This window comes from Ralstonia sp. 110700041-2, assembly GCF_056280165.1.
This window is the reverse complement of record NZ_JBSFAI010000003.1, coordinates 228,585-341,650: the sequence shown is the minus strand read 5'-3', so window position 1 is coordinate 341,650 and position 113,066 is coordinate 228,585. Positions and strand designations below refer to the sequence as shown.

The following is a 113,066-nucleotide window of genomic DNA, read 5'->3' as shown; positions in this document are numbered from 1 at the left end:
AACTGAACCCGTTCGTCACGCTGATCGTCGTCTCGCTTGTGCTGGGCGTGGTAGTTGGCATGCCGATGGGCAACATCGTCAAGGCGTTCGAAACCGGGGTGGGCAACACGCTCGGCCACATCGCCCTTGTGGTGGGCCTCGGGACGATGCTCGGCAAGATGATGGCGGAATCAGGGGGTGCCGAGCGCATCGCCAAAACGCTCATCAGTGCCTTTGGCGAGAAGAACGCGCACTGGGCCATGATGGTCGTGGCGTTCATCATCGGCTTGCCGGTCTTCTTTGAAGTCGGCTTTGTGCTGCTGATCCCGATTGCGTTCAACGTGGCCAAGCGCACGGGTACGCCGATCCTGCTGGTGGGCCTGCCAATGGTGGCCGGTCTGTCGGTGGTGCATGGCCTGATCCCCCCGCACCCGGCCGCGCTGCTGGCCGTGACGGCTTACCAGGCCGACATCGGCAAGACGATCATGTATGCGCTGATCGTCGGCCTGCCGACTGCCATCCTGGCCGGTCCGCTGTGGGCGATGCTGGTCTCGCGCTACGTCAAGCCGGACGAAAACAACCCGCTGGCCGCCCAATTTGTTGAAGCCGACCAGAAGCGCGAGCTGCCGGGCTTTGGCGTGACGCTGTTCACGATCCTGCTGCCGGTGGTGCTGATGCTGATCGGCAGCTGGGCCGACCTGATCGTCGCGCCCAAGACGCTGGCAAACGACATCCTGAAGCTGGCCGGCAACTCCGTGATGGCCCTGCTGATTGCCGCCATCGTGAGCTTCTACACGTTCGGCAAGGCACGCGGCTTCAACCGCGAGACCATCCTCAAGTTCACCAACGAGTGTCTGGCACCGATCGCCACGATCACGCTGGTGGTGGGTGCGGGCGGCGGCTTCGGCCAGATCCTGCGTGATTCGGGCGTGTCGAAGGCCATCGTGGCCGTCGCCACCGATGCACATCTGTCGCCGCTGCTGCTGGGCTGGGTGGTGGCCGTGCTGATCCGTATCGCTACGGGTTCGGCCACGGTGGCCATGACGACCGCCTGCGGTATCGTCGCCCCGATCGCCGCCGCCTCGGGCGCCGCCGTCAAGCCGGAGCTGATGGTGCTGGCCACCGGCGCGGGGTCGCTGATCCTGTCGCACGTGAACGACGGTGGCTTCTGGCTGGTGAAGGAGTACTTCAACCTGACCGTGCCGCAGACCTTCAAGACGTGGACGGTGCTGGAAACCATCATCTCGATCGTCGCGCTGCTGCTCACGCTGGCGCTGGCGACCGTCGTTTAAGCTTGTTCCGTTGATGTTGATCTAGGAGAACGTTGTGGGTATCGATTCCGTCGTCAAGGCCGGCCCGGTCATCCCGGTGCTGCAGTTCCAATCTGTCGATGAAGGCGTCAAGGTGTGCCGCGCGCTGTACGAGGGCGGTATCCGCACGTTCGAGATCACGATGCGCACGCCGGTAGCGCTGGACGTGATCCGGGCCGTGGTGAAGGACCTGGGCAGCGACGCCATCGTCGGTGCCGGCACGCTCACGCGGCCGGAGCATTTCCAGCAGGCGAAGGATGCCGGTGCGGTGTTTGCGGTATCGCCGGGCATTACGCCCATGCTGGCCGCGGCACAGGGGAAGACTGAACTGGACTGGCTGCCCGGCATCGCCACGCCGTCCGAGCTGATCCTGGCGCTGGAGTTCGGCCTGACGACGCTCAAGTTCTTCCCGGCCGAAGCGGCTGGCGGCATCCCGATGCTCAAGTCGATCTACGGGCCGTTCGGCGATGTGCGTTTCTGCCCGACCGGCGGCATCACGCCGCAAAGCGCGCCCGACTACCTCGCGCTGCCCAACGTGGTGTGTGTGGGCGGCTCATGGATGGTGCCCAAGGACAAGGTCGCTGCCGGCGACTGGGCAGGCATCACGGCGCTCGCCAAGGAAGCAGCCGCGCTCAAGCGGTAATCAGCGTCACCTCTCTCGCGCGGCCGGCTGGTCGTCAGACAAAGCTGACCGCGCGCTCCATCTGCTCCCGATATTGAACGATATCTTCAATGGTCAGCACCGGCAGGTTGTGCTGATCGGCGAAGCGCACCGCGTCGTCACGGCGCGCCATGGTGCCGTCGGGCAGCATCAATTCGCATAGCACTGCGGCCGGCGGCAAGCCTGCCAGACGTGCCAGGTCGACCGAGCCTTCGGTGTGACCGCGGCGCGTGAGCACGCCACCCTCCTTTGCCACCAGCGGGAATACGTGCCCCGGGCTGACAACCGATTGCGTATCGGCATCCGGCGCGATGGCCGCGCGGATTGTCGTGATACGGTCCGCCGCCGATACGCCGGTGCTCACGCCGGTGCGGGCTTCGATCGACACCGTGAACGCCGTGCCGTACTGGCTGCGGTTGTCTTCCACCATCGGACGCAAGCCGAGCGACGCGCTCTTCTCCGCCGTCAGGCACAGGCAGACGATGCCGCTGCATTCCCGAATCAGCATGGCCATGCTGGCCTGCGTGAGCTTGTCGGCGGCGACGATGAGGTCAGCCTCGTTTTCGCGATCGGCATCGTCGAGCACGACAACGGGCACGCCAAGCCGAACTGCATCGAGCGCGGCGGCCATGCGCGCAGGCATGTCGGCCGGATCGAAGCGGGCTTCGATGGCATCAAAGGCCACATTCGCGGCAAGCAATGCGGGCGGGTGAACTGCAGGGGATTGCTGAGTGGACAACATGGAAACGCTCCTCGCAAGATTGGCGACAAGACGTTCCAGGGCAAGCAGACAAACACGCGCGAGCCATGCAGCGGCGCAGCCCGGCACAAAGCCAGGCGTGCTCCTGTAGCACGAGCGTGTTGTTCCGCACATCTTCTTCCATCCGGACTCTGACCGTCGGCCCCGGCATTTCACCGGATCTGCTGACCCCTGCATGCAGGCGCATGCAAGGCGCTCGCGGGCTCACGGACACACGGTCCGCATACCGCCGGTGGGGAATTTCACCCCGCCCTGAAGACGTACTGAACCGGCAGGATCGCCGGCAAGCGCAATGCTACCGCAACAAGTTGCAACGATTCGACCCTACTGACGGGTCGGGCAAAGCGCCATCCCGCGCTCTGTCACCGAGCCAGCATGGCATGCAGCAGCACATCGGCGCCGCGCATCTTCGGCTTCGTTGTGGCTCAGACCATTGACGCACGGGATGAAGATCGTCGCCGTCGGGCAATGCTTGGCAATGTGGATGGCGTAATCGTTGTCGAGCTGGGCTTTGTTCATACGCGCTACAGGTCAGGGGCAAGACATTTGGCCAGGCTAACCATCCGCTAACCCTGCATCGACTAGAATCCAAGCCTTTCCGACCGTGCTCGCTATCGCCGCCCCCGCATGGAATCCCGCCTAGTCTCTGCCCGCCGCTCGCCATGGATGGCGCTGATCGTTGTCGCTCTCATCGGCGTGTTTCTCGCGCTGTGGACGGACGACCTGTTCCAGCGCTCCACCCTGTTCCGACCCGATGAAGGCCGCTATGCGGAGATCCCGCGCGAGATGGTGGTCTCCGGCGACTGGGTGACGCCGCGCCTGAACGATCTCAAATATTTCGAGAAGCCGCCCCTGCAGTATTGGACGACGGCTGCCACGTTCCAGGCATTCGGCGTCAGCGCCTGGGGAGCGCGCCTGTGGCCGGTGCTGTTCGGCCTGGGCGGCATCCTGATGACGGCCTGGACGCTGGCGGCCTATCGCGGTGGGCGGGCGGCGGCAACCGGCGCAGCGATTCTCGCCTCGTCGCTGCTGTATCTGCTATTCGGGCAGGTCATCACGCTCGACATGGGCGTGGGCTTCTTCCTGACCGTCGGTGCGTGCGGTTTTGCGCTCGCGCAGCGGCCCGGTGCATCCCGTGGTGGGCGGCTCGCGTGGATGCTGGTGGTCTGGCTGGCGCTGGCGGGCGCGACGCTCACCAAAGGATTGATCGGGCTGGTCGTCCCCGGGCTGATCGGCGTGGCCTATCTGCTGATGACGCGCGACTGGGCGCTGATCCGCCGCATGCATTGGCTCCCGGGCCTTGCGCTGTACCTGATCGCCACGGTGCCGTGGTTCGTGATCGTGCAGCAGCGCAACCCGGAGTTCTTCAACTTCTTCTTCATCCACGAGCATTTCCAGCGCTTCCTGACTAACGAGCACCATCGCAGCGGCAAGTGGTGGTACTTCATCGCGGTGGGCGCGGCGGGGCTGCTGCCGTGGACGCCGCTGCTGTTTGCAGCCATCGGACGTCGGGTGGGTCGCGCGGCCGATCTGTTTGTCGGCACGCGGCAGTTTGACCTGATGCGCTGGTCGATTGCGTGGGCGGGGATGATCTTCCTGTTCTTCTCGGCATCGAACTCGAAGCTGCCGGGCTATATCGTGCCGGCCTTCCCCGCGCTGGCGATCGTGCTGGCACTGGCGCTGGAGAAGATGCCGACCCGCGCGGTCGCATGGTCGCTGGGCGTCAATCTGCTGATCGCCATCGGGCTATGGTTTGCCGTGCCGATGATCGGCGCCAAGGCCGGCGCCAAGATGCCCGCCGAACAGGTTGCGCTGGCCATGCCGGCGCTGCGCGAGGTGATGGCCATGCTGGCTGCCGGCACGCTGGCCGCTCTCGTGGCGCTGCGCTGGCAGCGGCGCACAGTGGCCGTGATCGTGCTGTCGGTCTCCGCCCTGTTCTGCTGGGACCGCATTCTCAACGCCAGCGAGATCTTCCGCGACGCGCTGTCTGCCCGCGACGTCATCGAAAAGACGCTGAATGCGACGGGCCCGATTCCCGCCGAGACACCGTTCTACTCAGTCGAGTGGCTGGACCAGACCGCCATCTACTACCTCGGTCGGCCGATGACGCTGGTCTCGGGCTTTGACGAGCTGGAAATGGGCGCCGGCCTGGAGCCAAACAAGGTGGTTGCCACCACGGACGCATGGATCAAGCGCTGGACCGACGGGCCACCCGCCTACGCATTCATGCGCCGCACGACGTGGCAGAAGCTGCAGGAAGCGGGCGTGCCGATGCGGCTGGTGGCTGAATCTGCCGACAAGGTGGTGGTGGCGCGGCGGTAAGCCTCTCCAAACCAATCGCATCCCCCAAACAAGAAGGGCAGCAACATCTGCGGCCCTTTTCATTACCTGCGGCGACTGCCGGCACTCACCACGTACAACTGCCGCGCAGGAACGCCCATTCCTCGCATTCGTCGCCGCCGGGGCTGACGCAGGTTCCCACTTCAGCGCCGTTGGCGCGCGTGGAAAACTCAAGCTGACCGCCGCGCTGCAGGCAATACGTGGATGCCGGATTCGCCATGCCGGGCGTTGCGCGTGGCGGTTCGGTGTCGCCGGCAGGCGGAGGCGCGTAGGCCGGCGGCTGGGCGGGCGCCGGCTGCATGGCAGGCGACGGTGGCAGCGGGGTAGGCGGCGCGGGTGCGGGCCTCGGCGGCGGGGGCGCGGGTTGGATGATCGTGCGCGGCGGCTCCCACGGAGGCATCGGCGACGAGCAGGCTGCCAGACCCATCGCCAGCACACACGTGGCAACGGCGGCGGTCATGCGGGCCTGGCCAGCATCCTTGACGAGACAGACAGCGCGATTCATGCGTTTCCTCCCGGAGTTCTGGTGAGCGCACGCAACAAGCGTGCTTGCCTCGCTTAGGATAGCTTACGCAATCGCACGCCCGTATGTCAGTCGGGCGATCGGGCGGTCAAGCCGCCGCAGTCGAGACAGGAAACCGCATGGTGACCCGGAAACCCGGCGATGGCGCGTCCGTGGCCGTTGGCCCGACGGTGAGATCACCGCCCAGATGACGCACCAGGCGATCGACAATCGCCAAGCCGAGCCCGCAATGCGCATTGCCGCCGCGCGCGGGGTCAAGGCGCACAAAGGGCCGCATGACGCGATCAAAGTCGGCAACGGGGATGCCCGCGCCGTGGTCTTCCACCGTCAGCGTGTAGCCGGTCTCGTCCGCCGACGTGCGCACGTTGACAGGCTCGGCGCCATACGCGAACGCGTTGTCGAGCAGGTTGACGACGATGCGCTCCAGATGGGTCGGTTTGAGGCGGAAGCGGTCCCCCGCATGCAGATCGAGCGCGACATGCTTGCCCTGCTCGGCAAACGGCTGCACCAGGCCGCGCAGATGACGGTCGACCGACACCTCGCGCGCCTCGCTGTCGCCGCTTTGCGCGTAGGCGAGAAACTGCTCGACGATGGCCGACATGGATTCGACGTCGCGTTCGATACCCGCGCCGGCTTTCTGGTCGGCCAGCATTTCGGCACGCAGGCGCAGCCGTGACAGCGGCGTCTTCAGGTCGTGCGCAATGCCGGCCAGCATAGTGTTGCGCTCTTCGTCGGCGGCTGACAGGTCAGCGGCCATATGGTTGAACTGGACGGTCAACTGGCGGAGTTCGTACGGGCCGCGCTCCTTGAGCGGTGCCACGTAGCGACGCCGTGCCAGCGCGCCCGCAGCATCGGCCAGTTCGCGCACGGGGCGCTGGATCTGCCACGCCGCAAACAGCGAGAACGCAATGGCAATCGCCAGCACCACCATCACGCCCGGCACCACGGCCGAAATGCTGGGCGGCGCATGCACCCACACCAGCGGCATGGCAATCCACTTGTTGCGCTGCGAAAAGCGCACGAACACGCGCGGCGTGGGCCCTGCTTCCAGCCGCAACTGCGTGTCCGATGGCAAGCGGCGCGCAAGCTGTCGCACCAATTCCGCAGACTTGTCCGATGCCGACGACGCGTCGCCCGACGGCGGCTCATCGGTTTCGGTCACGAGATCCGGCAGCTTCACGTGCAGGTGACCATCCATCGCTGCCTGAAAGGCCTGCAACTGGAACGCCATCTGATCTACCGAGGCCTGGAACTGCCGCTCGCGCCGCTCCGCGCGCAGCACGCCCAGCCACGAGAAATGGCTCAGCACGAGCACCACCACGATCAGCACGGCCAGCCGGCCGAACAGCGTGTCGAATCTAGCCCTGAACTTCATTGACCTCTTCCCGCTCGTCCGGCACGAAGGTGTAGCCGCGGCCGCGCACGGTCTGGATGTAGCGCGGACGCTGGGCGTCTTCTTCCAGCACGCGGCGCAGGCGCCAGATCTGCACGTCGATGCCCCGGTCGGACACGCCGCTGCCGGGCCCGTACATCAGCTCGACGATGTGCTCGCGCGTGAGCACCTGCATCGCATGTCCGATCAGCAGCTTGAGCAGCGCGAATTCGGTATCGCTGATGGAGAGTGCGCTGTCGCCGCGAAACAGCGTACGCATGCGGAAGTTGAGCTTGAACGGGCCGAAGCTGAAGCTGTCGCGGTCTTCCGGGGCCGAGGCCGGCACGGTCAGGCGGCGGCGCAGCACGGCGTTGATACGGGCCAGCAGCTCGCGCGGCGAGAACGGCTTGCCGAGATAGTCGTCGGCGCCGATCTCCAGGCCGATGATGCGGTCGATCTCGTCACTGCGGGCGGTGAGCAGGATGACGGGCACGTCGTCGTTGCGGGCGCGCAGGTCACGCAGGGCCGACAGGCCATCCACCTTGGGCATCATCAGATCGAGCACGACGAGCGCGGGGCGCTCGCGTTCGAGCCGGGCAGCCAGCCCGTCGCCGTCGTGCAGCACGGAAACGGCAAAGCCCTGCTGGGTCAGGTATTCGCGCAGGAGGTCGCGCAGTTCGACGTCGTCATCGACGACCAGGATCTTGGTGCCGCTCATCTGTCTGGTGGAGTGTCTGGTAGACGCAGGAAGGTGTGCTCATGATAGCGACTGTGGCCACCACGAATGGCGCGCACTTTCACCATATTGTTTCGCGCGGTAACACCGCAATGGGTTTGTAATCTCACGTAATAGAACCCGCTGCGCGACTAATTCAGCCCAAAGACGTTGCCTTTAAGCTGCGGTCTGACTGGAACGGGCGCCCGCTATCATGTGCGCTCGTCCCCATATTGCTAAGAACAGGAACGCCAATATGTCCGATCCCAAGGACCAGAAGCCCGGCCAATTTGACGACGCAGGTCGCCGTACGCATGCTGGGAAAGAGACGCCCAACGAGGTGTCTCCGACGCTGCTGCCGCCCCCGCGCGAGGGTGGCAAGCGCCGCCGCTGGGGCATCTGGGTGGTGATCACTCTTCTGGTGCTGATCGGCTACGCGGTCTATCACGCGAAGTATCGCGACGCAGGCGGCCCGGGTGGGCGAGGAGGCGCTGGCGGGCGCGGCGCAGCGATGGCCGGCAAGCCGATGCCGGTGATGGTCGGCACGGCCATCAAGGGCGACATCAACGTGGTGCTGTCGGCGCTGGGCAATGTCACGCCGGTCAACAACGTGACGGTCAAGACACGTGTGGACGGCCAGCTCGTGCGCCTGGCATTCACGGAGGGGCAGACCGTCAAGGCCGGCGACCTGCTCGCAGAGGTCGACCCGCGCACCTATCAGGCGCAGCTCGCCCAGGCGGAAGGTCAGCTAGCGCGCGATCAGGCGCTGCTGCACAACGCGAAGCTCGACTTGCAGCGCTATCAGACGCTGCTCTCGCAGGATTCAATTTCCAAGCAGCAGGTGGATACGCAAGCCGCGCTGGTGCGTCAGTACGACGGCACGGTCAAGCTGGACCAGGGCAATGTCGACAACGCGCGCGTGCAGCTCTCCTACACGCGCATCACCGCCCCGGTATCTGGCCGGGTTGGCTTGCGCCAGGTCGATCCGGGCAACATCGTGCATGCGTCGGACACCAACGGCATCGTGGTCATCACGCAGATCGACCCGATCACGGTCATCTATTCCATTCCCGAAGACAACCTGCCCAAGGTCATGCCGCGCCTGCAGTCCGGCGACAAGCTGCCGGTGGAAGCGTGGGACCGCGGCCAGACCACGCAGCTCGCGCGCGGCGTGCTCATGACGGTGGACAACACCATCGACAACACCACGGGCACCGTCAAATTGCGTGCGCAGTTCCCGAACCAGAACGCGATGCTGTTCCCCAATCAGTTCGTGAACGTGCGCATGCGGGTGGATACGCTGCGCGACGTGGTGATCGTGCCGGGTGCCGCCATCCAGCGCGGCACGCAGGGCACCTTCGTCTACGTGGTGGGCGACAACAACAAGGTGGCGCTGCGCCTGGTCAAGCTGGGCGTGACCGAAGGTGATCGTGTGTCGGTGGCGCAAGGCCTGCAGCCGGGCGAGCGCGTGGTGATCGACGGTGCCGACAAGCTGCGCGACGGCTCGCCGGTTGAGGTGATCCAGCCGGGAGCCGCCGCCGCAAGCGCCCCCGCCGCCGGCCAGGCCGATCAGGGCGGGCGTCATCGCCGTGGCCAGGGTGGTGCTTCAGCACCCGCCGCGAGTGCGCCGGCCGCCAAACCGTAAGCCCTGAGTCGTGCATTGCGTGCACGCGCCTGACGAAGTTTTCTGTTCCGAGCTGGCATGAATCCCTCCCGAATCTTCATCCTCCGGCCTGTGGCGACCACGCTGTTGATGGTCGCCATCCTGCTCTCGGGCCTGGTGGCGTACCGGATGCTGCCGCTCTCTGCGCTGCCCGAAGTCGATTACCCGACCATCCAGGTCACGACGCTGTACCCGGGTGCCAGCCCCGATGTGATGACGTCGTCCATCACCGCACCGCTCGAACGCCAGTTCGGGCAGATGCCGGGCCTGAAGCAGATGACGTCATCCAGCTCGGGCGGCGCCTCGGTCATCACGCTGCAGTTTGATCTGTCGCTCTCGCTCGACATTGCCGAGCAGGAAGTACAGGCGGCCATCAACGCGGCCGGCAACCTGCTGCCGAACGACCTGCCGATGCCGCCGATCTACAGCAAGGTGAACCCGGCCGACGCGCCAATCCTTGCGCTGGCGATCACCTCCAACACGATGCCGCTGCCCAAGCTGGAAGACCTCGTCGACACGCGCATCGCGCAAAAGCTGTCGCAGTTGCCCGGCATTGGCCTGGTCAGCATCAGCGGCGGGCAGCGGCCCGCCGTGCGCATCCAGGCCAATACGTCGGCGCTGGCGGCGCTCGGGCTGTCGATCGACGATATCCGCACCGCCATCGGTACCGCCAACGTCAATGGGGCCAAGGGCAGCTTCGACGGCCCGATGCGCGCCTCCACCATCGACGCCAACGACCAGCTCAAGTCGGCCGCCGAGTACAGCAAGATGATCGTCGCCTACAAGAACGGCGCGCCCATCCGCCTGACCGACGTGGCGCAGATCGTTGACGGCGCCGAAAACAGCAAGCTGGCCGCCTGGTCCAACACCACCCCCGCCATCATCCTGAACGTGCAACGCCAGCCTGGCGCCAACGTGATCGAGGTGGTCAACCGTGCCAAGGCGCTGCTGCCACAGTTGAAGGAAACGCTGCCCGGCAACGTAGAGGTATCGCTGCTGACCGACCGCACCACGACGATCCGCGCCTCGGTATCGGATGTGCAGTTCGAACTGATGCTGGCGGTGGCGCTGGTCGTGATGGTGATCTTCCTGTTCCTGCGCAACGTGCCGGCCACGGTCATTCCGGCGGTGGCGGTGCCGTTGTCGCTGGTCGGTACGTTCGGCGTGATGTACCTGGCAGGCTTTTCGATCAACAACCTCACGCTGATGGCGCTGACCATCGCCACCGGCTTCGTGGTGGACGATGCGATCGTCATGATCGAAAACATCGCGCGCTACATCGAAGAGGGTGACCCGCCGATGGAAGCCGCGCTCAAGGGGTCCAAGCAGATCGGGTTCACCATCATCTCGCTCACGTTCTCGCTCATCGCGGTGCTGATTCCGCTGCTGTTCATGGGCGATGTGGTGGGGCGGCTGTTCCGCGAGTTCGCCATCACGTTGGCGGTATCGATCCTGATCTCGGCCGTGGTGTCGCTCACGCTCACGCCGATGATGTGCGCACGCTTGCTCAAGCACATTCCCGAAGCCGAGCAATCGCGCTTCTATCACGCTGCGGGCGCGTTCTTCGACAACGTCATCGCGCGGTACGGCCGCATGCTGCAATGGGTGCTTGACCGGCAGAAGACGACGCTGCTGGTGGCCATCGGCACGCTGGTGCTGACGGGGCTGCTGTATGTGGTGGTGCCCAAAGGCTTCTTCCCGGTGCAGGACACGGGCGTGATCCAGGGCATTTCGGATGCGTCGCAGTCGATTTCGTTCTCGGCCATGGCGGAGCGGCAGCAGAAGCTGGCCGAGGTGGTGCTGAAAGACCCGGCGGTGGAGAGCCTGTCGTCGTTCATCGGCGTGGATGGCGTGAACACGACGCTCAACAGCGGGCGCATGCTGATCAACCTCAAGCCGAAGGATGAACGCGACGCCGATGCCACCGAGATCATCCAGCGCCTGCAACCCGAACTGGCCAAGGTGGCCGGTATCTCGCTGTACATGCAGCCGGTGCAGGATCTGACGATTGAAGACCGCGTCAGCCGCACGCAGTACCAATTCACGGTGGAAGACCCGGACCCGAACAACCTATCGAAGTGGGTGCCCAAACTGGTTGAACGCCTGCAGCAGACCCGCGAGCTGCGCGACGTGGCGAGCGACCTGCAGGACAACGGCCTGCGCGCCTACGTGCAGGTCGACCGCGACAAGGCGGCCGTGTACGGCATCACGATGGCGGCGGTCGACAGCGTGCTGTACAGCGCCTACGGCCAGCGCCTGATTTCGACCATCTTCACGCAATCGAACCAGTACCGCGTGGTGCTCGAAACGGACCCGAAGATGCAGCTGGGGCCGCAATCGCTGTATGACCTGCACGTGGCATCGAGCAGCGGCCAGCAGATTCCCTTGGGCGCGTTTGCCACGGTGGTGGAACAGCCGGGCTCGCTCGTGGTGAACCATCAGGGCCAATTTCCGGCGGCAACCATCTCGTTCAACCTGGCGCCGCGTGCCTCGCTAGGCGCGGCGGTCGACACCATCAATGCGGTCGAAGAGGAAATCGGCTTGCCGGCCAGCATGCAGACCAGTTTCCAGGGCGCGGCGCTGGCGTTCCGCGCGTCGCTGTCGAACCAACTGTGGCTGATCCTTGCGGCCATCATCACGATGTACATCGTGCTGGGCGTGCTGTACGAAAGCACGATCCACCCGGTGACGATCCTGTCGACGCTGCCGTCGGCCGGCGTGGGCGCCCTGCTCTCGCTGCTGGTGTCGGGCAAGGACATGGGCATCATCGCCATCATCGGGATCATCCTGCTGATCGGTATCGTCAAAAAGAACGCGATCATGATGATCGACTTCGCGCTGGAGGCCGAGCGTGAGCAGGGCATGGCTCCGCGCGACGCCATCTACCAGGCGTGTCTGCTGCGCTTCCGCCCGATTCTGATGACGACCATGGCCGCCCTGCTGGGTGCGCTGCCGCTGATGCTGGGCACAGGCGTGGGCTCCGAGCTGCGCCAGCCGCTAGGGATCACGATGGTGGGTGGCCTGCTGGTCAGCCAGGTGCTGACGCTGTTCACCACGCCGGTCATCTATCTGGCCTTCGACAGCCTGGGCGGACGCCTGCGTGACTGGCGCGCGCGCCGCGCCGCCCGACGCCACGGTGCCGCCGGCGCCAACCAATCTGGCGGGCAACGATGAACCTGTCCGCCACCTTCATCGCGCGGCCGGTCGCCACGGCGCTGCTGACCATTGGCGTGGCGTTGGCCGGTATCGCGGCGTTCCGCCTGCTGCCGGTGTCCCCGCTGCCGCAGGTCGATTTTCCGACTATCTCGGTCAACGCTTCGCTGCCGGGCGCCAGCCCCGAGACCATGGCGGCTACCGTCGCGACGCCGCTGGAGCGCTCGCTCGGCCGCATCGCGGGCATTACCGAGATGACCTCGTCCAGCTCGCTCGGCTCGTCGCGGATCACGCTGCAGTTCGATCTGTCGCGCGACATCGACGGCGCCGCGCGCGACGTGCAGGCTGCCATCAATGCTTCGCGCAGCCTGCTGCCTTCGGGCCTGCCGAGCAACCCGACGTATCGCAAGGTCAATCCGGCCGATGCGCCGATCATGATCGTGGGGCTGACGTCCGACACCAAGTCGCGCGGCGAGTTGTACGATGCGGCCTCAACCATCCTTGCGCAGAAGCTGTCGCAGATCAACGGCGTGGGCCAGGTCTCCATCGGCGGAGCTTCGCTGCCGGCAGTGCGGGTCGAGCTGAACCCGATGGCGCTGAACAAGTACGGCATCTCGATGGAGACCGTGCGCACCGTCATCACCAGCACGAACGCGAACAAGCCCAAGGGCATGATGGAATCGGGCGACCGCGTCTGGACCATCTACGCCAACGACCAGGCAAAGAAGGCCGTCGAATACCAGTCGCTCATCATCGCCTGGCGCAAAGGGTCGCCGGTGCGGCTGGCCGACGTGGCAGAAGTGACTGACAGCGTGCAGGACATCCGCAACTACGGCTCGGCCAACGGCAAGCCCTCGGTGCTGCTCATCATCAGCCGGCAACCGGGCGCCAACATCATCGACACGGTCGACCGCATCAACGACGTGCTGCCGTACCTGCGCAACACCATTCCCGCGCAGATCAACCTCGATGTGATGATGGACCGCACGCCCACCATCCGCGCCTCGCTCAAGGATGTAGAGCGCACGCTGGTGCTGTCGATCGCGCTGGTGATCATGGTGGTGTTCCTGTTCCTGCGCAACGTGCGGGCGACGCTCATTCCGAGCGTGGCGGTGCCGGTCTCGCTGATCGGCACATTCGGGGTGATGTACCTGTGCGGCTACAGCCTCGACAACCTCTCGCTGATGGCGTTGACGGTGGCGACAGGCTTTGTCGTGGACGACGCCATCGTGGTGCTCGAGAACGTCTCGCGCCACATCGAGAACGGCATGCGGCCCATGCAGGCGGCGCTCAAGGGTGTGCGCGAGGTCGGCTTCACGGTGGTGTCGATGAGCTTTTCGCTGATCGCCGTGTTCATTCCGCTACTGATGATGGGCGGCATCGTGGGCCGGCTGTTCCGGGAGTTTGCGGTGACGCTGTCGGTGGCTATCCTGGTATCGCTGGTGGTATCCCTCACCACCACGCCGATGATGTGCGCGCGCTTGCTCAAGCCCGCCGCCGAGGAAGAACACGGCTGGTTTCACCGCAAGACCGAAGGCTTCTTCACCTTCCTGCTCGACATCTACCGCAACTCGCTGGCGTGGGCGCTGCGGCACAGCTGGCTTACCCTGCTCATCCTGTTGGCGACGGTCTGCCTGAACGTCTACCTGTACATCATCGTGCCCAAGGGGTTCTTCCCGCAGCAGGACACCGGCCGTGTGATCGGTTTCATCCAGGCGGACCAGTCGATCTCGTTCCAGGCGATGCGCACCAAGCTGACCGACTTCATCACCATCGTTCGGCAAGACCCTGCGGTGGAGAACGTGGTGGGCTTTACGGGCGGCAGTCAGCGCAATACCGGGCAGATGTTCATTCAGCTCAAGCCGCTGGCCGAGCGCAGGATGTCCGCCGACCAAATCATCAACCGGCTGCGCGGCAAGCTGGCGGGTGAACCCGGCGCGAGCCTGTTCCTGCAATCGGTGCAGGACATCCGGGTCGGCGGTCGGGCCAGCAACGCGCAGTACCAATACACACTGCAGGCCGACGACCTGAACGAGCTGCGCGCGTGGGACCCGAAGATCAAGCAGGCGCTCACGCAGGTGAAATCGCTGACGGACGTCAACACTGATACGCAGGACAAGGGCCTGCAGACGTCGCTCGTCATCGACCGCGACAAGGCCAAATCGCTCGGCATCAACCCGAGCGATATCGACAACGCCCTGAACAACGCGTTCGGGCAGCGCCAGGTATCGACCATCTACAACCCGCTCAACCAATACCGCGTTGTGATGGAAGCGGCGCCGCAGTACTGGCAGAACCCCGACGGTCTGCGTGACATTTACATCATCACCTCGACGGGTGCGCAGGTACCGCTGTCGACCTTCTCGCACTACGAGCCCACCAACACGGCGCTGGCGGTCAACCACCAGGGGCAGTTTGCGGCAAGCACGATCTCGTTCAACCTCGCGCCGGGGGCATCGCTGTCCGGTGCAACGCAGGACATCCAGGACGCGATGAACCGCATCGGCGTGCCGTCCTCCGTGCATGGAAGCTTCCAGGGCACCGCGAAGGCGTTCCAGGATTCGCTCTCGAGTCAGCCGGTGCTGATCCTGTTTGCGCTCATCACCATCTACATCGTGCTGGGCTTGCTGTATGAGAGCTACGTCCACCCGATCACGATTCTCTCTACGCTGCCCTCGGCCGGTGTGGGGGCGCTGCTGGCACTGATCATTACCGACACGGACTTTTCGATCATCGCGCTGATCGGCGTGATTCTGCTCATCGGCATCGTCAAGAAGAACGCCATCATGATGATCGACTTCGCGCTGGAGGCGGAGCGCAGCCAGGGCATGAGCCCGGCGGATGCAATCTTCCACGCCTGCGTGCTGCGCTTCCGGCCGATCTTGATGACGACGATGGCGGCGCTGCTGGGCGCCCTGCCCCTGGCGCTGGGCCACGGCGACGGCGCGGAGCTGCGTACGCCGCTGGGCATCTCCATTGTCGGCGGGCTGCTGGTCAGCCAGATCCTTACGCTCTACACCACGCCGGTGGTCTACCTGGCGCTCGACCGGCTGCGCCTGCGCCGCGCCGGCCGCAGCAAGGACGCACCGCTGCCCGCATTGGATTCGCAAGGAAGCTGAACATGACAAGAGGCACTCAAGCCCTCCGTACCTCGTTGCTCGCGCTGGCCGCGTGCGCACTCGTCTCCGCCTGCGCGGTCGGGCCCGATTACAAGCGCCCCGATGCCGAAGTGCCGCAGCAATACAAGGAAGCCGGCGACTGGAAAGTCGCCGATCCGAGCGACGCCATTGCCCGCGGCAAGTGGTGGGAGATCTTCAACGACCCGCAACTGAACGCGCTGGAAGAACAAGTGGCCGCCGCCAATCAGAACATCCTGGTGGCCGAGGCGCAGTACCGCCAGGCCCAGGCGCTGGTGCAATCGGCACAGGCTTCGTTCTTCCCGACGCTGGGTGCCAATGCGTCAGCCACGCGCAGCCGTTCAGTGCGCACGTCGGTCAACCCGGATGGCAGCCTGTCGACCGGCAACCCAAGCCTGCTCAATTCGCAGAGCCTGTCGCTCAACGCCAGCTGGGAACTGGACCTGTGGGGCCGCATCCGCCGGACGGTTGAGTCGAACAAGGCGAGCGCGCAAGCCAGCGCAGGCGACTTATCGTCCGCTTTGCTGTCGGCACAGGCGACGCTTGCGCAGAATTATTTTCAATTGCGTGTCACGGATACCCAGAAAGCCGTCTTGCAACGCACGGTGGCGAACTACGAGCGCTTCCTGAAACTCACGCAAAACCAGTACGCCGTGGGCGTGGCGCAGCGTTCCGACGTGCTGACCGCGCAGACACAACTCAAGCAGTCGCAGGCGCTGCTGCTGGATACCGAAGTCACGCGGGCGCAGCTTGAGCACGCCATTGCGGTGCTGATCGGCAAACCGCCGGCGGAGTTCTCGCTGGCCCCAGCCACTGCTGCGAGCGCCGCCGACCTGCCGGCCCTGCCTGCCATTCCGCTGGAAGTGCCATCAGCAGTGCTGGAGCGCCGTCCCGACATCGCCGCCGCCGAGCGACGCATGGCCGCTGTCAACGCGCAGATCGGCGTGGCCAAGGCCGCGTACTTCCCGACGCTTACGCTGGGTGCCTCGGCCGGCCTGGCGGCCAACACGCTCACGCGCCTGGCAACACTGCCCAGCCGCGTCTGGTCGATCGGCCCAACCCTGGCAGCGACGCTGTTTGATGGCGGCGCGCGTGCAGCCGCCGTCGACAAGGCCGGCGCTGCCTACGATGCGTCCGTCGCAACGTACCGCCAGACCGTGCTGGGGGCCTTCCAGGATGTCGAAGACAACCTGGCCGCGCTGCGCTGGCAAACGCAGGAATTTGGCGTACAGGCCGATGCCGTCAAGGCCGCGCAGGAAGCCGCGCAGCTCAACCTGAACCGCTATCGCGCGGGCACCGTGAGCTTCCTGGAAGTCATCACAGCACAGGCCACGGCCTACAGCGCCGAGCGCACGCTGCTCACGCTGCAGGGCAAGCAGTATTCGGCAGCGGTGCTGCTGGTGAAGGCGCTGGGCGGTGGCTGGCACGGCGAAGTACCGGTGGTCGGCAAGGCAGCGCTGCAGCCGGCATCCACGCCAGCCGCGCAATAACCCTTCTCTTAGTGCCGGTGGCCGCCAACGTTTCGCCACCGGCAATGTCCCCTTGTGCGTAAGGCCGCACGCAGTCGGATAGTTCCCCCTATAATCGATGGAATTTATTTCAGACCGCCCGGATCATCAGGGCCGGCTGATGCAGCACCAGGCGCGCAAATTGCGTTGCCCGATGCCTTGCAAGCCCGCTCGGTGCCATCCAGACCGTCTGTTTGCCTGCCACCACGTCTGCCGCGCGCGTGGTTGCCGACGCAGTTGCCCCGATTCACGCGCGCCGCTCAACTGATTCTGTTCTCTCTGATGATCCGATCCGCGCTTCCCCGTTCCGCCAAGCTGCTGGCCGCCGCCCTGGGCGCCGCCACGCTGTTTGCTGCCCTGCCCGCTCAGGCTGACCCGTCCGTGCGCGCCATCTACGGCAAAGACAACAAGCACGGCATCGAGAAATACGGCGTCGACCTGGATTTCGACTCGGGCTTCCACTGGGGCAACCCGGAAGGCTGGTTCGTGAATCTGGATTGGGAAGTCGCGCTGGGCCAATGGCGCTCGACCAAGGGCACCAACCGCCAAAACATCACCGAATTCGGCGTGACGCCGCTATTCCGCCTTGAAAAGCGCGGCGGTTCGTGGGTACCGTTCATCGAAGCTGGTGTCGGCCCGCGCTTGCTGTCGCACGTCAGCACGTCCAATGAACACTATTTCAGCACGGCCTTCCAGTTCTCCGACATGATTGGCGTGGGCGTGGCCTTTGGCAGCAAGCAGCAATTCCAGATGGGCTACCGCTTCGAACACCTGTCGAACGCGTCGATCAAGCGCCCGAACCCCGGCACCGATCTGAACGAGCTGTACTTGCGGTACACGTTCTAAGACCTGAGCGTTTGCAACGCTTGAAGAAAGACGGCCTGCCTTGCGGCGGGCCGTTTCGTTTTAGCGCGCAGTAATGGACTAGCGGGCGTCGGCTTCGCCGTCGAGATCACGATCGCGCGATCGCATGCCCATCAGCCGCTCGTAGTTGAGCGATGCATGGAAACCCAGGCCGTTGCCACCGGCACGCTTGACTTCATACATCGCAGCGTCGGCATTGCGGATGAGCGTCTGCGCATCACGCCCGTCGGTCGGATACAGCGCCACGCCGGCACTCACGCCCATCGACAGCACATGGCCTTCCACACGGAACGGCGTCTGCAATTGCTCGATCAGGCGCTCCACGGTTTGCGTCACATCGTCGCGCGTGGCGCAATGCGTGAGGACGGCGACAAATTCATCGCCGCCCAGGCGCGCCACCGTGTCGGAGGCGCGCAGCCCGCTACGCAACCGCATCGCCGTGGCCTTCAGGACGAGATCACCCACCGCGTGGCCGTACTCATCGTTGACGGGCTTGAAGCGATCGAGATCAATGAACACGACGGCGACCTGACCGCGCGCGCGACGCGCCGCTTGAATGGCGACGAACAGGCGATCGCGAAGCAAACGTGCGTTGGGCAAGTCCGTCAGCGGATCATGCAACGCAAGGTGGTGCGCCTGGTCCAGCGCCGTGCGCCGCTTTGTCACGTCGAGCAGCGTGCCGCTCACGCGCGTGGCCATGCCGCGGGCATCACGCTCGGTCACGCGCCCGCGCGCAGCCACCCAGATCCATTGGCCATGGCGCGCGCGCATGCGCTGCTCGATTTCAAAGCTGTCGGCATCACCGCGCATATGGCGATAGATGCGCCGCGCGCTCAATGCGGCGTCCTGCGGATGCACCATGGCGAACCACGCATCCGGATCGTTGGACAGATCGGTCGGCTCGTAGCCGAGCATGTCGGCCGTCCGGCGGTTGAACGACACATGCCGCGCACGCGTGGACCAGTCGAACGTACCCAGCCCGGCACCGTCCAGCACATAGGCCAGCCGTTGCTCCGACGCGCGCAGCGATTCCAGCGCCAGGCGCCGCGCGGTCACATCCTGCATCTGCACGACGAGGTGCTGGTTGCCGTGATCGTGCGCCACCGCCACGTCGGTCTGCACCCAGACGGTGGTGCCGTCTTGACGGACCAGGCGCGTTTCCATCGACAGCGCATCGCGCTGGCCGGTGAGCAGCGACTCGATGCCGTGTCGCGTGCGTTCAGTGTGATCGGGGTGGCACAGGTCGAACAGATCGCGCGTGCGCAGCGCCTGTGCTTCGTGACCGGTCAGCGCGCACAGCGCTCGGTTCACGTCGAGGAAGCGACCCTCCGGCGCGCACAGGCCGATTCCTATCGGCGAATGTTCGATCGCAGCCTTGTACAAGTGGTCGTCCTCAAGCATGGCGATGCTGTTTCGCGAATGCGGCAGTCCCGGGGGTGGTTGATGTGGTGGCCATCGCGCCGCCGGGAACCCTATGACGCAATGGTCGCGTCGGGGGCGCGCGGTGGCCGTTGGCGTGATCCCCGTAACCGGTCTCGTGGTCTGCGTGGACCAGTTGGCAGCTGGCACTGACAGACCTTGGTGCGTTGCAAGCGCACGAATCGAGGCGGACTATAGAAGCCGCGAGTTAACGGGGCAATCCCTTCCCGCGAGGGGACATGGACCGCGAGCGCGCTTTGGGTCCCCTCGTGCGCGAGATGACGCGAAGGAAACGCGCCCCGCGTCATTCCCGTCTGCGTTTGTCGACGTCGATTGTCGACTCTTGCCCAGCGTCGCCGGACACTTCACAACTGTACACCGTCCCCCCGCCGCGAAGCTGCTAGCCGTTCGGTTAGGTCGAGTAGACACTGCCAACACGCAACCGTTTGCCACGCCGGCGGGCCGCAATTTCCACATTGTGAATGTCTTAAGGTGAAAACAAGGCCCCAACCTCATCCGGAAGGACGAAACGCGAAAACGGGCGGCTCCGTTACTATTCTTCAATATCGCTTCAGGGGGGCGAATTCAAACACGGCGAGCCGCGGCAACAACGCACGCGGTTGTGGGAGGTCGTATGGAATTGAGCTTTGTCGCCCCCGGCACGCAGACGCATCGGTATGCGCTCAAGCTAGCGGGCCTGCCCGAAGGTACCGAGCCCGGAACGACGCCAGTCGATCCAGCTTGGGTGGACGATGCCCTTACCGCCGCAGTGCGCGTGTTCGACGCGCACCGCGTGCACTTTGCCGACGCCTATTTCGCCTATCGCGCACGTGAAACGGCGCAGCAGCCCACGCGCACGGCCGGCAAGACCCCAACTGCCCGCGTTGCCGGCGATCTCCACGACGATACGCCGCTGCTCGCGGATACGTTTGCGATTGCGCAACTGGCGGCACTTGTCTCGCTGGAGGCGTCCGGCGTGGCCGATGTGATCGAAATTCACCTGGTGGTGGAGCGCCTGCGGGACGATGCCCCCGTCCCGCCCGCTGACGGCATTGGCGACGTGACCTTCGCTACGGAAACTGGCGCCGGCGTGCAGAGCCCGGCCAGCCGGCATTAACGCGCACGGCAGCGCCTCAGGGCCCGTTGTGCGTGGGCCGTGCCGGCACGATGGTCGGTTGCGGCTCCGTTGGCGCGCCGACGGCATCGGCGTCACGAAACGTCCAGTACCGGTGCACCAGGAAGTTGAAGATGGCCGTGATGGACGAGGCGAACACCTGCGCAATCAGGTAATACAAACCGATCCCCAGGCCGGCGGCCATGATGGTCGCATTGCACCCCAACGCGAGAAAGGCCACCAGGCCGAAGCGCACCATCGCGCCGATATGCCCACGTGTGCTGTTGAAGACGGCCTGCCGGCTGATGAAGTAATTGAGCGTGGCACCGATCACACTGCCCGCCACCGACGCCCGCCACGGCGAGACCCCCACCTGCACGAGCCCGAACAGCACCACATAGTGCGCCAGCGTTGCGCCGCCGCCGATGACGACATAGCGAGCAAACTGCTCCACCGCCGCCCAGAAATGCCGCCGAGACGTCATGCGCGTGCCCACCCCATCCACTTTGGAACCGACATTGTGCTCGATCATGGCTCCCGGGCTGCAACTCGCGTGCCACCGACCCTGCACAATAAAGTGCGCTTAAAGTTGTGCAACATTTGGCCGTATAGAAACGTGGGGCCCTGCGCGGCTGTTGGCTCCCCATTGCCATGCTCGAACTTCAACCTCTCGACATTCCGCTTGCGATTCCCCTGCCGTGGCCGATGCTTGACGCCGACGGGCAGTTGCTCGTCCCGAAGGGCGACGTCATCCACTCGCCGGAGGAGATCGACCTGCTGTGCACGCTGCACCGCCCGCATCGGCTGGCGGACGGCACGCCCGCGCCTGCACCGGCGTTTGCAAACACGCAGTTCCCGAACACGATGTTCCCGGACATGGGCGACGACCCTGACGGTGAACGCACGATCGCCATGGAACTGCTGGGCCTGCGCCCCGGCGGCATGCTGACCGTGCGCCTGACCGCAGGCGCCGGCCAGACCAAGGGTGCCGCGCGCGTGATGGGCTACAGCCCGCAGCGCCATCTGCTCATCACCATGCCCACCGACAGCGGCCGCACGGTCATGCCGGTCAAGGACGAACTGGTGGAAGTCCACGCTTTCTCGGGCGAGGGCATCGCCAGCTTCGAATGCACGGTGATGGCGGTGTGCCGCATCCCGTTCGAATACGTCGTGTTGTCGCCGCCGCGGCGGATCAAGAACCGCGCGTTGCGCAAATCGCTGCGCGTGCGCGCCAACGTGGTCGGCAAGATGCTGGTGAGCGGCGACCCGCCACGCATGATCCATATCTCCGACATCAGCACCACGGGCGCGTCGTTCCGCTCGGCGCATCGGCTGGAAGTGAGCGGCGCACCGGCGCGTCTGCGCTTCCGGGTGAAAACGCGCGACTACCATTCCGAACTGGTGGCTGCTGCGCTGGTGCGCAGTGAAAAACCGGCCGACCTGCCCAACGTGTATCAATATGGCGTGGAATTCGTCGAGTTGGTCGCCGCCCAAAAGATGCTGCTGCAGTGCTTTATCTATGAACAGTTGCTTTGGGGTGGGCAGCGCATGGTGTAACGTGGAAACAGAACTGATATTCGTATCTTTTTTATCAGAATTAATTACCGTTAAACGTTAAAGGCGTTCGCCTGGTCCACGCGAAAAGATGCTGGGAAACGGCCATCATGGCTGCCTTTAGGCTTATGATGCCGCAGGCTTACCTGTGACAAAGCATTACAATTGACGGCGCCCCGAGCGCACGCATTTCCGTTTTAAAGGTATTTGCAGGACGATCCCCATTTATGAGCCGCGCAAGGTCTGCCGCGCCATCGAGTCTGGATCCCATCTCCGGATTGCCCGACCGCGGGCGATTCGTCCAACTGCTGGCTGCCATGCCTCAGCCCGCACGCCAGGATGCAATCGGCGCCCTGCTGCTGATCGGCTTCGACCATTTTGCCGAGGCGACCAACACGCTCGGGCCCTTGGCAGCACGGGAGGTCATCGCCGAATGTGCATCGCGGCTTGAGGCACTGAGCGTGCCCGCCGCGGATGGCAACGCACCCATCGTCGGGCGCATCGGCCCCGAGACTTTTGCCGTTGCCTGCGCAGACTTCGTCTCGGCACAGGATGTACACGATCTGGCGCGGCGGATTTCTGCGGCACTCACGCGACCTTTCATCACGCATGGTTACGAGCTGGTCTGCTCTTGCAGTATCGGCATGACGCTTTTCGAGGGCATGCCCTCCGATGCGGCACGGCTGATTGAACAGGCCGACCGGGCGCTCTAAGGTGTTCAGCACGGTGCCGAACCCAGCCCCGCGCTGTATGCCCCGGCGGCCATGCCCCCAGGCACGGGCACCAACGTCGCCCGCGCCGACGGATACGACGCCATCGCCGAGCACCCGCGCCTGGCCGCCCAACTGCGCCACGCGCTTGCACGCCGCCAGTTCAGCCTGAACCTGCAGCCACAACTGAGCCTGACCGACGGACGGATCGTCGGCTACGAATTCTTGCTGCGCTGGAGCTCACCCGAGCTGGGAGGCGTGGCACCGGCGGAATTTCTGCCGATCCTGGAGCAGACCGGCGACATTCGCGAGGTTGGCCACTGGGTGCTCGACAGCGCCGCCCAGATGCTGGCCGGACTGCTGCGCGAAGAATCCGAGCGCGCAGGACGCAACAGCCGGCATCAGCCGGGCGTGCATGCAGCCGTCAACCTGTCGGTTGCGCAGCTGCTCGATCCGCAATTGAGCGACGTCGTGCGCGACATTGCCGCGCGCCACGCGGTGCCGACCACCCGGCTTGTCTTCGAGATATCGGAACACACGCTGCACCGTGCCAACGGCTCGGCGCAGAAAGCGGTGGAAGCCCTGCACGCGTGCGGCGCGCGCGTGGCGGTGGAAGACTTTGGAGCCACCGCGCACAGCCTCGATTGCCTGGCAACGTTCCGGCCCGATCAGGTCAAGCTCGACCAGGCGATCGTCAACGCAGTGACCAACGCGAGCGATCACGCGGTGCTGCAACGCCTGGTGACTGCCGCGCATGGTGCGGGCGTGCCCGTCATCGCCACGCGCGTGGAAACCGCCGCACAGCTCCATGCCTTGCGGGCGTGCCGGTGCGACGTGATCCAGGGCTATTTGCTCTCGCAACCGTTTCCTGCCCGCTGGATCGACGACACACAAGACGTGATTGCCGAGCGCGCGCGCGATCTGATGCCGTAAAGGAAAACGCCCTCCCGCCTGTCAGGCGGAAGGGCATTGGTGTTGGCGCGTGCTTCTTATGCGTGCTCGACGCGGAAGACCGCCACCGCGCTGCGCAGCGCCTCCGCCTGTTCTTCCAGCGATTCCGCCGCCGCAGCGGCCTGTTCGACCAACGCCGCATTCTGCTGCGTCACCTGATCCATCTGCGTGACGGCCTGGTTGACCTGCTCGATGCCGCTGCTCTGTTCTTCCGACGCAGCGCTGATCTCGCCCATGATGTCGGTCACGCGGCGCACGGCCACCACCACCTCGTCGATCACCGTGCCGGCTTCGGCCACCAGGGTCGACCCGTTCTGCACACGGCCCACCGAATCGCCGATCAGCTCCTTGATCTCCTTGGCCGCCGTGGCGCTGCGCTGTGCCAGGCTGCGCACTTCACCTGCCACCACGGCAAAGCCACGGCCCTGCTCACCTGCACGGGCAGCTTCCACCGCCGCATTCAGCGCCAGGATGTTCGTCTGAAAGGCGATGCCTTCAATCACGCCAATGATGTCCGCAATCTTGCGGCTGCTTTCGTTGATGCCGGCCATCGTGTCCACCACGCGGCCGACGACTTCTCCGCCTTTGACGGCGATGTCCGACGCGCTGACTGCCAGCGTGCTCGCCTGACGCGCGTTGTCGGCGTTCTGCTTCACGATGCTGGTCAGCTCTTCCATGCTCGACGCCGTTTCTTCCAGCGACGAGGCCTGCTGCTCCGTGCGCTGCGAGAGGTCCGCATTGCCGGCTGCAATCTGCTTGGTGGCGCTGGCGATCGAATCCGAGCCGGTGCGCACCTGCCCGATGATCTGCTGCAGGCTCGTCTGCATGGACGACACCGCATGCATGAGACGGGCGGTCTCATCGCGGCGGCCAGCGGTGGTCTGGCCTTCCATTCGGGTGGCGAGGTCGCCGGAGGCCATACGCTCGAACACCTGAATGGCGCGCTCCAGCGGACGCACCACGGTGCGGCCGAGTACGCCACGCGCCACCACCGACAGCACCAGCGCGGCGGCCAGCAAGCCACCCGAAATCCAGATGCTCATTGCGTAGCGCGATTGGGAATGGTCAAAGCGTTGCTGGCCGTACTTGAAGCGCGCCCCGACCAGCGGCCCGAGCGCCGTGTCGTAATCGACGAAGAGCTTCGGCACCAGGTTCGTGTTCAGCTCACGGTACGTGGTGAGGTCGCTGCGCTCCAGCGCGGCAATGGCCGGCTCCAGCGCGGTCTTGACGAACTTGGTGCGTGCGGCGTCGGCGGCTTGCAGCTGGGCGCGGTCGGCCTCCGGAATGGGCAGCTTCATGAACTGGGCCCAGGCATCGTTGGCCGAGTTGACCATGGTGTGCGCATCGGCCAGCAGCTTCTTGAGTTCTTCCGGCGACGAGACCGAATCGAAATTGGTCAGGTGGATGCGCGCCCACAGCAGGTTGATGGTGTCTTTGGCCAGCAGGTCCAACCCCTTGGCGTCTTCCAGATACACCGCGCGCAAATCGTCATTGGTCGCCCGGCCGGTGGTGATGCCCGCGAAGCCCACCACGGCAATCATCACTGCAAATACCGCGACCAGAAACGTCAGCCGCGTGCGAATGCTTGTGTCCATCCACTTCCACATGTGTTTTTCTCCTGCATGGTTGGGCCGTGCGGCGCCGAGATCCCGTCCCTGCGCCCCTCTTCAGGCACCCTGTTCACTCCCAAAGGTGCTAACGGCAGCGGACGGCAGAAGTAGAGGGCTGCGCCCCGAATGTCCGGGATGCGCCGCAAGTGATATGCAAGAAGGCAAAAAAGATGCGGCCGACGCACCCCCCGTACGCGGGGTCGCACTAAAATGCGGATTGCGCCACCGCTGGGGTGGCAATCACGCGAACATCGTGCGGGATACCGCACGGCTCACAAGGGGATCGAGATGAAGAAACTGATCGCACTGCTGGCCCTGGGCTGCGCCGTTCTGGCTGGCTGCAACACGATGGCGGGCATGGGCAAGGACCTCCAGACCGGTGGCCAGAAGCTGGAAAACGCGGCTGACAACACCAAGCAGAAGATGTAATGAAGCGAGGGCCGGGAAAACCCTGGCCTGAGTCAGGAAACGCCGCAACTTCGCGGCGTTTTTCTTTTGGAGCCGCTTACAGCAGTTCTTCCGGAGTCAATGGCGCCAGCATCTGGATCCACGTCCGGCGGCCCAGGCCCACCTCCGGCTCGTGATCGACGACGACCTCCTTGCCGTTCTCGTGCGTGGTCCAGCGCAAGTGGCCATCATCCTTGGTCACCCGGTAGGCACTGTCGCGCACCGAGTCGTCAAACAGCCGGGCTACCGCCTCCGACAGCACCGGACTGCGGATGATCAACCCGGTTTCCGTGTTCAGTCCGATAGAGCGCGGGTCGATGTTCATCGAGCCGACAAACAGCGTGCTGCGGTCCACCACGATCGATTTCACATGCAGGCTCGCCTGCGACGAACGAAAAGTGCCGATCATCTTCGGGCGATCGCCCAGGGTCGGGCGCAGCTCGTACAGTTCAACACCGTCGTCGACCAGCTCGCCACGATATTTCGCATAGCCCACATGCACGATGGGTGCGTCGGTCGCCGCCAGCGAGTTGGTCAGCACACGCAGGCGCACGCCGCGATCCTGCATGCGCTTGGCCACCTCGACGCCGCGCTTGCCGGGCACGAAGTACGGCGAGATCAGCACCACCTCGCGCTCGGCCTCGTCAATCAGACGCAGGAGCGTCTGGGCAAGGCGCTCGCCACCAGGTTCCACGTCATCACCCGACACCTTGGCCGGACGATCGACGATCACCTGCGCGGGCGCCCACTCCAGGCGCAGGCGGCCACGGGCGATCTGGTCGGCCAGGAACCAGTCGCGCGGGGCAGGCTTGAGCGGCAGGCGCTGCTCCGGCGCCGGGCTGGCGAGATCGGTCTGGTCGGATGCCGGCTTGGCAGAACCGGACCCCATGTCGACCGGCCGGGTCGGCACGTCGATCTGCTGCGGCGGCCCTTCCGGCCGATGCGGCATCGTCACCGGCGGCGGATAGTTGCCGTCCTTCGGCTCGGGTGGATGCGCCGTGCTCGGCTCGGGCGCCAGCGCCTGCACCGGATAGGCGAATTCGCTGTTCCAGTACGCATCGAATGCCGACGATAACTGGCGCACCGCCGGCCCCGCGGCCAGCACGTCGAGATCCACAAAGTTGGTGGTCTGATTTTGCGTGAAATATTCGGCGCCCAGATTGCGCCCGCCCGTCACGGCCAGCGCGTTATCGGCAATGAAGGCCTTGTTGTGCATGCGCCGGTTGACGCGGCGGAACTCAGCCGCGCCGCTCAGATACCGTGTCAGATTCGACATCCGCCCGCCCGGAAACGGGTTGAACAGGCGTACATCGATGTTCTTGTGCGACGAGAACTTGAGGAACGCGAGATCACGCCCGTCGCTATGCAGGTCGTCAACCAGCATGCGCACACGCACGCCGCGCTCGGCAGCCGCCAACACATGACGCATCAACTCGCGCACGCTGTTGTCGCTTTCAATGATGAAGTACTGCAAGTCCAGCGTGCGTTCTGCCCGGTCGGCCAGTGTGAGCAATGTGGCATAGGCTTCTTCGCCCGACGGAATCAGCCGGAAGCCCGACACATCCGCCGACGGCGCATTTGACTGCGCAAGCCGCCCAAGCGACGTGGCCGACTCGGCGTTCGGCAGCGCCGTCGTGACAGGGCGATCCACGTGCTCCGGCAGGCTGACGCAGCCGCTCAGCAGCGCGATGGCCAAGCAGGTGAACCAGGCGCGCAGAGACGCGGTCGGGTGGTTCCTCGGGTGCCCTTGCATGTTCGATGTCGTGTTGGGTACGGCAAGTCGAGAGGACGTCCACTTCACACCAGCATGCGGCGTGCCTGGACAGACTGCACGGTCAGACTACGCGAGATATCAGCCGAGGCAGTATCCGTGTTTGTCCGACGCCACCTGGAGCGTGTCAAAATGGCCCACGGTGCGCCCTCTTCCCGCTGCGTTCGATGCTGACCAACACCACCGCATTTGCCGCCTTTCTCTTTCTTGTGCACTCCGTGGGCGTGCTCGCGGCCATGCATGCCGTGCTGACCGTGCGTACGTCCCAGGGCGCCATCGCCTGGGCCATCTCACTGGTCACGCTGCCGGAATTCACGCTGATCCCGTATCTGATCTTCGGGCGGAGCACCTTTGCGGGCTATGTGGATGCGCGGCGCTTTCACAACGCCCGCCTGCGCGAAATCACCCTGTCCGACGACTGGCGCCGCCTGCGCGACCATGAATCGAGCGTGGTCGCGCCGCAGCACACCTGCATGCAGGCTTTGCCGCGCCTAACTGGCACACCGTGCCTGGCACGCAACCGCGTACGGTTGCTCGTCAACGGCGCGGAAACCTTCGAGGCCATCTTTGCGGCCATTGCGCAGGCGCGCCGGGTGCTGATCGTGCAGTTCTTCATCGTGCACGACGACACGCTTGGCCGCCGACTCGCCGAACTGCTGCTCGATCGCGCGCGGGCCGGGGTGCGCGTCTACTTTCTTTTCGACAGCATCGGCTGCCACGCGCTGCCTCGCCGCTATGTGCAGCGGCTCATTGACGGCGGCGTACACGCCAAGCCGTTCTCCACCCATGCCGGGTTCGTCAACCGCTTCCAACTCAATTTCCGCAACCACCGCAAGCTCGTGGTGGTGGACGGTGAACGCGCTTACGTGGGCGGCCACAACGTCGGCAACGAATACATGGGCGAAAAGCCGCCGCTTGCTCCGTGGCGCGACACGCATATCGAGATCGTCGGTGCGGCGGTGATGGACCTGCAGCTCACCTTTGCCGAAGACTGGTACTGGGCTGCCCGCGAAGTGCCGCAGCTGATCGTGCCCGAACTGCGGCCGGAAGAAGACATGGTCTGCCAGGTGGTCGCCAGCGGCCCAGCCGACAAGCAGGAAACCTGCTCGCTGTTCTTCATGGAGGCCATTCAGTCGGCGCGCAAGCGGCTGTGGATCACGTCGCCGTACTTCATTCCGGACGAAGCGGTGTTTGCCGCGCTGCGCCTGGCCGTGCTGCGCGGGGTGGACGTGCGCATCCTGATCCCGTCGCGGCCGGACCATCACATGGTGTTCCTGGCGTCTACGTTGTATGCGTATCAGGCGATCCGCGCGGGCGTGAAGATCTACCGCTACCTGCCCGGCTTCCTGCACCAGAAGGTCGTGCTGATCGACGACGAGGCCGCCGCCGTGGGCAGTGCCAACCTCGACAACCGTTCGTTCCGCCTGAACTTCGAACTGATGATCATGACCGCCGACTCGCGCTTCGCCAACGACGTCGCGCAGATGCTCGAAGTCGATTTTGCCGAAGCCGCCCGCGTTGGCCGTGACGAATACGAACATGCACACCCGCTGCGCCGCGTGATCATGCACGTGGCCAAGCTGTTCGCGCCCATCCTGTAGACACGGTCGCGCTCCGAATTTGCCCGCAAGAAGCGGAGCGCATCCAGAGATCACCATCCCTACCCTGAAGCGGACCTCTTCAGGAGTGTGCGATGTCCGATCCCCATGACCCTGCTGTCGACCATCTGCCGCCGGGCTTCAACCGGCTGGCGGGTTGCAACCTGGCCGCGCAGTCTGCCGAACAGATTGCGCTGGCCGCCATGCCAATGGTGGCGGTGCTCACCCTGCATGCCGACGCCAGCACGGCGAGCTGGCTGCAAGTGGCGCTCACGCTGCCCTTCGTGCTGTTTGCCATTACCATCGGCATGCTGGCGGACCGTTGGCCCAAGCGCGCGTTGATGGCCGGTGCGGAGGCGGTGCGCGCACTGGCCTTGTTTGTTGTAGCGGGCCTGTTGGCGGCCGGGCGGCTGAACCTGGCTGCGCTGGGCGTGTTGGGCTTCGTTGCGGTGTGCGGCACGGTGGTGTTCAGCGTGGCGGCGCCCGCGCTGGTGCCGTCGCTCGTGCCGGCAGCAATGCTCGCGCGCGCAAACGGCCGCATCGAGTTGGCGCGCACGGTTGCATTTGCCTGCGGGCCGGCCATCGGCGGCGCGTTGATCGGCTGGACAGGCGCGATGGCGGCGTTCGTGCTGGCGGCGGCGTTGTCCACCATGGCTTCGGCAATGTTGGCTGGCGTGACCGCTCAGGAGCCCGTGGCACGGCGTGCGGCGCACCCGCTGCGAGACATTGCCGAAGGCGCGCGCTTCGTGTTTCAGCATCCGCTGCTGCGGCCGGTGTTCATCACGCAGTTTGTCTTCACCATGGCCTTCTTCATGGTGTCGGCCATCTTCGTCCCGTATGCGGCGCAGCGGTTGAACCTCACTGCGCAGGCGATCGGGCTGACGCTCGGCATGTACGGCGCGGGCATGGTGGTCGGCGCGCTGCTGGCCGCGCGGATTCTCGCGCGCTGGCGCTTCGGCCATGTGGTGGCGACGGGCCCCGTGTGCGGACTGGCCGGCGGTGTGCTGCTTGCGGCCACGCTGTGGCAGCCCTGGCCCGCACTGGCACAAGCCGGCTTCTTTCTGCTCGGTTGCGGGCCGATTCTTTGGGTGGTGAGCACAACAACGCTGCGGCAGACGGTGACGCCGCCCGCGCTGCTGGCACGCGTATCCGCAGTCAATGTGATGTCGTATGGCGCTCGGCCGGCCGGCGCGGCAATGGCGGCGTGGCTCGCCGCACACGCCGGTGTGGGGGCGTGCCTGGTGGTGGCGGTGGCGGGCTTTGCCCTGCAGTTGCTGTGCATCGTGCAATCGCCCGCAGTGCAGTTGGTGCGTCAACCGCGTGCGGACGATGCGTCGGCCGGGCTCGAGCCTGCCTGAGCCGCATTGGCATCGCGACCACCGCGCCGCCTCTCGATCAGCCGGCAGCGGTGGCGTCAAACCATGCGGCGGATGCCGAACCGCTGCGCGCGGCGTCGCCACACGAGCGCGTAGTACAGCCCCTGCATCACGAACATGGCGAGGAAGGCAGCCGGATACGCCGCCCAGATGCCGTCGGTGCCGATATGCCGGCTCAGCACCCAGGCCACCGGCACTTCCACCGCCGCAATGGCGAGGATGGAAATCGCCGTGGGCGCCATCACCGTGCCGCTCGAGCGCATCACGCCCGAGAAGACGCTCGCCATGCCAAAGATGACCGAACTCCACAGCGAGATATGCAGCAGGCTCTGGGCAAGGCTCATCACTTCTGCGCTGGTGGTGAACCAGCCGATGACCGCGCGCGAAAACAGCAACGCCATCAGCACCAGCACACCGGTAATCGCAACGTTGAGCCACAGCCCGGTGCGCGTGATGGCATCGAGCCGCTCCGTATTGCCCGAGCCGATGGCTTGCGCACCGAGGATGGACGCCGTGATCGCAATCGACATGGCGGGAAACTGCACGTAGCTGATGATCTGCGTGCCGGCGCCGTAGGCGGCCGTCGCGTCGGAGCCGAAGCCGTTGACGAATGACAGCAGCGCCAGCTCGGCAATCGAGATGACCACAAGCTGCACGCCCGTCGGCACACCGATCTTCAGCACGGTCTTGAGCACACCAAAATCGACCCACAAGTGCCGGGCCAGCACGGCATCGGGCGCGAGCGGATGGTTGCGGCGGCGCAGGAAGAATGCGAGCCACACCAGCGCGATCGTGAACGAAATGATGGTCGCCGCGGCGCCGCTTGCCACGCCCAGTTGCGGCAGGCCGAACCAGCCGCGAATGAAGGTCGGCGTCAGCACCAGCCCGATCGCCGTCGACAGCGCGAGGGTGCGCAGCGGCGTGCGCGTATCGCCCACGCCGCGCATCATCGCCGTGGCAAGCAGGTAGACGAACAGGCCCGGCATGGCATAGAGCATGACGCTGGCGTAGAGCGTGGCGTCTTGCAGGATATCGGCCGGCGTGCCGAGCCAACCCAGCAGCGCGTTGGCGAACGGGCCACCGAGCAGCGCCACCGCCAGGCCCACGATGAAACCCACGGAGAGCGTGGTGCCGGCAACGGTCTTGACCGCCTCGGGCTTCTTGGCGCCCCAGGCCTGCCCGATCAACACCGCCGCTCCCGACCCCAACCCGATGATGAAGGCGATGAAGAAGAACAGGATCGGGAAAAACGCCGACACCGCGGCGAGCGCCTTCACGCCCAGCATGTGGCCCACATAGACGTTGTTAAGCGTGCCCGACAACGATTGCAGAATGTTGGCCAGGATCAGCGGGCCGAGAAATGCAATGAATGTTCGCCACAACGGGCGAGCAGCAGGCGCTGTCATGCAGCCTCCTGTTGGGGATTGAAGGCCCGGCTCGCCAGCTCGCGCGCAAAGTCGCGCACGTCGGCAGGCCAGGAATGTGTGAGGGATTCGAACGCGACGGCATCTGCGGCAAACAGGGCGCGCGTGGCCTCTTCAAAGCCCGCGGCATCGCCCGCCATGGCCGACATGAAACGGTACGCCGCCTCCTGCGCAACGCGGCGGCGGTCGGCGCCTTCGGCAGCGCGGCGCGCGTCTTCCACGAGCTTGCGCAGCGTGACCGACGCCCCGCCCGGCTGCGCGGCCAGCCAATCCCAGTGGCGCGGCAGCAAGGTGACCTCGCGGGCAATCACGCCCAGCTTGGGGCGGCCAGGGCCACGCGGGCGACTTTCCGACTCAGCGGGTTGCGTGGCAGACGGCGCGGTTGAATCGAGACGGGCAAGCACGTCTCCCACCGTGCCGCGCAAGTCGAATTCCACCGGCTGTGCGGTGGTGTGGTCGAACACCAGCACCTGCGATTCAGGGTGTGCATCGACGTGGATCTTGACGACCCGGGCGACGTCGCGGACGGGCCCAGCGGCCAGGCGCCGGGTGCCGGCAAATGCCGTGCACGCGTGGATTGCTGCGGCAACCATGAGAAACGCTCCTGCTGAAGTTTCAACAGGAACAAATTCTACCCGGGTTTAATTGAGTGTCAATATTACCCGGGCAGAAAGCAACTGTCGCGCGCAACGTGACGCAAGCGTCATGCCGCCTGCTGAACGCGCGCCTCCACCAGCAACCGCTTGAGTTCCGGCACGCACGAGCCGCAATTGCCGCCCGCCTTCAGGCAGGCCGTGATCTCGCCGGTGGATTGCAGGCCCTTGGTGCGGATGGCATCGCAGATGGTGTTACGGCCCACGCCAAAGCACGAGCAAACGGTTGGCCCCACGTCGACGCCGGCTTCGATCGGCTGGCCAAGCAGCACGCCCGCACGATCGAGGTCTTCCAGGCGCTCTTGTGCGAACAGGCCAGCCAGCCAGTTGCGCGACGGCAGATCCGGGCGCGGTGAGAGAAACACGCAGGCTTCGATGCGATCGTCCACCACGTGCACGGCGCGGTAGACACGCGCGGTCGCGTCTTCGTATTCGAGCCAGTCGGCGTGCGGGTCAGTCACGCCGAGCAGCGTGCGCGCCCAATCGTGTACGGAGCCAAGGTGCTGGCGGCCGGCCAGCTCATAGCGCAGGAACTGCTTGCCCTGAATCCGCGTCCACCAGGTTGCATCGTCGGTGTCCAGTGCGCGCCGCGAGAGCACAAAACCGTGCCACGCCACATCAAACGGCTCGACCATCACCGGCGTGTGCTTGAACTCCGGCTCGCCGGACACCGGGTCGACCACCGGATTGACGACCGCACCCACGCGCGCATCGGAAGCAAACTGGCCGTTCCAGTGGATCGGTACGAACACGCTGCCGCGCGCGATACCGCCCGTCATGCGCACACGCGCCACCACACTGCCCCAGCGCGACGACACGCGCGCCAGGCCGCCTTCGCGCACGCCGGCCAGCAGCGCATCGTGCGGGTGCAGATCGACGAACGGTTCGGGCACGTGATCGGCCAGCCTGGGCGCGCGGCCGGTGCGCGTCATGGTGTGCCATTGGTCGCGCACGCGGCCGGTGTTGAGAATGAGCGGATATTCACCATCTGCCGCATGCGCGGGCGCACGGGCAGGCGTCGGCACGAAACGCGCGCGACCATCGGCGTGGGCGAAGCGGCCATCGCTGAAGAGCCGCGCTTCGCCGTTGCCCGACGTTGCGACGGGCCATTGCACCGGCGACATGCCGTCGTATGCCCCGGCGTCGAGCCCGGCCAGGCCGCCGAGGTGGAAGGCGCGGCGGACGCCGCTCGCATCGTTGGCGTAAGCGGACAGGCGCGCGTGCTCGTCGAACACATCGCGCGGGCTCTTGAAGTCAAAGCCGTCGTAACCCATGCGGCGTGCAACGTCGGCGATGATGTCCCAGTCCGCACGTGCCTCGCCGGGGGCCTGCAGAAAGGCGCGCTGGCGCGAGATGCGGCGCTCGGAGTTCGTCACCGTGCCGTCTTTCTCGCCCCAGCCGAGCGCGGGCAGCAGGATGTCGGCCAGCACGGTGGTGTCGGTGGCTTCAACGATGTCGGAAGCGACGACGAGTTCGCACTTGGCCAGGGCGCGGCGCGCCTGGTCCGCATCGGGCAGGCTGACCACGGGGTTGGTGCCCATGATCCACACGGCCTTGACGCGCCCGTCTTCAATGGCCTTGAACAGGTCGACCGCCTTGAGGCCCATCTTGTCGGCCATGCGCGGCGACGCCCAGAACGTCTGCACGAGGTCGCGATGCGACGGATCATTCAGCTCCATATGCGCGGCCAGCATGTTGGCCAGACCGCCCACTTCGCGGCCACCCATAGCATTCGGCTGTCCGGTAATCGAAAACGGCCCCATGCCCGCGCGGCCGATGCGGCCGGTGAGCAAGTGGCAGTTGATGATGCTGTTGACCTTGTCCGTGCCCGCCGTCGACTGATTGACGCCCATCGAGAAGGCGGTGATGGTGCGCTCGGTATCGGCAAACCAGCTGTAGAAGGTGAGCAGATCGTCGAGCTTGAGCTTGCAGGCCTTGGCGACGGCTTCGACGTCGTCGCTCTCGGTGCCGGCAGCTTCCAGCGCGGCGTCCGGGCCGTTGGTGTGCAGCGTGACGAAGTTCCTGTCGACCACGCCGCGCCGCGAGAGAAACGACAGCAGGCCGTTGAACAGCGACACATCGGTGCCGGGCTTGATGGGCAGATGCAGATCGGCCAGCTCGCAGGTGGCCGTGTGGCGCGGGTCAACCACCACCACTTTCATCTCGGGCCGCGCTTCCTTGGCGCGCATGATGCGCTGGAACAGGATCGGGTGACACCACGCCGTGTTCGAGCCCACCAGCACGATGAGGTCCGCCGTTTCCAGATCGTCATAGCAGACGGGCACGAGGTCTTCGCCAAACGCGCGCTTATGCCCCGCCACGGCCGACGACATGCATAGTCGAGAGTTCGTATCGATGTTGGCGGTGCCGATGAAGCCCTTCATCAGCTTGTTGGCGACGTAGTAGTCCTCGGTCAGCAACTGGCCGGAAACGTAGAGCGCGACGGAATCCGGACCGTGCTCTTCGGCGATGCGGCGAAAGCCTTGCGCGACGGCGTCGAGCGCGGTGTCCCACGAGACGCGCTGTAATGGCGCCGGCTTGGTGAACTCCGGAGCGTCCACGTCACGCGAGCGCTCGCGCATGGCCGGGTAAAGCAACCGGCCGTCCAGGCTCACGGTCTCGCCCAGCGCGGAGCCCTTTACGCACAGGCGCCCTGCGTTGGCTGGGTGCGTCGGATCGCCTTGAATGCTGACACTGCCATCCGCTTGCGGGGTCGCGAGCACGCCGCAGCCGACGCCGCAGTATGGGCAGGTGGTGCGCACGGCGTCCGTTACTGGGTGAATGGGGATGGTCGTCATCGTCATCTCTGTATTGCTGTGCGTATGGAGTACATCCCTTGTTTCATCCCCTGCCGGGGCTGACTCACTTTTCTTTGTCTTGCCAAAGAAAAGTAAGCAAAAGAAAGGCGCGCCCGAGATGGCGACTTCCCCTTGGATTTTTGTAACCGGGCGGGGAAGGAGGCAAACTCGCTTCGCTCAGACAAGCCTCCTTCCTTTTTCCGCCCGCTTACAGAAATTCAAGGCGCCATCTAGGGCAGGAACGGCCAAACCGGCTGCGTGCAAGCGGTGTTGCCGGTTTCGTGTCTTGTAGGTGTTCATTACGCCGCCTCCGCTTCGCAGAGCGCGCGGCCAAACAACAGGCGCTGGCGGATCGACGTGATGGGCACCTCGCGTTGGATCAGGTCGAAGTACCACGGGCCGTCGGCTACATCGCCGTAGAGGACTGCGCCGACGATACGGTCTTCCTTCAGCACCAGGCGCTTGTAGACGCCGCGGCGCGGGTCGCGGAGCACGATGTCTTCGGTGCCGTCGCCGCCGATGAAATCGCCTGCCGAATACAAGTCCACGCCGGTGACCTTCAACTTGGTGGCCGTGGCCTGCTGGACATAGCGGCGGTGCCCTGCGCCGGCCAAATGTGCGGCACACACGCGGGCCTGGTCCCAGATGGGTGCAACGAGGCCGAACGTTGCGCTGCGGTGCTGCACGCATTCGCCCACGGCGTAGATGCGCGGGTCGTAGGTCTGCAGCGTGTCGTCAACGATGATGGCGCGTTCGCAATGCAGGCCGGCCGCCTTGGCAAGCTCGATGTTCGGGCGCACGCCGGCCGTCATGACGACGAGGTCGGCGGGGATCTCGGTGCCATCCTTGAAGCGCACGGCGCTCACGCGGTCGGTGCCCAGCAGCTCCGCCGTGTGGGCGCCCAGCAGGAAGCGCAGGCCCTTGGCCTCCAGCGCCTTCTGCAACAGAAGGGCGGCCGGCTTGTCGAGCTGGCGCTCCATCAGGCTGTCGGGCAGGTGCACCACGGTCACGTCCATGCCCTGGCGCATGAGGCCATTGGCGGCTTCGAGCCCCAGCAGCCCACCGCCGATGACGACTGCATGCCGATGATTGCGCGCGGCTTCCAGCATCGTCTCCACGTCCTGGATGTCGCGGAAGGCGATCACGCCAGGCAGCAGATGCCCCGGCACCGGCAGGATGAACGGACGCGAGCCGGTGGCGATCAGCAGGCGGTCATAGCGCATCTCCACGCCGTCTCGCGAGCGCAGCGTGCGGCGGGGGCGGTCGATGGCGACGACCGGGTCGCCGGCGTGCAGCGTGATGTGGTTCTGGTCGTACCACTCGCGCGTGTTGAGCATGATGTCGTCAACCTGCTTTTCGCCGGCCAGCACAGGCGAGAGCAGGATGCGGTTGTAGTTGCCGTGCGGCTCTTCGCCAAACACGGTGATGTCGTACAGGTCCGGCGCGAGCTTGAGCAATTCTTCGACCGTGCGCATGCCGGCCATGCCATTGCCGATCACGACCAGCTTGGGGCGTACGGTCTTGGCGTTCATGCTGCCCTCTCCTGAAGGTTGTCGGTCATTGGAATCGGCTCATGCCGCTACCCACACCTTGCCGTCTTCCACCTTGGTCGCGTAGGCGTGCACGGAGTTGGCCGGCGCTTCCAGGCACTCGCCCGTGGTCAGATCGAAATGCTGCTTGTAGATCGGCGATGCGACGACGATGCGCTCACCCAGGTTGCCGACCAAGCCGCGCGAGAGCACGGCGGCGTCGGAGTTCGGATCGTAGTTGCCGATGGCGTACACGCCTTGCGTCGTGTTGCCGCCGACACGGAACACCGCAACCTGGTCACCTTCCACCAGCGCGCAGACGCCGGTGTTGGGAACGATGTCGTCCAGGGCACAGATCGGGGTCCAACGGGATGCTTGCATGGCGTCCTCCTCTTCCTCTATCAGGCTCAAGCGGCCTCAGCAACAACAGGAATGCGCACGGGCCGCGTCTTGGCACGCTCCTCGACCGTGGCAGGGCGGATCTGGCCACGCTCCTCGACGAAGACGACATTCGCATCCTTGGCTTCGCTGTTGACGAAGTGGCGGAAGCGCTTGCGCACGTCAGGGTTCGTCACGGCCGTCTTCCATTCGTCCTGGTAGGTATCGACCACGTGCTGCATCTCGGCTTCGAGTTCGGCCACGATGCCCAGCTTGTCGTTGATCACCACATCCTTCAGATAGTCGAGACCGCCTTCGAGGTTGTCGCGCCATGTGCTGGTGCGTTGCAGGCGGTCGGCCGTGCGCACGTAGAACATCAGGAAGCGGTCGACATACTTGATGAGCGTTTCCTGATCGAGGTCGGCCGCCAGCAGTTCGGCATGGCGGGGTTTCATGCCGCCGTTGCCGCACACATACAGGTTCCAGCCTTTCTCGGTGGCGATGATGCCGACGTCCTTGCCCTGCGCTTCGGCGCATTCCCGCGTGCAGCCGGAGACGCCAAACTTGATCTTGTGCGGCGAGCGCAGGCCCTTGTAGCGGTTCTCCAGCGCAATCGCAAAACCCACTGAATCGCCCACGCCATAGCGGCACCACGTCGAGCCCACGCACGACTTCACCGTGCGCAGCGATTTGCCGTACGCGTGACCCGACTCGAAGCCGGCCGCGATCAGCTCTTCCCAGATCAGCGGCAACTGCTCCAGCCGCGCCCCGAACAGATCGACACGCTGGCCGCCCGTGATCTTGGTGTACAGGTCGTATTTCTTGGCGACCTGGCCCACGGCGATCAGGCCGTCTGCCGTCACCTCGCCGCCGGGCATGCGCGGCACCACGGAGTACGTCCCGTCCTTCTGGATGTTGGCGAGAAAGTAGTCGTTGGAATCCTGCAGGCTGGCGTGCTCTTTCTTGAGGACGAAGTCGTTCCAGCACGAAGCAAGGATGCTCGCGACGGCGGGCTTGCAAATGTCGCAGCCCATGCCGCTGCCATGCGCTTCCAGCAGCGCCTCGAACGACTGGATGCGGCCCACGCGCACCAGGTGATACAGCTCCTGACGCGAATACGGAAAGTGCTCGCAGATGTGGTTGTTGACGGCCAGGCCTTGCTTCTTCATCTCGGCTTTCATCACCTGCGTCATGAGCGGCACACATCCGCCACACGAGGTGCCGGCCTTGGTGGCATCCTTGAGCGCGCCCACGGTGGTGGCGCCGGCGCACACCGCCTGGCACAGCGCGCCTTTCGATACGTCGTTGCACGAACAGATCTGCGCGCTATCGGGCAGCGCATCCACGCCCAATGCGGGGCGCGCATTGCCATCGGCCTGCGGCAGGATCAGGAATTCCGGCGCCTCGGGCAGCTCGATGCGGTTGAGCATCATCTGCAGCAGCGTGCCGTATTCCGCCGCATCGCCCACCAGCACGCCGCCCAGCAGGTACTTGCCGTCTTCCGACACCACCAGCTTCTTGTAGATCTGCTTGCGCTCGTCGGTGAACTGCACGCTGCGGCTGCCCGGCGTCACGCCCTGCGCATCGCCCAGGCTGGCGACATCCACGCCCATCAGCTTGAGCTTGGTGCTCATGTCGGCGCCGCTGAACTCCGACGCATCGTCGGCGGCCAGGATCTGCTTGGCGGTGATGCGCGCCATCTCGTAGCCGGGCGCAACCAGGCCGTAGATTTTGCCGCCCCACAGCGCGCATTCGCCAATCGCGTAGACGTCCGGCGCCGAGGTACGGCATTCGGAGTCGATCACGATGCCGCCGCGCTCGCCCACTTCCAGCCCGCAAGCGCGCGCCAGTTCGTCGCGCGGGCGGATGCCGGCCGAGAAGACGACCATGTCCGCTTCCAGGTGCGTGCCGTCGGCAAAGTTCAGGCGGTGCGTCGCGGTTTCGCCATCAACGATCTCCGACGTGTTCTTCTGCGTGTGGACGGTCACGCCGAGGTCTTCGATCTTCCGGCGCAGCATGCGGCCGCCGCCGTCATCCACCTGCATCGCCATCAGGCGACCGGCAAACTCGACCACATGCGTTTGCAGGTTCATGTCGCGCAGCGCCTTGGCGCATTCCAGCCCCAGCAGCCCGCCGCCGATCACGACGCCGGTCTTGGCGCGCTGGCCGCATTCGGCCATCGCTTCGAGGTCTTCGATGGTGCGATAGACGAAGCAGTCCTTGCGGTCGCGGCCCGGTACGGGCGGCACGAACGGCGACGAGCCCGAAGCGAGGACAAGCTTGTCGTACGGCAGCACCTCGCCGGTCGAGGCCGTCACCGTTTTGGCGGTGATGTCGATGGCCGTGGCGCGGGCGTTGAGCTTGAGCACCACGTCGTCGCGGTCAAAGAAGCCCGGCGCCACGAGCGAGAGCTCTTCCGCCGTCTTGCCCGTGAAGAATTCCGACAGGTGCACGCGGTCGTAGGCGGGGCGCGGCTCTTCGCACAGCACCGTCACCTGGAGGTGATGGCCCGGAGCATGCAGCAGGCTTTCCAGAAACTTGTGGCCCACCATTCCGTGGCCAATGACGACGATCTTCATGGTCATGGTGATGTCCTCTTTCAGGCGTTGCCGGCGGCGGCCAGCGTGTTGTCGTACAGCGCTTGTTCGCGTGCCTTGTGTTCTGCCGAGAAACGCACGGCAATGGCGCAGATAGCTGACAGCGCCACCAGCACGCCGAGGATGGACAGCGTGGCCTGCGTATCGGCCATGCCCTTGAGCAGGAAGCCCGCCGCCACCGCGCCGGCGTTGCCGCCCGCACCGATGATGCCGGCCACACCGCCGAGCGCACGGCGGTCAATGAACGGCACCAGCGCATACGTGGCACCGCATGCCATATGCGTGAACAGGCCGAAGCCCAGCATCGCAAGAATGGCCACCGGCACGCTGCCTGCATGGGCAAAGCCGAACAGGCCCAGGCCCTCGCCCATCATCAGCACGCACAGCAGTTGGGTGCGCGCATCCAGGCCACGCTTGGCGGCCACGCGGTCCGACACGATGCCGCCCAGCGCGCGGGCAAACAGCGCCAGCAGGCCGAAGCTGGCCGCGGCCATGCCGGCAGCCGAGAGCGACAGGCCGAAGTGATCGACGTAGTAGGTGGCGGCGATGTTATGGATGAAGATCTCCACGCCAAAGCACGCGCCGTAGGTAATGAACAGCAGCCACACCCGGTAGTTGCCGGCGGCGGCCACAAAGCTGCCCCAGCCGCCCTTCTTGCCGCCTTCGATGGTCTTGCCGGCGGCGCGCAGTGCGCTGAAGTTGCCTTCCGGGCAGTCCTGCGTATAGCGCCAGTACAGCGCCGCGACGAGCAGCATCGCCACGCCCGGCACCACCATGGCCAGACGCCAGCCCATGCTCTGCGTCACGCCCATCATCACGATGGCGGTCAGCAGCAGCGGCATCGTGCCTTGCGCCACACCGCCGCCTGCGTTGCCCCAGCCGGCCGCCGCCGCGTTGGCGGTGCCCACCACGTTTGGCGCGAACATGACCGACGTGTGGTACTGCGTGATGACGAAGCTCGCGCCAATCGCGCCGATCGCCAGGCGGAAGAACAGGAAGGTCTCGTAGCTTTGCGCAAGTGCCACGCCCAGCACGGGGATGGCCCCCAGCAGCAGCAAACCGGTATAGGTCTTGCGCGGGCCGAAGCGGTCGCACAGCGGGCCGACGATCAGCCGCACCAGGATCGTCACCGCCACCGCCGCGATGTTGATGTTGGCGATCTGCCCCGGCGTGAGGTGGAACTCGCCCTTGAGCACCGGCATGAGCGGCGCGCAGGCGAACCACGCGTAGAAACACACGAAGAACGCGAGCCACGTCAGATGGAAGGCGCGCATCTGCGGCGTACGCAGGCTGAACAGGTCGATTCGGGTGGCTTTGCCGGTCATGTTGAATCCCAATCAGGGGCCAAAAAAAAGAAAGGCGTCCGAGAGCCCGGCTGCACTAGCCAGGGTCTGGGACGCCGTTGTCCAAGTAGCCCTGAGCACCAGGGCCTTCACCACGAAGAGCACGGATCGCCTTTGATTCGTGCAATGGTGCTACGCAACAGGTATGCCAGGCTCACAAAGCCTTGTCCTATCGCGGTTTACAGGAAATTGGCCAGACACCGGCCAGGGCGCGTGCCTCACACACGGGCACCGCACCGCACGCTTTCGGTGCAGACACGATTCGGGATGGTGCGGCACAGCAAATGCGTCGGCCGCCGCCAAGGGCGACCGGCGCATCTCGTGCATGACCGATAGGAAGGGAAGCTGCCGGATCAGGTTTCGGCGTCAGTAGCCGTGCGTCACGATCGACAGCACCGAGAGATCCGGATGCGTGCCGTCGACAATGCTGCGCGCCACGTGTACGGCTTCCTCCATGGCCTCTTCGGGGCTGCGGAAGGTATCGTCGCCATCTGCGTGAAAGGGCACGACATGACCGGGCAACTGTGGATCGGCGCCGGGGTGGCACACGTAGCCGGTGTAGGTGTAGCGCAAGGAGTTTGCCCGTGTCGGGCTTGGAACAACGTGAATTTCGAACCCTTCGTAGAGTTCTTGCGGTGCGGTGGTGAGCTGGTCAGACATGGTGGCCTCGCCGGGTTAGCGTGTACCGGCCCCGCCGGCGCTTGTGGCGCGGCGCGGCTGCCCTTGGTTCAACCAGTCTAGGTGATGCGGTGCATGTTGAAATCCGGCGGTTGGATGACATGCGCATCCACCGCCGTTCTTGGCGCCGGTGCCGGCTCGCGCTATGCGCGCTTGATTAGCCGGATGATGAACAGCAGGATCACCGCGCCGATCACCGCCGTGATGATCGAGCCGATCCACCCGCCGCCCAGCGAGATGCCGAGCACCCCCGCCAGCCATCCGCCGATGAACGCACCGACGATGCCGACCACGATGTCGACGAAGATGCCGAAACCGCCGCCCTTGACCAGGATGCCGGCCAGCCAGCCCGCCACCGCGCCAATGATCAACCAGGCAATCAAACCATGTGAGGCCATGTTTGCGCTCCAGAGAATGTGCGTTTTGAGGGACGTTACCGCATAGGCATAGTAGGCGAAGACAGCACAATCGCGATGTGCGTTCGACGGGGTTTTTGCAATTGCGTCGGGCTCAATCTGAGCATCCCGCGACAGCGCGCCACATTGCACTGCAGGGCAGGACGCCTAAAATTTCAGAAATTCCTGAAAATTGAGAAAGATCAAAACAATGCAACTCTCTCCCTTGAAACAGCGCTTCGTCCTGCATTTCGGCGAGATGGGCAGCCGCTGGGGCATCAACCGCACCGTCGGGCAGATCTACGCGCTGCTCTATGCTGCGCGCGAGCCGATCAACGCGGACGAGATCGCCGAGTCGCTGGGCTTCTCCCGCTCGAACGTGAGCATCGGGCTCAAGGAGCTGGAGTCGTGGAAGCTGGTGCGGCTGTCGCACAAACCGGGCGACCGGCGCGAATACTTTTCGGCCCCTGACGACATCTGGACCATCTTCCGCACGCTGGCGGAAGAACGCCGCAAGCGGGAGATCGACCCCACGCTTTCGCTGCTGCGCGACGTGATGCTCGAATCCCCCACGGATCCGGATGACCGCCACGCGCAAGCGCGCATGAAACAGATGTACGAGCTCATCACGCTCATGACCAACTGGTTTGACGACGTGCAGAAGCTCGACGCCGAATCGCTGCAGCAACTCATGAAGATGGGCGCCAAGGTGCATAAGTTGCTGGAAATGAAGAACAAGCTTGCCGTTGTCGTTGGCGGCAAGTCCAAGTAGCCCCCGAGAAAGCCCATGTCACTCGATCCCGTTGTCCTGGCGCGCATCCAGTTTGGCGCCAACATCACCTTCCACATCCTCTTTCCCACCATCAGCATTGCGCTGGCGTGGGTGCTTCTGTTCTTCAAGCTGCGCTATCGCAAGACCGGTGACGAGGCCTGGATGGCCGCCTATCGCCTTTGGGTGAAGGTCTTCGCATTGACGTTCGCGCTGGGCGTGGTATCCGGCGTGACGATGAGCTTTCAGTTCGGCACGAACTGGCCTGGCTATATGAATACCGTCGGCAATATCGCCGGGCCGCTGCTGGCGTATGAAGTGCTGACCGCGTTCTTTCTGGAAGCCAGCTTTCTCGGGATCATGCTGTTCGGCACGGGCCGTGTGAGCCCGCGCATCCACACATTCGCGACATTCCTTGTCGCGTTGGGCACGACCATCTCAGTGTTCTGGATCATCGCGCTCAATTCGTGGATGCAGACACCCGCCGGCTACGTGATGATCGACGGCCGCGCGCATCCGCAAAGCTGGCTGGCGATCATCTTCAACCCGTCGTTTCCCTACCGGTTCACGCACATGCTGCTGGCTTCGGGGCTGACGGTGTCGTTCCTGCTGGCGGGGTTGTCCGCTTACCGCTGGCTGCGCAACGACCGCGGTGGCGACGTGCGTGCGGCGCTCAAGACCGGCGTGGTGCTTGCCGCCATGCTCATCCCGTTGCAGATTGCCGCCGGAGATGCGCACGGCCTGAATACGCTGGAGCATCAGCCTGCCAAGCTGGCCGCGATGGAAGGCATCTGGCAAACCGAACGCGGTGTGCCGGCCGTGCTGTTCGGCATTCCCGATGCAGCAACGCGCAGCAATCGCCACGAGATCGCGGTGCCGAAGGTGGCATCGCTGTATCTCACGCACTCGCTCGACGGCGAAGTGCGGGGGCTCGATCAGTTCGATCAGCATCCGCCCGTGCTGCCCGTGTTCTTCGCCTTCCGCCTGATGGTGGGCGTTGGCTTGCTGATGCTGGCGGTGTCGTGGACCAGCGCCTGGCGCCTTCGCCGCAATGGTGAACTGCCGCGCTGGCTGGCGCGCACCCTCGTCGCCATGACGTTCTCCGGCTGGGTGGCGGTGGTGGCCGGCTGGTACGTGACCGAGATCGGCCGGCAACCGTGGCTTGTCTACGGCGTGCTGACCACCGCGCAGGCCGCCTCATCCGTGCCCGCGCGGATGATCGGCAGCACGCTGGCGATGTATCTCGCGCTGTACGCGTTCCTCATCGCCTCCTACATTGGCGTGGTGTTCTATCTGGCCCGCAAGGCCGGCGGCGCCATCGACCCGACCGATGCCGACATCCCCGGCAAGCACACCTCTGAACTTTCCGCGCCCGTCGCGAGCCACGCATGAGCACCATTCCTGACCTCACCCAACCCGCCGGCTGGCTGCCGGTGGTCTTCATGGCCCTGATGGGGATCGCCGTGCTGGCCTACGTCGTCCTGGACGGCTACGACCTGGGCGTCGGCATCCTGCTGCGCCGCGCCGACGACGCCGAGAAGGACACCATGATCGCCTCCATCGGCCCGTTCTGGGACGCCAACGAAACCTGGCTCGTGCTCGGGGTCGGGCTGTTGCTGGTGGCGTTTCCGGCCGCGCATGGCGAGATCCTGGGCGCGCTGTATCTGCCGGTGGCGCTGATGCTGTTCGGGCTCATCCTGCGTGGCGTGGCATTCGACTTTCGCGTCAAGGCACGCGCGCACCACAAGCCGTGGTGGAATCGCGCGTTCTATGCCGGCTCTGTCATTGCCACCGCAGCGCAGGGCCTGATGCTCGGGCTGTACATCACCGGCTTCCAGTACGACGCGGCCAACGTCATCTTTGCGATCTGCACGGCAGGCGGCCTGATTGCCGGCTACCTGCTGCTGGGCGCCACGTGGCTCATCATGAAGACGGAAGGCGCGCTGCAGCTGCGCGCGGTGCTGTGGGCACGCGGCAGCCTCTGGTTTACCGCGTTGGGCGTGGCCGCCGTGTCGCTGGCGACGCCGTGGGTCAGCACTCGCGTATTCGACAAATGGTTTGCGCTGCCGAACATCATCCTGCTGGCGCCCGTGCCGCTGGTGACAATCGTGCTGTTCCTGCTGATCGACTGGGTACTGCGCCGCCTGCCGCAGCAGATTGCGAAGGGCGATGAACACCTCGTCTGGGCGCCGTTCGTCGGCACCGGCGCCATCTTTCTGCTGGCCTTCAACGGCCTGGCCTACAGCCTCTTCCCGTATCTCGTGGTGGACCGGCTCGACATCTGGCAAGCGGCCAGCGCGCCGGAATCGCTCGAGTTCATGCTGGTGGGCGTGGCCATCGTGCTGCCGACCATCGTCGGCTACACGATCTACTCGTACAAGGTGTTCCACGGCAAGGCGACGGAGTTGCGGTACTACTGAGTCAGCTACGAGCGCAGATACTTCCGCCCGGTGCTGTCTTGACGCTCGACTAGCCTTGCGGCCGGCGCTGCGGCAGCACCCACAACATCGCGCCCACGGCTTCCGCCTGCGAGCGCGTGCAAGTCTTTTCAAACATGGCTCGCAGTTGCCAGCGTACAGACGACCGAAGCGGTAGATCATCGTCTGCCGATAGGCGACCATTTGCGCTACGCTTACGACCTTTCGCCCGACCTCGCCTTCATTGCCTTCTGCGTCACCTCATGCCTACCCTGCAACACGTCGACCTGCGCACGGACCCCGCCGCCCGCCCTTTTGTGAAAGACGAGACCGTCCACGTCGACTTTGCCGCCCAAGCCGGCGAGCTGATGAGCCTGGAAGGCCCGAACCGCTACGCCCCTGGAGATGCACTGATCACCGGCTCAACCGGCGACCGCTGGGTCGTTTCGCGCGAGCGTTTCGATGCGAAGTACGTTCCCGCCGATGCATCGTTCGCGCATGGTCAGGCTGGCGCTTACCGCAACCGCCCCAGCGTGGTGCTGGCCAAGCAGATGCGTGAAGCGTTCTCGTTGGCGCGGTCCGAAGCCGGTGACGTACTGCATGGCCACCCCGGCGACTGGGTGCTCCAGTACGCCCCCGGCGACTACGGCGTCGTGCAGGCGCAGCGCTTCGCCAAGGTCTACCGCCCGGCCTGAAGCGCTACTGCGCCGCCTGCTGCTGGCGCTCGACTTCGTGGTGCTTCATCTGCAGGTAGTCCTGCCGCTCCACTTCGTGCAACTGGCGTGCGTACTGCTCGGTGGCGTTGAACCACGTGTTCAGCCGCTGCTGCAAACGCTTGTCCGGCGGCGCAGACAGCGACTTCAGATACGCATCGATGGCGAGGTAGTAGCGCATCGTGTTGCGCTCAAGCAGGCCGCGCACGCCGCCCACGAATTCGGGCTCCGCACCCGGCGACGATTCCGCCGTCTTGGTGAACCCGACCTTGCCGCTGCCCACGGTTGCAAGGTACGTGCGCATCGCCAGTCGACCGGCCGCGCCGTAACCATAAGCGTAGGTCAGGTGCAGAAACGTGTGGTTGCCAGTGCCCGGCGCGGGAATGGCCTCCAGCATGATGTGGTAGTCGCGGGTGCTGAGCGGGCCGGAAGCCGCGCTGAGTTCAACGCGAAAGTAATCCGCACTGCTGACAACAGGGTGATAACCAAACTCAAGGCGATAGCTGGCGGAAAGCGAGTCTTCTACCTTGCGGCCGAGGTTCACGTTGAGCACGCTGCTGTCTGCGCCGTGCGTGGCGTGGCAGTACTTGATATTCAGATGCAGGATGAGCACGTCGCACCAGTTGGCAGCACCGTGCTCCGGGTCGCCCAACGCGCCCTTGACGGTGGCAAACGGGTAGTCGAGCACGCTATAGATGTCGCTCTTGAGCCGGTCGGGGGCTTCGGTGGATTCCAGTACCAGCGGGCGATGGAACACGTTATCGGCCAACTGTGGCGCCACGCTCTGGTATTTGTCGCGCAAACCTTGCGCGTTGTCTGCCGCGCGCCCGGGGAGGCTCAGGCATAAGCCGACCAGCAGCGCACTCAGGACAAGCCAGTCCAACCAGGCGGTATGTCGGTGGGGGGTCATAGGCATCGCGTTCTCGTGGGACTGTTCTCCATTCTAGGAGGGGCGGATAAACATGCCGTCGCAACAAATGGTCCTGCACACGCACATCGGCCATGCGGCGTTCTGTCATCACGGCGGGCACCGGGTGCTCCGGTGCGGGTCGGTAGAATAAATACTTCTTCGCCTCGTGCTTCCCAGCACTTTCGGCACCATGCCCTCGCCACTCGTCGCCATTCGCGAACGCATCGCCAACCAGGTCCGCGGCCTGACGCGCGCCACCGGCAGCCTCACCCTCGACATTGCCTCGCCGCCGGGCGACCCGGGCCTGTTCGGCCCCGACGCGGTCTGCTGGAAGGTCCATGCCGATTTTCCGGCGATGATGGCCGGCGGGATCAGCGCGCTGTTGTTGCAAGCGCTGCACCCGCGCGCGCTAGCCGGCGTGTGGGACCACTCGAACTTTCGCGAAGACCTGCAAGGACGCCTGGGCCGGACCGCACAGTTTGTGGCCGGCACCACGTATGGCAGCCGACACGATGCGCTGGCGCTCATCGACCGCGTAAAGACCATCCACGACCGCGTGCAAGGCATCGCGCCCGATGGCCGGCCGTACTCGGCCAACGACCCCGACCTGCTCACCTGGGTACACGTGGCCGAGATGTCGAGCTTCCTGGCGGGCTATCTGCGCTACGCGGATGCCAGCCTGAGCGGCGCGCAGCAGGATCGTTACTTTGAAGAGACCGCGCTGGTGGCCGAAATGCTCGGCGCGCAGGACGTGCCGAAATCGCGGGCGGCGGTCCAGACCTATCTGCATGCGATGCGCGCCGAGCTGGTGGCCAGCGATCGTACGCGCACGGTGGTGGAAGTCTTGATGACGTGGCAGGCGCCGCGCCCGGGGTTGCGCCCGGCGGTCCGCCTCTTCCTGGATGCGGGCATCCAGTTGCTGCCGCCGTGGGCAATACAAATGCTTGATCTCAAGCGGCCGCCGCTGCAGGCGGCGTTTGCGTCGGCGGCCATGCGCACCGTGGCGCCGACGCTGCGTTGGGCACTCTACGAGGGCAGCGTGGCGCGCCGCGCTCGACGGCGGGCGCTGACGCCTGCCACAAGCTAGCGCGGCCAGCCTTACTCGACAGCCTCGGCAAGCGACACCTTGCCGCGCAGCGCCTTCTCTTCCAGCCGCATGACCAACAGCGGCGAAATAACCGACACCGCAGCGGCAAAGAAGAACAGATGCCGGAACGCGCTCTCGCCTGCGCGCTGCAGGGCCTGGGCATCGGCACCGCTGCTGGCAAGCGCGGCATGGAAAAGGTCCATCAGCACGTCGCCACCGGCCGCTACCTGCGCTTCGGGCGCAGCCTGACGCAGCAGCGCAATCAGCACGGACGTCAGCACCGCCACACCCACCGCGCCACCCAGCAGGCGCGAGAAGGCGGTCAGTGCCGTGGCCAGACCCACCGTCTGCGGCGACACCGCATTTTGCGTGGCCACCAGGCCGGTCGGGAACTGCACGCCAATCGACAGGCCAAGCACGATCATCGCCAGGGTCAGCGCCAACACGCTGTGCGGGTCCAGCAGACCCAGCGATGCCACGGCAAACGGCACCACGCATGCGCCACCCAGCATCAGGGGCTTGTAGCGACCGCTGTGCGTCATCCATTTGCCGGCAATGAAGGCGCCAAGCGGAATCGACAGCGTGAGCGGCACGAGGCGCAGCGCGGCGGCATCGGGGCTGGCACCCGCCACCATCTGGAAGCGCAGGGGCATCAGCACCGACGTGGCGATCAGCTGGAAGAAGCACAGGAACAGCGCCAGGCAGCAGATCGTGACGGTACGGACCCGGAACATCGACAGCGGAATGATCGGCTCGACGGCGCGGTTCTCTTGCCAGACAAACGCGCCCAGCAGCACCACCGCCGCCGCCAGCAGGCCAAGGTTTTCGGGCTGCGTGAGCGGCGTGCCCTGCCCCACGCGGGTGATCATCAGCAACAGCGCTGTCAGGCCTCCGGCAAACAGCACCACGCCGGGCACGTCGATGGGGCGGCGCTGATGCGCCACCGGCAGATGCCGAAGCGTGCGGCGCACGACGAACAGCGCGACGATGCCCAGGGGCAGGTTGATCCAGAAAATCCAGCGCCACGAGAGGTAATGCGTCAGATAGCCACCGATCACCGGTCCGGCGAGGCTGGCCATGGCCCACATGCCGCTCACGTAGCCCTGGTAGCGGCCACGCTCGCGCAGCGGCACCACATCGGCGATCGTGGCCTGCGATACCGAGATCAGACCGCCGCCGCCCAGCCCCTGCAGCACGCGTGCAAACAACAGCATCGGCATGCTGGTCGCCACCGCACACGCCACCGACGCCAGCACGAACAGCACGATGGCCGTCGTCAGCATGGCGCGGCGGCCGTAGAGGTCACTCAATTTGCCGTAGATGGGCGTCACCACCGTGGACGCCACCAGATACGCCGACACCAACCAGGCCATCAGCGCAAAGCCGTTGAATTCGCCCGCGATCACGGGCAAGGCCACCGCAACGATGGTTTGCTCCAGCGCGCCCAGCAAGATGGCGAGCATCAGCCCGCCCATCACTGCCATCACCGGAATTTCAGGCACGGGTAGCGCATCCAGCGGGCTGGATGCCGACGCGATGGGCGCAGTAGGCGTGTCTGGCTTGGGCGGTTCAATGCTCGGGCGGGAGGACATGGGAACGTGCGCGCATGCCGCTCAAGGCATCCGCGCCAATGGGAGAAGCGAAGCCGTTGATGATACTGCCGATTCGCAATCGTTGCAGAGTCAACGATCGGGCTGCCGAACGATGTCCTCATAGCAGCGACTGACATTTGCCGTCATGCCGGGCAACTCTTCTGCCAGGAATTCGATAAACACACGCACCGCCGGCACCAAGCCCCGGCGTGACGGAAACACCGCGTGAAACTGGTGCACCGGCAAGCGGTATTCCGGCAACAGCACGACAAGCCGGCCATCACGAACCGGCTCCGCGCAGAGGTTGAACGGCAGTTGCGCAACGCCAATGCCGGCCAGCGCCGTCTGCCCCATCAGATACAGGTCGTCCGTCACCAGCGCGGGGGTGTATTCGATATCGACCGCACCGCCTTCGGGAGCGGTCAGGCGCCAGCGCGTCCGCTCACCGGCCGCGCCGTCGACGCCCACGCCCATCACGCCGCGCATCGACTCCGGCGTCTCGAAGGGCCCATGCTCGGCGACAAACGACGGGCTGGCCACCAGCACCTGGTCGCTCACGCCAAAGCTGCGCACGACGAGGTTGGAATCGTCCAGCGTCGAGCGCACGCGCAGCGCCACGTCGTAGCCGTCGCCGATCACGTCGACACGGCGGTTTGTCACGTCCAGCTCAAGGCGCACATCGGGCTGCGCGCGCAGGAATTTCGACAGCACGGGCGCGATGAACACATGCGCCACGCCCACCGGACAGCTCACGCGCAGGCGGCCGGAAGGTTTTTCGCCGGCGTGCTCGGCCACCTCGAAGGCAGCGCGGGCGGCCTGGGTCATCGATTCGCAATGCGTAAAGAACGCCGAGCCCACGTCCGTGACATGCACGGCACGCGTTGAGCGCTGCAGGAGCCGCACCCCCAGACGTGTTTCCAGATCCGCCACGCGGCGGCTCACGCGCGATTTCGGAATCCCCAGCGCCCTGGCGGCGCCGGAAAAACTGCCGTGCGTCACCACGCTGGCAAACAGGACGAGGTCGTTCAGGTCTTCCATGGCGGTTCTCCAAAGCACCCGCGCATTGTCCCACTCATAGAACGATGTGTGTCGATTGGACCCACTACTGGAACTCGCTGCATCGCACTATCTTTGCAGCAACCCACCTTTTTCCTGGAGAGACACCATGCAAGTCCTTCACATTGATTCCAGCATCCTCGGTGACGCCTCGGCTTCGCGCCTGCTGAGCGCCGCCATTGTTGACGAGCTGCGCCGCGAAAACCCCAGCGCCACCGTCGTCCACCGTGATCTGTCGGTCGAAGCGATCCCCCACCTGGACGGCGCCATTGCCGCCGGCTTCCGCGCCACGGGCGCCGATGATTTTGACGACGCGACCCGCGCAGAGCATGCACGCTCAGAAACGCTCGTGAATGAACTGCTCGCCAGCGACGTGATCGTGGTCGGCGCGCCGATGTACAACTTTTCGGTGCCCAGCCAGCTCAAGGCCTGGATTGACCGCGTGGCGCAAGCCGGCCGTACGTTCAAGTACACGGAAACGGGCCCGGTCGGACTGGCCGGTGGCAAGAAGGTGATCGTTGCGTCGACGCGCGGCGGCATGTACTCCGCCGGCCCGGCCGCCGCCATGGATTTCCAAGAGGCCTATCTGAAGACCGTGTTCGGCTTCTTCGGTATCACCGATGTGCAGTTCGTGCGTGCAGAACGCCTGGCGATGGGCCCGGACGCCCGCGCACAAGCCCTGGAAGCCGCACACGCCGCCATGCGCGACGTTGTGAGCCAGGCCGTGGCAGCCTGAGCGAACACGGTTGCGGCGCAACGGGACGCGCCGCAACCGGCCTCGCACAATGCCAAACGGGCGCCAGCAGCAATGCGGCGCCCGTTTTCGTTTTTACTGGCGTGGCAAGAAGGTTGGATCGGCGCAGATGGCCGATCGGCAAATCACTCGTCGCGGTGTTCGCGTGCCTGGTGCATGGCTTCGAGCAGACGGCGCGTACGCAGCTTGTTCCACATGACCGGCACGACGATCGCAGTGGCGATCAGGCACGGAGCAGCCCAAGCGATGGTGGATTCCAGAACATTGGCCATGATGCGCCCCCCGATGTGTTGCCGATGCGCGCTGTTGGGTGGCGCGCATCGCGTGGTCCCCGCAGGGCTTCGGCCCTGACATCTATATGGACGGCTATCGGCGCTGTGCGTTCAAACCTGAAGCCCAACGTTTGCCGTTTGGTGTATTTCCCGCCAGTCTCGACGATCTGTCAATAGTGGGGCGATAAGTTCGTGGAACATTGTGGCGCTGCACTGACAGTGCCCGAGCGCGCCGATGCTGCTCCACAGTCTGATCGCAAAGGTAACGGCAAATTACGGTGGCCCCGGCACACCCGTGGCCAACGTGGGGCGGGCCGTCGACTACCGGCCTTGGCGTCACAGTTTTTCTTACAAACGGTAAAGCGCGGTTGCGAAGCGTTTCCATACAGTGAGGCCAAGTCCAACGATCACCACGGAGCCTCATCATGAAACGCACCATCGCCCTGCTCATCCTTGCTGCTGCCGCTACCTCTGTGCTGAGTGCGTGTGTGGTGGTGCCGGCCGGCGGTTATTACGATCGCCCGCATTACTACCACCCGTACTACCGCGGCTATTGATCCGCAAACTGCGTGGCGCGGCCGGCATGTCCGCCCCTCAGGCCTTGCGCGCCTGCAGCATGCGGATGCGCGCGACGGCCTGGTGGTCGGTCGTGGCGGCGTCATAAAGGCGCGCCAGGTCGGCCTTCAGTGCCGTGCGCGAACCGCCGTCCAGGTACACCATGTGCCCCGACGGATAGAACCCCGCCGACAGGTTCTTCCGCACATCGGCATCCAGCAAGGGCATCGCCTTCAGGTCAAGCATGGTCTGGTAGAACGGCGTGACGAAGTCGTAGTAGCCGTTGGCGGAGAAGACTTTCAGATCCACGTTCAGGCTCATCGTGGCGGCCAGGTTGCCGGCCGTGTAGAGCGCGACGTTGCCGTTGGCATCGAGCCCTTTCTGCGCGCCGGTCGGCGCTGGCGCCGCCGCATGCCAGCGCGTACGGGCTGGAGGCAGGGAAGTCCGCGTGGTCCACGCGATCGGGCTGACCGTCGGTGGAGCCGCTGTCGCCCGACGCAGTACACACCGTCACACCCATCGTTGCGGCGCTCTGCAGCGCGGCGTGCATGGCCTGCGGCGTCCAGGCGCTTTCGGGGGCGCCCCCAAACTGATGGACACCACCGAAGGCCGCAGCTTGGTTTCATGGATGGCGGCGTTGATGGCCTGCACGAAACCGGCGTCGGTATTGACCGTGAAGTACACGGCCAGCGTGGCGCCCGGCGCAGTTGCGCCTCCCACCTCCAGGTCGAGCACGACTTCGCCGTCGGGCCCGCTCGGGTCGCCGGTTGGGCGGTTTGCGCCCTGCCCGACGGGCACGGCCGTCACCGTCGGCACGGGCACGCCCAGCTCCTGGAAGTACGCACGCAGACCGTCTTCCCGGTAGCCGCCGCCGCGTTCGATAAACGCAATGCACTGGCCCGCGCCGTCGCCCTGCGGAAAGCCGTAGAGCTGCGCGAGCTGCATCGGTGTGTACGACGCGGTGGGGACCGCACGCGCGGGCCGGATGCCTCCCGGCTCAGTCGACCCGGCAGGCAGCGGCACGAAGCGGCAATGCGGCTGCGCCTGTGGGCGCGAGTCGAGCCCCAGTGCGGCAACAACCACGTCCTGCAATGACTCCGGCAACCGCAGCGGGCCGGAACGCCCGCGGTATTCGCAATCGCCATGTGCCACGCGGTGCAGGTGCGTATCGAACGCGCGGCAGAACTGTTCGACGGAGCCCTCGAGCGTGACGGTGGCGGCGGCCACGTTCACTTCAACCACTTGCAGACTGTGTTCGCGAGCAAAGGTGCGGACGGCATCGATGTCGTCCGAAGTGGCGCCAAACTGAGCAGCCCATTCTTCGCGGGCCAGCGGTGTGGGCGGCGGCGTCCCGGCGGCATGCGCGTGAACAAAGCCCGACAGGCGCGCATCGAGTTCAGCCTCGTTCGGCCGGCGCAATTGCACAAGCGCCCGGATCTGCTCCGCCGGGTGCGCATCGCCGAGGATGCGTTCGTCTTCAGAAATCGTGCGCTCGCTGCCGCGCAGGGGGTGCCGGACCGTGGGCCATCTCCATGTAGGTAGGTGGCCCGTGCGTCGCAACCGGCGTGCCGCGGCGCTGAGGGTGCCGGCAGGATGCGGCGCCACCTCCCACCACGTTAGGCGATGGCTTGTCCGCTTGATCTGCGGGGTTCGTCAGTCGGCGAAATCGGCGCTGCCAGCGCCTTCTGCGGAATGCTGCGGCTTGCCTTCGGCAAAGGCACGGCGAATCAGCGCGCCGCATGCCGCGCTGCGCACATAGGCGCGTGGGCCAAGGGTCTCGCGCACGAGCATGCCGTAGTACCGCTTGTCAGCGGTGATCCACGGATAGAAGCCGAACGCCCCGGCCGAACTGAACGCGCCGTCGCCGCCGGGCTGATCCTCGATCCAGTAATTGAGCGCGTAATGCCATGGCAGCGCGGCGGGCGTGCTGACGGCAGTTGGGCATGTGCCGGGCTCGGTGCAGACGGCATGCTGGCCGAGCATCCTGCCGAGCTGGTATTCGCCGCGGATGAGACGACGCAGGAACTGGCCGTAAGCAGCCGGCGTGGCGATCATTCCGCCACCCGGTTCGGGCGCGAGATAACGGATGCCGAGCGGCTTGCCGGCATCGCGCAGGCCCGGTGCATTGGCAAGCTGGTGGTCGAGGTCATTGTTGAGCGCTTCGGCATCGGCGCGGCCCAGGCCGAGATCGATCAGCAGCTTCTGATCATGACCGCCGTTGTAGCTGAAACGCCCGACATGCCCGGGCGTGAAGGTCGCGTTGCGACCGCGCGCAAAGCAGCTTTGCACGGTGTCATTGCGATTGCACAGCAATGGATTGAGCCCGTCGTAGCCCGAGCGCATGGTGAGCGCGTCGATTTCGGCGGGTGTGGGCTTGCCTTGCGCACGCTCGACCACGTAGGCGCCAAATATCCATTTGGAGGCCGATGCCAACCGCACCGTCTTGTTGGCGCCGATGCGCTGGCCCTGCTGCCCGTGAATCAGCTCGCCGTGGGCGTCACCGATTTCCCAGTAGTAATCGCCTAGACGCTGACAACTGCCGGCATGCGCCAGTGTTGATTGCACCGCGGCACGGCGCGCTGCCAGACTCGGCGCAGCGGCGTGGGCGGCGGCCCCTGCCACCAATGCAGCCCATGCCACCAGAACGGCACGCCCCCCTTGCCCGAACTCTGCGAACGCCCTGTTGCTCCGGGCGCGTCTTGCTTGCGTCATGTCGATGTCCTGCTCTTTCTGTGTTGCCTTGCTAGCCCGGCGGCACTGTAACGCAGGTGCGTGGCATTTCGCTGTTTTACGCTCGGGCGCTTGTTGCTGTGCAGTCTTGCAACAAGTCATCCACGAAACGCGCGTGACTGTATCGGTGGCACCTTGCAGGCAGGTTGCGGGGCGCCATCGTCATGCGTTTCAAACGTAAGCGTTTGCGCATCGATTAATCATCTTCGCAGGTGATGAATATCACTTCCTATTTGAACCCCCAATATGTCCTAAACCTACCGTTTATGAGCCAAATGGAGGATAAGAATCATGCCAAGGGGCGCTGGCGGTCTGCAGAGAGTGTCCTAGAATGCAACCGAAGAAAAGTAGATTTAAATAAAAGTAAATACGCGGCAGCGGCGAGCTTTCGGGAGCGGCCATGGGAACAATCAAACGGGAAACAGCGGGCTTGACTGCCCGGCTGGGGTGGGAACGTCACCCTGCCAATTGGCAGATGATTCCTACGCGTCGGCGCCTTTTTCAAACACGTCTTCCGGCGACGCGCGCCTCCACCATTCTGCTCTGGCTGCTGGCCATCTCGATTACCGTAGGTGTCGGACTGCTGCATCGATTGTGGTAGCCATAAAAACATAACGGAATTTTGTACGGGGAAGGTCGCAGCGCTAGAGCGAACACGCAGTCAACCACCGAATTGACAGACCGGCATAACGGCACCGAGGGACAGTCCGACCCGCTTCACTGGGTCAATCGCATCCGGACGGATTCAACGTCTGGAGCATCGTCATCCCTCCATTCGGAAATCACGCTCCTGCATGTGACCATTGCGCCGCGAAAGCGGCATGTGGGGCACGTCATTCAACCGGCGCGCCTGATCAATGGGGGGAGCATCATGAATATTTCATTCACCGGCAAGACGTTCAGGTCCGTAGGCGACCTGTTCTTCCAAGCCATCGTCGACGGCAAGGTCGTCAGCTGTTTCGTCACCTCCGAAGCGCTGTCGCTCTGCGATTGCGCGCATCAGAAGATCACGGCCGAAGAGGTCTATCGCAATTACCGCGACTGGATCGAGTTGGCTGCATCGGACCTGATCCGTGCAGGTTCGCTCGCGCCGGTCATTGTGCGCGGCCGCGACCTGGCCGCTTCACGCGCATCGTTGCCGCACGGTGGCGTGCCGGCCTACGACCTGGACCGCGCACGTCAATTGCGCCTGGTTCCTCGCTCGTCGCGCTGATATCAATCAGCGCTGGCGCAGCGGAACGTGCGGTCGGGGGGCCGCACGTTCCGTAGGTGCCAAAGCTCAACGCGGGTCAATCGCCCGGGAAATCCTCTTCCCAATATTCCTGCAGGTTGCGCACGCCAGCGGTGTTCTCGCTGCGCGCGGCTTCACGCATGCGCAGTTCGACTCGCCGGATCTTGCCCGAGATGGTTTTGGGCAGATCGGCAAATTCGATGCGGCGCACGCGTTTGTAGGAAGCCAATCGGCTGCGGCAAAATCCGAGGATGTCCCGCGCCAGTTCCGGGCCGGCCTCGTGCCCCGCACGCAGTACCAAGAAAGCCTTCGGCACGGCAAGGCGCAGCGGGTCGGGGCTCGGCACGACGGCGGCCTCCGCGATGGCAGGGTGTTCGATCAGCACGCTCTCCAGCTCGAATGGGCTGACACGGTAATCCGATGCCTTGAATACGTCATCGGCGCGGCCCACGTAGGTCAGGTAGCCGCTGGCATCGCGCGCGGCAATGTCAGAGGTGTGATACACGCCGCCGCGCATGGCTTCGGCGGTTTTGTCGGCGTTACCGGCGTAGCCTTCCATCAGGCCGGTCGGGCGTGAATTCAATTCGATGCAGATCTCGCCCTCTTCCGCTTCGTGGCCGTCGGGGTCGCGCAGCGTGATGCGATATCCCGGCAGCGGCCGACCCATCGAGCCTGGCTGGACGCGCTGCCCCGGGCTGTTGCCGATCTGGCAGGTCGTTTCGGTCTGACCGTAGCCGTCGCGGATGGTGATGCCCCACGCCGCGCGCACCCGTTCGATCACCTCCGGGTTGAGCGGTTCGCCCGCGCCCACGAGTTCGCGCAGGGCGGGCTTCCACGCGGCCAAGTCTTCCTGGATCAACATGCGCCACACCGTGGGCGGTGCGCACAGCGTCGTCACCTTGGCCCGGCAGAGCACATCCAGCACTGCTTTGGGCTCGAAGCGCGCGTAGTTGTAGATGAAGACGGTGGCGCCGGCATTCCACGGCGCGAAGAAGCAGCTCCACGCGTGCTTGGCCCAGCCGGGCGAGCTGATGTTCCAGTGCACATCCCCCGGGCGCAGGCCGATCCAGTACAGGGTGGACAAATGCCCGACCGGATAGCTCGCATGCGTATGCATCACGAGTTTGGGTTTGGACGTGGTGCCGGACGTGAAATACAGCAGCAACGGATCGCTCGCCTGCGTGGGCGCGTCGGGGGTGAATTCGGCGGAGGCATCGTAGGCGTCTTCAAAGCGGTGCCAGCCGGCCGGCGCCTTGTCCGTACCGACCGCAATGCGTGTGAACGTGCCCGATACGGCGTCGAGCTTGGCGCAATCTGCCCCGCCCACCACCACGTGGCTCACCTCCCCCATGGCAATGCGTTCGCGCAGGTCTTCTGCGGTGAGCAGCGTCGTGGCCGGGATGATGACCGCGCCGATCTTGATGCTGGCGAGCATCACGTCCCATAGCCCGGGCACGTTGCCGAGCATGAGCAGGATGCGGTCACCGCGCTGCACGCCAAGCGCCCGCAAGTGGTTGGCCACGCGCGCCGAACGCTCGGCCATCTGCGCAAACGACAGCCGCGTCTCGTTGCCCTGATCGTCGACCACCCAGAGGGCGACGGCATCGTTGCCGCGCGCCATGGCGTCGAAATAATCCAGCGCCCAGTTGAAGCGGTCCAACTGGGGCCATGCAAAATCGCGCACAGCGGTATCGTAATCCTCACGGTGCGCGAGCAGAAAGTCGCGGCACCGCAGGAAGGCGTCCAGCGATGTCATGCCTGTCTCCTGAGGTTTGGAGCGTGTCGTGCACGCTCTGACAGCACGCGCCTCGTCCGGGCGCTACGGAAACGCACCTGCAACCGACATCGCCACTTATAGGAGGAATTCGCCCGCCAGACCAGCCCGGATTCTCCCGAGCCATGCACTCATTGCGAGCGCGGCGGAAAACGCAGCGAGCGACCACCGCCCAGGCTTAGCCACGCCCAGGCCGTTGCAGCCACGACCACGCCCAGCACGACGATCCATTGAGCGCTGACGAGCATCAGCTCGATCGTGCCGGCCATGTCCGGCAGAATCTGCGGCCAGGCGGGCGCAAGCCAGCCGTCGGCGTCGAACCATGCGCCGCGTCCGGCACCTGTGGCGAGTTCCACCGCCAGCAGCGCCGCATTGACGGCCGCGAATGCCATGCCGCTGTGTGTCAGCAGGCGGCTGAACACCGGCAGTTCATACAGGGGCTTCATATATTGGATGTGCCGCGTGAGCGACCACGCGCACACGATGAGCAACGCAACGCTGATGGCCACCATGGGCGCCGGGCTGCGCAGGCACACGCCCAGCGCGATCCACGCCAGCGCATTGATCTCGTGGCGCCGATAGATGCGCAGCGCACGCGCCGCGTGCAGCAGGCCGATCGGCGGAACATCAGGGGGAACACCGGCAGACGCCATGATGTGCTCCATGAGCGGAGGGTTGGTGCGGCGCCGCACGTCCTGTAGCTGGGCAGCCCGCAACTGCTTGCAGTGTACCGACGCGTTTTCACCGGCGCGAGTTCAAACAGCATCCTTCCGCCAAATGACGGACGCGCACCGCGCTCAGGCCTCGCGCAAATGCTCGATCAACTGGCGTGCGAAGACGGGCAGGTCATCGAAATGGCGCACGCAGATCCGCAGCAGGCGCGTCGCCCAGGCGTCGGTCAGGCGCACCCGGCGGATGCCCATGGAGCGCTGCAGGCGGATCGCCGCATGCTCGGGAATGACGCCCACGCCCACGTTGCGTTCCACCATGCGGCAGACGGCGTCGAAACTGCGTAACCGCACGCGGTATTTGAGCCGATGGCCGGCGCGTGCAGCATGCCCCGCCAGATACGCCTGCAATGCGTTGTCGCCCGTCAGGCCGACAAAATCTTCCTGCAAGGTTTCAACGAAGGCCAGCTCACGGCGCTCGGCCAGCGGGTGTTCGCGCGCGGTCACCAGCACGAGGCGGTCGTGGCGGAACGGAAAGGTCTCCAGCCCCGACAAGTCGACCGCATCGTTGACGATACCGATGTCGGCGCGCCCCTGCGCAATCGCTTCCACAATTTCGTGGCTCACCAGCTCTTCCAGGTCGACGTCGACCTCAGGATGAGCGGCCAGGAAAGCGCTGAGCGTTTCCGGCAGGAACTCGGTCATGGCGGCGGTGTTGGAGAGCAGCCGCACGTAGCCCTTCAAGCCACGCGCGTATTCGCCCAGCTCACCGCGCATGCGGTCCATCTGCTGCAGGACGACGCGAGCGTGGTGAACCAGCGTGCGGCCGGCAGCGGTCGTTTCCACACCGCGACGATTGCGGGTCAGCAACGGCGCGCCCAGTGCGTCTTCCATGCCGCGGATGCGCGCGCTGGCCGATGCCAATGTCAGGTGCGCGCGTTCTGCCCCCGCCGTGATGCTGCCGGCTTCGGCGGTATGGAGGAAGAGTCGGAGGTCGGTCAGATCGAAGCGCACGATACATCTCAAAGTGGCAGGAGCCTCAGTCTCACACTGAGGCTTGGTCAATGTATCGCAGATTGCAGCGTGGCAACCAGTGTCCGAAACTGAGGCATCTCACAACACAACATCCCCAACTTCGCCCCCAATGGAATCTGCCACGCTGCTGCTTTTTGGCGCGGGCCTGCTCGCCGGCATGATGAATGCCCTGGCGGGCGGCGGCTCGTTTGTCACCCTGCCCGCGCTCATGTTCGCAGGGGTTCCGTCGGTGTTTGCCAATGCGTCGAGCACGGTCGCGCTGCTACCCGGCGCGGCCACGTCGGCGTGGGCGTATCGCGCGGACTATCGCGGGTTCGGGCACGTCTCGATGCGCGCCATGGTGGGGATCAGCCTTGTGGGGGGGCTGTTCGGCGCGCTGCTGTTGATGAACACGTCGTCTCGCGCGTTCGATTTCATCGTGCCGTGGCTGCTGCTGGTCGGCTCTCTGGCGTTCACCTTCGGCAAACAGGTCGGTGTATGGCTGCGCCAGCGTGTGCAGATCGGGCGGACAACGCTGCTGGTGGCGCAAGGTGCGCTGGCCATCTATGGCGGCTATTTTGGCGGCGCAGTGGGGATCATGATGATGGCGGTCTGGGCACTGTTCGGCCACGACGACATCAAAGCACTGAACGCCTCACGCACCTTGCTGGTGGGCGCGACCAACCTTGTGGCGGTGGCCTGTTTTGCGCTGGCAAACATGGTGTGGTGGCCGCAGACGCTGGTCATGCTGGTGGCCGCCGCACTGGGCGGTCATCTCGGCGCGCATGTTGGCAAGCGTTTGCCGGTGCCGGTTGTGCGGGCGTTGATTTCCACTTTCGGCTTTTCGATGACGGCGCTGCTGTTCTGGCGCGCCTGGTCGCACGCTTGAGCATGAGGAGAAACGCCATGTCGCACATGCAGCCTCATCCGACACGCCGCCCGCCCGCGCCGCGCGCCTATCGCTATCCGCTGTCCCATCGCGCCACGCTCAGTGCCTGGCACGCCCACATTACCGAGACCCCATCTGCCGAACCGGAAATAGCGGGCGCGCAAGCGGTGTTCTACATCGCGCGCAGTGTTGCAGTCTTGCTGGCCGCCGTGGCCGTGGGCCTGGGAGCCGCATCCAATGACGCGGAACGCCCGTCCACGGCATACCCCTCTTCTTCGCAGGCGACAACGCGCTGAGGGCGCGCTAATATCCGCCCCGCCGCAGCACAGACCGGTATCGACCGGACAAAGAAAAAGCCCGCGGGCCGGGGGGCGGGCGGGCTTAACATCTTCAGCCTTTGACGACGAAAGATGGTCGGGTGTGCTTTGTGAACGAGCAATGCGCCGGAATTCACAAAGCGGAGCCATTATAAAAAGTGCACGCCCCCCGCCATACCCCAACAACGAGGGGGGTCCGCGTCGTTTTCCGATTAGTCCCTGAGCGCTGTATCCAGTGCCTGCGGCGTCAGCAACCCGCTCGACGCGTGGTGCTTGCCGTCGGGGCGCAGGATGATGGTGCGCGGCATCTCGCCCTGCCAGCCGGGGTCGAGCGCGGCGCGCAGGCGCTCCGGCATGTCTTCGGCATTGGTGTACTGCGGCACGCGGGCGAGGCCGATCCTGCCGTCGCGGGCCAGCGGCGCCAGTGCGCGGTTGAGCATCTCAGCCTGGTCAGGGCCGTCCATCGACACCATCACCACATCCACAGTCTGCTTGGCAGTGCGCCGCCATTGCGCAATGCGCGCGATGTTCTCGCGGCAGTAGCTGCATTCCAAGGACCAGATTTCGACGATCAGCGGCCGCGCGTGTGGCGTCTGAAGCAAGGTCGGCACATCGCGCGCATGCAGCGGCTGGAACTGCAGCGCGCCTGCGGCCTGCGCGGTAAAAGCGGCGGCAGATAGCGCCAAGCCCATCGCAAAGGATTTCCATCGGGTATTCATTTCGATGCCTCCAATGATGGATTGGACGGACTGACATTGCTGATATCGATCAGCCGATAGCCCTCGGCCTGCGTGCGCCACGACAGGTAAACATGGCCATCGCGCGCGAGCAGTTGCGGATGATCGCTCCCACTATCGGTGTTTGCCGCGCTGGCGGGCGCTGTCCAGTGCGCGCCGCCGTCGGTCGATCTGCGCAGCAGGATCTGCATGCGGTCGTCGGCAAACTGTTTCCACGCCAGCCACAGGGCGCCGTCTGCCGCGAGCATCGCTGGGTGCGATGCCTGTGCACCGGCTTGTGCCGAACCGCCAAAGGCCCATGCGCCGCCGATTGGCTTGCCGTCTGCCGAGAGCCGGCTGTAGAACAGGCCGGGCTTGTCTTGCAGCACCGAAAACCACGCCATGTGCCGCACACCATCGGCCGTAACGGCCAACGCGGGGCCATGGTGCGGACACGCATCGACGCGCCACTCCGAAAACGTCGCGCGCGTGATGGCAAGCGGTGTGTTACCAATGGGTAATGTTGCCAATGCGTGGTCGCGGATCTGCCCGGCAAACACATTGCGCCACAGTGCGAGCATGTGGCCATCGGCATCGGGGGCAAGCGCAATGCGGCAGCATTCGCAGGTCTGGTCGATGACCTTGCGCTCGGGCGCAAAGGTGGCGCCGCGGTCAGTCGAAACGGTGTAGTAGACCGCCGCTCCGGCGTACGGCTGTTTGGCCGCTTGTGCAAGCAGCAGGTCGCGCTTGTCGATCCACGTGACGAAGATGCGGCCTGCGCCGTCGACCGCGATCGAATCGAAGCGGTGCGTGATCGGCTGGCGGTCGTGGTGGACGGTGACCGGCGCACTCCACGTCCTGCCGCCGTCAAGCGAGCGCGAGAAACGCACGAAGCCCGTATAGGGCGCGTCGAGCGGGCGCGACCAGCTCACATACAGCGCACCGTCCGGGCTGGCGATAACCTTCGGGCGGTTCTCGCCGTCGGTGTAGATCGGCTCGGGTTGCGGGTTCACTCGCTGCGGCGCGGACAGTGTCTTGCCGAGATCGCCGGACGACGCTACCACCACGTGCTGCCCTTCCGCCCACGTCACCCACAGACGCCCAGCTTTGTCGAACGCGGCCGTGGTGGCGAGCTGCGGTTTTGCGGCAGGCTTGGCTGCCATGGCACCGTGATCGTGGCCTTCGTGCGCGGGCGCCACCGTTGCTGCGAGCGTCAGCAGCGCACCGGCAACGAATCGAGGAATCGACTGCATTACAGACGCCATTTCAGTTGTCCATAGAAGGTGCGCGACGGATACGGGTGGTACACGAAGTACCGCCGGTCGGTCAGATTGTCGACGCCCAGCGCCAGCGTGATGTGCTTGTCGATACGGTAGCTAGCCTTGAGGTCCACGGTGAAGAAGCTGCTCGTGCCACCGTAGACGTTCGGCAGCACATCGGTGTTGTCGAGCGTGCCGTACTGCCGCCCGGAATACCGCACGCCCGCGCCCACCGTCCAGTCAGGCGTGGCATGCCAACTCGCAAAGAGATTGGCGCGCACCCGCGGCATGCGCGGCCAGGTCTTGTCGACGTAGGTCGGGTTGGCGGCGTCGGCCAGCGTCTTCGATTGCGTGAAAGCGACGTTGGCTTCAACGTCCACGCCGCGCACACCCGCATCCTGCAGAACGTCCTGCCCCGAATACGCCAACTCGATGCCGCGCGTGCGCACGCGATCGACGTTCTGCACGTTCGTCACGTTGGGCGTAACGGTGATGTTGGTCTGCGTGTAGATGCTGTCGCGCACGTCGCTCTGGAACAGGCTGGTACGCAATACGCCGTAGGGCACAGCCTGCTCGACGGTGAAGTCGAAATCATTGGCGCGCTCAGGTTTGAGGTTCGGGTCGTTGTTGACGATCGTGTTGCCGCTGATCGTGCCCTGGAACAGCTCCGCCACCGTCGGAAAGCGCACGGCGCGGCCATACGACAAGCGCAGCAGCGTGTCTTGCGTGGCCTGCCATTGAATGGCCGCCTTGGGCGAAAACGCGTCTTCGGTACGGCTGGCGTAGCCCAACGCGCTCGTGCCGTTGCCGAGCTGGCCGTTGTAGGCGCGCCAGCTTTCGTAGCGCAGGCCCAGTGTGGCCAGCCAGCGCGGCGCAAACGCCCACGCGTCCTGCAGGAAGACGGCCTGCGTTTGCGTGTCGCCCTGGTAGCTGGATTTGAGCGTGGATAGTGTTTCCGTTGACCAGTTGCTCGCGTTGAAGGTCTGGTTGCGCAGGTGGTATTGGTCGTAGTGGTAGCCGGTCGTGAAGGTATGGCCGGACACCGTGGGCGACGTCGCCTTGATGTCGAAGTTGGACCAGCCCGTGCCGTCGCCGTAGAACACCGTGCCGGGCCCATTGCCGGCCGCCGTGTTCGACGCGCGCAGGATGTCACGTGAGACGTTGTAGGCCGACGCGTTGGTGTCGATCTTCCAGCCGCCGATCTTGCCCTTCACGCCCAGGCCGTAGAGCCAGTTTTCCTGGTCGCCGTTTTGCGGGGCGAAGGTGTTCGGGGCGATCGTGTACGGCGTGCCGTTGATCAGCACATTGCCGCCCGTGACGGTGTTGCCGGCGGCATCGCGCAGGAAGCTGAGCGCCTGATCGTTGAAGTGGTTCTCCCAGTGGCCCAGCGTGAGCGACGCCTCCAGGCTGTCGCTGAATACGTAGCCGAATCGCAGCGTCTCTTGCAGTTGCTGCGTACGCTCCAGCATCTGCGGCCCGAGAATCACGCGCGGCTGGCCATTGGGGCCGAGATCCTGCCGCGCACCCGTGACCGGCACCGGCGTGCCGCCTGCGGTGAACCGGGAGTTGGGCGTGGCGTATTGCATCGGTTGGCTGTCGTTCTCCAGCCGGTCGACTGACAGCGCATACCAGAACTTGCCGATGCGGTCGCCCAGCGATGCGCTTTCGTGGTTTCCGGTGACGTTGCGCGAAAAGCCGTAGGCATCGTTGTAATGCTGGCTCATGATCTGCGTCTGCGCCGCGGCCTCGAATTTTTCTGGGCGGCGCAAGGTCATCGCGATGGTCGTCCCCATCGAGTTGCCAGGCAGCAGCGCCGAGAACGGCCCATACAAAATATCGACGCGCGCAAGTTCATCCGGCCCGACCATGGACCAGCGCGGCGGGTAGCTGTAACTGGAGCCAAGCAGGTTCGAGAGCAGGATGCCGTCGGCATACAGCAGACCGCGTGCGCTTTGGATCTCGTTGAAGTCGCGGCCGGCGAAGATGGAGTTGCGGTCGCCAATGAAGCGGCGGCGCACCATCACATTGGGCTGGTATTTGACGGCGTCTTCGGCAGTGACGACGTTGCGATCGGCCAGTTGATCGGCTGTGACGCTTTGCACGACCGCCGGCGTATTGCGGGCGAACGGCGCGGGGTTGGCGTTGGCCCGCACCACGGTGGGCGCAAGTTCCTGCGTGACGGGCGCGGGCACGGATGCCGCATCCTCGGCAGCGAAAGCAGACAGTGGTGCTGCTGCGCTCAGCGCGAGCGCAGCGCGGCACACGAGCGTGCGCTTAAGGGCGGCGGCCCCAGCGCGCTTGTGGAATGACATCGGAAAGGTCTCCGGATTGCGATGGCGTCGGCCCAAACGGGGCCGAACGCAAAGGCGCCACGGAGCAACCTCCGCAGGCGCGTCAGATCGACAACGACGGAGAAACAGGAGGCGCGCGCGACCCGGCCACGCGCAGCGCACTGCGCGCATACACGGGCGCCGGGGTGGCCGGCTGCCGCACGCGATAGACGAAATGGGCAGAGGGAACATCCAGCGCTGGAACCGAGGCCAGCGCCAGCCCGGCTGCAAACCCCGGGCAATACAGGCAGTGCGCCACGCCGTGGTGGGCGGTCGAATCGTCGGCAGAGCCATCGCCTTGCAGATCGATAGCAACCTGCACGGTGCTGCCATGCGGTGCCGTTGCGCTGCACAGCTCGACGTCAAGCGTGCCCGTGGCCGCCGCGCGTGCGGAAGCGAGCACCGGCGACAGTACGTTCAGTACGATCGCAAGCCAGACGAGGAAGAGCCAGCGGCGATGGAGCATGGATGGGCAACGTCAGAATGTGTGGAGTATAGCGCTGCACACAGTTCCCCGAATTGCCTGCGGCACAGTGCCGCGCAACGGCAAATCGACGGAAATCGACTGGCACTTCGATCGGAATTAGCCTTAATTATTGGATCGACTATAATTTATACCGATTTCCATAATCAGGTCTAAAACAGGGCTTCCCATGGATTCCGACACCGATACCGGACGCTTCAGCTTCCACCGCCAGGACCTCGCCAACACGCTGTGCGACAGCCTGGAAGGCAAGGGCCTGGCCGATGCGCGCTCAGGCCTGTTCCTGGCGGCGCCCCGGCGCACCGGCAAAAGCACGTTCCTGCGCGAAGACCTGGTGCCGGAGGTCGAACGCCGCAAGTGGATCGCCATCTACGTGGACTTATGGGCCGACCGCGCACGCGATCCCGGCCTGCTGATCGCCGACGCCATCAAATCGAAGCTGGCGCAGTTCGACGGCCCGATCGCGAAGCTCGCCAAGCAGGCCGGCATGGAGAAGGTCGACGTGTTGCGCACGTTCACGTTCAACCTCGGCAAGATCGGGCTGCCGCCGGGCATTACCCTGGCCGACGCGCTCGATGTGCTCTACAAGGCGGTGCAGCGGCCGGTCGTGCTGATCATCGACGAGGCGCAGCACGCGCTGTCCACGGAGGCCGGCACCAATGCCATGTTCGCGCTCAAGGCCGCGCGGGACCAGATGAACCAGGGCGTGGACGAACCGCGCCTCTTCCTCGTCTTTACGGGGTCGAACCGCGACAAGCTCGCCAACCTGCTGCTCAATCGCACGCAGCCGTTTTTCGGCTCGCGCGTGACCAACTTCCCGCTGCTCGGGCGGCCGTATGTGTCGGCGTACACGGCGTGGGTCAACCAGCATCTGGCGCCGGACAACCAGTTCAAGGAAGACGACATGTTTGCCGCCTTCCAACTGGTCGGGCACCGGCCGGAGATGCTCAAGGGCATCGTCAGCGAGATCGCCCTGGAGCTGGGTGAAGCCGCCAGCCTGGGCGAGCTGCTCAAGCGCGGCGCGCAGGGTTTTCGGGACCGCATCTGGGGCGAGATCGAAAGCGACTACAGCGCGCTGACGGAAATCCAGCGTGCCGTGCTGGCGGTGCTGATCGAGCGCGGACAAGGCTATTCGCCGTTTTCGGAAGACTCGATGAAGGCATATGCGGCCAAGCTCGGCCACAGCGAGTTTTCCACTGCCACGGTGCAGGCCGCGCTGGACGCGCTGCGCGACAAGAACCTGATCTGGAAGGAGTCGCGCGGCGCCTACGCGCTGGAAGACGAAAGCCTGGCACTGTGGTTTAGCGAGACGCGCGGTGCGCATGCCGTGCCGCCCAAATTGAGCACGTAGTGGGCCTGATCGTCGCGTGGGACGCAATGGCTTGCGCCCGCTACACTGGACAGACGACACAACAATATTCGGGGAGCAGCCAAATGGCACGCAATCGCACCACGTGGCGCGCGCTCACGGCCGCGTTTTTCCTATTGACGGGCGTCGGCACGGCTGCCGCGCAAGACACCACACCCGTACAGGCACCGGCACCGACCCCGAACTGTCCGCCACCCGCCTCAAGCTTCATCCCCAAAGACGGTTGGACCGCCGCCGCGCAACGCGCGACCGACCACGGCCTGCTCTGGCGCATCGAAAAGAACGGTCACACCTCGTGGCTCTACGGCACGATCCACGTTGCGCGGGCCGACTGGATGCTGCCCGGCCCCACCGTGCGCAGCGCGCTTCAGCAGGTTGACAGCATCGCGCTCGAACTCGACCTGCTCGACAAGGACACCGACCGCACGCCGCTAACCGCGCAAAACAGCGCAGAAGACCGCCGGCTCCTGACCGGCCGTCGCGGCGAGCGCTTCAACAAACTGCTCTCCGCGGCTTGCCTGCCCGACACGGCCCTCACGCAGATCCGCAAGTTCCAGCCGACCATGCAACTGGCCTCGCTGGCGGTGCTGGGGGTACGCACAGACGGGCTCTATCCGGATTTCGGCATCGACCTGTTTCTCACCACCTACGCCAAGAGCGTGCACCTGCCGATCGTGCCGCTCGAAACGCTGGCGCAGCAGGTGCGCGTGCTCAACGAGATCGTGCCGAAGAACGAGGTTGCGCAGCAATTCGATACCGTGCTCGACGCGATTGAATCGGGCGAGGCGCGCACGCAGACGCTCACGCTCGCCAATGCCTGGGCCGACAGCGACCTCAGCACGCTCGAGCACTACCCGCAGTGGTGCGATTGCCTGAAGACGGCGTCGGATAAACGCGCATTCCAACGCTTGGTGACGCACCGCAACCGCGCCATGGCCGAGAACATTGCGCGCGTGCACAACAGCGGCCAGCGCGTGTTTGGCGCTGTGGGCGCGTTGCATATGATCGGGCCCAAAGGAATTCCTGCGCTGCTGGCGGCGCGCGGATACAAGGTCACGCCGGTGTTGCCGGCGATCACACCGCGCTAGCGCGTACGCGTTTTCCGGTCAGCGCTTTTCCGGCGGCGTCGATCCGACAGCCGCTGCCAGTTCGGCATGCGCGGCCAAGTCCGCGCGGCGATGGGCGCCCCCCCACTACGCGCCGCTGCTGGTGCGCATGGCCGCCATCACATCGGTCATCAAGGTATCGGATGAAGATTTGCGCCAACTGTTTCCCGGTGATGCCGATCCGCTCACCACGCTGCGCACCCTCGCGCCGCAAGCCGACATCCTGCTCACGCTCGGGGCCGACGGCATGGAATGGCTGACAGCGGCGCACGGCGGGCAAGACGATGCGCGTATCACCCAACCGGCCTTTACCGTGCCGGTGGCGGACACCGTCGGCTGCGGCGATGCCGCGATGGGCGCCTGGCTGGCGAGCCAGCTGCAGTCGCCCGGGGCGCCCGTGCAGGCGCATCTGCGCCAAGCTGCTGCGGCGGCCGCCCTCACCGCCACGCGTGCCGGCGCATTCGCGGGCACGCAAGCCGAAATCGATGCGTTGCTGCAGGCGCATGCCGCCTCGCCCGCCTGAGGTCGCCTGAGACCGCGTGGCAGCGCGGCGCTGCATGCCACAATCTGCGCCATCTGCGTCTTGATCGCTTCGAGGGGCCGTTTTGGAACTGCTTCGTATTGCCGTGCTGTTTGCCTTCACCGCCGTGGCGGAAATCGTCGGTTGTTATCTGCCGTGGCTCGTGCTCCGGCAAGGCAAGCCGTTCTGGCTCCTGCTGCCGGCGGCCGCCTCGCTCGCGCTGTTTGCGTGGTTGCTGACATTGCACCCGGCTGCGGCCGGCCGCACCTATGCGGCATACGGCGGGGTGTATATCGCCGTGGCGCTTGTGTGGCTGCGTCTGGTCGACGGTGTGGCGCTCACCCGCTGGGACGTCGGCGGCGCGGCTATAGCGTTGACGGGGATGGCCGTGATCGCCCTGCAACCGCAGGCCAATTGATCGGATTGCGCACGATATTTAGGTTTTCCTGAGCGAAACGGAACCCTAAGCCGCCGCCACGATCGGAGGGTGGATCATGGCTACGGCCATCGCGCTACGCGCCGGTCGCCCCTCACCCAACCGCTTTTTTTGTCCTGGAGGCCGCGATGCCTGCCATCACCCTCAAACACCTTGTCGTGGCCACGATGCTGATGACCGCAGCGATGACCGCCTCGGCGCTCACCACGTCAACGTTCACCTTCACCGATCAGGACCTGCAAGGGATGCTTGCGCACAGCCAGCCTCCGCAGCCGATCCAGCCGGCCAAAGCCACCGAATCGGCGTCTCATGACCGGCTCCGCGTCGGCCTGAGCGATCCGGGCACGCAACTCGTGCTGCCCTGGTTCCTGGCGGATCTGGTGGATGCGGTCAACCGGCGGGCATCCCCGCAGGACTTCGCGAAAAAGCTGCGGGACGGGATCTGATCGGCCACCGTCGCCGGCCTTCCGTCCGACGCGCTCACTTTCCGCAGGCAGGCATCACAGTGCTGTATATTCATACAGTTATTTTTTGTGACGCCCTGCCGTGCTTGCCGCCTCCCCCACCCCAGACACCGCCAATGCGCCGGCCACGCCGGGTTACCTGGCCCAGCTGAACGACCAGCAGCGCCAGGCAGTCGAGTTCGGTATCTCTGGAGCGGACGCGGCGGAAACCGGGCCGCTGCTCGTGCTGGCCGGCGCAGGGTCCGGCAAGACGCACACGCTGGGCTGGCGCGTGGCGCATCTGGTGGCCAACGGCGCCGATCCGCAACGCATCCTGCTGCTGACGTTTTCCCGCCGGGCGGCGAGCGAACTGTCGAACCGTGCCGGCCACCTGCTGGCGCGAGCCATGCAGGGCGAGCGATCGAACAACGCCCTCAATTCGGCCGGCACGTCGTACAAGACCACGCTGCCCTGGGCGGGCACCTTCCACGGCATCGGCGCGCGCCTGCTGCGCGAATATGCCGAGCGCGTGGGCCTCGCCCCCGATTTCACCATCCATGACCGCAGCGACTCGGCCGATCTGCTCAACGTCGTGCGCCATGAGCTGAACCTGTCGACCAAGGAACGCCGCTTCCCGCTCAAGCAGACCTGCATTGCGATCTACTCGCGCGCCATCAACGCCGAGAGCCCGCTGAACGCCGTGCTGAAGCACCATTTTCCGTGGTGCGCGATGTGGGAAACGCAATTGCGCACGCTGTTCGATGCGTATGTCGAAGCCAAGCAAGCGCAGCACGTGCTCGACTACGACGACCTCCTGCTCTACTGGCACGCGATGGTGTCCGACGCCGAACTGGCGGCCGAGATTGGCGCCCGTTTCGACCACATCCTCGTCGACGAATACCAGGACACCAACCGGTTGCAGTCATCCATCCTGCGTGCGTTGCGCCCGGACGGCCGCGGTGTGACCGTGGTGGGCGACGACGCGCAATCGATCTACGCATTTCGCGCGGCGACGGTACGCAACATCCTCGATTTTCCGCGCCACTTCTCGCGGCCGGCGCACACGGTGCTGCTGGAGCGCAATTACCGGTCAACGCAACCGATTCTGGATGCCTCCAACGGCGTGATGCGTTTTGCCACGGAGCGCTTTGCCAAGACGTTGTGGACGGACCGCGCATCGACGCATCGGCCGCGCTTGATTTCAGTGCGTGACGAGGCCGAGCAGGCGCGTTGCGTGGCTGAGCAGGTGCTGCATCACCGTGAAGGCGGGCTGACGCTGAAATCGCAGGCGGTGCTGTTTCGCACCGCGAGCCACAGCGCGCCGCTGGAGATCGAACTCACGCGCCGCAACATCCCGTTCGTGAAATACGGCGGCCTCAAGTTTCTGGAGGCGGCACATGTGAAGGATGTGCTGTCGGTACTGCGCTGGGCCGAGAACCCGCGCAACCGCATTGCCGGGTTTCGCGTGATCCAGTTGCTGCCAGGTGCAGGCCCCGCCACGGCGGCACGCGTGCTCGACGCCATGGCGGAAGCGGCGGACCCGATTGCCGCGCTGCTCGCCTACGAGCCACCGGCGCGGCTGGCCGGCGACTGGTCTACGCTGATGGCGCTCATGCAAACCCTGCGCGTGCCCAAAGACAGCCTGGAATGGGCTGGCGAACTCGAAGCCGTAGGCGCTTGGTACTCGCCGCACATGGAGCGCCTGCACGACGACGCGGCCGTGCGCCAGGGCGATCTCGACCAGCTCGCCCGCATGGCCGCAACGTACGCCACCCGGGAGCGCTTCCTGACCGAGATGACGCTCGACCCGCCCGAGTTGACCAGCGATGAATCGGGCGACCCATACCGCGACGAGGACTACCTGATCCTCTCGACGATCCATTCGTCGAAAGGTCAGGAATGGAAGGCGGTGTATGTGCTGAATGCCGTGGACGGCTGCATGCCGGCCGATCTGGGCGCCGGCTCGCACGAAGAACTGGAAGAAGAACGCCGGCTGCTCTACGTGGCGATGACCCGTGCGCGTGAGCACCTCGACATCCTGGTGCCCCAGCGTTTCTACGTCACCCAGCAAACACCCAATGGCGATCGGCACATCTACGCGTCGCGCACGCGCTTCATTCCGCCTGCGCTGCTGCCGCTGTTCGAAGCCTGCGCATGGCCGGAACCGGAGCCCGGTGCAGACCCCGCAGCCGAGGCGCGTGCCGCGGCCAAGGTCGACCTGAGCAAGAAGATGCGCGGCTACTGGAAAAAGTAGTCAGCCCGGTCGCCGAAGCGGGCGTTCAATGCACTTCCATCTCGGGCCGCTTGACGACGTGCGTTGACTCGAAGCGCGAGAGCTGGGCAAAGATCCACGCAGCCGCGCAGGTCATGACGCCCACGCAGACAAACGTCTTGTGGAACGCCGCCAGCGTGTCGCGCCCTTCCGGTCCGGCGGTGAAGTCGGTAAAGCCCGTCAGCAACGCGCCGGCTGCGGCCACGCCCAGGCTCATCGACAGCATCATCACCATCGAGAGCATGCTGTTGCCCGCGCTGGCCAGGGGGCCCGTCAGGTCCTTGAGCGTGAGCGTGTTCATGGCCGTGAACTGCATCGAGTTGAACGTGCCGAAGATCGCCAGTTGCACGATGCGCAGCCACACCGGCACGTTGGGCGTCATCACGGCAAAGCTGGCCATCATCAGGCCGACCATGACCGTGTTGACGGACAGCATGCGGCGATAGCCGTAGCGCTTGATGGCCCAGGTGCCCAGTGGCTTGGCGGCCATGCCGGCTGCGGCCACCGGCACCATCATCAGCCCCGCCTGCAGCGGCGTGTACCCCAGGCTCACCTGCAGCAGCAGCGGAATGAGGAACGGCATCCCGCCGCTGCCGATGCGTGCAAACAGGTTGCCGAGCACACCAATGGAAAAGCTCGGAATACCGAACAGCGTGCGCGGAAACAGCGGCCCGGCCACACGCCCCGCGTGCAGCCAATAGGCGGTGAGTGCGGCCAGACCGAAGACCAGCAGCACCAGCACCGTCGCGTGCTGGAAGCCGAGCTCCGACAGCCCGTCGAGCGAAAACGATACCGCCGCCATGCCGAAGGCCAGCATCAGATAGCCGGACCAGTCGAAGCGGCTGTCGTCTTCTGCGTGCACATCGGGCATCACCTTGAGCGTGACCAGCGCGCCGATCACGCCCACGGGAATGTTGATCAGGAAGATCCAGTGCCACGACACGGCTTCCACCAGCCAGCCCCCCAGCGTCGGGCCGATCAGCGGGCCGATCAGCCCCGGGATGGTGACGAAACTCATGGCCGGCAAGAACTGCTCGCGCGGCACCACGCGCAGCACCGTCAGCCGCCCCACGGGCATCAGCAGCGCGCCGCCTACACCCTGCACCACGCGCGAGGCAATCAGCATGGTCAGGCTGCGGGACTCCGCGCAGAGCAAGGAACCAATGGTGAAGAGAAAGATGGCAGCAAAGAACATCTTCCGCGTGCCGAAGCGATCGGCCAGCCATCCCGACGCAGGCATCAGCATGGCGGTCGTCAGCGTGTAGGCGATGATGACCGACTGCATCTTCAGCGGGCTTTCCGACAGGCTGCGTGCCATGGCCGGCAACGCGGTGTTGACGATCGTGGAATCGAGCGTCTGCATGAACAGTCCCATCGCCACCAGCCAGAGCAACGGTTTCAGAGAGGTGTCGAGGGAGGCGGAGGGCGTGGTGGGCATGGGGCGGGGGCAGAACCGGCAGATGTGCGACGCAGCCGTCATTGTGGCGTGCCTGGCCTGAGCCCGCAAACGCTGATTCCCGCTCGACAGGCGTATCCGCCCTACGGCCGACAAGGGCACTGCGCTCTGCCTATACTGAAGCGTTCATCTCAGTCTCCTCGTGCCCTCGCTCCTGCCATGACCACCCGTACCGAACGCGACACCTTTGGCCCCATTGAAGTCCCTGCCGACCACTTGTGGGGCGCACAAACGCAACGCTCGCTGCAGAACTTCGACATTGCAGGCGACCGCATGCCCCGCGAGCTGATCGACGCGCTCGCCCGCATCAAACGTGCCAGCGCCCTCGTCAACCAGCGCCTGGGGCTGCTCTCCGCGGACAAGGCCAACGCCATCGTCAATGCCGCTGACGAGGTCATCGCGGGCAAACACCCGAACGAATTTCCGCTGGTGGTCTGGCAAACGGGCTCAGGCACGCAGACCAACATGAACATGAACGAGGTGCTCGCCAATCGCGCCAGCGAGCTGCTCGGCGGGGAACGCGGAGAAGCACGCCTCGTGCATCCGAACGATGATGTGAACCGCAGCCAGTCGTCCAACGATGTGTTCCCGACCGCGATGCACGTGGCTGCCGTAACGGCCATCACGCACCATCTGATTCCATCGCTGCGCACGCTGCGGGAGACCCTCGCCAAGAAAGCTGCCGACTTCAACGACATCATCAAGATCGGCCGTACGCACCTGCAGGATGCGACGCCGCTCACGCTGGGCCAGGAGTTCTCCGGCTACGTTGCACAGTTGCAGCACAACGAAACGCACCTGAACGCCGCCCTGCCACACCTGTGCGAACTCGCGCTGGGTGGCACGGCGGTCGGCACCGGCCTCAACGCACCGGCCGGTTATGCTGAACAGGTGGCCGAAGAGCTGGCGCAACTGACCGGCCTGCCTTTCATCACCTCGCCGAACAAGTTCGAGACCATGGCGTCGGCCGATGGCCTTGTGCATGCGCACGGCGCGCTGAAAACGCTGGCAGCCAGCCTCACCAAGATCGCCAACGACATCCGTTGGCTGGCCAGTGGACCACGCAGCGGGCTGGGAGAAATCTCTATCCCTGAGAACGAGCCGGGCTCGTCGATCATGCCCGGCAAGGTCAACCCCACGCAGAGCGAAGCGGTGACGATGCTGTGTGCGCAGGTCTACGGTAACGACGTCGCAGTGAACGTGGGCGGTGCGTCGGGCAACTTCGAGCTGAACGTGTTCCGCCCGATGATTGCCTACAACTTCCTGCACAGCGTGCGCCTGCTGGCCGACGGCATGCGCAGCTTCAACGATCACTGCGCCGCGGGTATCGAGCCGAACCGCGACCGTATCGACGAGCTGGTACAACGCTCGCTGATGCTGGTGACAGCGCTCAACCCGCATATTGGCTACGACAAATCGGCGCAGATCGCCAAGAAGGCGCACAAGGAAGGCACCAGCCTGCGCGAGGCCGCGCTGGCGCTTGGCTATGTCACCTCCGAGCAGTTCGATGCGTGGGTGCGGCCGGAGAACATGGTTGGCCGCTAAGTAAACTATCATGGGCCCGCGGCTTGCTATGCGCGGCCTATCCCTTTTCCTTTTCCATTGCCCGTTTCAAGAGCGCCGGCCCGGCCGGTGCGCCTTGCGCATGAAACCCGCTCCCATCCCCACGAACGAACCCGAACGTCTTGCCTCGCTGCAAGACATGCTGTTGCTCTCCACACCCGACGAGGAGTTGTTCGACCGCGTCACGCGCACGACCAAGCGCGTGTTCGACGCCCCGATTGTGCTCGTGTCGCTCATCGACGCCCAGCGTCAATGGTTCAAATCCTGTATCGGCTTGAACGTGCGCGAGACCGGGCGCGACATCTCGTTCTGCGGCCATGCCGTGGCCGAAGACCAGATGCTCGTCATTCCAGACACCAAGGCCGACCCGCGCTTTGCCGACAACCCGCTCGTGACGGGCGCGCCGCATATCCGCTTCTATGCTGGGCGGCCGGTCAGGAATCTGTCTGGCTATGCCGTGGGCACGCTCTGCGTGCTCGACAAGAAGCCGCGGTCGTTTGACCAGGCCGAGCGGGAGCTGCTCAATGACCTGGCCAGTTGGGTGGAATCGGGATTTCGCGAGCGCGAACTGAGCGAAACGCAGCGCTCCATCCTGACCGAGCTGCAGATTGCGCGCCACGAAAGCCTGACGGATCCGATGCTGGGCATCTGGAACCGGCGCGCCGCGATGGAACTGCTCACGCGCGAGTGCGGCCACGCGATGCGGTACGGGCAGCCGCTTTCATTGCTGGTGGTGGATGTTGACCACTTCAAGCGCGTGAACGATACCTACGGCCACCCCGTGGGCGATGCGGTCTTGGTTGAGATCGCTCGCACGCTGCGGGTGAATTCGCGCCCCATCGATGCAGTGGGCCGCTACGGCGGCGAGGAATTCCTGGTGGTTCTGCCCGATACGACCACACTGCAGGCCAGCGACATTGCGGAACGCCTACGCAGCGCGGTGGAGTCGCTGGAGATCGCCACGCCGGAAGCCAACATCCGCAGCTCCATCAGCGTAGGCCTGGCAAGCTGCGAGCCGGAGAAGAACCTGTGCACGCCGACAGACCTCATCATGCGTGCTGATGCCGCCCTGCTGGCCGCCAAACGGCTGGGGCGCAATCGCGTGATATTCGACGGACAGCCGGTGTAGATCAGTGGGGCGCGGGCTCGCCGCCGCGGCGGGCGACGCGCACGTCAACCCGTTCCGGCGCCAACGCGCGCTCGAACACGGCGCGCGCGGCATGCGTTGTGCCGGTGCCGCACATGAACGCGTCGATGGCGGCAAACCCGTGCTCGGGCCAGGTGTGAATCGAAAGATGCGATTCGGCGAGCAGCAACACACCGGTCACGCCGCCCTGCTCGCCACCGGGCAAACCGGCGCGCACGGAATCGAAGCGATGCAGATGTGCATGCAGGATGGTCGCACCCAGTGCGTTGGCAGCATCGCGCAGTGCGGTTTCCAGTGTGGCCGCATCGCGCAACAGCACAGGCGCAACGCCATACAGATCGAGCAGCAGATGCTCGCCCACGGCGGCGGGTGCTTCTTCCACAGAAAGCGCTGCATCGGTGCGCGTCACTTGTGGCCCCCGCTAAAACCACCGCCATAACCGCTGCCGCCCGATGAGCCGCCCCAGTAAGACGACGACCCGCCCGTGCTGCTGCCGTACGACGGCGTGCGCGGCGCGGCAAAGCCGGCCTTCCAGTCCATATAGGTGGCGCCAATCACCACGGCCACGGCATAGAGAACGAACCAGTTCTTCATTCCCCGCCCCCAATCTTGGCGACCAGCCACGCGGGCACCAGCAATAGCAGCGCCGCGAAGAACGTGATACCGAACACCGAGCCCGGCGCCATGAAGAACGGCACGAGGTTCAGCAGACCGAGGAGCACGCAGGCGACCACCGCCACCGTCATGTAATTCGACGACGCCTTGGCCGGCTCGGCGACAACCTTGCCGAACCAGGCCTTGATCTGCGCGGCACTCACGGGCGTGCTCTTCGACCACGTGAGCTCATGCGCGTCGCTCTCCGCAGCCAAGCTTTCCCCGCCGGCGGTGTATTCAACAACGCGCGTCTGGTCACCTGTTTGCACGCGCCAGTTGAAGGCCCCGGCGGCGTAGGTCACGCGCGAGGTGTAGTCCTCGTCGCGGGCGTAGACCTTGCCGTCGAGCACCGCGGTGCGCCCGTCGTTCCGGGTGGGCCAGCGGTCGAGCACGTTGGCGCGGAACCAGCCGTCATCGGTTTCGACCATCCAGCTGAAACCGCGCTTGGGCGTGTACAGCAGGTATTCGAACCATTCGCCGCCGCCGTCGACCACCGCGCGGCGCATCACGCCGATCACCTGCCATTGCAGGCCATCGATGAGCGCCTTGTCGCCCAGCTCCAGCGTGGTGGCCACCTGCGGCACCGACCGTGCGCGCGCGATGATGTCGCCGCGCGGCGTGGCCGCATCGATGGCCGCGCCGCAGCCGGGGCACAGCACGTGGCCCGTTACGCCGGGGCTGAATGGGATCGATGTGCCGCACTGCGGGCAATCGAGATTCGTCAGCTTGCCCGGAATGCGGCCGGCGGTTTCCTTGATCTCGGCGTCGGTGCGCAGAAGCTGGCACTCGAGCACATCGAGCGTGGTGGCTTCGCCCACGTAGAGCGCTGGCGCCGTGCCATCGGAGTAGTCCAGCGTGATGAAAGCGTCTTCGCGGCGGCCATCGGCCACACGCGCGTGCCAGCCTTCGCCCACGCGGAACGGCAATTCGCCCTGGCCGCCGGTGCAATCGGCTTCGCGCACGTCGGACAGCGTGAACTGCTTGCCCTCGGCATCGTACAGCTGCCCCGGGCGCAGCCCCTCAAACGCGACCGCATTGGCAGGCGTACCGCGCGCGAAGGTCATCGTGACTTGTCCGGACGCTTCCGCCAGCCAGCCATCGGAGCCGTCGTCAAACAGCACGTACCACTCGTTCCAGAAACCCGCGTCGTAACGCAGCTGGATGCGGCCGACAATTGTGAACGCCTTGTTCTTGTAGCGCCCGGTGGTGCCGATCTGCACGCGTGCGTAGTCCTCCAGCACGGCGGACATCTTGCCGATGTCGGAAAGCGTCTCGCCGTCGCGCAGCAACGTGCTCTTGCAGAAGCTGCACACCGCCATGACGGCAGCTGCAGACTTCAGTTCCACCGGCGCGCCACACGCCGGGCAGTTGGCATGAAACATGGTCAGGTCGTTCGATTGCGCGAAAAATTGCGCAGAAAAACGGGCGGCTTGCGGTGCCGCCCGGTCATCCGATCAGCGGGCCGGGGCTCAGCCTCCGGTCAGCGCCTTCAGCACGGCAGCCTTGCCGGCATCGAAGTCCGCTTGCGTGATGAGGCCCTTGTCGAGCAGTTCCTTGAGCTTGGCCAGGCGTGCGGTGGGGTCGTCCGCTGCCGGAGCAGCGGGGACGGCGGCGGCAGATTGCGCTGCAGGAGCAGCCGCACCGCCAGCGTTGCCCTGCACAGCGGTACGCAGGCTGTCGGCCATCGCCTGGCCCATTGCCAGCCCTGCCGCCAAACCCGCACCCGTACCGGCGATGCCGCCTTCGTTGCGTGCCGCCAGCGGCAGCGATTCGGCCGTCTGGTATTGCGTGAAGCGCTGCATGTCGCCGGTCATGTCCATGCTGATGCGGCGATCCAGCGCGGCCTGCAGTTCGTCCGGCAGCGTGACGCTGGACACCTGGAAGCTGTCGAGCGCCAGGCCGTACTGCGTGAACTGCGGCAGCAGCGCCTCGCGCACCTTGTTCGACATCAGCATCTGGTTGGCGGCCAAGTCCAGGAAGGGCACGCCGGATTCGCCAAACGCCGTCGCCATCGCACCCATGATGACTGGGCCCAGCTGCGCCTCGACGTCATCCACGGTGTAGATGTCGCGCGTGCCGCTCACCTGCTGGTAGAACAGCTTTGGGTCGGCCACGTGGTAGGCGTACACGCCAAAGGCGCGCAGGCGGATCATGCCGAAATCCTTGTCGCGCACCGTCACGGGCTGCGGCGTGCCCCAGCGGCGGCCAAGTTGCTGGCGCGTGCTGAAGTAGTAGACGTCGGACTTGAAGGGGGACTCGAACAGCTTGTCCCAGTTCTTCAGGTACGTGAGAACGGGCAGCGTCTGCGTGGTCAGCTTGAAGGTGCCGGCGCCAAATACATCGGCGATCTGGCCTTCGTTGACGAACATCGCCATCTGCGAGTCGCGCACGACCAGGGTGCCGCCGTTCTGGATTTCCATGTCCTGCATCGGATAGCGCCAGGCGAGCACGCCGTCCTCGCTCTCCGTCCATTGCAGGATGTCGATGAACTGCTTCTTGATGAAACTGGACAGGCTCACAGCAGACTCCTTCGCGATGACTCGCGGGGCAGGAACAATCAGGACAAGGTCACGACAGGCACGCGGCGTTGATCACGCCAACGGCCAGCGCGCTCACGCCAAACAGCATACCGGCGGCGATGTTGTTGTGCTCGATCTGCAGCCGGTAGTCCGGCATCAGCCGCGTGAGCACCAGGAAGACGATCAGCTGCACCACCGACGCCATCACCGCCCAGAACAGGAACGGCACCAAGCCATCGGCATGCGTGATGCTCGACGCGATGGTCAGCACGAAACCGAGCAGCGCCCCGGCCAGCGACAGCGCCGCGGCGATATTGCCTTCGCGGATCAGCTTGAACTCGTCATACGGCGTCAGGCGCAGGTAGATGAAGAAGAAGCCGGAGAACACCACGGCGCCCGCCAGCAGGTGCGAGGCATAGGCGATCACGGGAGCGGTCATGTCGGGCATGGGAAGAGGCCGAGCAGTACATAGGTGGCGCCACTATAGCGGCTGATGCGCCGCTTGCGTACCCCCCGATGCAGCCCCGCACCAGGCGGCTCGCAGGCCGGGAAAAAAGGCGGCACAATCGCGCTCGCCTCGGCATCCGCCGTTTGTTAACGCCCCTTCATTTTCCACCTTCGCAGCATGTCGACGCCGCAGCCTGACGCCACATACGAACCCACGCAGCCAGCCGGCCGCGGCAATGCCCTGCTGGTCCTTGCAGTCTTTGTGGTGGCCTCGTGCGGGCTGGCGTACGAATTGATTGCCGGGGCATTGGCTTCGTATCTGCTGGGCGATTCCATCCTGCAGTTCTCTTCCATCATCGGCGCCTATCTGTTTGCCATGGGCATCGGCTCATGGCTCTCCCGCTACGTGGCGGACGACGCGCTGCTCGCCCGCTTTGTCGATCTGGAATTGTTGGTCGGGCTGTTTGGCGGCGTATCTGCGGCGGCGCTGTTTGCGTTGTTTGCGCTGGAATCGGCGCCGTTCCGCTTGGTGCTGTACGCGCTGGTCACGGTGATCGGCGTGCTGGTGGGCATGGAGATCCCGCTGGTGATGCGCATGCTGCATCGGCGGCAAGCCAAGTTCTCCGACCTCGTCAGCCGCGTGCTGACGTTCGATTACCTGGGTGCCCTGGCGGTGTCGCTGCTGTTTCCGCTGGTACTGGCGCCGCGCCTGGGGCTGGTGCGCACCGGTTTTCTGTTCGGACTGTTCAATACGGCGATTGCGGTCTGGACGCTCTGGCACTTCCGCGCCGAGCTGGCGCTCACGGCCCGCATGCGTACGGCGATGGCGTGGCGCGCAGGCGCAGTGGCAGCGGCGTTGCTCGCGGGCTTTGGCGCATCGGACAAGCTCACGCACTGGTCGGAGCGCGCGCTCTTTGGCGACGAGATCATCCACGCGATTTCCTCGCCGTATCAGCGGCTGGTCGTCACGCGCTGGAAAGACGACCTGCGCCTGTACATCAACGGCAACCTGCAGTTTTCCTCGCGTGACGAATACCGCTATCACGAGGCGCTGGTGCTGCCTGCCCTGGAATCGGTGCGCGGTGCGCGGCGCGTGCTGGTGCTCGGCGGCGGCGACGGACTCGCGCTGCGGCAGATCCTGAAGTACCCGCAAATCGAGCACGTGACGCTGGTCGACCTGGACCCGCGCATGACAAACCTGTTCTCGCACGCCGAGGCACTGGTCGCGCTCAACCAGCATGCGTTCAGCGACCCGCGCGTGACGGTGGTCAACGCCGATGCGGCGCAATGGATGCAAACCGCCACCGACATGTTCGACGTGGCCATCGTCGATTTTCCGGACCCGTCGAACTTCAGCATCGGCAAGCTGTATTCGGTGCCGTTCTACCGGCTGCTGTCGCGCCATGTGGCGGATACAGGCCTGGTTGTCATTCAAGCCACGTCGCCTTATTTCGCGCCGCGTTCGTACTGGTGTGTGGATGCGACGCTGAAGGAAGCTGGTTACCGCACGTGGCCGTACCACGCGCTGGTGCCCTCGTTTGGTGAATGGGGCTTCATCCTGGCCGCACCGGGCCGCGCGGATTTCCAGCCACCCACGTCGTATCGCGTGCCGACGCGCTTCCTGGATGCCGACACCACGCACCAGATGTTCAGCTTCGCGCCCGACATGCCGCGCCCGAAAGTAGAGCCCAACCGGCTGAACAACCAATCGCTGGTGCGGTATTTCGAAGAAGACTGGCACGGCGTGCTGCGCTGATGGCCGGCACATCATGAACAGCAGACGCAGCTTTCTTGTGGGCGCAGCCGCGGCCGGTGTGGCTGCGGCGGGTGCGGCTTCGTGGGCGGGCTTTCGCGCCTTGACGGAAATCACGCCCAACGTGCGCATGCCCGGCCAAACGGAGGGCCATCGTTTACGTGCCTTGCATGCGCTGCCGACGCCGTCGGAAACACGCCGCGTGGCCGTGGCTATCTGCGGCAGCGGCATTGGCGGATTAAGCTGCGCGTGGCGGCTGGCAAAAGGCGGCCGGCGCGACGTGGTTGTCGTCGAGGGACCGGAGCGCTATGGCAATGCCGCGGGCGGTGCGTTCGGCACGCAGCGCTTCCCCACGGGAGCGCATTATCTGCCCCTGCCGTCGATGGAATCGACGCACGTGCGCGAGATGCTGGCCGACTTTGGCGTGATCGAGCGCGATCCGTTTGCGCTGCGCCCGACATACGACGAACGCGTGCTCGTTCATGCGCCCGATGAACGCCTGTGGCTGGGCAACCGCTGGCAAGACGGCTTTGTGCCGCACGAAGGCGTTACCGAGGCGGAGCGCGCCGAGCACACCCGCTTCTTCGCCCAGATCGACAGCCTGCGCCATAGCAAGGGAGCCGACGGCCGCCGCATCTTTGCCGTGCCGACAGCGCTCTCGTCTGCAGACCCGGCATGGCGCGCGCTCGACAGCCTCACCTTTCGCGAGTGGCTGCACCGCGAGGGCTACCGCGCCGCAACGCTGCACTGGTATGCCGACTACTGCTGCCGCGACGATTACGGCGCCACCGCCGATCATGTTTCCGCCTGGGCCGGCATTGCGTACTTCGCCAGCCGCGGCGGCATGGCGAGCAACGCCGAACAGGGCACGGTGCTCACGTGGCCGGAAGGGTTGGACTGGATGGCCAAGCGCCTGTTCGAAGCCGCCGGACTGAACGAACCAGGCCGCCTGCTCCCGGGCAGCGCCGCGCGCATCGGCACAACCACCGAAGCCGGCGCATGCGTCTTCGCAGATATCCTGCAAGCGGATGGCCGCGTCGTGCGCCTGCTAGCCGATCACGTGGTCAGCGCGATGCCGCTGCACGTTGCCAAACACATCGTCGACGGCTTTGACGTGCCCGCCGCCGAGTTGCCCGAAACCGCACCGTGGCTGCTCGCCAACCTGCTCATCGACGGCTTTCCGCCCGAACACGACGACACGCCGCTGGCGTGGGACAACGTGGTCTATCGCGGTACGGGGTTGGGATATGTGGTCGCCAATCACCAGGACATTCGCGTCGGGCCGCCCGCGCAGAGCGTGTTCACGGCCTACGTGGCGCTGTCGGACATGACACCGAAGGCCGCGCGTGAATGGCTGCTGAAGGCATCGCCGCAAACGCTGCTCGATCGTGCGCTGGCCGATCTCGATACGGTGTACGGCATCCGCCTGCGCACGCAGATCCGCCGGGCCGACCTGACGCTACGCGGCCATGCGATGGCGATTCCCACACCGGGCTTTCTCTCCAGACCCGGCATTGCGCGCCTGCGTGAGAGCGCCGGGCCGATCCACTACGCGCATGCGGACCTGTCCGGCTATTCCGTGTTCGAAGAAGCGGCGTGGTGGGGCGATCGGGCGGCCCGGCGCATTCTGGGCAACTGATTGCCCGCGCCGCCGCAGGGCATCTAACGCAACCGTTCGACCTCGGCCATCAGTTCCCACGTGGCTGGGTCGATATCGCTGCGCTCAAGTGCCAGCGACAGGTATGCCCCGATCATGTCGACAAACCCGCGCGCGAATGCGGGCGGATAGGCGCCGCCCGTGTACTCCATCAGTTGCTGCCGCAGCAGGCGCGGCCGATGCTGCCCGAACTCGCACACGTAGGCCTGCGTTCGGCAGAGGAAGGTTCGCGCTTCCAGCGCACCGTCAAGGTAGACTCGGCGTTTGGTGAGTGTCATTGGCGGCTCCCGAGTCGTAACGGAACGGGGCACAGCCAAGGTGGAGAAGGAAAAGACGCGGGGCGACGCCCGCCGAACACAACAGTCATGGAGCCTCCTACGGATAGCAAAAGGCCCGACTAATCGCTGCTAAACGAGGGTGGCGGGCCCGACGACAGGGTTAGCAGACCGGCCCGTAGGACGCCGGCGACCCGAAGGTCCCCTGCCCGGCCCGCCGAGGTAAAGGCGTGCGCGAGCACGGACGTAAAAAAACCGCACGAGGCGGCCGTCCGGCCATACGGTAAGAATAGGCTGCTAAACCCAGCTGCCGTTGGTGCGGCAGCGCGCGGCGGCAACAGCGCAGCCCACATGCGAAATTGCAGCATTTCGTGAGCGCGCCGTACCGCCAATCTCGCCGTCCTGCGTGCGCTTACCCCTGACGCGGCCACAGCGTGCGGCCGAAGAACGTCAGCGCGCGGTCCCACGCATGTTCGGCCCACACCGGGTCGTATTGCGTGATGGCGATGCGGTTCTCGCCCACGGCCGTTTCATTTGCGAAGGCGTGATGCGCGAGATAGCGGTGGAAGTCCACATCGACGCCAGCATCGACGAGCTTCTTTTCCAGCGCATCGACGCCTTCGATCTTGAAGGCGGTGTCCTGCGTGCCCCAGTGGCCCTGCACCGGCACCTTGATCTTCGAGGCGTCGATGTATTCCAGCGGAGGATAGCCGTACCAGACCACGCCGGCATCCGCCTCCGGCACGTTGCTCAGCGTCAGGAGCGTCAGCGCACCGCCCATGCAGTAACCCGTCACGCCCACGCGGGCGCAGGTCTGCTTGAGGTATTGCACCGCACCGCGCACATCCTGCGTGGCCGCGTCGCCAAAGTTCAGGTTGGTCATCAGGTGGTGCGCTTCTTCCTCTTCCACCGTCATGGTGCCGCGATAGAGGTCGGGCACCAGGGCCACATAGCCCGCGCGCGCGAGGCGATCGGCCACGCCGCGAATCTGGTCATTCAGGCCCCACCACTCCTGGATGACGACAATGCCCGGGGCGCCCTCTGCCTTGGCCGGCTTGGCCAGATAGCCCTGGAGTTCCTGCCCATCCGGGCGTTTGAACGTGATCATGGATCCTTGCGATGCGGTCATGCGATGGCTCCTCTGCCTGGAACGAAGACGCACAGCATAGTCCTGCCAGATGAAATTTGCAGGCGGCGCGTCGGCGGGGAACGGGCTGCGTGCGCCTTAGCCCTGCCGATACCCCTCCATCAGGGAGCCGATACGCGGCACAAAGTCTCTATCATGGCGGCACGTTCACACCCTGATTGCCTCCCATGATCAAAACCCTCGGCCTCATCGCCTACCTGCTGGTGCTGCTGATCCACGTCTACATCGTCGTACTCGAGATGGTGCTGTGGAAGACGCGCGGCCCCAAGGTATTCCGCATCACGCCGGAAAAAGCCGCCGAAACCGCCGCCATGGCGTCCAACCAGGGCCTGTACAACGGCTTTCTGGTGGCTGCACTGGTCATTGGGCTGATCGCACCAGACCCCGCCATCAACGCCGCGTTTGCGCTGTTCGGGCTGATCTGCGTGGCGGTGGCCGGCATCTGGGGCGCCGTCACGGTCAACAAACGGATTCTCTTTGTGCAGACGGTGCCGGCCGCGACGGCGTTGGCGCTGGGGTGGTTCGCCTGAAGGCAATGGGTGCCGAGGCGGCGGCAATCCTTGTCTGCCCCGCCGCCGCGCACTAGCTTGAAAGGAGTCAGGAGCGCCTTCGACTGGATACGCTCTCGCCGACCGGGACCTCGCACATGCCGCCTGCATACCGCCGAACGCTCCGAATGCTGGGCAGGGCGTCACTGCTGGCAACCGTGCTGTGTGGTTCCTCCATCTCCGCTCAAGTGAGGCACGCCATGACGCTCGCCTTGACCTCTCCGGCCTTTGCCGCTGGCGGCGAAATCCCCAGCCGCCTGACATGTGAAGGCGCGGACACATCGCCGCCGCTCGCGTGGACCGGCGCTCCGGCAGGCACACGCAGCCTGGCGCTGATCGTCGATGACCCCGACGCGCCCGACCCCGCGGCACCCAAGATGACGTGGGTCCACTGGGTGCTCTACAACATCCCGCCAGGCACCACTTCGCTGGCAGAAGATGCATCACGCAAGGGACTGCCTCCGGGTGCTCGCCCCGGCAACAACGACTGGCAGCGCACCGCTTACGGCGGCCCCTGCCCGCCCATTGGGCGTCATCGCTACTATCACAAGCTTTACGCGCTGAACGTGGAACTACCGGAGCTTGGCGCACCCACCAAGGCCGAACTGGAGCGCGCCATGCGTGGCCACGTGCTGGCTGAAGCCGAGCTCGTCGGTACCTACCAGAAACACAAACCCTAAGCCGGTACGTCAGGAAGTCAGGCGACCTAGTGTCAAGGCTTGGCAACCGCGCCCTTGCGGAACACCGCATACGGCACGCCCCGCTCCGGGTGTGCCGTCGTCTCGTTGATGAAGCGCTCGACATCAGGCACGTCATGCAGCGCCGTCATGAACGGCGCCAACACGTAGCCCGGCGCCACACAGCCCTGCACCAGCATCCACCGCTGCCATACCGTCACCCACAGCGTGGTGTTCTGCTGCCATCCCGGCACGTGAATGGACATCCATTGCAGGCGCCGCTTCGCCGTCTCGGCGATCTCATCGTCGTAGGAAAACGCGTTGGGCAAGCGGCAGCGTCCCTCCACCCAGCAATGGTTGCCATGCTCGATGCGGTGGTGCGAATCGCGCTTCCACTCGGCTTCGCTGATGCGCGGGCCGGCCGGTTCAGGGCAGTTGGCCACGCCCGACGAGATCTGGAAGAACGGGTCGTGACCGCGGTTCTGCAGGTCGTCTTCGGCGTGCGCCCCAGACGCTGACAACAGCAACACCATTGCAATGCAGCGTAAGTCGATCGTCATGGCGGCCTCCTTGGCGGACCCGGCGCAATCGGTTGCTGCAAAGCATAGGTGTTGCGTAACTCAGCGGCCAGGGATCAGCTCAGCGGAATCTCGAAAATCCACTTCAGCGTCCAGCGGTCTGAGGCGCGTGTCAGGCCGCGGCCGATGCCAAAGTTGAAGACGAAAGGCTTGCGGTCCACGTCGAACGCCAGGAACACCGTGTGTTGTTGTTCATGCAAAGGCGCGATGTGGTTGATGGGGCCAAGCCCGGCGTAATACTCCGTGCCGGCGCGCACCCCTGTCGCAACCGTACGTGCAATCTTGAAACTGGGCGCGGCCTCCGGCACGCCGCTGCGCCCGTCCCCCGAGAGATTCCAATCAAGCACCGGGTTGACCGCCCAAAGCCAACGGTCATCCTGATACCCATAGATGGGTCGCAGTTCCGCCGCGTTTTGAGATGCTTCAAAACGGCCGGCCACGTGGGCGAGTTCGACGTTGATGCCTGCAAAGTTCCCCACGCCATCAACTGGACGCACGGGCATCCATTTCACCCGCACCTTCGGGCCTGTCACGTAGACCGTGTTCTCGCGCGTGAGCGTGGTCGGCACGTAGAGCCCCAGCTCCAGCGAAGGCGTCAGGCCATAGGAGAATTCCGCCGTGGCACGCCAGCCGTGCGGTGTCGTGACTTCGCCTGGATAGCTGGGCGCGCCGATCCCGCTGGGCGTGGTGTTGACATGCAGCTCCAGCCCGAACTCGCCCGGCGCGTTGATATCACCGGTGTAGACCTGGATCTCGTCAGGCAACACCGCGTGCGCCGGCAGCGCAAATGCCGAGAACACAACCGCCGTTCCAATCGCGCGCGCAATGCGTGCACCCACCATGATGACCTCCGGAGCAATCCCGAGATCATAGTGAGGCGATTGCGTGCAGTGCGAAATAACCGGCGGCCGCAGATACAAATCCGCATAAGAGGCATTCGCATTTGCAGGCGTGGGCTGCGCCCCCGCTAGCTCGAGCTCATGTGCGTCGCGAGCAGCGAGGCAAACACATCGTGCAGCTCGGTCTTGCCGAAACGCTGCTCCGACACGCCTTTCTCCACGTCGATCTGCCCGGCGTTGACCGCATCGTAGAGTTCGGTGAGCAGTTGCACATGGTTCGCGCTCAGACCGGCACGCTGCAGCATCGGCGACCAGGCGGTGCGCGGCACGGCGTCGGCAACAATCTCGCGGCCGACGACAGCGCTGAACGCGCGTGCGACGTCGATCAGGCTCACACGGCGCGGGCCTTCCACGCTGACGATGCGAGGTGTGTTGGCCGATGGCCCATCGAGTAGCAACTGGGCGGCCAGCGCGCCAACGTCCTGCGTGGCGACGGTCGCAAACGCGCGATCCAGCGGATAGTGCAGGCTCGGCAGCCGCCCGGTCGCCAGCATTACGGGCAGCATCGCCGCCCAGTTCTGCGCATGCTCCGCTGAGCGCAGCAGTGTCAGTTGCGTCGCAAGCGGCTTGAGCCGCTCTTCGAGCAGATGAAACAGCCGCGTCAGACCGGTGCCCTGGTCCAGCTCAGCGCCGTAATCCGACAAGGCCAGCACCGCGGGCGGTGGGTCGGCACGCAACGCATTGGCGGCCACGTCGATCATGCGTTCCATGGTCAAGGCCGGGTCAATGTCGCCCACCGGCACTGGACACAACATCTGCACAGCCGTCGCGCCCTTGATGGCGGAAGCAACGGAGGCCGGATCGGTCAGATCGGCGATCGCAATCTCGCAGCCGATTCTGGCCAGCGCTTCGCCTTGCCGCGCACTGCGCACGACCGCCCGCACAGGCCGCCCCGCATTGCGCAGCGCTACGGCGGTCGCGCGGCCGACTTTGCCCGACGCCCCAAAGATGACAAACATGTTCGCGCTCCTCTCAAGTGGGAGGCACGAGCTTAGAGCGGGCCCGCAAACCAAACTTGCAGGAACGGAGGAATTTGGCAGATTCGGTGGATCGACTACGCAGCCGGCGGGTCCGCAGCCACGGCCAACGCCTTGCCGGCGCGGATGACGTCACGGGGCGTGACGCCGAGCAACCGCTGCATCCACTGCGTCATATGGCTCTGGTGCGCAAAGCCCACGTCTAGCGCAATCTGCGACGCACTGCGACGGCCTTCCAACAGCAACGCTTTTGCGCGCGCCACCCGGCGCTGCACGACGTAGCGATGCGCCGGCACGCCCAGCGTTGCACGAAACAGCACATTGAAATGGGGCACGCTTAAGCCGGCCTGCGCGGCCAGCTCAGCCAGCGTCAGGCGCGCATGCAGATGGGCTTCGATGTAGTCGATCACGCGCGTAGCCACGCGAGGCGCCAACGTGCCGGTGCGGTCGGCCACACCGGCGGCACCATCCCGACTGCTGCTGAGCAGACGAACGACCAACGCCGTGCACAGACCCTCTGCATATAACGCGTCGGAGGTGTCCTCCGCTTGCAGCTCGGCCCCCAACGCTGCGGCAAGATGACGCACGCGCGCATCGCGCCATTGCAGACGCGGCGTGATGTCGGCTCGCACGCCAATCTGTTCGGCGATGCTGCGTACAGACGTGTCGCTGATGGCGATCCGCAGAATCCGGCAGTCGGCATCGTCCGTCCACATGCCGGGCACGCCTGCGGGAATGACGTCCGCATCGCCGTGTGCCTGGATGCGTGAATAGCGGCGGCCATCGCATACGCAATTCATCCGCACAGGCGGGCCGACATGCACGTTGACCCGGTGCTGCGCCATGGCCGGCACCCGGTACGCGCCGGCGCGGATCCCGAGCAGCGTGGCGGCAAAGCCGTCCCAACCAAGCCCGTCGCTGGAGCGCAGGCTGACTGGAGCGGATTCAAGCAAGGCGAGAGGCGTGATGGCGTTCATGGCAGGTCCGGGACCTCGGTGGCGCCTCGGCATTCTGCGCCACACGGCGCCCTATCGTCGTCATAACAAAGATCAATTAGATTTCTGATGTCGATAGTCAGATACTTGCCAACGTTGTATTTGGCTTCCCCACAGCCGAATTTCCGACGGCCTCCGGGCCGTCTTTTTATTTCTGCGCCCTGCGCTTATGGTGAAACGGGGCACGCATCACAACACGGAGACACGCCAATGGACCGCGACGCATTCGTCAGCGCGCTAAGAGCGGAAGGCTTTACGGAGTTTGTTCTGGTGACGCGAGAGCCGGGCGAGCTGGACACGCACACGCACCCGTTCGAGGCGAAAGCGCTCATCCTGGCCGGCGAAATTCACATCCGCGCAGAAGGCGCGGAGCGCGTCTACCGGCCCGGCGACACGTTTCATCTGGCGGCCAATGCACCGCACACCGAGCGGTACGGCGCGCAGGGTGTGCAGTATCTGGTGGCCCGGCGCTAGGCCGGCAGGTCAGGCGCGCGCCGGATACTGCGCGAGCACCTTGTCGCGAATCGACGGCTTGATATTTGCCAGCGACATGTTGCCGTTGTAGTGCGCCACCACGCGCGGGTTCATCACGCGAAACCACAGCGGCGGCACATAGGCGACCATGATCATCGCCGCATAGCCGGCCGGCAATTGCGGCGAATGCTCAAAATGCCGCAACGCCTGGAAAGACCGCGTCGGGTTGGCGTGGTGATCGGCATGCCGCTGCAGTTGATACAGGAACAGGTTCGTCACCACGTGGTTGCTGTTCCACGAATGCTGCGGCGTGCATCGTTCGTAGCGGCCGCTGGGCAATTGCTGGCGGCACAGGCCGTAGTGCTCGAGGTAGTTCACCACCTCCAGCAGCGACGCCCCGTAAACGGCCTGGATGATCAGGAACGGCACCGCCTTGAGCCCGACGAACGCGATGCACACACCCCACAGCACCACCGTCATCGCCTAAGCGTTGAGCACCTCGTTACGCCAGGACCAGACCGAGTGGCCCTGCTGCTCCAGCCGACGTTTCTCCAACGCCCAGGCCGATTTGACGCTGCCCACCACCGTACGCGGCAGGAACTCCCAGAACGACTCGCCATAGCGGGCGCTTGCCGGGTCTGCCGGCGTGGCCACCCGCACGTGGTGGCCGCGGTTGTGCTCCACAAAGAAGTGTCCATACGCCACGGGCGCGAGCGTAATCTTGGCCAACCAGCGCTCGAAGCCGTCGGTCTTGTGGCCCAGTTCATGCGCGGTGTTGATCGAGATGCCCGTCACCACGCCCACCGAAAACGCGAACGCGATGTAGTCGTACCAGACAAGGTCATACGTGCGCAGCACCCACATCGATACCGCAAAGCTCACGTAAAGCACGGTGGTCGCCAGGTAGACGATGCGGCGGTAGTAACGCTGTTTTTCCAGCGTCGGGACGATGTCTTCGGGCGGGTTGTCTGGGTCGTCGCCAATCAGGAAATCGAGCAGCGGGATGATCGTGAACACGATGAATGGTCCCGCCCACCAGAGCGGATGCCAGCCGGTCGCCAGCGCCGAAACGGCCGCGACGATGGGTAGCGTGATGGTCAGCGCGCCGAGCATCCAAAGATAGCGCTTGCCGTCGGTCCATTCCACGGACGCGACCATGCCGGGTGTTGCCATTGTCTTCCTCCTGTTTTGCCCCGCTGGGCGGCTTGGCTTGTGTACGCACATGCGTGCGCCGCCGGGGTCGTGCCCGACATCTGCGTTATAGGCGCAGCAGGAGAAGAGACCAACGCCGGAAAGTAGGCGCCAAACTCCAAACGAAAGGGCCGCCGGGCAGCCCTCTGAAGACGGGAAAAAAGCAGGCGATTGAAACGAACGATTTAAAAACGGTCGTTCGATTTTGGTGCGACGCACCTGAAAGGAGGCCGGGTGCGAATGCCGACGCCGTGCACCTCAGGCACCGGGCGAACGCCCAAGAATCAGGCGGAGGCGCTCAGGAAGGCGTTGACGGCGGCGAGCACAGCGGCCTCCTGCTCCCGATGCGGCACATGCCCGCAACGCTGCACCAGCTTGAGCGTGGCAGGCGCGCCGGACAGCGTGACGATGCGCTCCGGCTGCGCAGTCGAGCCGTATTCGTCTTCGGTGCCGTGCAGCGCCAGTACCGGGCTGCGCACGGCAAGCAGCGCGTCGTCCAGGCACCACTGCGCAAATGCCGGAGACAGCCACGTGTTCACCCACGCATCCAGCACCCATTGCGCCTTGCTGCCGTGGTACCGCTCGAGCCGGCCCATCTGGCCGGGCTCGGCAAACTGCGCCTGAGCGATACGGATGCCTTGGCGCGTTTGCTCTTCCACAAACGCCTGCGCCGACTCGGTAATCAAGCCTGCGCAGCGGCCCGGATACGCTGCGGCAATCGACACCGCCATGCCGCCACCGACGCTGTGGCCGAAGACGAAGAAGCGATCCACGCCAAACTGGTCGGTCAGCGCGGCAAAGCCACCGTACGCTTCCTGCTGGATGAAGCCCGGATCCAACTGGCCGGGATATGCGTCGGATCGGCCAAAGCCGAGCCGGTCATAGGCGATGACCGCATGTCCGGTCGACTGCGCCAGACGCTGCGGAAAATCACGCCACAGCGCGACGCAGCCGAGCGAATCGTGCAGCAGCACGATGGGCGGTTTGGCGGCATCGTTGACCGGGCCGCCCCATTGCCTGGCATGGAGACGGCCATCGGGCGTGGTGATCCAGGCTTCGGTGCCGTCGACGGACGGCGCAGAAAGCGATTCGGCCATACCCGGTTCAGAACAGGCGGTCCAGCCAGCCGTGCGGGTCCGGTGCGCGGCCGTTCTGCAGATCGACCAGCGCCGCCTTCAGCTTGGTCGTCAGCTCGCCTGCCTTGCCATCGCCGATGGTGAAGTTGTGCTTGTGGCCCTTGACCTTGCCGATGGGCGTGACGACCGCTGCGGTGCCGCACGCAAAGGCTTCACGCAGGCGGCCGCTTTGGGCGTCGGCCTGCCACTGGTCGATGGAGTACGGCTCTTCGCGCACGGTCAGGCCCATGCCGCGCGCCAGCGTGATCAACGAATCGCGCGTGATGCCCGGCAGGATCGTGCCAGTCAGCGGCGGCGTCTGCAGCGAACCGTCATCGAAGACGAAGAACACGTTCATACCGCCCAGCTCTTCGATCCACTTGCGCTCCACCGCGTCGAGGAAGACGACCTGGTCGCAGCCCTCGCGGGTGGCTTCAGCTTGAGCGACCAGGCTGGCGGCGTAGTTGCCGCCGCACTTGGCCTCGCCCGTACCGCCCGGTGCGGCGCGCGTGTAGTTGTCCGACACCCAGATGGTGACGCCCGACGATGCATCGCCCTTGAAGTACGCGCCCACCGGGCACGCAATCACGCAGAACAGGTATTCGGCCGAAGGCTTCACGCCCAGGACCACTTCGGTGGCGATCATGAACGGGCGCAGGTACAGCGCCGAGCCCTGGCCCGACGGAATCCAGTCGCGATCGAGCTTGACCAGCTCGCGCACGGCCTGCAGGAAGAGGTCTTCCGGCAGCGCGGGCATCGCCAGGCGCTTGGCGGAATTCTGGAACCGGCGCGCATTGGCTTCCGGGCGGAACAGCGCACCGCCGCCGTCCGGCAGGCGGTAGGCCTTCATGCCCTCGAAGATTTCCTGCGCGTAGTGCAGCACCAGCGTGGACGGATCGCACTGGATCGGGCCATGCGCGCCGATTTTGGCGTCGTGCCAGCCCTTGCCCTCGGTGTAGCGGATGGTGGCCATGTGATCCGTGAAGACGCGGCCGAAAGCGGGGTTTTCCAGCAGGCGCGCGCGCTCTTCCGCCGGAACAGGGTTCGGGCGCTTCTCGATCGAAATAGCCGATTCGACAACGTTGTTCATACCGTCTCCAAGAGTGCGAGGGGCGCAAAATGCCCAAACCGTTATTTTGCGCCAACGGCGATGCAATTTGGTGGCGTATTCACGCACATGCGGTATTGCAGGCGGCGGAAAAGCCATGCGCCGGGCAGGCGCCCAATGGCATCAGCTGCCGTGACGCAGCGGCTTAAACGCCGCCTTGCTGACGTGGATTCCGCATTGGAATGACGGTAGGGCCATGCATTCGCACGCCCAAGAACTCGATGGTCGCGCATCACCCCTGCGGGACATGGGGCCCTATGGTACGGTTGACAGAATGAACGTCATGATCCGCCATCCCCTGCTGGTTGGTGCTCGGCGGCACAGCGGTGCCGCCTGGGAGCGTTGCGCACCATGAGTGATGTGAAACGCGATCCGCGCCGCCCGATCCACGCCGAGAAAGTTGCCGCCAGCCGGGCTTTGCGCCTGAGTGTGCCCGCAGAGGCACGGCCCGCGCCGGTAAGCCGAAAAGACTGGCTTCGGCAACGTAAGGAGCAACTGCAGGCCGCCCGCGTTGCGGCCAAACAGCGACGTGATCAACTCAAGGCAGAAATCCTCTCGGCCGCGCAGGAAGTTGCCCGCGAGGAGCGGGTTGCCGCCCGGCTGGAAGCCGAACGCGTCAAGGCGGAAACCAGGTCCGCCAGCGTGCATGCCAAGGAAGATGCACGTGCTGCGGCCAAGTTCGAGCGCAGCAAACCGGCTCGCTCGACATCAAAGCGCAAGACGCTCGGAACAGGAAAACGCAAACTGATTTCTTACGCCGATCTCTTGCGCATGCGCGGATAACCTGGCAGCGGTTTTGCGGAGATTCATGCACACATAAACCCGCATGACGGCTACACGTTCGAAGGTACCCGGGATGAAGCGCCGGTATCCTTAGCGTGCCTGTACAGCCTCGGCTTCCAGGTTCTTAGTAAGCAACGGCGTGGGCTTCGCGTCGAGCTTGCGGAAAATCAACGCGGAAAACACGGTCACCACGCCCATGGTGAAGAACGCCAGCCGATACGCCGGCGCAGCCACGCCAAGCTTGACCGAGAAAAGGCTGACAAGCCCCCCCTCCGATCGATACGCCCAAGCCGATGGCGAGTATCTGCACCATCGAACACAAACTGTTGCCGCTGCCGGCATCCTGATGCGTCGAGGTCACGATGGGGATGACCAGCAAGCCGTACGAAGGCATCGAAGACGGCTCGCTCGACCTGATTGCCGGCAAGCGCCGCGAAGGCGGCCGACGTGGTGTCCCGCTGTTCCGAGGGCAGCTCGAATGGCTTGCCCGGCCCGGTACCGTGGTCGACGTAACTCAGCCGCTGCCGCTCATCCTCGTCAACGAGCCGAGCGTGACGCGTTCCATCGTGCTCGACACGTTGGCCGCAGCGGGTTGGCTGTGGCGCATCGTCTGCACCAGCTGCAGTCATTCCGGATCTATTGCCGCGGCCCGGGGCGGGCTGGGGATTACCGTGCGTGCGCAAAACCTGGCCGGCGGCGGGCTGGTGCCGCCCGTCAATGGCGACGTTTTACCGCCGCTGCCGGCCATCGAGTTCATCACGTTGTTGGCACGGCGCTTGAGCAAGCCTGCGGAAACGCTCTTGCAGCTCATCCGCAAGAGCGACCTGCGCGCCGGGCGGACCGACTGAGCAACGTTCACGTTACGACAATACGGCCTCGTCAACCTGCACCGACTCCTGCGCAACTTCAAGCCGGCTGACGAAACTCAGGCCGCCTTGGCCTGTTGCACGGCATCGAGCTGATCGCCGCCGAGGCTGTCGACCAGGTCGCTCAGCATCCGCGCCAACTCGCCGGTCATCAGCGCGACATCGGAGTCGAAGCGCTCGTCGTCGTTCTGCGCGGTGGGGTCTTCGGCTTCCTTGATCACGTCCAGCGGCGTCACGCGTTTGATCAGGAGCGACGGCGTCAGCACGAAGGAGACCCGGTCGTCCCAGGTCATGGCGAGCCGCATGCATTGCTTGCCAGCTTCGATGTGCCGGCGCATGTCTTCTGCCTCCAGCGCGTGGCCAACGTATCGCACCGTGGCGCCGCCCTCGCCCGTCGAGCGCAACTCGGCGTCCTGGTCGACGGTGAAGCCGCCGGGCGCGTCGCCGGAGAGCAGCCACTCCGTCATCGCCGCAACAGGCGAATGCTTCACATGCACGCTGGTGAGTGGCAATTGATCGATCGACTTGACGAGCAGGCCGCGCACGTCGTCGGCAACCGCCTGCGAAGCTGCATCGATCACGAGCCAGCCATTTGCCGTATCGATCCACACCCGCGTATCGCGGCGAATGCTGAAGGCGCGCGGCAGCAGTTCGTCGGTCACCTGTTCCTTGAGTTCGCGCAGTTGCTTTCGGCCGGGCTTGAAGCCCTGCTGCTCCTCCAGCTCAAGCGCCCGGGCCTTGGTCACCTGATTGATGACGGACGCGGGCAGCAGCTTCTTCTCGGCACGGAATACCAGCAGCATCTGCCCGTTGTTCGAATACACGAGCGCGCCGTCGTCACGCGGCGAGGCCCAGCCGAAGGTCTGCTTTTCTACGCTGTTGCCCGGTTGAAACGCGTGAGGTGCCAGCCACTTTTCAAGCTGGTCAGGGGTCACGGCCCAAGGTGCCGGCAGACGATGAAGCTGGAGATTTTTGAACCACATGGGAGGTCGGGCAAAGTGTGCGATTCTAAATGATGGCGGGGCCCTCCCCCCCAACGGCCGATGGCCAGCCCGACGCGCGCCGCACGTTCGGCTGGCCCCGGTACTAATATGCAGGTCCTGACGCCGGCATCCGTTGATGACCGATCGGGCGTCCGATTGGAGCTGGAGACAAACGATGACACGCGTTCGCGTTGCGGGCTTCACCCTCTCGCTTGACGGATACGGCGCAGGTCCGGATCAGGACATCAACAATCCGCTCGGCATTGGCGGGATGGAGCTGCACCAGTGGCTGGTCGCGACGCGCACGTTCCAGCGGACCCTGTTCGGCAAGGACGGCGGTACAACTGGCGTTGACGATGACTTTGCCGCCCGTAGTTTCCGGAACGTGGGGGCGTGGATTCTCGGGCGCAACATGTTCGGCCCCATTCGCGGGGATTGGCCCGACGACAATTGGAAAGGCTGGTGGGGCGACAACCCGCCGTATCACGTTCCCGTTTTCGTGTTGACCCACCACGCGCGTGCGCCCATCGAGATGGCGGGCGGCACGACCTTCCACTTCATCACAGGCGGCTTTCGAGAAGCGCTCGACCGTGCGCGCGAGGCCGCTGGCGGGAAGGATGTACGCATTGGCGGAGGGCCGAGCACCATCCGGCAGTACCTGCGTGAAGGCCTCATCGATGAACTGCACATCGCGATCTCGCCGGTCTTGCTTGGCCGAGGGGAACCCCTGTTTGAGGGGATCGACTTGCGAGCGCTGGGCTACGCGTGCGTTGAATCCGTAGCATCAGAAAAGGCGACGCATGTTGTTTTGCGGCGCCCATTGCCTACGAATACTTAAACGAGCGATGACAGGACGAACGATGACTGAGCGCGATACGAAGCTGCACGGTAGCTGGCGGCTGTTGTCTTTCGAGACCGAGCTTCAGGAGACTAAGGAGCGTACGCAGCCCTGGGGCGCTGATCCCAATGGGTCGCTGATCTTCGGCGCTGACGGGCGCATGATGGTGCTCCTCACCGCGAAAGTGCGGGAGCAGGGGAATACAGACGAGAAGCTGGCGGCGCTGTTCCGCACGATCGTGGCCTATACCGGGCGGTATCGGGTCGAAGACGATCGGTTCATCACGAAGGTTGACGCGTCCTGGAATGAAGCCTGGACCGGCACGGAGCAGGAACGGTTCTATACGCTGGATGGAGACAAGCTGGAAGTGCGCACGGCGTGGATGCCGAACCCATTGGTTTCCGAAAACGCAATGGGCAGGGGTGTTCTCGGTTTCAGGCGCGAGTAACGTCTCCGACAAACTCGATGGCGAACGGTCCAGCGCGATGCACAATCCAAAACTTTCCTTCATCAATCAGGAAGCCTGGGAAGCCTGGCTGGAAACCCACGGAGAGACTGTGACCGGTGTCTGGCTCCGCATCGCAAGGCGGTCGGCCGAACAATCCACCGTGTCTTATGCAGAGGCCGTTGAGAGCGCCCTCTGCTATGGATGGATCGACGGGCAAAAGCAGGCGGAAAACGAGCACTACTGGCTGCAGCGGTTCACGCCCAGAACCGCCAAGAGCATCTGGTCGAAGATCAACACCGCCAAGGCTGAAGCCTTGATCACCGCCGGGAGAATGCGCCCTGCAGGGCTTCGCGCAATCGAGCTGGCCAAGCAAGACGGCCGCTGGGAGGCGGCCTATTCGCCTGCGGGTACGTCAACCGTGCCGGATGACCTGCAGCAGGCTTTGGATGCCAACCCGAAGGCCAAGCAATTCTTCGCTACCTTGAATGGCCAGAACCGGTACGCGATTCTGTTCAGGATCCAGAACGTAAAGAAGGCCGAGACGCGTGCCAAGAAGATTACTCAGTTCATCGACATGCTGAACAAGGGCGAGAAGCTTCATCCATAGCATTGTCGAAACTGGAAAGCGCTATCGGTTCACGAAGGACCGCCGCCGCTAAGCGTGATCGATTGCCGATGCCGCCGCCCGCAGGGCCAGAAGGTAACTCTGGACGCCAAACCCGCAGATCTGCCCGCTGACGATGTCAGCAAATACCAAGTGATGTCGGAACGGCTCGCGTGCGTGGATGTTGGACATATGCAATTCCACCACCGGACACGTCAGGATCGCCAGCGCATCGCGGATGCCGTAGCTGTAATGCGTCCACGCGCCTGCGTTAATCAGCACGGCGTCCTGGCGCTCTTCGAACGCACCATGAATGCGCTCGCACATCGCCGCTTCGCTGTTGGTTTGGAATGACTCCACCTGCACGCCAGGTTCGGCGCCCAACGCCTGCAATCTGATAGTTGCACGAAACAACCTTTACAAGGTCGGTATGCCTACGGGAAACCGCAACTGCGTGTGCCTAATTGAAAGGCGGTACGGCGTGCGACTGCATGAGGATGGCCGAGGCCGGGGCGTCCTTGGCCGTCTCGTTCGACGGCCGCGCCGGCCTGTGCGGGGTCGACGGGGGCAATGACGCTCCGCGTTGCGCGCGCCCCAGGAAACGCTGCATGAGGCAGAACAGGCACAGCAGCACGCCAATGGCAATGCGCGCCCACCAGGAGCTGAGCGTGCCGTCAAAGGTGATCAGCGACTGGATGACGCCCAGCAACAGCACGCCCACCACACTACCGCTGATCAGCCCCACGCCGCCAGTGAGCAGCGTGCCGCCGACCACCGTGGCGGCAATGGCGTCCAGTTCCATACCTTGCGCGTGCAGCCCGTAGCCGGACAGCATGTAGAACGTGACCAGCACGCCGCCCAGTGCCGAGCAAAACCCGCTGAGCACATAGACGAGGATGCGCGTGCGCACCACCGGCAAACCCATCAGCAACGCAGACCGTTCATTGCCGCCCAGCGCGTACACCGTGCGGCCAAAGCGGCTGCAATGCGCGAGCCACGCCGCCGCGGCAAACACGACCAGCGCAATCACCACGCTGGGCGATACGTAATTGCCGCCGCCCACCTGGATCTTGTACTGCGACAGCGCGGTATAGATCGGGTCTGTAATGCTGATCGAATCGATGCTGATGAGGTAGCACAGCCCCCGCGCGAGGAACATGCCGCCCAGCGTGACGATGAACGGTTGAATCCGGAACACCTGGATCAGCACGCCCATCACCAGGCCGAACAGGCACCCGACGGCGAGCACCAGAGGCACCACCACACCGATCGACCAGCCGTGGTGTTCGACCTGCGCGGCGGAGATCATGGTGGTGAGCGCCACCACCGCCCCCACCGATAGATCGATGCCGCCCGATAGAATGACGAACGTCATGCCGATAGCAACGACGATCAGGAACGCGTTGTCGATCAGCAGATTGAGAAACACCTGCACGCTGAAGAAGCCCGTGTAAGTCACCGAGCCGAAGCCGAACAACAGCGCAAACAAAAACAGCGTGACGTAGAACGGCAAGCGCCGTGGATTGATTCTCATGACTGCGCCCCCGCACGGCTGTGGCGTTGAAAGAGCATGCTGCGAAACGCCTCCGATTGCGCCAGGCATACGGCAAACACCACCACGGCTTTCACCACGAGGTTGATTTCTGGCGGCACACCCATCGAATAGATCGCGTAGGTCAGCGTCTGGATGATGAGCGCCCCGATCACGCTGCCCCACAGGCTGAACTTGCCGCCCGCCAGGGAGGTACCGCCCAGCGTGACGGCCAGGATGGCGTCAAGCTCCAGCAGCAGCCCGGCGTTGTTGCCGTCCGCGCTCTTGACGTTGGAGCAGATGATGAGCCCCGCAACACCGGCCATGGCGCCGCAGAATGCGTAGATGCCAAACAGCAGCGCCTTGGTGTTGAGCCCCGCAAGACGCGCGGCCACGGGGTTGATGCCGACGGCCTCGACAAACAGACCCAGCGCCGTGCGGTGCATCAACAGCAACAACAGGCCCAGCACAGCAGCCGCGATGTACAACCCAAACGGCAGCCCGAACAGATAGCCATTGCCCACGAAGAAGAACGGCTCGTAGTACACGGTGATGATCTGGCCGCCGGTAATGAGCTGCGCCACGCCGCGGCCGGCCACCATCAGGATCAGCGTGGCGATGATGGGCTGCATGCCCGCACCCGCCACCAGCAGGCCATTCCACAGGCCGCACACCAACGCTGCGCCCACCGCAGCCAGCAGCGCCAGCAGCAGTGGGGCCTTGGTCACATACACGGGCAGGCCGTTCTGCACGACCAGCGTGCCGCCGACAAGCGATGCCGCAATGGCGCCGGAAATGGCGACCACCGCGCCCACTGAAATATCGATGCCGCCCACCGCAATCACCAGCGTCATGCCGAGCGATACGAGCATGAGCGGTGCTGCGCGGTTGAGGATGTCGATCAGGCTGCCGTACAGATGCCCATTACGAATGTCGAGGTGAAAGAAATGCGGGTTGAACCACGCGTTGAGCAGACACAGCAAAAGCAGCGTCACGCCCGGCCAGAACAATCGGTGGCCAGTCAGTGCGCGCAGATTGACGGGGTTCATGCAGCGCCTCCGGTGGTGGTGGATTGGCTGGCGGGCACGTCGCCGCCGGCAATCACGTGGCACAGGTTGTCTTCCGTCACATCGGCGCCGGCCAGCTCGCCCACCTTCTTGCGATCGCGCAGGATCGCCAGCCGGTGGCTCACGCGCAGCACCTCCGGCAGCTCGCTGGAGATGAACAGGATCGCCATGCCCTTGCGGCACTGCGCGGTCACCAGGTCCATGATGTCGAGCTTGGCGGCAATGTCGATGCCGCGCGTGGGTTCGTCCAGGATCAGCATGGCCGGGTCGGTCGCCAGCCAGCGCGCGAGCACGGCCTTCTGCTGGTTGCCGCCCGAGAGTTGGCCGATCGGCTTTTCAGCGTCGGGCGTCTTGATGCCGAGCTGGGCGATGTACTGGTCGGCAATCTCGCGCTGGCGCTTCTTGGGCAGATAGCGGAACAGCCCGCGCTTGGCCTGAAGCGCGAGGATGATGTTCTCGCGAATCGACAGCTCGGCGATGATGCCCTCGGTCTTGCGGTCTTCCGGGCAGAAGCCGATGCCCTGGCGGATGGCATCACGCGGCGAGCTGAACTGGCGCGCTTGCCCGTGCACGTTGATCGAGCCCGCATCGTTGCGGTCAACGCCGAACAGCAGCCGCGCGGTCTCCGTTCGGCCTGAGCCGAGCAGGCCGCCAAGGCCGAGCACCTGCCCGGGGCGGACGTCCAGATCGAGCGGTTGCACGACACCACGACGGCCCATGCCGCGCGCGCTCAGGAATGCGGGCGCGGTGTCATCCACGGATGGCACCTCGGTGCGCTCGAAGCGGCTCGCATCGATGTCGCGCCCGACCATCTTGTTGATCAGTTGCAGTTGCGGCAGATCGCGCGCGGCATATTCGCCCTCCAGCCGGCCGTTGCGCAGCACGGTAATGCGGTCGGCAATCGCGTAGGTCTGCTCCAGAAAATGCGTGACGAACAGCACGGCCATGCCGCGTGCCTTGAGTGTGCGGATGGCGGCAAACAGGCGGGCTACTTCGTCATCGTCCAGGCTGGAGGTGGGCTCGTCCAGGATCAGGATGCGGGCTTCGGTGGAAAGCGCGCGCGCAATCGCCACCATCTGCTGAATGGCCACCGGATACAGCGACAGCGGCAGCGTCACGTCGATGTGGATGTTCAGATCAGCCAGCAGCGCCTGCGCCGCCCGGTTGGTGGCCCGCCAGTCGATGCTGCCCATGCGCATGGGAAAGCGGCCGATGTGGATGTTCTCCGCCACGGTCAGGTTCGGGCAGAGATTGACCTCCTGGTACACCGTGCTGATGCCGAGCTTTTGCGCCTCCAGCGGCGAGCTTGGCGCGATGGGCTGACCGCCGAGCACGATCTCGCCCGCATCGGGCGCTTCAACGCCCGTCAGCACCTTGATGAGCGTCGACTTGCCGGCGCCGTTCTGCCCCATCAGAGCGTGCACTTCTCCGGGAAACAAGCGGAAATCGACCGCGGCCAGCGCCTGCACGCCGGGAAAGTTCTTGCAGATGCCGCGCATGTGCAGCAGCGCGCCGCGTGCATCTGTCGCGGCGGGTTGATCAACGTGATCGGACATGGGTGTGGCCTGTTGAGGGTGCATACCGGCAAGGCGAGTCACCGTCACCCGCCCCGCCTGCATTCCCCGATTCAGCAAAGGGCTTGCGAATGCCCCCCCCTCAGTACTTGCGGTTCGGGAACTCCTTGGCCGCCACCTCCATCGGGAAGATGCCTTCCTTGGTGACGATGCGCTTGGGCACGGTCTTGCCTGCCAGCACGGCGCGCGCGGTGTCCATCAGTTGCGGCCCGAGCAGCGGGCTGCATTCCACCGTGACGTTCAGCTTGCCGGCCATCATGGCTTCAAACGCGCCCTTCACGCCGTCGATCGAGATGATGGTGATGTCCTTGCCCGGCTTGAGCCCTGCCTCTTCAATGGCCTGGATGGCACCGATCGCCATGTCGTCGTTGTGCGCGTACAGCACGTTGATCTTCTTACCCTCGGCCTTCAGGAAGGCTTCCATCACTTCCTTGCCCTTGGCGCGGGTGAAGTCGCCGGTTTGCGAGCGGATGATCTTGTAGTGCGGGTCGGCCTTGATGATCTCTTCAAACCCGCGCTTGCGGTCGATGGCGGGCGCAGAGCCGACGGTGCCTTGCAGCTCGACGATGTTCACGTCACCCTTGGGCTTGACGTTTTCAAGCAGCCAGCGGCCCGCCTTGCGGCCTTCCTCGACGAAATCCGATCCGATGAACGTGGTGTAGAGCGAGGTGTCTTTGCTGTCGATGCCGCGGTCGGTCAGGATGACCGGAATCTTGGCGGCCTTGGCCTCCTGCAGCACCGTGTCCCAGCCGGATTCCACCACCGGTGAGAACGCAATGACGTCGACCTTCTGCGCGATGTACGAGCGGATTGCCTTGATCTGGTTTTCCTGCTTCTGCTGCGCGTCGGAGAACTTCAGGTTCACGCCCTGCGCCTTGGCCGTCGATTTGATCGACTCCGAATTGGCGGTCCGCCATTCGCTCTCGGCGCCCACCTGGGCAAAACCCATGGTGAACGACTTGTCAGCCGCGTGCGCCGCTGTCGCCAAGCCCGTGGCCAGCAGCACACCGGCCGTAGCCAGGAAGGTCAATACGGTCCGTCTGGCGCACGCAGCGCTCGTTTTTTGCATCGTTTGTCTCCGTTATGGTGGAACGCAGCCGGTCACTACCCCCGGGGCTGCGCACGTCGTCTTTGCAACGCGATACACGAGTCGAATCCGGCATGCGGCGCCCGTCTTCCCTTGCCGGTGATCCGTGGTGAGCCATGGTATGGACAGCCTGACATGACCGTCTAATGTTTTTTTGGGGGCTGACTGATATCGGTTTTGATATCAGACACAGCGTTTGCGCATCGTGCAGCGCACCAACATCGCGCAAGGCGATGCCAGCTGTGCAGACCGCTCAGCCAGAGCTGTGGCGGCGGCGTATGCCAAAAACCGAGCATGCATATCGAAAAAGCTTCGTTCCGCTGCATACGCCTGCTTTTTACACTGGGCGCACTTGTTATGACGAGTTGCGCCCATCGATGACCACCTCAAATTTGCACCGCCAACCTGCCCCGCCGCTCTATGAGCGCATCAAGGGCACGCTGCGCGAGGGCATTCTCAGCGGCCACTACGCGCCGGCCTCGCTGCTGCCGTCGGAAGCGGCGCTGGGCGAGCAGTTCAACGCCAGTCGCATCACCGTGCGTCAGGCACTGGCCGATCTGCAGAACGAAGGGCTGATCTTCCGCCGTCACGGCAAAGGCACGTTTGTGAGCCAGCCCAAGGCCTTTCAGAACGTGACGGCGCTGCAGGGCTTTGCCGAGGCGATGTCGGCACAAGGTCATGCCATCCGTAACCGCGTGCTGAAGCTGCGCACGCTGCCCGCGCCGACCGACGTGGCACAGGCGCTGCAACTGGCACCCGGCACGGCCGTCACGGAATTGCATCGCGTGCGGTTGCTCGATCAGGTGCCGGTTTCCCTTGAGGTGACGTGGCTGCCGGAGCCGCTGGGCAGCAGCGTCGCGCGGGCGGACCTCGTCACGCGCGATGTTTTCCTCGTGCTGGAGCAGGACGCAGGGGTGGCGCTCGGTCATGCGACGCTGGCCATCGATGCGGCGCTGGCCGACCACGCCACCGCAACCGCACTCGACACGGGCGCAGGCGCGGCACTGTTGCGCGTGGAGCGTCTGACGCACGACGCACAGGGCACGCCCATCGATTTTGAACGCCTGTATTTTCGCGGCGACGCTTTCCAGTACCGGCTTCGGCTGGATCGGCAGGTGGCGGCGCATGCGCAATCCATCCTTCCTTTGCAAGGCACCAAATGAACACGTTGGAACTGGAGTACGACCTCGTCGTCGTGGGCGGCGGCACGGCCGGCCCGATGGCGGCCATCAAGGCAAAAGAACGCAACCCTGCGCTGCGTGTGCTGCTGATCGACAAGGCGCACGTGAAGCGCAGCGGCGCCATCTCGATGGGCATGGACGGACTGAACAACGCGGTCATCCCCGGGCATGCCACGCCTGAGCAATACACGCGCGAGATCACGCTAGCCAACGATGGCATCGTCGATCAATCGGGCGTGTATGCGTATGCGCAGCACAGCTTTGCCACCATCGAGCAGCTTGACCGCTGGGGCGTGAAGTTCGAGAAGGACGAAACCGGCGACTATGCCGTCAAGAAGGTCCACCACATGGGCAGCTACGTGCTGCCGATGCCGGAGGGGCACGACATCAAGAAGGTGCTGTATCGCCAGCTCAAGCGTGCGCGGGTGGAGATCACGAACCGCATTGTCGTCACGCGTGTGCTGACGGATGCCGATGGCGCCGCCTGCGGCGTGCTCGGCTTCGATTGCCGCACGGCGGATTTCCTCGTGGTGCGCGCAAAGGCCGTGGTGCTGAGCTGCGGCGCTGCAGGGCGGCTTGGCTTGCCGGCCTCCGGCTACCTGATGGGCACATACGAAAACCCCACCAACGCGGGCGATGGCTATGCCATGGCGTATCACGCGGGCGCGGAGCTTTCCAACCTGGAATGCTTCCAAATCAACCCGCTCATCAAGGATTACAACGGCCCCGCCTGCGCGTATGTGACCGGCCCGCTGGGCGGCTACACCGCCAACGCGCGCGGCGAACGCTTCATCCAGTGCGACTACTGGAGCGGCCAGATGATGTGGGAGTTCTACCAGGAGCTGCAGGGCGGAAAGGGGCCGGTGTTTCTCAAGCTCGACCATCTGGCCGAAGAAACCATCCAGACCATCGAGACCATCCTGCACACTAACGAGCGCCCGAGCCGCGGCCGCTTCCACGCGGGGCGCGGCACCGATTACCGGACGCAGATGGTGGAGATGCACATCTCGGAAATCGGCTTCTGCAGCGGGCACAGCGCGTCTGGCGTGTATGTGAATGCACGCGCGGAAACCACCGTGCCGGGCCTTTACGCGGCGGGCGACATGGCGGCCGTGCCGCACAACTACATGCTCGGCGCGTTTACGTATGGCTGGTTTGCGGGGCAGAACGCGGCGGACTACATCGCGGGCCGGCAAGGCGTCGCCCGCGTCGACGACGCGCAGATCGAACGAGAACGCGCGCGCATCTTTGCGCCGCTGCAACGCGACCACGGACTGGCCCCCGCCCAGGTGGAATACAAGCTGCGCCGCATGGTGAACGATTACCTGCAGCCGCCCAAGGTCACGCGCAAGATGGAAATCGGCCTGCGCCGCTTCGACGAGATTGCCGAAGACATCACGCACCTGCACGCGCGCAACCCGCACGAGCTGATGCGCGCGATGGAAGTCAGCTTCATCCGCGATTGCGCCGAGATGGCCGCGCGCGCTTCGCTCTTCCGCACCGAGAGCCGCTGGGGCCTGTATCACCATCGCGTGGACTACCCCGAACGCGACGACGCCAATTGGTTCTGTCATACGCGCTTGTACAAGGACGCACACGGCGCCATGGCCAGCCGCAAGCAGGCGGTTGAGCCGTACGTCATCCCTGTCGATGTGCTCGGCACCGATTCCTACGCGCAGATGCGCATTCCGAAGGCTGCATGACCATGCAACAGACGACCGTTCATTTCACCCACACGCCGCACGACATCACCTCGCGCAGCAGCGCGCCCGTCACCATCGACGAAGCCAAGTGCATTGCCGACAAGGGCTGCACCGTGTGCGTCGACGTCTGCCCACTCGACCTGCTCGCCATCGACCTGACCAAAGGCAAGGCTTTCATGCAATTCGATGAATGCTGGTACTGCATGCCGTGCGAGCAGGACTGCCCGACCGGCGCGGTGAAGGTCGACATCCCGTACCTGTTGCGTTGAGGCGGCGATGACGACAACACCCCTGGCGCGCCTGCACGACGCGGATGCCGCCACCCGCCGCGTTGCCCTGCTGCAGATCGCCGATGAAGAAGACGCCGATGCGCTGCCGAACGTGATTGCGCTGCTTGAGCAAGACCCTGCCCCCGAAGTTCGGCTGGAAGCTGCGCGAATCCTCGCAACGTGGGAACAGCCGGATACCGTGGCCGCACTCGCCCGCGCGCTGGAAGATGTGGATGGCACCGTGCGTGATGCCGCGGCAATCGGCCTGGCGGATTTGAAATCGCCCGAGTCTGCGCCCGCGCTGTTGCCTTACGTCGACCATGCCAGCGCCTTTGTGCGCGCCGCCGCGTTGCGTGGGCTGCGTGAGCTGCGCGTGCCCGAGAGCGAAGCGCCAGCGCTGCACGCGCTGCAAGACGCCGACGCCGCCGTGCGCCGCGAGGCCGTTGCGGTGCTCGGCTGGCGCAAGCATGTGGGCGCATTGCCTGCTCTGGCGGAACGCGCACGCCATGACGCGGATGTCGACGTGCGCCGTGCCGCAGTCGGCGCCCTCGGCCTCGCCACCGATGCTGCCGTGCTGCCCGCGCTGCTCGATGCGTTGCAAGACACCGCTTGGCGCGTACGTGAGGAAAGCGCAAGCACGCTCGGCAAACTGCGGGCGTTGGCTCCGGACCCACATGTCACGCCAGCGTTGGTGGATGCGCTGGCCGATGCGTATTGGCAGGTCCGTCTACAGGCGGCCCGCGCGCTTGGCCGGTGGCGCGCCGCGCATGCCGTCGATGCGCTCGCTGCGTTGCTCACGCACCCAATCAGCAACCTGCGCAAGGAAGCCGCGCTCGCCTTGGGCGAAATCGGCGAAGCCTCTGCCCTGCCCGCCCTGCGCAGCGCACAAACCGATGGCGACCCGGAAGTCGTCAAGGCCGTGCGGATCGCCTTGGCACAAATCGAGCGCGCCCGTGCATCTGCCTGAGCGTATCGAAAACGACGTCGCCCAAGGCCGGCTGCGGTTGCACTGGGCAGACGCCGTTGTCGTACTTGACCACGCGGCATTGCGCGAGGCGTGCCGCTGTGCGGAGTGCCAGTTCAAGCGCCATCACGGCACGCCGATCAACGTGCCGGCCGCCGTGCGCGTCACCACCATCGCGCCTGCGGGTTACGGCGTGCAACTGGTTTTCAGTGATGGACATGCGCGCGGCATCTATCCGTGGGCGTATCTGGCGGAGCTTGCCGCCCTAGCAGCGCCGGGCTGACGTTGGCGGCGTCTATCCACATGCAATCTTGTTCGTTCCTTCGTGCGTGCGCTGTCCGTAGCATCAGCTGCACAACACAGACGACGCAGGAGGAACCATGCAAAGCCATCCGCCCCACACCGCCCCATCTGGCCGCCGACGCTGGCTAGCCGCATTGCTTGGCGCCGGCATGGCGCTGTGCGCAGGCCTGACGCAGGCCGCCGAGCCGACCACGGTGCGTATCGGCTTTCAGAAAGCCGGACTGCTGGCGGTGCTGAAAGCGCAAGGCGCGCTCGACAAACCGCTGGCCGAGCTTGGCTACAAGGTGGAATGGAAGGAATTCCCTGCCGGGCCTCAACTGCTGGAGGCGCTCAACACCGGCAGCATTGAGTTCGGCTACACCGGCGCGCCGCCGGCCGTGTTTGCGCAGGCCGCAGGCGCACGCCTTGTCTATGTGGGGGCCGAGCCGGGCGGCAAGACCAACGAGGCGCTGTTCGTGCTCGACAGCTCACCCGCGCACAGCGTGGCTGACCTGAAAGGCAAGCGCATCGCGCTGCAAAAGGGCTCCAGCTCCAACTACCTGCTGGTGCAGCTGCTTCGTCGCGCCAACCTCACGGTGCAGGATATTCAGCCGATCTACCTGCCACCGGCCGAGGCGCGCGCAGCCTTCGAGAGCGGCGCGGTCGATGCGTGGGTCGTGTGGGATCCGTATTACGCGCTGGCACAGAAGGCGTTGAAGACACGCACGCTGGGCGATTTCAGCGAGCTGCCGGTGTTCAACTTCTACGAAGCCACGCCGGAATTCGTGAACACGCATCCGCGCGCGGTCAATGCCATCCTGGCCCAGTTGCGCACGGCGGGGCTGTGGGTGAATCAGCATCCGCAGGAAACCGCCGCCCTGCTGGCGCCCAAACTCGGCATCGAGCAGCCCGTTGTGGAGACCTGGTTGCGGCGCGTGCCCTACGGCGTCACGCCGGTCACGCCGCAGATCGTGGCCTCGCAGCAGCAGATTGCCGACCTGTTCCTGCAGCAGAAGCTGATTCCGAAACCGGTGAACGTGCAAAGCGCTGTCTGGCAGGCGAGCTTTCCGGTAGCGGGATTGTGAGCCGCCGGCGGCCGCGCGCAGCGCGGAACCGTGAGCGGCCTCGCATCCGTCAGAAGTTGCCGAATCGGCCGATCCAGGCTGCGGCGCCTTTGCTATGCCCTTTGATGGCCGCATCCAGTTCAGCGCGGGTCAGCCCATTGGGCAGGGCATCCGGCGCCAGGTCCGTGGCGATCAGCAAAAATACGTAGTGATGCATGCCGGTGCCCTTGGGCGGACACGGCCCGAGATACGCCGGCTTGCCGATGGCGTTTTGGCCCATGCGCAGCGCCGGGCCGGTGCCGGCGCCTTCCGGCAGGCTCGTCTGCGTGGCCGGCATACCGTAAGCCATCCAGTGGTTCACGCCCAGGCCGCCCGCGCCCTGCGGGTCGGAGACGATCAGCACAAGGCTGTTGGTGCCCGCGGGCACGTTCGACCAGTGCAGCGGCGGCGAGACGTTGTCGCCCGTGCAATTGGCGTTGGCGGGGTTCTTGCCGGCGTACTTGCGGTCCATGACGCCGTTGTCGGCAAAGGCAGGCGATTCGACGGTGAACGTGGTATCGGCCTGCGCATGCACATGCGGCACAGCGGACAGGCACGCCAGCGACAACAACGCGCGAAATAGGATGGGCTTCAAGGCAGATCTCCTGGCAGAAAAAGCGGCGAACGGGCACCACAATACGCGAATGCGCCGCCGCTGCGCAGAGGCACAACGCACAGATCCCCATCAGATTGCCGTGCGACAATACCGCGCCTCAGCGCGCCGCGTTTACCGCGCGCTTCTGCCAGACCTGACCATAGGAGAACCGGACGCATGTTCGGCGATATCACGCGTTTTCTGCTCGACACGATCTTCTCGCTCTTTGGCGCGGCGCTGCTCCTGCGCGCCTGGACGCAAGCGGTGCGGCTGTCACCGCGCAATCCGCTGTCACAGGCCATCTTCCAGTTGACCGGCTGGCTGGTGCACCCGCTGCGCCGGGTGATTCCGGCCACGGGCTATATCGACTGGTCATCGCTGGTGGCGGCCTATGCCACGGCGCTTGTCTATCTCTTCCTGCTGGTGGCGTCGGTGGGCGTGAGCCCGATGGCACTCGTGCCAATGGGCTTTGTGGCCGCGCTCTTCACCGTGCTCAAGTGGGCGTTCAACGTGCTGGTGTGGGTGACCATTGCATCGGCCGTTCTATCGTGGATGGGGCCGGCATCGCCAATGGGCGCGGTGCTCAACACACTGGTCGACCCGCTGTTGCGCCCGATCCGCCGCGTGGTCCCTCCGCTGGGCGGGCGGCTCGACCTGTCTCCGCTGATCCTGCTGGTGATTGCGCAGGTGATCGTGATCGCGCTGTCGCATCTGTCGCTGTCACCGCTGTTCATGTGAGCGCGGCACGCGCTTTGCTCGACTGAGGGATATGCCGACCGCTGCATCTGGCCGGCCACTCAGGAGGACATCATGAATGCATGGAAAACGGCGCTGATATGCGCACTTGCCGCGCTGGCGCCCACGCTCGCGGCGTGTACGGCCGGCGGCGCTGTGGCAGGCGGTGTGGCTGGCCACGAAATGACGCACAGCACGGCTGGGACGATCGGAGGTGCCGCAGCAGGCGCCGTCATCGGCCACGAGCTGAGCAAGTAAACAACACACCACAGCGGCTGACCAGCCGCTTTTTTTCTTTTCAGGCTTGCGCAAACAAGGCGCGGTAAGCGCTGGGCGACGTGTGATACGTCCGGCTGAAATGCTGGCGCAGCGATACGGCGCTGCCGAACCCCGCCAGTTGCGCAATCGCTTCGACCGGCTGACGCGTGGTTTCCAGCATGCGTTGCGCATAGGCCAGACGCTGCCCGAGCAACCATTGGCTGACGGTGGTTCCGGTCAGTTCACGAAAGCGCCGCGTGAAATTGCGCCGGCTCATGGCCGCGCGTTCGGCCAGCGAGTCGAGCGAATGCGGCTCCGCCAAGTTGGCCACTGCCCAGTTCAGCAAATCGGACAGTCGATCACCGCCCGGCGCATCGTGCAGCGGTTGCTCGATGTATTGCGCCTGACCGCCCTGCCGGTGCGGCGCCACCACGAGCCGCCGCGCCATGCGGTTGGCCACCTCCGCGCCATGCCAGCGGCGCACCAGGTGCAGGCAGCATCCAACCCGGCGGCGGTGCCTGCAGATGTCACCAGCCGGCCGTCGGCAGCGTCCAGATACAGGACATCGGGCACCAGCTTCACACGCGGGTAGCGTTGGGAGAACGCATCGGCAGCGCTCCAGTGCGTGGTGGCCTCGTGGCCGTCGAGCACGCCTGCTTCGGCCAGCACAAACGCGCCCAGGCACAGGCCGACCACCGTTGCGCCGCGCGCGTAGGCATCGCGTACCGCATTCACCATCGCCGCCGGCGGCCGCTCGTCCGTATCGCGCCATGACGGCACGACCAGCACGTCAGCGCGGGCGGCTTCTTCGAGTGTGAAATCCGTCTGCACGGCAAACCCTGCCGTGGTGCGCAGACCGCCCTTCCTGGCGGGCTCCCCGGCACAGATCCGCAGGTTGTAGGACGGCAGCCCCGCCCAGACGCGGTCTTCAAATACAAGACACGGCACGGACAGGTGAAACGGGCTGATGTCGTTGAAGGCCAGAACGGCGATTTCCTGGGGATGCTGAGGTTGCTGGAGTTGCTGGGGTTGCATACGGGCTCCGCGCTTTGGCCCGATTCTTTCGATAAACGTCTTTCGGGCCACTGTCGGGAAGGATAGTCATCCGCGAAGATGCTGTCCACGGGCTCACGCAAATGCCCGATCCAACCGACCTTGAGGAGTCAGCCATGACCACGAACAACACCCCGAAGCGCGCCCTGATCGTCATCGATGTGCAGAACGAATATTTCACCGGCGGCCTGCCGATCGAGTATCCGGACCCGCAGCAGACCGTCGCAAACATCGGCGTCGCCATGGATGCGGCACGCGAGGCGGGCATTCCGGTGATCGTCGTGCAGCAGACCTCGCCGGCCAGCTCGCCGCTGTTTGCCATTGATACCGACGGCTGGCAACTGCACCCCGTGGTGGCGTCGCGTCCGCATGACCACTATCTGCGCAAGCTGCTGCCCAGCGCCTATCCGGAGACGGACCTGGCGCAATGGCTGGAAGCCCGCGGCATCGATACGCTCACCGTGGTGGGCTACATGACGCACAACTGCGATGCATCCACGATCAACCACGCCCTGCACAACGGCACGGCGGTGGAGTTTCTGCATGACGCGTCGGGCGCGGTGCCGTATCAAAACCAGGCCGGCTTTGCGAGTGCGGAAGAGATCCACCGCGTGTTCAGCGTGGTACTGCAATCGCGCTTCGCGGCGGTCATGTCGACCCAGGAATGGGTGCACAGCGTGAAGACCGGCGCGGTGCCCGTGCGCGACAATATCTACAAGTCGAATCAGCGGGCCCGTGGGCTGCTCAAGGATGAGGTGGCGCAGCGGGCAGCGTGACCGGTCAGCCGGCCACACCGTCCTCGGCCGGCAGGAACCCGCGGAACGACACCTCCACCTGTTCCACCATCGACGCCGATGTGGCTTCGCGCAGGGCCGCCAGCAACGCATCGAACGCGCTCTCCACAGAGGCGCGGTCGGTGGCCTCGACCAGGCGCTGGCGGATCGGGTGCTCGGCCGAGCTGAATGTGCGTGCCGCAATGTCCATGAGGTACATGCGCGCCGCCGCCAGCGAACGCTTGCGCGCCGGTGCGGCAGGTGCAGCGGGCTTGGGCGCCTCGGGTTGCGGCTCGGCCACCTGAACGAAGACGGGCTCGCCAGCAACATCGGTTGCGCTTTGAATGAAACCTGCCTGCACCAGCTCGACCACGGCCTGCGCTTCCAGGCCGAGCTGGCCGGCACGTACGACAAGGTCCTCGCCCGTAGCCTGCCCGTCCACCATGATGAGCAGCGCGCGGCTTGAGCGGCTGAGCGCGCCGCTGCGCATGGCGATTTCACGTCGCCCCGCGTCAGTCTTTTCGAATCGTGCGGATAACACCTGCATGGCAGCCCCCCCCTATCTTCCCCCGAAGATCGGCCCAACATAGGGCGCGTTGTTTGCAGAATCGTGAAACCGCAACCCTCCCCCACCAGCCGGGGGAGCGGCAAACGCTTGCGCTCAGGCAGGTGTCGGCAAATCCAAACACCCTCCCCCGAAGTGGGGCTGACAACACGCGCTATTGCCTGCGCCTACTTCCGGCTCTACCATGCGTTGTTACCGGTACCAAAATGGCGTCACAGGCTTCCGGAAAGCGCCACGCCAATTCCCCGCGGAGGGAACCCCAGTTGCATATAACGACCGAGACACCATGCCCGCCCAACCTCCACGCAGACTGCGCAGCCAGCTTTGGTTCGATGACCCGAGCCACGCAGACATGACCGCCCTCTACGTAGAACGCTTCATGAACTACGGCTTGACGCGTGAAGAGTTGCAGTCTGGCCGGCCGATCATCGGCATTGCGCAGACGGGTAATGATCTCGCCCCTTGCAACCGGCACCACCTTGAGCTGGCGCAGCGTGTGAAGGCCGGCATACGCGACGCGGGCGGCATTCCGATGGAGTTTCCAGTTCACCCGCTGGCCGAGCAAAGTCGCCGCCCGACCGCGGCGCTCGATCGGAATCTCGCCTATCTCG

General features: G+C 64.9%; 102 protein-coding genes, 8 pseudogenes and 1 riboswitch (2 of these 111 cut by a window edge). Of the genes and pseudogenes, 53 read left to right on the top strand and 57 right to left on the bottom strand.

The features are described from left to right. A protein-coding gene (locus ACUXH0_RS06495; RefSeq protein ID WP_009240593.1) for a GntT/GntP/DsdX family permease crosses the window boundary here: on the top strand, positions 1-1,271 show its 3' portion. 82 nt of this gene lie to the left of the window's left edge; 1,271 of the gene's 1,353 nt are visible here — the last part of the coding sequence; its start codon lies beyond the left edge, outside the window; its stop codon occupies positions 1,269-1,271. Positions 1,272-1,305: 34 nt separating this feature from the next. Beyond that, the gene (locus ACUXH0_RS06490) at positions 1,306-1,932 is read left to right on the top strand and encodes a bifunctional 4-hydroxy-2-oxoglutarate aldolase/2-dehydro-3-deoxy-phosphogluconate aldolase (RefSeq protein ID WP_004627491.1); all 627 of its coding nucleotides are present in this window, start codon (positions 1,306-1,308) and stop codon (positions 1,930-1,932) included. 34 nt (positions 1,933-1,966) lie between these two features. Here the strand turns inward: ACUXH0_RS06490 and ribB are convergent, their stop codons facing one another. Both ribB and ACUXH0_RS06480 read right to left on the bottom strand, forming a co-directional pair. After that, the gene (gene ribB / locus ACUXH0_RS06485) at positions 1,967-2,692 is read right to left on the bottom strand and encodes a 3,4-dihydroxy-2-butanone-4-phosphate synthase (RefSeq protein WP_004627492.1); all 726 of its coding nucleotides are present in this window, start codon (positions 2,690-2,692) and stop codon (positions 1,967-1,969) included. Between the two features lie 126 nt (positions 2,693-2,818). After that, positions 2,819-2,974: riboswitch (FMN riboswitch) on the bottom strand. Between the two features lie 98 nt (positions 2,975-3,072). Continuing rightward, positions 3,073-3,199, bottom strand: a pseudogene (locus tag ACUXH0_RS06480) (Zn-dependent hydrolase); the annotation flags it as partial. 177 nt (positions 3,200-3,376) lie between these two features. Between ACUXH0_RS06480 and ACUXH0_RS06475 the strand changes: the two are divergent. Further along, positions 3,377-5,032: an ArnT family glycosyltransferase gene (locus ACUXH0_RS06475; protein WP_015855708.1), complete on the top strand. Its 1,656-nt coding sequence runs from the start codon at positions 3,377-3,379 to the stop codon at positions 5,030-5,032. Positions 5,033-5,117: 85 nt separating this feature from the next. On the opposite strand, the gene ACUXH0_RS06470 is transcribed toward ACUXH0_RS06475, so the two are convergent. The 3 genes from ACUXH0_RS06470 to ACUXH0_RS06460 all read right to left on the bottom strand — a co-directional run bounded on the left by ACUXH0_RS06470 (position 5,118) and on the right by ACUXH0_RS06460 (position 7,663). Beyond that, positions 5,118-5,555 (bottom strand): putative hemolysin, encoded by a 438-nt coding sequence (locus ACUXH0_RS06470; protein WP_012430253.1) that lies wholly within the window; start codon positions 5,553-5,555, stop codon positions 5,118-5,120. A gap of 106 nt (positions 5,556-5,661) precedes the next feature. Continuing rightward, positions 5,662-6,948, bottom strand: coding sequence for an ATP-binding protein (locus tag ACUXH0_RS06465; RefSeq protein ID WP_012430252.1), 1,287 nt, complete (start codon positions 6,946-6,948; stop codon positions 5,662-5,664). Continuing rightward, positions 6,932-7,663, bottom strand: a complete 732-nt coding sequence (locus ACUXH0_RS06460; protein WP_004627499.1) for a response regulator — start codon at positions 7,661-7,663, stop codon at positions 6,932-6,934. The genes ACUXH0_RS06465 and ACUXH0_RS06460 overlap by 17 nt, the downstream gene beginning before the upstream one ends. Before the next feature lie 253 nt (positions 7,664-7,916). Here ACUXH0_RS06460 and ACUXH0_RS06455 point away from each other — a divergent pair, with 253 nt between their 5' ends. The 5 genes from ACUXH0_RS06455 to ACUXH0_RS06435 all read left to right on the top strand — a co-directional run bounded on the left by ACUXH0_RS06455 (position 7,917) and on the right by ACUXH0_RS06435 (position 17,967). Beyond that, positions 7,917-9,305 carry an MdtA/MuxA family multidrug efflux RND transporter periplasmic adaptor subunit gene (locus tag ACUXH0_RS06455; RefSeq protein ID WP_012430251.1) on the top strand — a complete coding sequence of 463 codons (1,389 nt, stop codon included), beginning with the start codon at positions 7,917-7,919 and terminating at the stop codon, positions 9,303-9,305. A gap of 57 nt (positions 9,306-9,362) precedes the next feature. Beyond that, positions 9,363-12,497 carry an MdtB/MuxB family multidrug efflux RND transporter permease subunit gene (locus ACUXH0_RS06450; RefSeq protein WP_012430250.1) on the top strand — a complete coding sequence of 1,045 codons (3,135 nt, stop codon included), beginning with the start codon at positions 9,363-9,365 and terminating at the stop codon, positions 12,495-12,497. Then, positions 12,494-15,595, top strand: coding sequence for a multidrug efflux RND transporter permease subunit (locus tag ACUXH0_RS06445; protein ID WP_182594037.1), 3,102 nt, complete (start codon positions 12,494-12,496; stop codon positions 15,593-15,595). The genes ACUXH0_RS06450 and ACUXH0_RS06445 overlap by 4 nt, the downstream gene beginning before the upstream one ends. A 2-nt stretch (positions 15,596-15,597) precedes the next feature. Continuing rightward, the gene (locus ACUXH0_RS06440; protein WP_012430248.1) at positions 15,598-17,103 is read left to right on the top strand and encodes an efflux transporter outer membrane subunit; all 1,506 of its coding nucleotides are present in this window, start codon (positions 15,598-15,600) and stop codon (positions 17,101-17,103) included. Between the two features lie 300 nt (positions 17,104-17,403). Beyond that, the gene (locus ACUXH0_RS06435; protein WP_004627504.1) at positions 17,404-17,967 is read left to right on the top strand and encodes an acyloxyacyl hydrolase; all 564 of its coding nucleotides are present in this window, start codon (positions 17,404-17,406) and stop codon (positions 17,965-17,967) included. A gap of 78 nt (positions 17,968-18,045) precedes the next feature. Here the strand turns inward: ACUXH0_RS06435 and ACUXH0_RS06430 are convergent, their stop codons facing one another. Continuing rightward, positions 18,046-19,386: a sensor domain-containing diguanylate cyclase gene (locus ACUXH0_RS06430; RefSeq protein ID WP_012430247.1), complete on the bottom strand. Its 1,341-nt coding sequence runs from the start codon at positions 19,384-19,386 to the stop codon at positions 18,046-18,048. A gap of 652 nt (positions 19,387-20,038) precedes the next feature. Between ACUXH0_RS06430 and ACUXH0_RS06425 the strand changes: the two genes are divergently transcribed. Then, positions 20,039-20,521, top strand: a complete 483-nt coding sequence (locus tag ACUXH0_RS06425; RefSeq protein WP_182594036.1) for a hypothetical protein — start codon at positions 20,039-20,041, stop codon at positions 20,519-20,521. A gap of 16 nt (positions 20,522-20,537) precedes the next feature. Here the strand turns inward: ACUXH0_RS06425 and ACUXH0_RS06420 are convergent, their stop codons facing one another. After that, positions 20,538-21,050, bottom strand: a complete 513-nt coding sequence (locus ACUXH0_RS06420; RefSeq protein ID WP_012430245.1) for a GtrA family protein — start codon at positions 21,048-21,050, stop codon at positions 20,538-20,540. 119 nt (positions 21,051-21,169) lie between these two features. On the opposite strand from ACUXH0_RS06420, the gene ACUXH0_RS06415 reads away from it, so the two are divergent. Both ACUXH0_RS06415 and ACUXH0_RS06410 read left to right on the top strand, forming a co-directional pair. Then, positions 21,170-22,075 carry a flagellar brake protein gene (locus ACUXH0_RS06415; RefSeq protein WP_004627508.1) on the top strand — a complete coding sequence of 302 codons (906 nt, stop codon included), beginning with the start codon at positions 21,170-21,172 and terminating at the stop codon, positions 22,073-22,075. A gap of 224 nt (positions 22,076-22,299) precedes the next feature. Continuing rightward, positions 22,300-23,715: pseudogene (locus ACUXH0_RS06410) on the top strand (EAL domain-containing protein). Positions 23,716-23,771: 56 nt separating this feature from the next. Here the strand turns inward: ACUXH0_RS06410 and ACUXH0_RS06405 are convergent. Beyond that, positions 23,772-25,340, bottom strand: a complete 1,569-nt coding sequence (locus ACUXH0_RS06405; protein ID WP_024974673.1) for a methyl-accepting chemotaxis protein — start codon at positions 25,338-25,340, stop codon at positions 23,772-23,774. 291 nt (positions 25,341-25,631) lie between these two features. On the opposite strand from ACUXH0_RS06405, the gene ACUXH0_RS06400 reads away from it, so the two are divergent. Continuing rightward, positions 25,632-25,772 carry an entericidin A/B family lipoprotein gene (locus tag ACUXH0_RS06400; RefSeq protein ID WP_004627513.1) on the top strand — a complete coding sequence of 47 codons (141 nt, stop codon included), beginning with the start codon at positions 25,632-25,634 and terminating at the stop codon, positions 25,770-25,772. Between the two features lie 76 nt (positions 25,773-25,848). Here the strand turns inward: ACUXH0_RS06400 and ACUXH0_RS06395 are convergent, their stop codons facing one another. Beyond that, positions 25,849-27,543 (bottom strand): phospholipase D family protein, encoded by a 1,695-nt coding sequence (locus ACUXH0_RS06395; RefSeq protein ID WP_012430242.1) that lies wholly within the window; start codon positions 27,541-27,543, stop codon positions 25,849-25,851. Between the two features lie 185 nt (positions 27,544-27,728). Here ACUXH0_RS06395 and cls point away from each other — a divergent pair, with 185 nt between their 5' ends. Together cls and ACUXH0_RS06385 are read left to right on the top strand one after the other, a co-directional pair. After that, the gene (gene cls, locus ACUXH0_RS06390; protein ID WP_182594035.1) at positions 27,729-29,162 is read left to right on the top strand and encodes a cardiolipin synthase; all 1,434 of its coding nucleotides are present in this window, start codon (positions 27,729-27,731) and stop codon (positions 29,160-29,162) included. 92 nt (positions 29,163-29,254) lie between these two features. Beyond that, positions 29,255-30,517, top strand: coding sequence for an MFS transporter (locus tag ACUXH0_RS06385; RefSeq protein ID WP_182594034.1), 1,263 nt, complete (start codon positions 29,255-29,257; stop codon positions 30,515-30,517). A 56-nt stretch (positions 30,518-30,573) separates the two neighbouring features. Here ACUXH0_RS06385 and ACUXH0_RS06380 read toward each other — a convergent pair whose 3' ends face one another. The 9 genes from ACUXH0_RS06380 to ACUXH0_RS06340 form a co-directional block, all read right to left on the bottom strand. Beyond that, positions 30,574-31,941, bottom strand: coding sequence for an MATE family efflux transporter (locus ACUXH0_RS06380; protein WP_182594033.1), 1,368 nt, complete (start codon positions 31,939-31,941; stop codon positions 30,574-30,576). Next, the gene (locus tag ACUXH0_RS06375) at positions 31,938-32,552 is read right to left on the bottom strand and encodes a DUF2239 family protein (protein ID WP_012430238.1); all 615 of its coding nucleotides are present in this window, start codon (positions 32,550-32,552) and stop codon (positions 31,938-31,940) included. The genes ACUXH0_RS06380 and ACUXH0_RS06375 overlap by 4 nt, the downstream gene beginning before the upstream one ends. Positions 32,553-32,662: 110 nt before the next feature. Beyond that, complete coding sequence (locus ACUXH0_RS06370; RefSeq protein ID WP_024542589.1) at positions 32,663-35,416, bottom strand: nitrate reductase; 2,754 nt, start codon at positions 35,414-35,416, stop codon at positions 32,663-32,665. Between the two features lie 293 nt (positions 35,417-35,709). After that, entirely contained in the window at positions 35,710-36,942 is a 1,233-nt protein-coding gene (locus ACUXH0_RS06365; RefSeq protein WP_012430236.1) for an NAD(P)/FAD-dependent oxidoreductase, read from the bottom strand. 39 nt (positions 36,943-36,981) lie between these two features. After that, positions 36,982-37,320 carry a nitrite reductase small subunit NirD gene (gene nirD, locus ACUXH0_RS06360; RefSeq protein WP_012430235.1) on the bottom strand — a complete coding sequence of 113 codons (339 nt, stop codon included), beginning with the start codon at positions 37,318-37,320 and terminating at the stop codon, positions 36,982-36,984. A gap of 26 nt (positions 37,321-37,346) precedes the next feature. Next, positions 37,347-39,902 (bottom strand): nitrite reductase large subunit NirB, encoded by a 2,556-nt coding sequence (gene nirB, locus ACUXH0_RS06355; RefSeq protein ID WP_012430234.1) that lies wholly within the window; start codon positions 39,900-39,902, stop codon positions 37,347-37,349. 14 nt (positions 39,903-39,916) lie between these two features. Continuing rightward, positions 39,917-41,239 carry an MFS transporter gene (locus ACUXH0_RS06350; RefSeq protein WP_012430233.1) on the bottom strand — a complete coding sequence of 441 codons (1,323 nt, stop codon included), beginning with the start codon at positions 41,237-41,239 and terminating at the stop codon, positions 39,917-39,919. A 384-nt stretch (positions 41,240-41,623) separates the two neighbouring features. Beyond that, positions 41,624-41,917: a hypothetical protein gene (locus ACUXH0_RS06345; RefSeq protein WP_012430232.1), complete on the bottom strand. Its 294-nt coding sequence runs from the start codon at positions 41,915-41,917 to the stop codon at positions 41,624-41,626. A gap of 161 nt (positions 41,918-42,078) precedes the next feature. Beyond that, positions 42,079-42,333, bottom strand: coding sequence for a GlsB/YeaQ/YmgE family stress response membrane protein (locus ACUXH0_RS06340; RefSeq protein WP_004627540.1), 255 nt, complete (start codon positions 42,331-42,333; stop codon positions 42,079-42,081). 208 nt (positions 42,334-42,541) lie between these two features. On the opposite strand from ACUXH0_RS06340, the gene ACUXH0_RS06335 reads away from it, so the two are divergent. The 4 genes from ACUXH0_RS06335 to ACUXH0_RS06320 all read left to right on the top strand — a co-directional run bounded on the left by ACUXH0_RS06335 (position 42,542) and on the right by ACUXH0_RS06320 (position 46,211). Next, entirely contained in the window at positions 42,542-43,102 is a 561-nt protein-coding gene (locus ACUXH0_RS06335) for a GbsR/MarR family transcriptional regulator (protein ID WP_009240564.1), read from the top strand. Positions 43,103-43,117: 15 nt separating this feature from the next. After that, a complete protein-coding gene (locus ACUXH0_RS06330; protein WP_182594032.1) occupies positions 43,118-44,491 on the top strand; it encodes a cytochrome ubiquinol oxidase subunit I in 1,374 nt (457 codons plus the stop codon). Continuing rightward, positions 44,488-45,519, top strand: a complete 1,032-nt coding sequence (locus ACUXH0_RS06325; protein ID WP_004627546.1) for a cytochrome d ubiquinol oxidase subunit II — start codon at positions 44,488-44,490, stop codon at positions 45,517-45,519. Before ACUXH0_RS06330 ends, ACUXH0_RS06325 begins: the two co-directional genes overlap by 4 nt. Before the next feature lie 260 nt (positions 45,520-45,779). Next, a complete protein-coding gene (locus ACUXH0_RS06320; RefSeq protein ID WP_012430229.1) occupies positions 45,780-46,211 on the top strand; it encodes a PGDYG domain-containing protein in 432 nt (143 codons plus the stop codon). Between the two features lie 4 nt (positions 46,212-46,215). Here the strand turns inward: ACUXH0_RS06320 and ACUXH0_RS06315 are convergent, their stop codons facing one another. Beyond that, positions 46,216-47,145: a hypothetical protein gene (locus ACUXH0_RS06315; RefSeq protein ID WP_012430228.1), complete on the bottom strand. Its 930-nt coding sequence runs from the start codon at positions 47,143-47,145 to the stop codon at positions 46,216-46,218. Between the two features lie 184 nt (positions 47,146-47,329). Between ACUXH0_RS06315 and ACUXH0_RS06310 the strand changes: the two genes are divergently transcribed. Beyond that, positions 47,330-48,226, top strand: a complete 897-nt coding sequence (locus ACUXH0_RS06310; protein ID WP_012430227.1) for an oxygenase MpaB family protein — start codon at positions 47,330-47,332, stop codon at positions 48,224-48,226. 11 nt (positions 48,227-48,237) lie between these two features. Here ACUXH0_RS06310 and ACUXH0_RS06305 read toward each other — a convergent pair whose 3' ends face one another. Both ACUXH0_RS06305 and ACUXH0_RS06300 read right to left on the bottom strand, forming a co-directional pair. Then, on the bottom strand, positions 48,238-49,818 hold the full coding sequence (locus ACUXH0_RS06305; protein WP_012430226.1) for an MDR family MFS transporter: 1,581 nt from the start codon (positions 49,816-49,818) through the stop codon (positions 48,238-48,240). Positions 49,819-49,908: 90 nt separating this feature from the next. Next, positions 49,909-50,856 carry a LysR family transcriptional regulator gene (locus tag ACUXH0_RS06300; RefSeq protein ID WP_012430225.1) on the bottom strand — a complete coding sequence of 316 codons (948 nt, stop codon included), beginning with the start codon at positions 50,854-50,856 and terminating at the stop codon, positions 49,909-49,911. A gap of 127 nt (positions 50,857-50,983) precedes the next feature. On the opposite strand from ACUXH0_RS06300, the gene ACUXH0_RS06295 reads away from it, so the two are divergent. Then, positions 50,984-51,610 (top strand): FMN-dependent NADH-azoreductase, encoded by a 627-nt coding sequence (locus ACUXH0_RS06295; protein ID WP_004627558.1) that lies wholly within the window; start codon positions 50,984-50,986, stop codon positions 51,608-51,610. Positions 51,611-51,753: 143 nt separating this feature from the next. Here the strand turns inward: ACUXH0_RS06295 and ACUXH0_RS06290 are convergent, their stop codons facing one another. Then, positions 51,754-51,900: a hypothetical protein gene (locus ACUXH0_RS06290; protein WP_182594031.1), complete on the bottom strand. Its 147-nt coding sequence runs from the start codon at positions 51,898-51,900 to the stop codon at positions 51,754-51,756. Between the two features lie 425 nt (positions 51,901-52,325). Here ACUXH0_RS06290 and ACUXH0_RS06285 point away from each other — a divergent pair, with 425 nt between their 5' ends. After that, the gene (locus ACUXH0_RS06285) at positions 52,326-52,457 is read left to right on the top strand and encodes a hypothetical protein (RefSeq protein ID WP_259393687.1); all 132 of its coding nucleotides are present in this window, start codon (positions 52,326-52,328) and stop codon (positions 52,455-52,457) included. A gap of 37 nt (positions 52,458-52,494) precedes the next feature. Here ACUXH0_RS06285 and ACUXH0_RS06280 read toward each other — a convergent pair. From ACUXH0_RS06280 to ACUXH0_RS06270, 3 genes and pseudogenes are all read right to left on the bottom strand, one after another. Continuing rightward, positions 52,495-52,854, bottom strand: a pseudogene (locus ACUXH0_RS06280) (peptidase S1); the annotation flags it as partial. Between the two features lie 111 nt (positions 52,855-52,965). Beyond that, positions 52,966-54,060, bottom strand: coding sequence for a protease pro-enzyme activation domain-containing protein (locus ACUXH0_RS06275; RefSeq protein ID WP_049768053.1), 1,095 nt, complete (start codon positions 54,058-54,060; stop codon positions 52,966-52,968). A 48-nt stretch (positions 54,061-54,108) separates the two neighbouring features. Then, the gene (locus tag ACUXH0_RS06270; protein WP_012430222.1) at positions 54,109-55,167 is read right to left on the bottom strand and encodes a serine hydrolase family protein; all 1,059 of its coding nucleotides are present in this window, start codon (positions 55,165-55,167) and stop codon (positions 54,109-54,111) included. Positions 55,168-56,056: 889 nt separating this feature from the next. On the opposite strand from ACUXH0_RS06270, the gene ACUXH0_RS06265 reads away from it, so the two are divergent. Then, a complete protein-coding gene (locus ACUXH0_RS06265) occupies positions 56,057-56,398 on the top strand; it encodes a DUF1488 family protein (protein ID WP_004627574.1) in 342 nt (113 codons plus the stop codon). A 76-nt stretch (positions 56,399-56,474) separates the two neighbouring features. On the opposite strand, the gene ACUXH0_RS06260 is transcribed toward ACUXH0_RS06265, so the two are convergent. The 3 genes from ACUXH0_RS06260 to ACUXH0_RS06250 all read right to left on the bottom strand — a co-directional run bounded on the left by ACUXH0_RS06260 (position 56,475) and on the right by ACUXH0_RS06250 (position 59,872). Further along, positions 56,475-58,172 (bottom strand): AMP-binding protein, encoded by a 1,698-nt coding sequence (locus ACUXH0_RS06260; RefSeq protein ID WP_012430221.1) that lies wholly within the window; start codon positions 58,170-58,172, stop codon positions 56,475-56,477. A 149-nt stretch (positions 58,173-58,321) separates the two neighbouring features. After that, complete coding sequence (locus ACUXH0_RS06255; protein WP_004627577.1) at positions 58,322-58,843, bottom strand: hypothetical protein; 522 nt, start codon at positions 58,841-58,843, stop codon at positions 58,322-58,324. Between the two features lie 144 nt (positions 58,844-58,987). Further along, positions 58,988-59,872, bottom strand: a complete 885-nt coding sequence (locus ACUXH0_RS06250) for a LysR substrate-binding domain-containing protein (RefSeq protein WP_012430220.1) — start codon at positions 59,870-59,872, stop codon at positions 58,988-58,990. A 130-nt stretch (positions 59,873-60,002) separates the two neighbouring features. On the opposite strand from ACUXH0_RS06250, the gene ACUXH0_RS06245 reads away from it, so the two are divergent. Continuing rightward, positions 60,003-60,761 (top strand): sulfite exporter TauE/SafE family protein, encoded by a 759-nt coding sequence (locus tag ACUXH0_RS06245; RefSeq protein WP_012430219.1) that lies wholly within the window; start codon positions 60,003-60,005, stop codon positions 60,759-60,761. A gap of 17 nt (positions 60,762-60,778) precedes the next feature. Further along, positions 60,779-61,057 carry a hypothetical protein gene (locus tag ACUXH0_RS06240; protein WP_004627584.1) on the top strand — a complete coding sequence of 93 codons (279 nt, stop codon included), beginning with the start codon at positions 60,779-60,781 and terminating at the stop codon, positions 61,055-61,057. A gap of 233 nt (positions 61,058-61,290) precedes the next feature. On the opposite strand, the gene ACUXH0_RS06235 is transcribed toward ACUXH0_RS06240, so the two are convergent. The 4 genes from ACUXH0_RS06235 to ACUXH0_RS06220 form a co-directional block, all read right to left on the bottom strand. Continuing rightward, on the bottom strand, positions 61,291-61,797 hold the full coding sequence (locus ACUXH0_RS06235; RefSeq protein WP_182594030.1) for a thioredoxin domain-containing protein: 507 nt from the start codon (positions 61,795-61,797) through the stop codon (positions 61,291-61,293). Next, the gene (locus ACUXH0_RS06230) at positions 61,794-63,047 is read right to left on the bottom strand and encodes a sialidase family protein (RefSeq protein ID WP_024542563.1); all 1,254 of its coding nucleotides are present in this window, start codon (positions 63,045-63,047) and stop codon (positions 61,794-61,796) included. Before ACUXH0_RS06230 ends, ACUXH0_RS06235 begins: the two co-directional genes overlap by 4 nt. Further along, on the bottom strand, positions 63,047-65,365 hold the full coding sequence (locus tag ACUXH0_RS06225; RefSeq protein WP_182594029.1) for a TonB-dependent receptor: 2,319 nt from the start codon (positions 65,363-65,365) through the stop codon (positions 63,047-63,049). The genes ACUXH0_RS06230 and ACUXH0_RS06225 overlap by 1 nt, the downstream gene beginning before the upstream one ends. 82 nt (positions 65,366-65,447) lie before the next feature. Continuing rightward, positions 65,448-65,849: a DUF2946 domain-containing protein gene (locus ACUXH0_RS06220; RefSeq protein ID WP_012430215.1), complete on the bottom strand. Its 402-nt coding sequence runs from the start codon at positions 65,847-65,849 to the stop codon at positions 65,448-65,450. A 187-nt stretch (positions 65,850-66,036) separates the two neighbouring features. Here ACUXH0_RS06220 and ACUXH0_RS06215 point away from each other — a divergent pair, with 187 nt between their 5' ends. The 6 genes from ACUXH0_RS06215 (at position 66,037) to ACUXH0_RS06190 (ending at position 71,995) form a co-directional block, all read left to right on the top strand. Continuing rightward, positions 66,037-67,218 (top strand): ATP-binding protein, encoded by a 1,182-nt coding sequence (locus ACUXH0_RS06215; RefSeq protein ID WP_012430214.1) that lies wholly within the window; start codon positions 66,037-66,039, stop codon positions 67,216-67,218. A gap of 83 nt (positions 67,219-67,301) precedes the next feature. After that, entirely contained in the window at positions 67,302-68,324 is a 1,023-nt protein-coding gene (locus ACUXH0_RS06210) for a TraB/GumN family protein (protein ID WP_012430213.1), read from the top strand. After that, the gene (locus tag ACUXH0_RS06205; protein ID WP_249262943.1) at positions 68,260-68,865 is read left to right on the top strand and encodes a PfkB family carbohydrate kinase; all 606 of its coding nucleotides are present in this window, start codon (positions 68,260-68,262) and stop codon (positions 68,863-68,865) included. The genes ACUXH0_RS06210 and ACUXH0_RS06205 overlap by 65 nt, the downstream gene beginning before the upstream one ends. Positions 68,866-68,947: 82 nt before the next feature. Next, the gene (locus ACUXH0_RS06200; RefSeq protein ID WP_012430211.1) at positions 68,948-69,280 is read left to right on the top strand and encodes a YnfA family protein; all 333 of its coding nucleotides are present in this window, start codon (positions 68,948-68,950) and stop codon (positions 69,278-69,280) included. 146 nt (positions 69,281-69,426) lie between these two features. Then, complete coding sequence (locus ACUXH0_RS06195) at positions 69,427-69,744, top strand: hypothetical protein (protein ID WP_012430210.1); 318 nt, start codon at positions 69,427-69,429, stop codon at positions 69,742-69,744. 100 nt (positions 69,745-69,844) lie between these two features. Next, on the top strand, positions 69,845-71,995 hold the full coding sequence (locus ACUXH0_RS06190; RefSeq protein ID WP_012430209.1) for an ATP-dependent helicase: 2,151 nt from the start codon (positions 69,845-69,847) through the stop codon (positions 71,993-71,995). A gap of 25 nt (positions 71,996-72,020) precedes the next feature. Here ACUXH0_RS06190 and mdtD read toward each other — a convergent pair whose 3' ends face one another. Beyond that, positions 72,021-73,388: a multidrug transporter subunit MdtD gene (gene mdtD, locus ACUXH0_RS06185; protein WP_037023117.1), complete on the bottom strand. Its 1,368-nt coding sequence runs from the start codon at positions 73,386-73,388 to the stop codon at positions 72,021-72,023. Here mdtD and ACUXH0_RS06180 point away from each other — a divergent pair. From ACUXH0_RS06180 to ACUXH0_RS06170, 3 genes are all read left to right on the top strand, one after another. Then, entirely contained in the window at positions 73,375-73,512 is a 138-nt protein-coding gene (locus ACUXH0_RS06180) for a hypothetical protein (RefSeq protein ID WP_235202099.1), read from the top strand. The genes mdtD and ACUXH0_RS06180 overlap by 14 nt on opposite strands. A gap of 116 nt (positions 73,513-73,628) precedes the next feature. Next, the gene (gene fumC / locus ACUXH0_RS06175) at positions 73,629-75,014 is read left to right on the top strand and encodes a class II fumarate hydratase (RefSeq protein ID WP_182594028.1); all 1,386 of its coding nucleotides are present in this window, start codon (positions 73,629-73,631) and stop codon (positions 75,012-75,014) included. 100 nt (positions 75,015-75,114) lie between these two features. Beyond that, on the top strand, positions 75,115-76,161 hold the full coding sequence (locus tag ACUXH0_RS06170) for a sensor domain-containing diguanylate cyclase (RefSeq protein WP_012430206.1): 1,047 nt from the start codon (positions 75,115-75,117) through the stop codon (positions 76,159-76,161). Position 76,162: 1 nt separating this feature from the next. Here ACUXH0_RS06170 and speD read toward each other — a convergent pair whose 3' ends face one another. From speD to ACUXH0_RS06145, 5 genes are all read right to left on the bottom strand, one after another. After that, positions 76,163-76,588 carry an adenosylmethionine decarboxylase gene (gene speD / locus ACUXH0_RS06165; protein WP_004627613.1) on the bottom strand — a complete coding sequence of 142 codons (426 nt, stop codon included), beginning with the start codon at positions 76,586-76,588 and terminating at the stop codon, positions 76,163-76,165. Continuing rightward, complete coding sequence (locus ACUXH0_RS06160; protein ID WP_024974646.1) at positions 76,585-76,773, bottom strand: hypothetical protein; 189 nt, start codon at positions 76,771-76,773, stop codon at positions 76,585-76,587. The genes speD and ACUXH0_RS06160 overlap by 4 nt, the downstream gene beginning before the upstream one ends. Further along, entirely contained in the window at positions 76,770-78,215 is a 1,446-nt protein-coding gene (locus tag ACUXH0_RS06155; protein ID WP_012430205.1) for a DUF4178 domain-containing protein, read from the bottom strand. The genes ACUXH0_RS06160 and ACUXH0_RS06155 overlap by 4 nt, the downstream gene beginning before the upstream one ends. A gap of 87 nt (positions 78,216-78,302) precedes the next feature. Continuing rightward, on the bottom strand, positions 78,303-79,352 hold the full coding sequence (locus tag ACUXH0_RS06150) for an SPFH domain-containing protein (protein WP_024974644.1): 1,050 nt from the start codon (positions 79,350-79,352) through the stop codon (positions 78,303-78,305). Between the two features lie 49 nt (positions 79,353-79,401). Beyond that, positions 79,402-79,800, bottom strand: a complete 399-nt coding sequence (locus ACUXH0_RS06145) for a DUF350 domain-containing protein (RefSeq protein WP_004627622.1) — start codon at positions 79,798-79,800, stop codon at positions 79,402-79,404. Positions 79,801-79,977: 177 nt separating this feature from the next. Here ACUXH0_RS06145 and ACUXH0_RS06140 point away from each other — a divergent pair, with 177 nt between their 5' ends. Together ACUXH0_RS06140 and ACUXH0_RS06135 are read left to right on the top strand one after the other, a co-directional pair. Continuing rightward, complete coding sequence (locus ACUXH0_RS06140) at positions 79,978-81,555, top strand: polyamine aminopropyltransferase (protein WP_182594027.1); 1,578 nt, start codon at positions 79,978-79,980, stop codon at positions 81,553-81,555. Between the two features lie 13 nt (positions 81,556-81,568). Further along, positions 81,569-83,191 carry an NAD(P)-binding protein gene (locus ACUXH0_RS06135; RefSeq protein WP_182594026.1) on the top strand — a complete coding sequence of 541 codons (1,623 nt, stop codon included), beginning with the start codon at positions 81,569-81,571 and terminating at the stop codon, positions 83,189-83,191. A 23-nt stretch (positions 83,192-83,214) separates the two neighbouring features. Here the strand turns inward: ACUXH0_RS06135 and ACUXH0_RS06130 are convergent, their stop codons facing one another. Both ACUXH0_RS06130 and ACUXH0_RS06125 read right to left on the bottom strand, forming a co-directional pair. Beyond that, entirely contained in the window at positions 83,215-83,487 is a 273-nt protein-coding gene (locus ACUXH0_RS06130) for a hypothetical protein (RefSeq protein WP_012430201.1), read from the bottom strand. A 409-nt stretch (positions 83,488-83,896) separates the two neighbouring features. Then, complete coding sequence (locus tag ACUXH0_RS06125; protein WP_182594025.1) at positions 83,897-84,613, bottom strand: dienelactone hydrolase family protein; 717 nt, start codon at positions 84,611-84,613, stop codon at positions 83,897-83,899. A 185-nt stretch (positions 84,614-84,798) separates the two neighbouring features. Between ACUXH0_RS06125 and ACUXH0_RS06120 the strand changes: the two genes are divergently transcribed. Both ACUXH0_RS06120 and ACUXH0_RS06115 read left to right on the top strand, forming a co-directional pair. Next, the gene (locus tag ACUXH0_RS06120; RefSeq protein ID WP_004627631.1) at positions 84,799-85,161 is read left to right on the top strand and encodes a DUF1304 domain-containing protein; all 363 of its coding nucleotides are present in this window, start codon (positions 84,799-84,801) and stop codon (positions 85,159-85,161) included. Between the two features lie 218 nt (positions 85,162-85,379). Next, a complete protein-coding gene (locus tag ACUXH0_RS06115; protein WP_004627634.1) occupies positions 85,380-85,859 on the top strand; it encodes a YbhB/YbcL family Raf kinase inhibitor-like protein in 480 nt (159 codons plus the stop codon). 32 nt (positions 85,860-85,891) lie between these two features. Here the strand turns inward: ACUXH0_RS06115 and ACUXH0_RS06110 are convergent, their stop codons facing one another. The 4 genes from ACUXH0_RS06110 to ACUXH0_RS06095 form a co-directional block, all read right to left on the bottom strand. After that, positions 85,892-86,416, bottom strand: a complete 525-nt coding sequence (locus ACUXH0_RS06110) for a hypothetical protein (RefSeq protein ID WP_004627635.1) — start codon at positions 86,414-86,416, stop codon at positions 85,892-85,894. A gap of 74 nt (positions 86,417-86,490) precedes the next feature. Continuing rightward, on the bottom strand, positions 86,491-87,276 hold the full coding sequence (locus ACUXH0_RS06105; RefSeq protein WP_024974637.1) for a hypothetical protein: 786 nt from the start codon (positions 87,274-87,276) through the stop codon (positions 86,491-86,493). Positions 87,277-87,401: 125 nt separating this feature from the next. Beyond that, positions 87,402-88,292, bottom strand: a complete 891-nt coding sequence (locus ACUXH0_RS06100; RefSeq protein WP_182594024.1) for an NmrA family NAD(P)-binding protein — start codon at positions 88,290-88,292, stop codon at positions 87,402-87,404. A 95-nt stretch (positions 88,293-88,387) separates the two neighbouring features. Further along, the gene (locus ACUXH0_RS06095) at positions 88,388-89,287 is read right to left on the bottom strand and encodes a helix-turn-helix domain-containing protein (protein ID WP_182594023.1); all 900 of its coding nucleotides are present in this window, start codon (positions 89,285-89,287) and stop codon (positions 88,388-88,390) included. 228 nt (positions 89,288-89,515) lie between these two features. Here ACUXH0_RS06095 and ACUXH0_RS06090 point away from each other — a divergent pair, with 228 nt between their 5' ends. Next, positions 89,516-89,779: a cupin domain-containing protein gene (locus tag ACUXH0_RS06090; protein WP_004627644.1), complete on the top strand. Its 264-nt coding sequence runs from the start codon at positions 89,516-89,518 to the stop codon at positions 89,777-89,779. 9 nt (positions 89,780-89,788) lie between these two features. On the opposite strand, the pseudogene ACUXH0_RS06085 reads toward ACUXH0_RS06090, so the two are convergent. From ACUXH0_RS06085 to ACUXH0_RS06075, 3 genes and pseudogenes are all read right to left on the bottom strand, one after another. Next, a pseudogene (locus tag ACUXH0_RS06085) lies at positions 89,789-90,952 on the bottom strand (alkane 1-monooxygenase). Positions 90,953-91,254: 302 nt separating this feature from the next. Beyond that, entirely contained in the window at positions 91,255-92,067 is an 813-nt protein-coding gene (locus ACUXH0_RS06080; protein ID WP_182594022.1) for an alpha/beta fold hydrolase, read from the bottom strand. 7 nt (positions 92,068-92,074) lie between these two features. Next, entirely contained in the window at positions 92,075-93,175 is a 1,101-nt protein-coding gene (locus ACUXH0_RS06075; protein WP_004627649.1) for a branched-chain amino acid aminotransferase, read from the bottom strand. Positions 93,176-93,544: 369 nt separating this feature from the next. Between ACUXH0_RS06075 and ACUXH0_RS06070 the strand changes: the two genes are divergently transcribed. Beyond that, complete coding sequence (locus tag ACUXH0_RS06070; RefSeq protein WP_012430192.1) at positions 93,545-93,976, top strand: hypothetical protein; 432 nt, start codon at positions 93,545-93,547, stop codon at positions 93,974-93,976. Positions 93,977-94,066: 90 nt separating this feature from the next. Here ACUXH0_RS06070 and ACUXH0_RS06065 read toward each other — a convergent pair. After that, positions 94,067-94,328, bottom strand: a pseudogene (locus tag ACUXH0_RS06065) (MFS transporter); the annotation flags it as partial. On the opposite strand from ACUXH0_RS06065, the pseudogene ACUXH0_RS06060 reads away from it, so the two are divergent. After that, positions 94,327-94,824, top strand: a pseudogene (locus ACUXH0_RS06060) (LysR substrate-binding domain-containing protein); the annotation flags it as partial. The pseudogenes ACUXH0_RS06065 and ACUXH0_RS06060 overlap by 2 nt on opposite strands. A gap of 77 nt (positions 94,825-94,901) precedes the next feature. Here the strand turns inward: ACUXH0_RS06060 and ACUXH0_RS06055 are convergent. After that, entirely contained in the window at positions 94,902-95,825 is a 924-nt protein-coding gene (locus tag ACUXH0_RS06055; RefSeq protein WP_012430191.1) for a recombination-associated protein RdgC, read from the bottom strand. Between the two features lie 175 nt (positions 95,826-96,000). On the opposite strand from ACUXH0_RS06055, the gene ACUXH0_RS06050 reads away from it, so the two are divergent. Genes ACUXH0_RS06050 through ACUXH0_RS06040 form a run of 3 tightly spaced genes read left to right on the top strand, consistent with a single transcriptional unit; the run spans position 96,001 to position 97,718 of the window. Then, positions 96,001-96,663, top strand: a complete 663-nt coding sequence (locus tag ACUXH0_RS06050; protein ID WP_012430190.1) for a dihydrofolate reductase family protein — start codon at positions 96,001-96,003, stop codon at positions 96,661-96,663. Positions 96,664-96,685: 22 nt separating this feature from the next. Next, on the top strand, positions 96,686-97,111 hold the full coding sequence (locus ACUXH0_RS06045) for a lipocalin-like domain-containing protein (RefSeq protein WP_012430189.1): 426 nt from the start codon (positions 96,686-96,688) through the stop codon (positions 97,109-97,111). Positions 97,112-97,148: 37 nt separating this feature from the next. Further along, positions 97,149-97,718 carry a YdeI/OmpD-associated family protein gene (locus ACUXH0_RS06040; RefSeq protein WP_012430188.1) on the top strand — a complete coding sequence of 190 codons (570 nt, stop codon included), beginning with the start codon at positions 97,149-97,151 and terminating at the stop codon, positions 97,716-97,718. Between the two features lie 48 nt (positions 97,719-97,766). Here the strand turns inward: ACUXH0_RS06040 and ACUXH0_RS06035 are convergent. From ACUXH0_RS06035 to ACUXH0_RS06015, 5 genes and pseudogenes are all read right to left on the bottom strand, one after another. Further along, positions 97,767-98,111, bottom strand: a pseudogene (locus ACUXH0_RS06035) (type II 3-dehydroquinate dehydratase); the annotation flags it as partial. 64 nt (positions 98,112-98,175) lie between these two features. Continuing rightward, positions 98,176-99,249, bottom strand: a complete 1,074-nt coding sequence (gene yjfF / locus ACUXH0_RS06030) for a galactofuranose ABC transporter, permease protein YjfF (RefSeq protein ID WP_012430186.1) — start codon at positions 99,247-99,249, stop codon at positions 98,176-98,178. Next, positions 99,246-100,295, bottom strand: coding sequence for an ABC transporter permease (locus ACUXH0_RS06025; RefSeq protein ID WP_012430185.1), 1,050 nt, complete (start codon positions 100,293-100,295; stop codon positions 99,246-99,248). Before ACUXH0_RS06025 ends, yjfF begins: the two co-directional genes overlap by 4 nt. Beyond that, positions 100,292-101,869 (bottom strand): sugar ABC transporter ATP-binding protein, encoded by a 1,578-nt coding sequence (locus tag ACUXH0_RS06020; RefSeq protein WP_012430184.1) that lies wholly within the window; start codon positions 101,867-101,869, stop codon positions 100,292-100,294. The genes ACUXH0_RS06025 and ACUXH0_RS06020 overlap by 4 nt, the downstream gene beginning before the upstream one ends. Before the next feature lie 100 nt (positions 101,870-101,969). Next, complete coding sequence (locus tag ACUXH0_RS06015; protein WP_012430183.1) at positions 101,970-102,956, bottom strand: ABC transporter substrate-binding protein; 987 nt, start codon at positions 102,954-102,956, stop codon at positions 101,970-101,972. 395 nt (positions 102,957-103,351) lie between these two features. Here ACUXH0_RS06015 and ACUXH0_RS06010 point away from each other — a divergent pair, with 395 nt between their 5' ends. The 6 genes from ACUXH0_RS06010 to ACUXH0_RS05985 all read left to right on the top strand — a co-directional run bounded on the left by ACUXH0_RS06010 (position 103,352) and on the right by ACUXH0_RS05985 (position 108,458). Further along, positions 103,352-104,137: a GntR family transcriptional regulator gene (locus tag ACUXH0_RS06010; RefSeq protein WP_012430182.1), complete on the top strand. Its 786-nt coding sequence runs from the start codon at positions 103,352-103,354 to the stop codon at positions 104,135-104,137. Then, positions 104,134-105,858, top strand: coding sequence for a fumarate reductase/succinate dehydrogenase flavoprotein subunit (locus tag ACUXH0_RS06005; RefSeq protein ID WP_012430181.1), 1,725 nt, complete (start codon positions 104,134-104,136; stop codon positions 105,856-105,858). The genes ACUXH0_RS06010 and ACUXH0_RS06005 overlap by 4 nt, the downstream gene beginning before the upstream one ends. A 2-nt stretch (positions 105,859-105,860) precedes the next feature. After that, a complete protein-coding gene (locus ACUXH0_RS06000; RefSeq protein ID WP_004627681.1) occupies positions 105,861-106,127 on the top strand; it encodes a 4Fe-4S dicluster domain-containing protein in 267 nt (88 codons plus the stop codon). 7 nt (positions 106,128-106,134) lie between these two features. Further along, positions 106,135-107,094 (top strand): HEAT repeat domain-containing protein, encoded by a 960-nt coding sequence (locus ACUXH0_RS05995; RefSeq protein ID WP_182594021.1) that lies wholly within the window; start codon positions 106,135-106,137, stop codon positions 107,092-107,094. Further along, positions 107,081-107,374, top strand: a complete 294-nt coding sequence (locus ACUXH0_RS05990) for a DUF971 domain-containing protein (RefSeq protein WP_182594020.1) — start codon at positions 107,081-107,083, stop codon at positions 107,372-107,374. The genes ACUXH0_RS05995 and ACUXH0_RS05990 overlap by 14 nt, the downstream gene beginning before the upstream one ends. A 97-nt stretch (positions 107,375-107,471) precedes the next feature. Beyond that, on the top strand, positions 107,472-108,458 hold the full coding sequence (locus ACUXH0_RS05985) for a sulfonate ABC transporter substrate-binding protein (RefSeq protein ID WP_182594019.1): 987 nt from the start codon (positions 107,472-107,474) through the stop codon (positions 108,456-108,458). 49 nt (positions 108,459-108,507) lie between these two features. Here ACUXH0_RS05985 and ACUXH0_RS05980 read toward each other — a convergent pair whose 3' ends face one another. Continuing rightward, entirely contained in the window at positions 108,508-109,071 is a 564-nt protein-coding gene (locus ACUXH0_RS05980) for a YbhB/YbcL family Raf kinase inhibitor-like protein (RefSeq protein WP_004627691.1), read from the bottom strand. A 177-nt stretch (positions 109,072-109,248) separates the two neighbouring features. Between ACUXH0_RS05980 and ACUXH0_RS05975 the strand changes: the two genes are divergently transcribed. Continuing rightward, positions 109,249-109,809, top strand: coding sequence for a YggT family protein (locus tag ACUXH0_RS05975; RefSeq protein ID WP_012430176.1), 561 nt, complete (start codon positions 109,249-109,251; stop codon positions 109,807-109,809). A 72-nt stretch (positions 109,810-109,881) separates the two neighbouring features. After that, positions 109,882-110,064: a glycine zipper 2TM domain-containing protein gene (locus tag ACUXH0_RS05970; RefSeq protein WP_004627694.1), complete on the top strand. Its 183-nt coding sequence runs from the start codon at positions 109,882-109,884 to the stop codon at positions 110,062-110,064. Positions 110,065-110,104: 40 nt separating this feature from the next. On the opposite strand, the pseudogene ACUXH0_RS05965 reads toward ACUXH0_RS05970, so the two are convergent. Beyond that, positions 110,105-111,099: pseudogene (locus ACUXH0_RS05965) on the bottom strand (GlxA family transcriptional regulator). A gap of 134 nt (positions 111,100-111,233) precedes the next feature. Here ACUXH0_RS05965 and ACUXH0_RS05960 point away from each other — a divergent pair. After that, the gene (locus ACUXH0_RS05960) at positions 111,234-111,893 is read left to right on the top strand and encodes a cysteine hydrolase family protein (RefSeq protein ID WP_012430174.1); all 660 of its coding nucleotides are present in this window, start codon (positions 111,234-111,236) and stop codon (positions 111,891-111,893) included. Between the two features lie 4 nt (positions 111,894-111,897). On the opposite strand, the gene ACUXH0_RS05955 is transcribed toward ACUXH0_RS05960, so the two are convergent. Then, positions 111,898-112,437, bottom strand: a complete 540-nt coding sequence (locus ACUXH0_RS05955; protein WP_012430173.1) for a hypothetical protein — start codon at positions 112,435-112,437, stop codon at positions 111,898-111,900. Positions 112,438-112,741: 304 nt separating this feature from the next. Here ACUXH0_RS05955 and ACUXH0_RS05950 point away from each other — a divergent pair, with 304 nt between their 5' ends. Then, on the top strand, positions 112,742-113,066 hold the 5' portion of the coding sequence (locus ACUXH0_RS05950) for an IlvD/Edd family dehydratase (RefSeq protein ID WP_012430172.1). 1,460 nt of this gene lie beyond the right edge of the window; only the first 325 of its 1,785 coding nucleotides appear in the window; it begins with the start codon at positions 112,742-112,744; its stop codon lies off the right edge, out of view.

Coding starts and splice junctions, on each gene's coding strand:
- ACUXH0_RS06140 (WP_182594027.1), top strand. CDS start 79,978: ATGTCGACGCCGCAGCCTGACGCCACATACGAACCCACGCAGCCAGCC.
- ACUXH0_RS06215 (WP_012430214.1), top strand. CDS start 66,037: ATGGATTCCGACACCGATACCGGACGCTTCAGCTTCCACCGCCAGGAC.
- ACUXH0_RS06335 (WP_009240564.1), top strand. CDS start 42,542: ATGCAACTCTCTCCCTTGAAACAGCGCTTCGTCCTGCATTTCGGCGAG.
- ACUXH0_RS06400 (WP_004627513.1), top strand. CDS start 25,632: ATGAAGAAACTGATCGCACTGCTGGCCCTGGGCTGCGCCGTTCTGGCT.
- ACUXH0_RS05960 (WP_012430174.1), top strand. CDS start 111,234: ATGACCACGAACAACACCCCGAAGCGCGCCCTGATCGTCATCGATGTG.
- ACUXH0_RS06395 (WP_012430242.1), bottom strand. CDS start 27,543: ATGCAAGGGCACCCGAGGAACCACCCGACCGCGTCTCTGCGCGCCTGG.
- ACUXH0_RS06015 (WP_012430183.1), bottom strand. CDS start 102,956: ATGCAAAAAACGAGCGCTGCGTGCGCCAGACGGACCGTATTGACCTTC.
- ACUXH0_RS06025 (WP_012430185.1), bottom strand. CDS start 100,295: ATGAACCCCGTCAATCTGCGCGCACTGACTGGCCACCGATTGTTCTGG.
- ACUXH0_RS06135 (WP_182594026.1), top strand. CDS start 81,569: ATGAACAGCAGACGCAGCTTTCTTGTGGGCGCAGCCGCGGCCGGTGTG.
- ACUXH0_RS06345 (WP_012430232.1), bottom strand. CDS start 41,917: ATGTCTGACCAGCTCACCACCGCACCGCAAGAACTCTACGAAGGGTTC.
- ACUXH0_RS06455 (WP_012430251.1), top strand. CDS start 7,917: ATGTCCGATCCCAAGGACCAGAAGCCCGGCCAATTTGACGACGCAGGT.
- ACUXH0_RS06435 (WP_004627504.1), top strand. CDS start 17,404: ATGATCCGATCCGCGCTTCCCCGTTCCGCCAAGCTGCTGGCCGCCGCC.
- ACUXH0_RS06415 (WP_004627508.1), top strand. CDS start 21,170: ATGCTCGAACTTCAACCTCTCGACATTCCGCTTGCGATTCCCCTGCCG.
- ACUXH0_RS06370 (WP_024542589.1), bottom strand. CDS start 35,416: ATGACGATGACGACCATCCCCATTCACCCAGTAACGGACGCCGTGCGC.
- ACUXH0_RS06365 (WP_012430236.1), bottom strand. CDS start 36,942: ATGAACGCCAAGACCGTACGCCCCAAGCTGGTCGTGATCGGCAATGGC.
- ACUXH0_RS05970 (WP_004627694.1), top strand. CDS start 109,882: ATGAATGCATGGAAAACGGCGCTGATATGCGCACTTGCCGCGCTGGCG.
- ACUXH0_RS06270 (WP_012430222.1), bottom strand. CDS start 55,167: ATGACGCAAGCAAGACGCGCCCGGAGCAACAGGGCGTTCGCAGAGTTC.
- ACUXH0_RS06155 (WP_012430205.1), bottom strand. CDS start 78,215: ATGTTTCATGCCAACTGCCCGGCGTGTGGCGCGCCGGTGGAACTGAAG.
- ribB (WP_004627492.1), bottom strand. CDS start 2,692: ATGTTGTCCACTCAGCAATCCCCTGCAGTTCACCCGCCCGCATTGCTT.
- ACUXH0_RS06110 (WP_004627635.1), bottom strand. CDS start 86,416: ATGACGATCGACTTACGCTGCATTGCAATGGTGTTGCTGTTGTCAGCG.
- ACUXH0_RS06380 (WP_182594033.1), bottom strand. CDS start 31,941: ATGACAGCGCCTGCTGCTCGCCCGTTGTGGCGAACATTCATTGCATTT.
- ACUXH0_RS06120 (WP_004627631.1), top strand. CDS start 84,799: ATGATCAAAACCCTCGGCCTCATCGCCTACCTGCTGGTGCTGCTGATC.
- ACUXH0_RS06445 (WP_182594037.1), top strand. CDS start 12,494: ATGAACCTGTCCGCCACCTTCATCGCGCGGCCGGTCGCCACGGCGCTG.
- ACUXH0_RS06170 (WP_012430206.1), top strand. CDS start 75,115: ATGAAACCCGCTCCCATCCCCACGAACGAACCCGAACGTCTTGCCTCG.
- ACUXH0_RS06350 (WP_012430233.1), bottom strand. CDS start 41,239: ATGACCGGCAAAGCCACCCGAATCGACCTGTTCAGCCTGCGTACGCCG.
- ACUXH0_RS06100 (WP_182594024.1), bottom strand. CDS start 88,292: ATGTTTGTCATCTTTGGGGCGTCGGGCAAAGTCGGCCGCGCGACCGCC.
- ACUXH0_RS06310 (WP_012430227.1), top strand. CDS start 47,330: ATGCCCTCGCCACTCGTCGCCATTCGCGAACGCATCGCCAACCAGGTC.
- ACUXH0_RS06045 (WP_012430189.1), top strand. CDS start 96,686: ATGACTGAGCGCGATACGAAGCTGCACGGTAGCTGGCGGCTGTTGTCT.
- ACUXH0_RS06385 (WP_182594034.1), top strand. CDS start 29,255: ATGTCCGATCCCCATGACCCTGCTGTCGACCATCTGCCGCCGGGCTTC.
- nirD (WP_012430235.1), bottom strand. CDS start 37,320: ATGCAAGCATCCCGTTGGACCCCGATCTGTGCCCTGGACGACATCGTT.
- ACUXH0_RS06070 (WP_012430192.1), top strand. CDS start 93,545: ATGAGTGATGTGAAACGCGATCCGCGCCGCCCGATCCACGCCGAGAAA.
- ACUXH0_RS06265 (WP_004627574.1), top strand. CDS start 56,057: ATGAATATTTCATTCACCGGCAAGACGTTCAGGTCCGTAGGCGACCTG.
- ACUXH0_RS06040 (WP_012430188.1), top strand. CDS start 97,149: ATGCACAATCCAAAACTTTCCTTCATCAATCAGGAAGCCTGGGAAGCC.
- ACUXH0_RS06440 (WP_012430248.1), top strand. CDS start 15,598: ATGACAAGAGGCACTCAAGCCCTCCGTACCTCGTTGCTCGCGCTGGCC.
- ACUXH0_RS06255 (WP_004627577.1), bottom strand. CDS start 58,843: ATGGCGTCTGCCGGTGTTCCCCCTGATGTTCCGCCGATCGGCCTGCTG.
- ACUXH0_RS06195 (WP_012430210.1), top strand. CDS start 69,427: ATGCCTGCCATCACCCTCAAACACCTTGTCGTGGCCACGATGCTGATG.
- ACUXH0_RS06300 (WP_012430225.1), bottom strand. CDS start 50,856: ATGGAAGACCTGAACGACCTCGTCCTGTTTGCCAGCGTGGTGACGCAC.
- ACUXH0_RS06325 (WP_004627546.1), top strand. CDS start 44,488: ATGAGCACCATTCCTGACCTCACCCAACCCGCCGGCTGGCTGCCGGTG.
- ACUXH0_RS06105 (WP_024974637.1), bottom strand. CDS start 87,276: ATGGTGGGTGCACGCATTGCGCGCGCGATTGGAACGGCGGTTGTGTTC.
- ACUXH0_RS06290 (WP_182594031.1), bottom strand. CDS start 51,900: ATGGCCAATGTTCTGGAATCCACCATCGCTTGGGCTGCTCCGTGCCTG.
- ACUXH0_RS06230 (WP_024542563.1), bottom strand. CDS start 63,047: ATGCAGTCGATTCCTCGATTCGTTGCCGGTGCGCTGCTGACGCTCGCA.
- ACUXH0_RS06450 (WP_012430250.1), top strand. CDS start 9,363: ATGAATCCCTCCCGAATCTTCATCCTCCGGCCTGTGGCGACCACGCTG.
- ACUXH0_RS05995 (WP_182594021.1), top strand. CDS start 106,135: ATGACGACAACACCCCTGGCGCGCCTGCACGACGCGGATGCCGCCACC.
- ACUXH0_RS06425 (WP_182594036.1), top strand. CDS start 20,039: ATGGAATTGAGCTTTGTCGCCCCCGGCACGCAGACGCATCGGTATGCG.
- nirB (WP_012430234.1), bottom strand. CDS start 39,902: ATGACCATGAAGATCGTCGTCATTGGCCACGGAATGGTGGGCCACAAG.
- ACUXH0_RS06460 (WP_004627499.1), bottom strand. CDS start 7,663: ATGAGCGGCACCAAGATCCTGGTCGTCGATGACGACGTCGAACTGCGC.
- ACUXH0_RS06115 (WP_004627634.1), top strand. CDS start 85,380: ATGACGCTCGCCTTGACCTCTCCGGCCTTTGCCGCTGGCGGCGAAATC.
- ACUXH0_RS06080 (WP_182594022.1), bottom strand. CDS start 92,067: ATGGCCGAATCGCTTTCTGCGCCGTCCGTCGACGGCACCGAAGCCTGG.
- ACUXH0_RS06260 (WP_012430221.1), bottom strand. CDS start 58,172: ATGACATCGCTGGACGCCTTCCTGCGGTGCCGCGACTTTCTGCTCGCG.
- ACUXH0_RS06160 (WP_024974646.1), bottom strand. CDS start 76,773: ATGAAGAACTGGTTCGTTCTCTATGCCGTGGCCGTGGTGATTGGCGCC.
- ACUXH0_RS06075 (WP_004627649.1), bottom strand. CDS start 93,175: ATGAACAACGTTGTCGAATCGGCTATTTCGATCGAGAAGCGCCCGAAC.
- ACUXH0_RS06145 (WP_004627622.1), bottom strand. CDS start 79,800: ATGCCCGACATGACCGCTCCCGTGATCGCCTATGCCTCGCACCTGCTG.
- ACUXH0_RS05955 (WP_012430173.1), bottom strand. CDS start 112,437: ATGCAGGTGTTATCCGCACGATTCGAAAAGACTGACGCGGGGCGACGT.
- ACUXH0_RS06050 (WP_012430190.1), top strand. CDS start 96,001: ATGACACGCGTTCGCGTTGCGGGCTTCACCCTCTCGCTTGACGGATAC.
- ACUXH0_RS06000 (WP_004627681.1), top strand. CDS start 105,861: ATGCAACAGACGACCGTTCATTTCACCCACACGCCGCACGACATCACC.
- ACUXH0_RS06245 (WP_012430219.1), top strand. CDS start 60,003: ATGGAATCTGCCACGCTGCTGCTTTTTGGCGCGGGCCTGCTCGCCGGC.
- ACUXH0_RS06095 (WP_182594023.1), bottom strand. CDS start 89,287: ATGAACGCCATCACGCCTCTCGCCTTGCTTGAATCCGCTCCAGTCAGC.
- ACUXH0_RS06090 (WP_004627644.1), top strand. CDS start 89,516: ATGGACCGCGACGCATTCGTCAGCGCGCTAAGAGCGGAAGGCTTTACG.
- ACUXH0_RS05975 (WP_012430176.1), top strand. CDS start 109,249: ATGTTCGGCGATATCACGCGTTTTCTGCTCGACACGATCTTCTCGCTC.
- ACUXH0_RS06330 (WP_182594032.1), top strand. CDS start 43,118: ATGTCACTCGATCCCGTTGTCCTGGCGCGCATCCAGTTTGGCGCCAAC.
- mdtD (WP_037023117.1), bottom strand. CDS start 73,388: ATGGGACTGTTCATGCAGACGCTCGATTCCACGATCGTCAACACCGCG.
- ACUXH0_RS06305 (WP_012430226.1), bottom strand. CDS start 49,818: ATGTCCTCCCGCCCGAGCATTGAACCGCCCAAGCCAGACACGCCTACT.
- ACUXH0_RS06315 (WP_012430228.1), bottom strand. CDS start 47,145: ATGCCTATGACCCCCCACCGACATACCGCCTGGTTGGACTGGCTTGTC.
- yjfF (WP_012430186.1), bottom strand. CDS start 99,249: ATGAGAATCAATCCACGGCGCTTGCCGTTCTACGTCACGCTGTTTTTG.
- ACUXH0_RS06180 (WP_235202099.1), top strand. CDS start 73,375: ATGAACAGTCCCATCGCCACCAGCCAGAGCAACGGTTTCAGAGAGGTG.
- ACUXH0_RS06475 (WP_015855708.1), top strand. CDS start 3,377: ATGGCGCTGATCGTTGTCGCTCTCATCGGCGTGTTTCTCGCGCTGTGG.
- ACUXH0_RS06465 (WP_012430252.1), bottom strand. CDS start 6,948: ATGAAGTTCAGGGCTAGATTCGACACGCTGTTCGGCCGGCTGGCCGTG.
- ACUXH0_RS06010 (WP_012430182.1), top strand. CDS start 103,352: ATGACCACCTCAAATTTGCACCGCCAACCTGCCCCGCCGCTCTATGAG.
- ACUXH0_RS06055 (WP_012430191.1), bottom strand. CDS start 95,825: ATGTGGTTCAAAAATCTCCAGCTTCATCGTCTGCCGGCACCTTGGGCC.
- ACUXH0_RS06130 (WP_012430201.1), bottom strand. CDS start 83,487: ATGACACTCACCAAACGCCGAGTCTACCTTGACGGTGCGCTGGAAGCG.
- ACUXH0_RS06220 (WP_012430215.1), bottom strand. CDS start 65,849: ATGCTCCATCGCCGCTGGCTCTTCCTCGTCTGGCTTGCGATCGTACTG.
- ACUXH0_RS06470 (WP_012430253.1), bottom strand. CDS start 5,555: ATGAATCGCGCTGTCTGTCTCGTCAAGGATGCTGGCCAGGCCCGCATG.
- ACUXH0_RS06340 (WP_004627540.1), bottom strand. CDS start 42,333: ATGGCCTCACATGGTTTGATTGCCTGGTTGATCATTGGCGCGGTGGCG.
- ACUXH0_RS06235 (WP_182594030.1), bottom strand. CDS start 61,797: ATGAATACCCGATGGAAATCCTTTGCGATGGGCTTGGCGCTATCTGCC.
- cls (WP_182594035.1), top strand. CDS start 27,729: ATGCTGACCAACACCACCGCATTTGCCGCCTTTCTCTTTCTTGTGCAC.
- ACUXH0_RS06240 (WP_004627584.1), top strand. CDS start 60,779: ATGTCGCACATGCAGCCTCATCCGACACGCCGCCCGCCCGCGCCGCGC.
- ACUXH0_RS06285 (WP_259393687.1), top strand. CDS start 52,326: ATGAAACGCACCATCGCCCTGCTCATCCTTGCTGCTGCCGCTACCTCT.
- ACUXH0_RS06020 (WP_012430184.1), bottom strand. CDS start 101,869: ATGTCCGATCACGTTGATCAACCCGCCGCGACAGATGCACGCGGCGCG.
- ACUXH0_RS06125 (WP_182594025.1), bottom strand. CDS start 84,613: ATGACCGCATCGCAAGGATCCATGATCACGTTCAAACGCCCGGATGGG.
- ACUXH0_RS05985 (WP_182594019.1), top strand. CDS start 107,472: ATGCAAAGCCATCCGCCCCACACCGCCCCATCTGGCCGCCGACGCTGG.
- ACUXH0_RS06005 (WP_012430181.1), top strand. CDS start 104,134: ATGAACACGTTGGAACTGGAGTACGACCTCGTCGTCGTGGGCGGCGGC.
- fumC (WP_182594028.1), top strand. CDS start 73,629: ATGACCACCCGTACCGAACGCGACACCTTTGGCCCCATTGAAGTCCCT.
- ACUXH0_RS06295 (WP_004627558.1), top strand. CDS start 50,984: ATGCAAGTCCTTCACATTGATTCCAGCATCCTCGGTGACGCCTCGGCT.
- ACUXH0_RS06405 (WP_024974673.1), bottom strand. CDS start 25,340: ATGTGGAAGTGGATGGACACAAGCATTCGCACGCGGCTGACGTTTCTG.
- ACUXH0_RS06430 (WP_012430247.1), bottom strand. CDS start 19,386: ATGCTTGAGGACGACCACTTGTACAAGGCTGCGATCGAACATTCGCCG.
- ACUXH0_RS06225 (WP_182594029.1), bottom strand. CDS start 65,365: ATGTCATTCCACAAGCGCGCTGGGGCCGCCGCCCTTAAGCGCACGCTC.
- ACUXH0_RS06210 (WP_012430213.1), top strand. CDS start 67,302: ATGGCACGCAATCGCACCACGTGGCGCGCGCTCACGGCCGCGTTTTTC.
- ACUXH0_RS06320 (WP_012430229.1), top strand. CDS start 45,780: ATGCCTACCCTGCAACACGTCGACCTGCGCACGGACCCCGCCGCCCGC.
- ACUXH0_RS06375 (WP_012430238.1), bottom strand. CDS start 32,552: ATGGTTGCCGCAGCAATCCACGCGTGCACGGCATTTGCCGGCACCCGG.
- ACUXH0_RS06420 (WP_012430245.1), bottom strand. CDS start 21,050: ATGATCGAGCACAATGTCGGTTCCAAAGTGGATGGGGTGGGCACGCGC.